The 115343-nt window shown below is 71.5% G+C and carries 100 protein-coding genes and 3 pseudogenes (2 of these 103 running past the window's edge); 46 read left to right on the forward strand and 57 right to left on the reverse strand.

The genetic code is table 11. The annotated features are described in order from the left end of the window. From AB8735_RS10065 to AB8735_RS10090, 6 genes are all read left to right on the forward strand, one after another. A protein-coding gene (locus tag AB8735_RS10065; RefSeq protein ID WP_372406726.1) for a cobalamin biosynthesis protein crosses the window boundary here: on the forward strand, positions 1 to 202 show its 3' end. 773 nt of this gene lie to the left of the window's left edge; only the last 202 of its 975 coding nucleotides appear in the window; its start codon lies off the left edge, out of view; it ends in the stop codon at positions 200 to 202. After that, positions 195 to 1709 (forward strand): cobyric acid synthase, encoded by a 1515-nt coding sequence (locus AB8735_RS10070; RefSeq protein ID WP_372406728.1) that lies wholly within the window; start codon positions 195 to 197, stop codon positions 1707 to 1709. The genes AB8735_RS10065 and AB8735_RS10070 overlap by 8 nt, the downstream gene beginning before the upstream one ends. A gap of 69 nt (positions 1710 to 1778) precedes the next feature. After that, positions 1779 to 3881, forward strand: coding sequence for a putative cobaltochelatase (locus tag AB8735_RS10075; protein ID WP_372406730.1), 2103 nt, complete (start codon positions 1779 to 1781; stop codon positions 3879 to 3881). Further along, positions 3881 to 4477 carry a cob(I)yrinic acid a,c-diamide adenosyltransferase gene (gene cobO / locus AB8735_RS10080; RefSeq protein WP_344028282.1) on the forward strand — a complete coding sequence of 199 codons (597 nt, stop codon included), beginning with the start codon at positions 3881 to 3883 and terminating at the stop codon, positions 4475 to 4477. The genes AB8735_RS10075 and cobO overlap by 1 nt, the downstream gene beginning before the upstream one ends. Then, positions 4471 to 5829: a cobyrinate a,c-diamide synthase gene (locus AB8735_RS10085; protein WP_372406731.1), complete on the forward strand. Its 1359-nt coding sequence runs from the start codon at positions 4471 to 4473 to the stop codon at positions 5827 to 5829. Before cobO ends, AB8735_RS10085 begins: the two co-directional genes overlap by 7 nt. Then, on the forward strand, positions 5822 to 6205 hold the full coding sequence (locus AB8735_RS10090) for a cobalamin biosynthesis protein (protein ID WP_344028287.1): 384 nt from the start codon (positions 5822 to 5824) through the stop codon (positions 6203 to 6205). The genes AB8735_RS10085 and AB8735_RS10090 overlap by 8 nt, the downstream gene beginning before the upstream one ends. A gap of 28 nt (positions 6206 to 6233) precedes the next feature. Here the strand turns inward: AB8735_RS10090 and AB8735_RS10095 are convergent, their stop codons facing one another. Further along, the gene (locus AB8735_RS10095) at positions 6234 to 7115 is read right to left on the reverse strand and encodes an MBL fold metallo-hydrolase (protein ID WP_372406734.1); all 882 of its coding nucleotides are present in this window, start codon (positions 7113 to 7115) and stop codon (positions 6234 to 6236) included. Positions 7116 to 7425: 310 nt separating this feature from the next. On the opposite strand from AB8735_RS10095, the gene cobC reads away from it, so the two are divergent. After that, positions 7426 to 8481: an Rv2231c family pyridoxal phosphate-dependent protein CobC gene (gene cobC / locus AB8735_RS10100; RefSeq protein ID WP_372406736.1), complete on the forward strand. Its 1056-nt coding sequence runs from the start codon at positions 7426 to 7428 to the stop codon at positions 8479 to 8481. A gap of 13 nt (positions 8482 to 8494) precedes the next feature. Here cobC and AB8735_RS10105 read toward each other — a convergent pair whose 3' ends face one another. Then, positions 8495 to 9580: an amidohydrolase family protein gene (locus tag AB8735_RS10105; RefSeq protein ID WP_372411812.1), complete on the reverse strand. Its 1086-nt coding sequence runs from the start codon at positions 9578 to 9580 to the stop codon at positions 8495 to 8497. A gap of 94 nt (positions 9581 to 9674) precedes the next feature. Then, on the reverse strand, positions 9675 to 10718 hold the full coding sequence (locus AB8735_RS10110; RefSeq protein WP_372406737.1) for a methyltransferase: 1044 nt from the start codon (positions 10716 to 10718) through the stop codon (positions 9675 to 9677). A gap of 926 nt (positions 10719 to 11644) precedes the next feature. Here AB8735_RS10110 and AB8735_RS10115 point away from each other — a divergent pair. From AB8735_RS10115 to AB8735_RS10130, 4 genes are all read left to right on the forward strand, one after another. Next, positions 11645 to 12913, forward strand: a complete 1269-nt coding sequence (locus tag AB8735_RS10115; RefSeq protein WP_372406738.1) for a sensor histidine kinase — start codon at positions 11645 to 11647, stop codon at positions 12911 to 12913. Then, the gene (locus AB8735_RS10120) at positions 12910 to 13584 is read left to right on the forward strand and encodes a response regulator transcription factor (protein ID WP_344028300.1); all 675 of its coding nucleotides are present in this window, start codon (positions 12910 to 12912) and stop codon (positions 13582 to 13584) included. The genes AB8735_RS10115 and AB8735_RS10120 overlap by 4 nt, the downstream gene beginning before the upstream one ends. Positions 13585 to 13663: 79 nt before the next feature. Continuing rightward, positions 13664 to 14974: a TerD family protein gene (locus AB8735_RS10125; protein WP_372406740.1), complete on the forward strand. Its 1311-nt coding sequence runs from the start codon at positions 13664 to 13666 to the stop codon at positions 14972 to 14974. Between the two features lie 94 nt (positions 14975 to 15068). Continuing rightward, positions 15069 to 15503 carry a hypothetical protein gene (locus AB8735_RS10130; RefSeq protein WP_344028306.1) on the forward strand — a complete coding sequence of 145 codons (435 nt, stop codon included), beginning with the start codon at positions 15069 to 15071 and terminating at the stop codon, positions 15501 to 15503. A 27-nt stretch (positions 15504 to 15530) separates the two neighbouring features. On the opposite strand, the gene AB8735_RS10135 is transcribed toward AB8735_RS10130, so the two are convergent. Both AB8735_RS10135 and AB8735_RS10140 read right to left on the reverse strand, forming a co-directional pair. Beyond that, positions 15531 to 16571, reverse strand: coding sequence for an MsnO8 family LLM class oxidoreductase (locus tag AB8735_RS10135; RefSeq protein WP_372406742.1), 1041 nt, complete (start codon positions 16569 to 16571; stop codon positions 15531 to 15533). 107 nt (positions 16572 to 16678) lie between these two features. Beyond that, positions 16679 to 17191, reverse strand: a complete 513-nt coding sequence (locus AB8735_RS10140) for a hypothetical protein (protein WP_344028311.1) — start codon at positions 17189 to 17191, stop codon at positions 16679 to 16681. A 379-nt stretch (positions 17192 to 17570) separates the two neighbouring features. Between AB8735_RS10140 and AB8735_RS10145 the strand changes: the two genes are divergently transcribed. The 3 genes from AB8735_RS10145 to AB8735_RS10155 all read left to right on the forward strand — a co-directional run bounded on the left by AB8735_RS10145 (position 17571) and on the right by AB8735_RS10155 (position 19632). Beyond that, positions 17571 to 18056: a hypothetical protein gene (locus tag AB8735_RS10145; protein ID WP_372406744.1), complete on the forward strand. Its 486-nt coding sequence runs from the start codon at positions 17571 to 17573 to the stop codon at positions 18054 to 18056. Positions 18057 to 18066: 10 nt separating this feature from the next. Continuing rightward, a complete protein-coding gene (locus AB8735_RS10150) occupies positions 18067 to 18564 on the forward strand; it encodes a hypothetical protein (RefSeq protein ID WP_372406746.1) in 498 nt (165 codons plus the stop codon). 129 nt (positions 18565 to 18693) lie between these two features. Continuing rightward, the gene (locus tag AB8735_RS10155; protein ID WP_344028319.1) at positions 18694 to 19632 is read left to right on the forward strand and encodes a C1 family peptidase; all 939 of its coding nucleotides are present in this window, start codon (positions 18694 to 18696) and stop codon (positions 19630 to 19632) included. Between the two features lie 83 nt (positions 19633 to 19715). Here AB8735_RS10155 and AB8735_RS10160 read toward each other — a convergent pair whose 3' ends face one another. The 4 genes from AB8735_RS10160 to AB8735_RS10175 form a co-directional block, all read right to left on the reverse strand. Next, a complete protein-coding gene (locus tag AB8735_RS10160; RefSeq protein WP_372406749.1) occupies positions 19716 to 20411 on the reverse strand; it encodes an SGNH/GDSL hydrolase family protein in 696 nt (231 codons plus the stop codon). 457 nt (positions 20412 to 20868) lie between these two features. After that, entirely contained in the window at positions 20869 to 21939 is a 1071-nt protein-coding gene (locus AB8735_RS10165; RefSeq protein WP_372406752.1) for an acyltransferase family protein, read from the reverse strand. Between the two features lie 170 nt (positions 21940 to 22109). After that, positions 22110 to 22598 carry a DUF4429 domain-containing protein gene (locus AB8735_RS10170; protein WP_372406754.1) on the reverse strand — a complete coding sequence of 163 codons (489 nt, stop codon included), beginning with the start codon at positions 22596 to 22598 and terminating at the stop codon, positions 22110 to 22112. Between the two features lie 557 nt (positions 22599 to 23155). Next, positions 23156 to 24493 carry an IS630 family transposase gene (locus AB8735_RS10175; RefSeq protein ID WP_372406756.1) on the reverse strand — a complete coding sequence of 446 codons (1338 nt, stop codon included), beginning with the start codon at positions 24491 to 24493 and terminating at the stop codon, positions 23156 to 23158. Between the two features lie 82 nt (positions 24494 to 24575). Here AB8735_RS10175 and AB8735_RS10180 point away from each other — a divergent pair, with 82 nt between their 5' ends. Together AB8735_RS10180 and cutA are read left to right on the forward strand one after the other, a co-directional pair. Next, on the forward strand, positions 24576 to 25436 hold the full coding sequence (locus AB8735_RS10180) for a GyrI-like domain-containing protein (RefSeq protein ID WP_372406758.1): 861 nt from the start codon (positions 24576 to 24578) through the stop codon (positions 25434 to 25436). A 360-nt stretch (positions 25437 to 25796) separates the two neighbouring features. Next, positions 25797 to 26123 carry a divalent-cation tolerance protein CutA gene (cutA, locus tag AB8735_RS10185; protein WP_372406760.1) on the forward strand — a complete coding sequence of 109 codons (327 nt, stop codon included), beginning with the start codon at positions 25797 to 25799 and terminating at the stop codon, positions 26121 to 26123. Positions 26124 to 26126: 3 nt separating this feature from the next. Here the strand turns inward: cutA and AB8735_RS10190 are convergent, their stop codons facing one another. Beyond that, positions 26127 to 27218 carry a transcriptional regulator gene (locus AB8735_RS10190; protein WP_372406762.1) on the reverse strand — a complete coding sequence of 364 codons (1092 nt, stop codon included), beginning with the start codon at positions 27216 to 27218 and terminating at the stop codon, positions 26127 to 26129. 560 nt (positions 27219 to 27778) lie between these two features. Here AB8735_RS10190 and AB8735_RS10195 point away from each other — a divergent pair. Next, positions 27779 to 28702, forward strand: a complete 924-nt coding sequence (locus AB8735_RS10195; protein WP_372406764.1) for a TauD/TfdA family dioxygenase — start codon at positions 27779 to 27781, stop codon at positions 28700 to 28702. On the opposite strand, the pseudogene AB8735_RS10200 reads toward AB8735_RS10195, so the two are convergent. Further along, positions 28699 to 29115: pseudogene (locus AB8735_RS10200) on the reverse strand (glycosyltransferase family 2 protein); the annotation flags it as partial. The gene AB8735_RS10195 and the pseudogene AB8735_RS10200 sit on opposite strands and share 4 nt — an antisense overlap. 138 nt (positions 29116 to 29253) lie before the next feature. Between AB8735_RS10200 and AB8735_RS10205 the strand changes: the two are divergent. Then, complete coding sequence (locus AB8735_RS10205) at positions 29254 to 30513, forward strand: IS4 family transposase (RefSeq protein WP_372405003.1); 1260 nt, start codon at positions 29254 to 29256, stop codon at positions 30511 to 30513. A gap of 149 nt (positions 30514 to 30662) precedes the next feature. On the opposite strand, the pseudogene AB8735_RS10210 reads toward AB8735_RS10205, so the two are convergent. After that, a pseudogene (locus AB8735_RS10210) lies at positions 30663 to 31061 on the reverse strand (glycosyltransferase family 2 protein); the annotation flags it as partial. A gap of 66 nt (positions 31062 to 31127) precedes the next feature. On the opposite strand from AB8735_RS10210, the gene AB8735_RS10215 reads away from it, so the two are divergent. The 4 genes from AB8735_RS10215 (at position 31128) to AB8735_RS10230 (ending at position 34994) form a co-directional block, all read left to right on the forward strand. After that, positions 31128 to 32384: a nucleotide sugar dehydrogenase gene (locus AB8735_RS10215; protein ID WP_372406766.1), complete on the forward strand. Its 1257-nt coding sequence runs from the start codon at positions 31128 to 31130 to the stop codon at positions 32382 to 32384. Positions 32385 to 32744: 360 nt separating this feature from the next. Further along, positions 32745 to 33503, forward strand: coding sequence for a hypothetical protein (locus tag AB8735_RS10220; RefSeq protein ID WP_372406768.1), 759 nt, complete (start codon positions 32745 to 32747; stop codon positions 33501 to 33503). A gap of 194 nt (positions 33504 to 33697) precedes the next feature. Continuing rightward, on the forward strand, positions 33698 to 34570 hold the full coding sequence (locus AB8735_RS10225) for a hypothetical protein (protein ID WP_372406770.1): 873 nt from the start codon (positions 33698 to 33700) through the stop codon (positions 34568 to 34570). Between the two features lie 109 nt (positions 34571 to 34679). Continuing rightward, a complete protein-coding gene (locus AB8735_RS10230; protein WP_372406772.1) occupies positions 34680 to 34994 on the forward strand; it encodes a hypothetical protein in 315 nt (104 codons plus the stop codon). 25 nt (positions 34995 to 35019) lie between these two features. Here AB8735_RS10230 and AB8735_RS10235 read toward each other — a convergent pair whose 3' ends face one another. After that, on the reverse strand, positions 35020 to 37161 hold the full coding sequence (locus tag AB8735_RS10235) for an alkyl/aryl-sulfatase (RefSeq protein WP_372406774.1): 2142 nt from the start codon (positions 37159 to 37161) through the stop codon (positions 35020 to 35022). Between the two features lie 175 nt (positions 37162 to 37336). Here AB8735_RS10235 and AB8735_RS10240 point away from each other — a divergent pair, with 175 nt between their 5' ends. Both AB8735_RS10240 and AB8735_RS10245 read left to right on the forward strand, forming a co-directional pair. Continuing rightward, positions 37337 to 39112, forward strand: a complete 1776-nt coding sequence (locus AB8735_RS10240) for a P-loop domain-containing protein (RefSeq protein WP_372406777.1) — start codon at positions 37337 to 37339, stop codon at positions 39110 to 39112. Positions 39113 to 39259: 147 nt separating this feature from the next. After that, the gene (locus tag AB8735_RS10245; protein WP_372406779.1) at positions 39260 to 39865 is read left to right on the forward strand and encodes a response regulator; all 606 of its coding nucleotides are present in this window, start codon (positions 39260 to 39262) and stop codon (positions 39863 to 39865) included. Between the two features lie 5 nt (positions 39866 to 39870). Here AB8735_RS10245 and AB8735_RS10250 read toward each other — a convergent pair whose 3' ends face one another. From AB8735_RS10250 to AB8735_RS10270, 5 genes are all read right to left on the reverse strand, one after another. After that, the gene (locus AB8735_RS10250) at positions 39871 to 40998 is read right to left on the reverse strand and encodes a sensor histidine kinase (RefSeq protein WP_372406782.1); all 1128 of its coding nucleotides are present in this window, start codon (positions 40996 to 40998) and stop codon (positions 39871 to 39873) included. Beyond that, a complete protein-coding gene (locus AB8735_RS10255; protein ID WP_372406784.1) occupies positions 40998 to 41441 on the reverse strand; it encodes a hypothetical protein in 444 nt (147 codons plus the stop codon). Before AB8735_RS10255 ends, AB8735_RS10250 begins: the two co-directional genes overlap by 1 nt. A gap of 114 nt (positions 41442 to 41555) precedes the next feature. Next, entirely contained in the window at positions 41556 to 41963 is a 408-nt protein-coding gene (locus AB8735_RS10260; RefSeq protein WP_372406787.1) for a hypothetical protein, read from the reverse strand. A 157-nt stretch (positions 41964 to 42120) separates the two neighbouring features. Next, positions 42121 to 42831 (reverse strand): DUF4097 family beta strand repeat-containing protein, encoded by a 711-nt coding sequence (locus AB8735_RS10265; protein WP_372406789.1) that lies wholly within the window; start codon positions 42829 to 42831, stop codon positions 42121 to 42123. A 274-nt stretch (positions 42832 to 43105) separates the two neighbouring features. After that, positions 43106 to 44596 (reverse strand): hypothetical protein, encoded by a 1491-nt coding sequence (locus AB8735_RS10270; RefSeq protein ID WP_344024782.1) that lies wholly within the window; start codon positions 44594 to 44596, stop codon positions 43106 to 43108. A 338-nt stretch (positions 44597 to 44934) separates the two neighbouring features. Here AB8735_RS10270 and AB8735_RS10275 point away from each other — a divergent pair, with 338 nt between their 5' ends. Beyond that, entirely contained in the window at positions 44935 to 46791 is a 1857-nt protein-coding gene (locus tag AB8735_RS10275) for an endonuclease/exonuclease/phosphatase family protein (RefSeq protein WP_372406792.1), read from the forward strand. A 123-nt stretch (positions 46792 to 46914) separates the two neighbouring features. Further along, entirely contained in the window at positions 46915 to 47829 is a 915-nt protein-coding gene (gene dapA / locus AB8735_RS10280) for a 4-hydroxy-tetrahydrodipicolinate synthase (RefSeq protein WP_372406794.1), read from the forward strand. Positions 47830 to 47916: 87 nt separating this feature from the next. Here dapA and AB8735_RS10285 read toward each other — a convergent pair whose 3' ends face one another. The 4 genes from AB8735_RS10285 to AB8735_RS10300 all read right to left on the reverse strand — a co-directional run bounded on the left by AB8735_RS10285 (position 47917) and on the right by AB8735_RS10300 (position 51947). Then, positions 47917 to 49338, reverse strand: coding sequence for an FAD-dependent monooxygenase (locus AB8735_RS10285; RefSeq protein WP_372406796.1), 1422 nt, complete (start codon positions 49336 to 49338; stop codon positions 47917 to 47919). Between the two features lie 4 nt (positions 49339 to 49342). Next, positions 49343 to 50005: a VC0807 family protein gene (locus AB8735_RS10290; RefSeq protein WP_372406799.1), complete on the reverse strand. Its 663-nt coding sequence runs from the start codon at positions 50003 to 50005 to the stop codon at positions 49343 to 49345. Continuing rightward, positions 50002 to 50640, reverse strand: coding sequence for a TetR/AcrR family transcriptional regulator (locus AB8735_RS10295; RefSeq protein ID WP_372406801.1), 639 nt, complete (start codon positions 50638 to 50640; stop codon positions 50002 to 50004). The genes AB8735_RS10290 and AB8735_RS10295 overlap by 4 nt, the downstream gene beginning before the upstream one ends. Positions 50641 to 50723: 83 nt before the next feature. Next, complete coding sequence (locus AB8735_RS10300; protein ID WP_372406803.1) at positions 50724 to 51947, reverse strand: S8 family peptidase; 1224 nt, start codon at positions 51945 to 51947, stop codon at positions 50724 to 50726. Between the two features lie 125 nt (positions 51948 to 52072). On the opposite strand from AB8735_RS10300, the gene dapD reads away from it, so the two are divergent. From dapD to AB8735_RS10315, 3 genes are all read left to right on the forward strand, one after another. Beyond that, positions 52073 to 53062, forward strand: coding sequence for a 2,3,4,5-tetrahydropyridine-2,6-dicarboxylate N-succinyltransferase (gene dapD / locus AB8735_RS10305; RefSeq protein ID WP_344024767.1), 990 nt, complete (start codon positions 52073 to 52075; stop codon positions 53060 to 53062). 134 nt (positions 53063 to 53196) lie between these two features. Beyond that, positions 53197 to 53334 carry a hypothetical protein gene (locus AB8735_RS10310; protein ID WP_372406805.1) on the forward strand — a complete coding sequence of 46 codons (138 nt, stop codon included), beginning with the start codon at positions 53197 to 53199 and terminating at the stop codon, positions 53332 to 53334. Continuing rightward, positions 53331 to 53978 (forward strand): hypothetical protein, encoded by a 648-nt coding sequence (locus AB8735_RS10315; RefSeq protein WP_372406806.1) that lies wholly within the window; start codon positions 53331 to 53333, stop codon positions 53976 to 53978. Before AB8735_RS10310 ends, AB8735_RS10315 begins: the two co-directional genes overlap by 4 nt. 127 nt (positions 53979 to 54105) lie before the next feature. Here AB8735_RS10315 and AB8735_RS10320 read toward each other — a convergent pair whose 3' ends face one another. From AB8735_RS10320 to AB8735_RS10355, 8 genes are read right to left on the reverse strand one after another with little or no spacing between them, the layout of a single operon-like run. Continuing rightward, complete coding sequence (locus AB8735_RS10320) at positions 54106 to 54441, reverse strand: metal-sulfur cluster assembly factor (protein ID WP_344024761.1); 336 nt, start codon at positions 54439 to 54441, stop codon at positions 54106 to 54108. Continuing rightward, positions 54438 to 54911 carry a Fe-S cluster assembly sulfur transfer protein SufU gene (gene sufU, locus AB8735_RS10325; RefSeq protein ID WP_344024759.1) on the reverse strand — a complete coding sequence of 158 codons (474 nt, stop codon included), beginning with the start codon at positions 54909 to 54911 and terminating at the stop codon, positions 54438 to 54440. Before sufU ends, AB8735_RS10320 begins: the two co-directional genes overlap by 4 nt. A 34-nt stretch (positions 54912 to 54945) precedes the next feature. Next, the gene (locus tag AB8735_RS10330) at positions 54946 to 56202 is read right to left on the reverse strand and encodes a cysteine desulfurase (RefSeq protein WP_344024757.1); all 1257 of its coding nucleotides are present in this window, start codon (positions 56200 to 56202) and stop codon (positions 54946 to 54948) included. Further along, the gene (gene sufC / locus AB8735_RS10335; protein ID WP_344024755.1) at positions 56199 to 56963 is read right to left on the reverse strand and encodes a Fe-S cluster assembly ATPase SufC; all 765 of its coding nucleotides are present in this window, start codon (positions 56961 to 56963) and stop codon (positions 56199 to 56201) included. Before sufC ends, AB8735_RS10330 begins: the two co-directional genes overlap by 4 nt. Positions 56964 to 56970: 7 nt before the next feature. Continuing rightward, positions 56971 to 57300, reverse strand: a complete 330-nt coding sequence (locus AB8735_RS10340; protein WP_344024753.1) for a non-heme iron oxygenase ferredoxin subunit — start codon at positions 57298 to 57300, stop codon at positions 56971 to 56973. After that, positions 57297 to 58478, reverse strand: a complete 1182-nt coding sequence (sufD, locus tag AB8735_RS10345) for a Fe-S cluster assembly protein SufD (RefSeq protein WP_344024751.1) — start codon at positions 58476 to 58478, stop codon at positions 57297 to 57299. The genes AB8735_RS10340 and sufD overlap by 4 nt, the downstream gene beginning before the upstream one ends. A gap of 60 nt (positions 58479 to 58538) precedes the next feature. Then, complete coding sequence (gene sufB, locus AB8735_RS10350) at positions 58539 to 59960, reverse strand: Fe-S cluster assembly protein SufB (protein ID WP_344024749.1); 1422 nt, start codon at positions 59958 to 59960, stop codon at positions 58539 to 58541. Beyond that, complete coding sequence (locus AB8735_RS10355; protein WP_344024747.1) at positions 59957 to 60742, reverse strand: ArsR family transcriptional regulator; 786 nt, start codon at positions 60740 to 60742, stop codon at positions 59957 to 59959. The genes sufB and AB8735_RS10355 overlap by 4 nt, the downstream gene beginning before the upstream one ends. Before the next feature lie 159 nt (positions 60743 to 60901). Between AB8735_RS10355 and AB8735_RS10360 the strand changes: the two genes are divergently transcribed. The 3 genes from AB8735_RS10360 (at position 60902) to AB8735_RS10370 (ending at position 63783) form a co-directional block, all read left to right on the forward strand. Beyond that, a complete protein-coding gene (locus tag AB8735_RS10360; protein ID WP_372406809.1) occupies positions 60902 to 61861 on the forward strand; it encodes an ABC transporter ATP-binding protein in 960 nt (319 codons plus the stop codon). An 85-nt stretch (positions 61862 to 61946) separates the two neighbouring features. After that, the gene (locus AB8735_RS10365) at positions 61947 to 62738 is read left to right on the forward strand and encodes an ABC transporter permease (protein WP_344024743.1); all 792 of its coding nucleotides are present in this window, start codon (positions 61947 to 61949) and stop codon (positions 62736 to 62738) included. A gap of 61 nt (positions 62739 to 62799) precedes the next feature. After that, positions 62800 to 63783: a COX15/CtaA family protein gene (locus tag AB8735_RS10370; protein WP_344024741.1), complete on the forward strand. Its 984-nt coding sequence runs from the start codon at positions 62800 to 62802 to the stop codon at positions 63781 to 63783. A gap of 171 nt (positions 63784 to 63954) precedes the next feature. On the opposite strand, the gene AB8735_RS10375 is transcribed toward AB8735_RS10370, so the two are convergent. Both AB8735_RS10375 and AB8735_RS10380 read right to left on the reverse strand, forming a co-directional pair. Continuing rightward, positions 63955 to 64308, reverse strand: a complete 354-nt coding sequence (locus tag AB8735_RS10375) for a hypothetical protein (protein WP_372406810.1) — start codon at positions 64306 to 64308, stop codon at positions 63955 to 63957. Between the two features lie 92 nt (positions 64309 to 64400). Further along, a complete protein-coding gene (locus tag AB8735_RS10380; protein WP_344024737.1) occupies positions 64401 to 65345 on the reverse strand; it encodes a heme o synthase in 945 nt (314 codons plus the stop codon). 424 nt (positions 65346 to 65769) lie between these two features. Between AB8735_RS10380 and tkt the strand changes: the two genes are divergently transcribed. Genes tkt through pgl form a run of 5 tightly spaced genes read left to right on the forward strand, consistent with a single transcriptional unit; the run spans position 65770 to position 72332 of the window. Further along, positions 65770 to 67851, forward strand: coding sequence for a transketolase (gene tkt, locus AB8735_RS10385; RefSeq protein ID WP_344024735.1), 2082 nt, complete (start codon positions 65770 to 65772; stop codon positions 67849 to 67851). 39 nt (positions 67852 to 67890) lie between these two features. After that, positions 67891 to 69006 carry a transaldolase gene (gene tal, locus AB8735_RS10390; protein WP_372406812.1) on the forward strand — a complete coding sequence of 372 codons (1116 nt, stop codon included), beginning with the start codon at positions 67891 to 67893 and terminating at the stop codon, positions 69004 to 69006. A gap of 1 nt (position 69007) precedes the next feature. Continuing rightward, positions 69008 to 70531: a glucose-6-phosphate dehydrogenase gene (gene zwf / locus AB8735_RS10395; protein ID WP_344024731.1), complete on the forward strand. Its 1524-nt coding sequence runs from the start codon at positions 69008 to 69010 to the stop codon at positions 70529 to 70531. Then, a complete protein-coding gene (opcA, locus tag AB8735_RS10400; RefSeq protein ID WP_372406813.1) occupies positions 70528 to 71553 on the forward strand; it encodes a glucose-6-phosphate dehydrogenase assembly protein OpcA in 1026 nt (341 codons plus the stop codon). The genes zwf and opcA overlap by 4 nt, the downstream gene beginning before the upstream one ends. Continuing rightward, on the forward strand, positions 71550 to 72332 hold the full coding sequence (gene pgl, locus AB8735_RS10405; protein WP_372406814.1) for a 6-phosphogluconolactonase: 783 nt from the start codon (positions 71550 to 71552) through the stop codon (positions 72330 to 72332). Before opcA ends, pgl begins: the two co-directional genes overlap by 4 nt. A gap of 172 nt (positions 72333 to 72504) precedes the next feature. Here pgl and pgi read toward each other — a convergent pair whose 3' ends face one another. The 13 genes from pgi to AB8735_RS10470 form a co-directional block, all read right to left on the reverse strand. After that, positions 72505 to 74157: a glucose-6-phosphate isomerase gene (pgi, locus tag AB8735_RS10410; protein WP_372411813.1), complete on the reverse strand. Its 1653-nt coding sequence runs from the start codon at positions 74155 to 74157 to the stop codon at positions 72505 to 72507. A gap of 152 nt (positions 74158 to 74309) precedes the next feature. Next, positions 74310 to 74645, reverse strand: a complete 336-nt coding sequence (locus tag AB8735_RS10415; RefSeq protein WP_003957010.1) for an RNA polymerase-binding protein RbpA — start codon at positions 74643 to 74645, stop codon at positions 74310 to 74312. 157 nt (positions 74646 to 74802) lie between these two features. Then, positions 74803 to 75039: a preprotein translocase subunit SecG gene (gene secG / locus AB8735_RS10420; RefSeq protein ID WP_344024724.1), complete on the reverse strand. Its 237-nt coding sequence runs from the start codon at positions 75037 to 75039 to the stop codon at positions 74803 to 74805. A gap of 135 nt (positions 75040 to 75174) precedes the next feature. Further along, complete coding sequence (tpiA, locus tag AB8735_RS10425) at positions 75175 to 75951, reverse strand: triose-phosphate isomerase (RefSeq protein ID WP_344024722.1); 777 nt, start codon at positions 75949 to 75951, stop codon at positions 75175 to 75177. A gap of 6 nt (positions 75952 to 75957) precedes the next feature. Next, positions 75958 to 77169 (reverse strand): phosphoglycerate kinase, encoded by a 1212-nt coding sequence (gene pgk / locus AB8735_RS10430; RefSeq protein ID WP_372406818.1) that lies wholly within the window; start codon positions 77167 to 77169, stop codon positions 75958 to 75960. A 98-nt stretch (positions 77170 to 77267) separates the two neighbouring features. Beyond that, entirely contained in the window at positions 77268 to 78272 is a 1005-nt protein-coding gene (gap, locus tag AB8735_RS10435; protein ID WP_344024718.1) for a type I glyceraldehyde-3-phosphate dehydrogenase, read from the reverse strand. A gap of 137 nt (positions 78273 to 78409) precedes the next feature. Beyond that, the gene (locus AB8735_RS10440; RefSeq protein ID WP_372406820.1) at positions 78410 to 81370 is read right to left on the reverse strand and encodes a M14 family zinc carboxypeptidase; all 2961 of its coding nucleotides are present in this window, start codon (positions 81368 to 81370) and stop codon (positions 78410 to 78412) included. Positions 81371 to 81523: 153 nt separating this feature from the next. Beyond that, positions 81524 to 82543 carry a DNA-binding protein WhiA gene (whiA, locus tag AB8735_RS10445; protein ID WP_199893547.1) on the reverse strand — a complete coding sequence of 340 codons (1020 nt, stop codon included), beginning with the start codon at positions 82541 to 82543 and terminating at the stop codon, positions 81524 to 81526. Beyond that, positions 82534 to 83580, reverse strand: a complete 1047-nt coding sequence (gene yvcK / locus AB8735_RS10450; protein WP_344024713.1) for a uridine diphosphate-N-acetylglucosamine-binding protein YvcK — start codon at positions 83578 to 83580, stop codon at positions 82534 to 82536. The genes whiA and yvcK overlap by 10 nt, the downstream gene beginning before the upstream one ends. After that, complete coding sequence (gene rapZ / locus AB8735_RS10455; RefSeq protein WP_198535473.1) at positions 83577 to 84509, reverse strand: RNase adapter RapZ; 933 nt, start codon at positions 84507 to 84509, stop codon at positions 83577 to 83579. Before rapZ ends, yvcK begins: the two co-directional genes overlap by 4 nt. Positions 84510 to 84675: 166 nt before the next feature. Beyond that, complete coding sequence (uvrC, locus tag AB8735_RS10460) at positions 84676 to 86655, reverse strand: excinuclease ABC subunit UvrC (RefSeq protein ID WP_372406823.1); 1980 nt, start codon at positions 86653 to 86655, stop codon at positions 84676 to 84678. 133 nt (positions 86656 to 86788) lie between these two features. Next, on the reverse strand, positions 86789 to 87637 hold the full coding sequence (locus tag AB8735_RS10465; protein WP_372406825.1) for a hypothetical protein: 849 nt from the start codon (positions 87635 to 87637) through the stop codon (positions 86789 to 86791). A 4-nt stretch (positions 87638 to 87641) separates the two neighbouring features. Next, the gene (locus AB8735_RS10470) at positions 87642 to 88283 is read right to left on the reverse strand and encodes a papain-like cysteine protease family protein (protein WP_372406826.1); all 642 of its coding nucleotides are present in this window, start codon (positions 88281 to 88283) and stop codon (positions 87642 to 87644) included. A 237-nt stretch (positions 88284 to 88520) separates the two neighbouring features. On the opposite strand from AB8735_RS10470, the gene AB8735_RS10475 reads away from it, so the two are divergent. Next, on the forward strand, positions 88521 to 89462 hold the full coding sequence (locus tag AB8735_RS10475; RefSeq protein WP_344024704.1) for a hypothetical protein: 942 nt from the start codon (positions 88521 to 88523) through the stop codon (positions 89460 to 89462). A gap of 8 nt (positions 89463 to 89470) precedes the next feature. On the opposite strand, the gene AB8735_RS10480 is transcribed toward AB8735_RS10475, so the two are convergent. After that, complete coding sequence (locus tag AB8735_RS10480) at positions 89471 to 89908, reverse strand: Rieske (2Fe-2S) protein (RefSeq protein WP_372406827.1); 438 nt, start codon at positions 89906 to 89908, stop codon at positions 89471 to 89473. A gap of 150 nt (positions 89909 to 90058) precedes the next feature. Beyond that, positions 90059 to 92980 (reverse strand): excinuclease ABC subunit UvrA, encoded by a 2922-nt coding sequence (gene uvrA / locus AB8735_RS10485; RefSeq protein ID WP_372406829.1) that lies wholly within the window; start codon positions 92978 to 92980, stop codon positions 90059 to 90061. Between the two features lie 278 nt (positions 92981 to 93258). On the opposite strand from uvrA, the gene AB8735_RS10490 reads away from it, so the two are divergent. From AB8735_RS10490 to AB8735_RS10500, 3 genes and pseudogenes are all read left to right on the forward strand, one after another. Further along, positions 93259 to 93945, forward strand: coding sequence for a maleylpyruvate isomerase family mycothiol-dependent enzyme (locus AB8735_RS10490; protein ID WP_372406830.1), 687 nt, complete (start codon positions 93259 to 93261; stop codon positions 93943 to 93945). Positions 93946 to 93982: 37 nt separating this feature from the next. Beyond that, positions 93983 to 94639 (forward strand): MBL fold metallo-hydrolase, encoded by a 657-nt coding sequence (locus AB8735_RS10495; protein ID WP_344024696.1) that lies wholly within the window; start codon positions 93983 to 93985, stop codon positions 94637 to 94639. A gap of 155 nt (positions 94640 to 94794) precedes the next feature. After that, positions 94795 to 96054, forward strand: a pseudogene (locus AB8735_RS10500) (MFS transporter); the annotation flags it as partial. Between the two features lie 12 nt (positions 96055 to 96066). Here the strand turns inward: AB8735_RS10500 and AB8735_RS10505 are convergent. From AB8735_RS10505 to uvrB, 4 genes are all read right to left on the reverse strand, one after another. Then, positions 96067 to 97053 (reverse strand): TerC family protein, encoded by a 987-nt coding sequence (locus tag AB8735_RS10505; protein WP_344024694.1) that lies wholly within the window; start codon positions 97051 to 97053, stop codon positions 96067 to 96069. 180 nt (positions 97054 to 97233) lie between these two features. Then, the gene (locus tag AB8735_RS10510) at positions 97234 to 99189 is read right to left on the reverse strand and encodes a TerD family protein (RefSeq protein ID WP_372406832.1); all 1956 of its coding nucleotides are present in this window, start codon (positions 99187 to 99189) and stop codon (positions 97234 to 97236) included. A gap of 89 nt (positions 99190 to 99278) precedes the next feature. Further along, positions 99279 to 99857 carry a TerD family protein gene (locus tag AB8735_RS10515; RefSeq protein ID WP_344024689.1) on the reverse strand — a complete coding sequence of 193 codons (579 nt, stop codon included), beginning with the start codon at positions 99855 to 99857 and terminating at the stop codon, positions 99279 to 99281. A 214-nt stretch (positions 99858 to 100071) separates the two neighbouring features. Next, on the reverse strand, positions 100072 to 102198 hold the full coding sequence (uvrB, locus tag AB8735_RS10520; RefSeq protein ID WP_372406833.1) for an excinuclease ABC subunit UvrB: 2127 nt from the start codon (positions 102196 to 102198) through the stop codon (positions 100072 to 100074). A gap of 242 nt (positions 102199 to 102440) precedes the next feature. Between uvrB and AB8735_RS10525 the strand changes: the two genes are divergently transcribed. Both AB8735_RS10525 and AB8735_RS10530 read left to right on the forward strand, forming a co-directional pair. Then, complete coding sequence (locus tag AB8735_RS10525; protein WP_372406834.1) at positions 102441 to 103382, forward strand: glycerophosphodiester phosphodiesterase; 942 nt, start codon at positions 102441 to 102443, stop codon at positions 103380 to 103382. A gap of 90 nt (positions 103383 to 103472) precedes the next feature. After that, a complete protein-coding gene (locus AB8735_RS10530) occupies positions 103473 to 103727 on the forward strand; it encodes a DUF6343 family protein (protein WP_372411814.1) in 255 nt (84 codons plus the stop codon). Positions 103728 to 103766: 39 nt separating this feature from the next. Here the strand turns inward: AB8735_RS10530 and AB8735_RS10535 are convergent, their stop codons facing one another. From AB8735_RS10535 to rpsA, 4 genes are all read right to left on the reverse strand, one after another. After that, complete coding sequence (locus AB8735_RS10535) at positions 103767 to 104138, reverse strand: tetratricopeptide repeat protein (RefSeq protein ID WP_372406836.1); 372 nt, start codon at positions 104136 to 104138, stop codon at positions 103767 to 103769. Positions 104139 to 104221: 83 nt separating this feature from the next. Further along, a complete protein-coding gene (gene coaE, locus AB8735_RS10540; RefSeq protein WP_344024679.1) occupies positions 104222 to 104836 on the reverse strand; it encodes a dephospho-CoA kinase in 615 nt (204 codons plus the stop codon). A 25-nt stretch (positions 104837 to 104861) separates the two neighbouring features. Beyond that, positions 104862 to 105806: a PAC2 family protein gene (locus AB8735_RS10545; protein WP_344024677.1), complete on the reverse strand. Its 945-nt coding sequence runs from the start codon at positions 105804 to 105806 to the stop codon at positions 104862 to 104864. Positions 105807 to 105953: 147 nt separating this feature from the next. Beyond that, entirely contained in the window at positions 105954 to 107447 is a 1494-nt protein-coding gene (rpsA, locus tag AB8735_RS10550) for a 30S ribosomal protein S1 (protein WP_344024676.1), read from the reverse strand. A gap of 423 nt (positions 107448 to 107870) precedes the next feature. On the opposite strand from rpsA, the gene AB8735_RS10555 reads away from it, so the two are divergent. Together AB8735_RS10555 and hrpB are read left to right on the forward strand one after the other, a co-directional pair. Continuing rightward, a complete protein-coding gene (locus AB8735_RS10555) occupies positions 107871 to 108683 on the forward strand; it encodes a class I SAM-dependent methyltransferase (RefSeq protein WP_372406839.1) in 813 nt (270 codons plus the stop codon). A gap of 101 nt (positions 108684 to 108784) precedes the next feature. Continuing rightward, a complete protein-coding gene (hrpB, locus tag AB8735_RS10560; protein ID WP_372406842.1) occupies positions 108785 to 111322 on the forward strand; it encodes an ATP-dependent helicase HrpB in 2538 nt (845 codons plus the stop codon). Between the two features lie 13 nt (positions 111323 to 111335). On the opposite strand, the gene AB8735_RS10565 is transcribed toward hrpB, so the two are convergent. Then, a complete protein-coding gene (locus AB8735_RS10565; protein WP_199893528.1) occupies positions 111336 to 111542 on the reverse strand; it encodes a hypothetical protein in 207 nt (68 codons plus the stop codon). Positions 111543 to 111718: 176 nt separating this feature from the next. Further along, positions 111719 to 114562 (reverse strand): DNA polymerase I, encoded by a 2844-nt coding sequence (polA, locus tag AB8735_RS10570; RefSeq protein ID WP_372406845.1) that lies wholly within the window; start codon positions 114560 to 114562, stop codon positions 111719 to 111721. Between the two features lie 131 nt (positions 114563 to 114693). Here polA and AB8735_RS10575 point away from each other — a divergent pair, with 131 nt between their 5' ends. Then, a protein-coding gene (locus AB8735_RS10575; protein ID WP_372406847.1) for an FdhF/YdeP family oxidoreductase crosses the window boundary here: on the forward strand, positions 114694 to 115343 show its start. Its footprint extends 1699 nt past the window's final position; only the first 650 of its 2349 coding nucleotides appear in the window; its start codon is at positions 114694 to 114696; the stop codon falls past the right edge of the window.

Genomic DNA, 115343 nt, shown 5'->3' on the forward strand with positions numbered 1-115343 from the left:
CGGCACCCTCGCCTACGCCGGCCGCGTCGAGCACCGCCCCGTCCTGGGTGCGGAGAACCGGCCGGTGGCCGTGGCCGACATCGAACGGGCCGTCCGGCTCTCCCGCCGGGTCTCGTTGCTGGCGCTGGGCGTTGCTGTCACCGGGCGCACAGTGGGAAGTCTCATCAGCAGGACCGTCAAGAGGAGCAGCACGGGTGGGTAAGCGGGGTGGGGGCCTGCTGGTCGCGGGGACGACCTCCGACGCGGGCAAGAGCGTGGTCACCGCCGGCATCTGCCGGTGGCTGGTGCGCAAGGGCGTCAAGGTGGCGCCGTTCAAGGCGCAGAACATGTCGCTGAATTCTTTCGTGACCCGGGAGGGCGCCGAGATAGGCCGCGCCCAGGCCATGCAGGCCGCGGCCGCCCGTGTCGAGCCGAGCGCGCTGATGAACCCGGTGCTGCTCAAGCCGGGCGGCGACCGCAGCAGCCAGGTCGTGCTCATGGGCAAACCCGTCGGCGAACTCAGCGCCCGCGGCTACCATTCCGGCCGCCAGGAGCAGCTCTTCGGCACCGTCACCGACTGCCTGGAGCAGCTGCGCGCCACCCACGACGCGGTGATCTGCGAGGGTGCCGGCAGCCCCGCCGAGATCAACCTGCGCCGCACCGACATCGTCAACATGGGCATCGCGCGCGCCGGTCGGCTGCCCGTCGTCGTGGTCGGCGACATCGACCGCGGCGGCGTCTTCGCGTCCTTCTTCGGCACCACCGCGCTGCTCTCCCCCGAGGACCAGGAGCTCATAGCGGGCTATCTGGTCAACAAGTTCCGCGGCGACGTGTCCCTGCTGGAGCCGGGGCTGGAGATGCTGCGCGGCCTCACCGGCCGCCGGACGTACGGCGTCCTGCCGTTCGCCCACGGCCTCGGCATCGACGAGGAGGACGGGCTCCGCGTCTCGCTGCGCGGCGCCGTGCGCGAGTCGGTGGTCGCCCCGCCACTGGGCGAGGACGTGCTGCGGGTCGCGGTCTGCGCCGTCCCCCTCATGTCCAACTTCACAGACGTGGACGCGCTCGCCGCCGAGCCGGGCGTGATCGTCCGCTTCGTCGACCGCCCCGAGGAACTCGCCGACGCGGACCTCGTGGTGGTGCCCGGCACCCGCGGCACCGTCCGCGCCCTGGCCTGGCTTCGCGAACGCGGTCTCGCCGACGCGCTCGTCCGCCGCGCCGCCGAGGACCGCCCGGTCCTCGGCATCTGCGGCGGCTTCCAGCTCCTCGGCGAACGCGTCGAGGACGAGGTCGAGTCCCGGGCCGGGGTCGTGGAGGGCCTGGGCCTGCTGCCCGTACGGGTGCGGTTCGCGGCGGAGAAGACCCTGGAGCGCCCCGTCGGCGAGGCGCTCGGCGAGCGGGTGGAGGGCTACGAGATCCACCACGGCGTCGCCGAAGTGCTGGGCGGGGAGCCCTTCTTGGACGGCTGCCGGGTCGGGTCGGTGTGGGGTACGCACTGGCACGGCTCGCTGGAGAGCGACGCGTTCCGCCGCGCGTTCCTTCGGCGCGTGGCGGAGGCGGCGGGCCGCCGCTTCGTCCCGGCCCCGGACACGTCGTTCGCGGGCCTCCGCGAGGAACAGCTGGACCGCCTGGGCGATTTGATCGAGGAGCACGCGGATACGGATGCGCTGATGCGCCTGATCGAGGACGGCGTCCCCGCTGGCGCCCCCTTCATACCGCCGGGGGCGCCATGAAGCCAGTGCGGCGTCCGAGCACCAGCGGCGTACACCAGCCAGCGCACCACCCGAAGGAGCGATGACCGCATGAGCAGCACCCCCTATCCCTTCGCCGCCGTCGTCGGCATGGACAGCCTGCGGCTCGCGCTGCTCCTCAACGCGGTCTCCCCCGCGGTCGGCGGCGTCCTCGTACGCGGCGAGAAGGGAACGGCGAAGACCACGACCGTCCGGGCCTTGTCCGCCCTTCTCCCGGAGGTCGGGACCTACACCGGCTGCCGGTTCGCCTGCGACCCCGCCGCCCCGGACCCCGGCTGCCCGGACGGTCCCCATACGGACGACGCCCCGCTCACCCGTCCGGCGAAGATGGCCGAACTCCCCGTCGGCGCCTCGGAGGACCGCCTCGTCGGCTCGCTCGACATCGAGCGCGCCCTCTCGGACGGCGTCAAGGCCTTCGAGCCGGGTCTCCTGGCCGCCGCCCACCGCGGCGTCCTGTACGTCGATGAGGTCAACCTCCTGGGCGACCACCTCATCGACTCCTTGTTGGACGCGGCAGCCACCGGCTCCGCCCACATCGAACGCGAAGGCGTCTCCGTCCGCCACGCCAGCCGCTTCCTCCTCGTCGGCACCATGAACCCCGAGGAGGGCGAGCTCCGCCCCCAACTCCTCGACCGCTTCGGCCTGACCGTCGAGGTCGCCGCCTCCCGCGAGCCCGACGAGCGCGTCGAGGTCGTCCGCCGCCGCCTCGCCTTCGACGAGGACCCGGCCGCGTTCACGGCCAAGTGGGCCGCCGAGGAGGACGCGCTGCGCGAGCGCATCGCCGCCGCGCGCGCCCTGCTGCCGGCGGTACGGCTCGGGGACGGGGCCCTGCGCCGGATCGCCGCGGTCTGCGCCGGTTTCGAGGTGGACGGCATGCGCGCCGACATCGTCACCGCGCGCACGGCGACCGCGCTCGCCGCATGGGACGGACGTACGGACGTCGTCACCGAGGACGTACGGCAGGCGGCCCTGCTGGCCCTCCCCCACCGTCGACGCCGCGCGCCCTTCGACGCCCCGGGCCTGGACGAGGCCAAACTCGACGAGATCCTGAGCCAGTTCGAGGACGAGGACGACGACCCGGAGCCTGAGGGCCCCGAAGACAGCGGCCCCGAAGACAACGGCCCTGACGACAACGGCCCCGACGGAGACGGCGGCGGCGAGCCGCCCCGGGGTCCGGAGCAGGAAGCCGAACTCCCCGCCCAGCGCGAGACCGAGGAACAGCCGGCTCCCGAACCCTCCGAAGGCGCGGACCCCGCCGCCCCGCAGGAGGCCCCGGCCCAAGGGGCCCAAGGGGCCCAGGAAGCACCCCCGGTAGCGGCGGCCGCCCCCTTCCGCACCCGCAAGTTCGACGTCCCCGGCCTCGGCGAGGGCGCGGCCGGCCGCCGTTCCCGCTCCCGTACGCCGCACGGCCGGACGACCGGTTCGCGCCGTCCGCGCGGCGTGCTGTCCCGGCTGCACCTGGCGGCGACCGTGCAGGCCGCGGCCCCGCACCAGCGGGCGCGCGGGCGCACGGGACGCGGCCTCGTCGTCCGCCGGGACGACCTGCGGGAGGCGGTGCGCGAGGGCCGCGAGGGCAACCTCGTCCTGTTCGTCGTGGACGCCTCCGGCTCGATGGCGGCCCGCAAGCGGATGAGCGCCGTCAAGGGCGCGGTGCTCTCCCTCCTCCTCGACGCCTACCAGCGCCGGGACAAGGTCGGGATGATCACCTTCCGGGGTTCCGGCGCGGAGGTCGCGCTGCCGCCCACCTCGTCGGTGGACGCGGGCGCGGCCCGGCTGGAGAAGCTGCCGACCGGCGGCCGCACCCCGCTCGCCGCGGGCCTGCTCCAGGCGCACGAGGTGCTGCGGGTGGAGCGCCTCCGGGACCCCTCGCGCCGTCCGCTGCTGGTCGTGGTGACGGACGGCCGGGCCACCGGCGGTCCCGAGCCGCTGGCCCGCGCGGCGCGCGCGGCGGGCCTGCTGGCCGCCGAGGGCACCGCCTCCATCGTCGTCGACTGCGAGGCCGGGCCCGTACGCCTGGGCCTGGCCACCGAGTTGGGCCACTCCCTCCTCGCCCCCGTCGTCACCCTCGACGAACTGCGCGCGGACAGCGTCTCCGCGCTCGTCCGGACCGTACGCAACAGCAACAACGGCAACACCTCCAGGAGGGCCGCGTAATGCCCAAGGGACAGCCGACCGTCGTCCCCGACGACGGTCTCACCACGCGCCAGCGCCGCAACCGGCCGCTCGTCTTCGTCCACACCGGGATCGGCAAGGGCAAGTCGACGGCGGCCTTCGGGCTGGCCCTGCGGGCCTGGAACCAGGGCTGGCCGGTCGGGGTGTTCCAGTTCGTGAAGTCCGCGAAGTGGAAGGTCGGCGAGGAGCGGGCGCTGAAGGTGCTCGGGGAGACCGGCGAGGGCGGCACGGTCGCCTGGCACAAGATGGGCGAGGGCTGGTCCTGGGTGCAGCGCGACATCTCCTCCAGCGAGGAGGCGGCGCGCGAGGGCTGGGAGCAGGTCAAGCGCGACCTGGCCGCCGAGTCGTACCGGCTGTACGTCCTGGACGAGTTCGCCTACCCGCTGCACTGGGGCTGGATCGACACCGCCGAGGTGATCTCCGTCCTCCGCGACCGCCCCGGCACCCAGCACGTGGTCATCACCGGCCGCAACGCCCCGCAGGAGCTGGTGGACTTCGCGGACCTCGTCACCGACATGTCGAAGGTCAAGCACCCGATGGACACGGGCCAGAAGGGCCAGCGGGGCATCGAGTGGTGAGTACGCACGTCCCCCGTCTGGTCATCGCCGCCCCGGCCTCCGGCAGCGGCAAGACGACCGTGGCGACGGGCCTGATGCGGGCGTTCACGGACGCGGGCCTCGCCGTGTCGCCGCACAAGGTGGGCCCCGACTACATCGACCCCGGCTACCACGCCCTCGCGACCGGCCGCCCCGGCCGCAACCTGGACGCATACCTCTGCGGCCCGGAGCGCATCGCCCCCCTGTTCCTCCATGGCGCGGCGGGAGCGGAACTGGCCCTGATCGAGGGCGTGATGGGCCTCTTCGACGGCGCGAGCGGCATGGGTGAGCTGGCGTCGACGGCCCACGTCGCCAAGCTCCTGCGCGCCCCGGTCGTCCTCGTCGTCGACGCCTCCTCGCAGTCGCGGTCGGTGGCGGCGCTGGTGCACGGCTTCGCGTCCTGGGACCCGGAGGTGCGGGTCGCGGGCGTCATCCTCAACAAGGTCGGCTCGGACCGCCACGAGGCGCTGCTGCGCGAGGCGTTGGGCGGCTCCGGCGTCCCGGTCCTCGGCGCGCTGCGCCGGGCGGCCGACGTCGACACCCCCAGCCGCCACCTGGGCCTGGTGCCGGTCGCGGAGCGCCGCGCGGAGGCGCTGGACGCGGTCGCGGCGCAGGCGGAACGGGTGCGCGCGGGCTGCGACCTGGAGGCCCTGCTGGCCCTGGCCCGCAGCGCGCCCCCGCTCCCGGACACGCCGTGGTCGCCTCCCGTCTCCTCTCCCGCGTCCCACCCGGTGATCGCCGTCGCCGGCGGCCCGGCGTTCACCTTCTCCTACGCCGAACACACCGAACTCCTCGCGGCGGCGGGTGCGGACGTGGTCACCTTCGACCCCCTCCGCGACGAGAAGCTCCCTCCCGGCACCGCCGGCCTGGTCATCGGCGGCGGCTTCCCCGAGGTGTACGCCCCGGAGCTGTCCGCCAACGAGCCGCTGCGCGCCGAGGTCGCCGCCCTGGCCGCCTCCGGCGCCCTGGTGATCGCCGAGTGCGCGGGCCTGCTGTACCTGTCGAGGTCGCTGGACGACCGCCCGATGTGCGGCGTCCTCCCCGCCGAGGCGCGCATGTCCCCCCGCCTGACGCTGGGTTACCGCGAGGCCGTCGCTCTCACGGACTCCCCCCTGGCGGCGGTGGGCACCCGTGTCCGCGGCCACGAATTCCACCGCACGGTGACGGAGCCGGGCGCGGGCCCGACACCGGCCTGGGGCTTCACCCACCCGGAGCGCCGCGTCGAGGGCTTCGCGTCCGACGGCGTCCACGCGTCGTATCTGCACGTCCACTGGGCGGGCGTGCCGGGGGCGGCGGAACGACTGGTCGCGGCGGCGGCGACCGCGCGTGCGTGAGTACGTGGCGGGGGTCGGCGCCCGCCCCGGGGTGACCGCGGCCGAGATCCTGGCCCTCGTCCCCCGGATGATCCCCCCGGACGGCCGCCTCACCGCCCTGGCCACGCTCGACACCCGCGCGACGGAACCCGGCCTGCTCGCGGCGGCCTCGTCCCTGGGCGTACCGCTACTGTCGTACGCCGCCCCCGAGTTGGCGTCGGTCCCCGTCCCGTCCCCGTCGCCGAGGGTCCGCGCGGCGACCGGCACGGCGAGCGTGGCGGAGGCGGCGGCGGTGCGCGGAGCGGGAGTCGGAGCGGTGCTGGTGGTCCCGAAGGCGGTGGGCGAGGGCGGCCGGGTGACGTGCGCGGTGGCGGCGCGGGCTCGGCGGCGCGGGTAGGCCCGAGGGCCGGCGCCGGGCCGCTCGCTCACCAGCGGACGGCCGTGAAGTCCACGGGCCGGGGCCGCAGCAGTCGCGTACGTTCCGCCAGCGCCCGCAGCCGCGCCGCCATTTCGCCGGCCGGCAGGCGGCGCCGGCCCCCGTGGCCCGGCAGGACCCACTCGAACCGCAGGCGTCCGGCCGCGTCGGCGAGGGAACGCGCCAACTCCTCCACGGAATACCAGGTCACGCTCTCCGCGATCTCCAGGTCATCGGTCGTGCGCGACCAGTAGAAGCTGTCGCCGCTGAAGCAGTAGCGGTCGTCGGCGAGGTAGAGCACGCTGCCCCGGGTGTGCCCGGGCAGGGGGTGGGCCGCGACCCCCTCGCCGATCCCGACGGGGTCGAGGCCGCGGATCACCCGGTCCGCGTCCGGTGCGGCGTCGAGGTCGCCCTCGTGGATCCATAGGCGGGCGCCGAAGTGGTCGGCGTAGCGACGGCCGTGGGCGGCGTGGTCGCGGTGGGTGAGCAGGACGTCGGTGACGGGGCCCGGCGCCGCGTACCGCTCGGCCAGTTCGCGGCTCCAGCGCGGGGTGTCGATCATCATGCGCGTGCCGGACGGCCGCAGGAGGAGGTAGGAGTTGGCCGCGGCGGTGTGCGTCGAGTTGTGGCCGCAGATCAATACATCGCCGCCGTCGTCGTCCAGGGCCATGGGGAACGGGTCGAGCGCCCGGCTCACCGCCTGCCCGGACGCGGGGTGGATCGCGCGGGTGGCGCAGGCGAAGGCGGCGGCGTGCAGCTGCCGGGTCTCCGCTTCGTCGCGCGGCATCCGCAGGAGCTCCGACTTCCCGTCGACTTCGCCGATCAGTCCCGGCGCGAACTGCCGGGCGGCGTCGCAGTTGGTGCAGCGGTCGTCCACGTACCAGCCGTCCACGGCGGGTTCCTTCCGGGAGAACGGCCCGGGGCAGGGCCTCTGTTTCAGGTGCTTCAGGTGCTTCAGGTGCTTCAGGGATATCCCGCGTCCGGAAGAAATCGGTAGGCCGTGACGGTCTGGTGTTTCGGGGCGTGCAGCGTTCTCCCGTCGGGGCTAAAGGGGTAAATGGGGTGAATCAGTCCTGTGGTGGAGTGCCGGGCCGGGGCCCCTCGCCACGGAAGAGGCGGCGAAAGGGCGGGACCGGGGCAACACCCCCCTCTCCAACCGGTAACGTCTCCCTTCTCACACACAGCGCACCCGGAAAGCACCTATGCCGCAGCACATATCCCCCGAGCCCGACCTCCGCCACCACGGGGACGCGGAAGTGCGCGGCATGGGCGCGGAGTTGACCGATCTCGCGGTCAACGTCCGCGCGGGCACGCCGCCCCGGTGGCTCCGCGAGCGCCTCGCCGCGTCGATGGACACCCTCGCGGCCTATCCGGACGGCCGGGCCGCCCGCCGCGCGGTCGCGCTGCGGCACGGGCTGCCGGAGGAGCGGGTACTGCTGACGGCTGGCGCGGCGGAGGCGTTCGTGCTGCTGGCGCGGACGATCGAGGCGAAGCGATGCGTCGTCGTGCACCCGCAGTTCACCGAGCCGGAGGCGGCCCTGCGGGACGCGGGGCACGAGGTCGAGCGCGTCCTGCTCAGGGCGGAGGACGGCTTCCGGCTGGACCCGCGGGCCGTGCCGGGGGACGCGGATCTCGTCGTCATCGGCAATCCGACCAACCCCACCTCCGTCCTGCACCCGGCGACGTCCCTGGCCCGCCTCGCCCGGCCGGGGCGCACGCTCGTGGTGGACGAGGCGTTCATGGACGCGGTCCCGGGCGAGGGCGAGTCCCTCGCCTCCCGTACGGACCTGCCGGGCCTGGTCGTCCTGCGCAGCCTCACCAAGACCTGGGGTCTGGCGGGGCTGCGCGTGGGGTACGTCCTGGCGTCGCCGGGGCGGATATCCCGGCTGGAGCGGGCGCAGCCGCTGTGGCCGGTGTCGTCGCCCGCGCTCGTCGCCGCGGAGGCGTGCAGCGCGCCCCCGGCGCTCGCCGAGGCCGGGCACGCGGCGCACCGGATCGCCGCCGACCGGGCGCACCTGGAGTACCGGCTGGCCAAGTTCCCGTCGGTGACGGTGTGTTCCCCGGCGTCCGGCCCGTTCGTGCTGATCCGGCTGCCGGGCGCGACCGCCGTGCGGAGTCGGCTGCGCGGGCTGGGCTTCGCGGTCCGCCGGGGCGACACGTTCCCGGGCCTGGGCCCGGACTACCTGCGGCTGGCGGTCCGGGACCGCGCGACGACGGACCGCTTCGCCGAGGCCCTGGAGCAGGCGCTGGGGGGATGACGGGACGGCGTTCTCAGCCGATCACCCTCCCCCGCAGGATCACCCGCTCCGGCGCCGCCAGCACCCGTACGTCCTCCCTCGGATCCGCCCCGTAGACGACGAGGTCCGCGGGCGCGCCCTCCTCCAGCCCCGGCCGGCCCAGCCACTCCCGGGCGCCCCACGACGCGGCGCCGAGCGCGGTCGTCGCGGGCAGCCCGGCTCTGACCAGTTCGGCGACCTCCTGGGCCACCAGTCCGTGGGCGAGCGAACCGCCCGCGTCCGTCCCGACGTAGACCGGGATCCCGGCGTCGTGCGCGGCGCCCACCGTCGCGTAGCGGCGCTCGTGCAGCCGTCGCATGTGGTCCGCCCAGCGCGGGAACTTCTTCTCGCCGCCCTCCGCGAGCCGGGGGAACGTCGCGATGTTGACGAGCGTCGGCACGATCGCGACCCCGCGCTCGGCGAACAGCGGAATCGTCTCCTCGGTGAGTCCGGTCGCGTGCTCGACGCAGTCGATGCCCGCCTCGGCCAGCGGCGCCAGCGACTCCTCCGCGAAGCAGTGCGCGGTCACCCGGGCCCCGAGCCGGTGCGCCTCGGCGATGGCCGCCTCGACCGCGCCGCGCGGCCAGCAGGCGGACAGGTCGCCCGTCTCGCGGTCGATCCAGTCGCCGACGAGCTTGACCCAGCCGTCGCCCCGCAGCGCCTCCTGCCGTACGTACGCGACCAGGTCCTCGGGCTCGATCTCATGGCCGTAGTTGCGGATGTAACGCTTCGTCCGGGCGATGTGGCGGCCCGCCCGGATGATGCGCGGCAGGTCCTCGCGGTCGTCGATCCACCGGGTGTCCGAGGGGGAGCCCGCGTCGCGCAACAGCAGGGCGCCCGCCTCCCGTTCGGTCAGGGCCTGTTTCTCGCTGGTGGCCGCGTCGACCGGGCCGTGGGCGTCGAGGCCCACATGGCAGTGGGCGTCCACCAGGCCGGGCAGCGCCCAGCCCTCGACCGTGGTGACGTCCCGCGCGCCTGCCGGGCGGTCGAAGGTGATCCGCCCGCCGACCACCCACATCTCGTCGCGCACCCCGCCGTCGGGGTCCGGGCCGGTCAGCACCCGTCCCTTGATGTGCAGCACCGTGCCGTCGTCCACCGTGCCCTTGCCGCCGCCGTCGTGCGTCAATGTCCTCTCCCGTCCATCGCTTCCCGTCCTCAACGCGCTCACCGCAACCTCACTTGCGGCCCACGACCATGGACTCCGCGCCGGCCAGGCGCCTCGCCCGGCTCTCGCGGAATCCGGCCTCCCTCAGCCAGCCCCGGCAGTCGGCGGTGGTGCAGTCGAAGCCGCCGGTGGTTTCGATGAGCATGTTGAGGCTGCTGAGCAGCCCGGTGAGATTCTCCCTCCGATCGTCGTCGATGAAGCTCTCGTGGACGACGACGAGTCCGCCCTCGGGCAGCGCCTCGTACGCCTTGCGCAGCAGCATCCGCTTGGTGTCCAGGTCCCAGTCGTGCAGCACATGCCCGAAGAGCAGGACGTCGGCGCGGGGCAACGGGTCGGTGAAGAAGTCCCCGGCGGTGAAGGAGAGCCGCTCCGCGGGGCCGCGGAGCTCCCGGCCGCGCTCGAAGTTGCCGCGCACGACCTCCAGGTCGAAGCCGGTGCCCCGCAGGTGCGGGTGGCGGTGCAGGAGGTGGCTGAGCAACGCGCCCTCGGCGCAGCCGATGTCGGCGACGGTGCGGTGGGCGGCCCAGTCCACGGCCCCGGCGAGGGCGTCCGCCGAGCGCATGGTGAGGCCGGTCATGGCCTGCTGGAAACAGGCGAGGCGCTCGGGGTCCTTGTAGAGGGCGGAGAACAGGTCGCCGCCGTCCTTGATCTCGTTCTGCGGCTTCCCGGTGCGCAGTCCGTCGGCGAGGCTGCCCCAGAAGCCGTACAGCCGGTTGTCGTACAGCTCCAGCGCGCCACCCAGATAGGTGGTCTTGTTCCGGTCCAGATAGCGGCCGGTGGCAGGGGTGTTGGCGTAGCGGCCGTCGGGACCGGCCTCGCGCTCCAGCAGGCCGAGCGCGACGAGGGTGTCGAGGAAGTCCCGGACGGAGCGCGGGTGGAGGCCGAGCCTCAGGCGCAATTCCTCACCGGTCAGAGGCCCTCGGGCCAGCTCCGTGAAGAGCCCGAAGCGGGTGGCGGCGAACAGGACCTGGGAGGCCTGGAAGCCGAGGGCGATGCGCAATATGGAGTCGAGGGCGGCGGCGGTGTCGCTCCGGGTGCTGCACAGGTCGTTCATCGGGACCCTCCTCGCGCGCGGAAGAGCGGGTGTGTCGTTGAAGGCGGGTGTGTATCTGAGGGCGGGTGTGTATCTGAAGGCGGGTGTGTCTTGGGGGGCGGGCTTCTGGTCGGAAGTGGCGTGCGGTCGGAAGCGGTTGTGCCGTTGAAAGTGGAGCATGCCGCCGGACCCGTCCAGCCCCGTCCACCGGGCTCCATCAGCCCCTCCGCTCCGGCCTGTTGACAAACCGGCCGCCTCTCCCTCCTCCCGGGGGCCGACGGAGTCGCTCCCGTCTCTGCCGTGAGCACGAGGGACGGATCGATCCGGCGCAGGAGAGGTTCCGGCCCTGCGGACGACGTGCTCCGCGGCACAGCGGAAGAACATGGCTGTATGCCGCACAAGATGACATCGGCGACACCGTGCCGGCACGGGCGGTGTCACCGTCGGGGGAATGACACACAGGCGGGCTTCCGGGAGCGCGCACGCACACCGCGCGCGGGCCGCCGGGACGACGAGCGCGCCGGGCGGGCTCCCGTCCAGGGCGGGCGCCGCCGCGGCGACGACAACCACGCGGGCCGTCACCGCGGTCGCGTGTCCGCACCGCGTACGTCCGTATCCGCACCGCGTACGTCCGTATCCGCACCGAGTACGTCCGTGTCCGCACCGCGTACTTCCGGAGCGCACCGGCCACGCACGTCCGGACCGCACCAGCCGCGTACTTCCTGAACACACCACCGGATCAACCCCGTACGACCTGAGAACCGGCCGCCTCCGCCGCACGGCGGAGGCGGTCCGCCGTCCGGGCCGATCCGCCCGGCGGCTGCTCCGGCCACACTGGCCCTCATGACCAGCATCGCCCACCGCGGGCCCGTCACCTACCCTGTCCCGGTGATCATCGAAGCGACTTGCGGCCCTTCCTCGGGCGGCGCGCACGCCCGCACCGCGCCGTGACCCCGGGCGCCCTCTTCCGCCCGCACGCCGTACTGGGCCTCCGCGCACGGTTGCGCTGGGTGCACCTGCTGCTCGGCGGTGCGCTGCTCATGCCGTACTTCCTGCTGGCGGGCGTCCTCCTGCCGCTCGCCACGGGCGGGATGGCCCCCCTCTTCGCCTCGCCCGCCACCCAGTTCCTGACGCTCGCCGCGGCCCTCCCCCTCGCCGCCCTCTCGGCGCTGCTCTTCCCGCTGATGCGGCCGCTGGAGACCGCCATGGCGCAGGCGCTGTGCGGCCTGGGGGACGCCGAGCTCGCCACCGGCCCCGCCCGGACCTGGGCCGAACGGGCCCGTCCGGCGCTGTACTTCACCCTGCACGTGGCGGCGGGCGGCATCGTCAGCGGCATGTCGCTGGCGGCCCCGCCGACCGCGGCGTACCTGGTCGCCGTGCCCTTCCTGGACCCGGACGCCGCGGGCCGCCTCCCCTGGTTCCGGGCCTTCGACGGGCCGTGGGCCGCGGTGCCGACCTCCCTGGCCGGGCTGGCCCTGCTCGCCCTGCCGGTCGTCACCTCCTGGGCCGCAGGCGCAGCCCTGGCGCGCTGCGCGCCCGTGCTCCTCGGCCCTTCCCCGGCCGACCGGCTCCGGGCCGCCGAGGAGCGGGCCCGCGCCCTCGCCGTGCGCAACCGGCTCGCCCGCGAGCTGCACGACTCCGTCGGGCACGCGCTGAGCGCGGTACTGCTCCAGGCCGGGGCCGCCCGCAAGGTCCTCGACGCCGACCCCGGCTTCGCCCGGGAGGCGCTCGCCGCGATCGAGGAGACCACCCGCACGGCGGTCGGCGAACTCGACACCGTGCTCGGCCTGTTGCGCGAGGACGGGCCGGCCTCCGCCGCGCCCGCCCCCGCGCTCGACCGGCTCGGCTCCCTGCTGGACCGCACCCGCGCGACGGGCGTCGCCGTCACCCTGACCGCGCCGCCGGACCTCGGCGCGGTCCCGCCGGTCGTCTCCCGCGAGGCGTACCGGATCGTGCAGGAAGGTCTCACCAACGCCCTGCGGCACGCCGGGCCCGTCCCCGTCGCGCTGCGGATCGCCGCCGACGACACGACCCTGGAGGTCACCGTGGAGAACCCCGTGGCAGCCCGTCCCGGCCCGCCCCGGGAGGGCGGCGGCCGCGGCCTGACCGGCATCGCCGAGCGGGCCCGGCTGCTGCGCGGCAGCAGCGACTGCGGCGAACGCGACGGCGTGTGGCGGCTGTCCGTGCGCCTGCCGATCGGGGGCGCCGTCCGATGACCGCCGTCACCGCTCCCCTGCGGCTCGTCGTCGCCGACGACGAGCGGATGGTGCGCACCGCGCTCTGCGCCATCCTCGGCGCCGAGCCCGGCCTGGAGGTCGTCGGCCAGGCCGCGACCGGCGCCGAGGCGCTCTCCGTCACCCGTGAACTCCGCCCCGACGTGGTGCTGATGGATGTGCGGATGCCCGAGGTGGACGGCATCCGCGCCACCGAGCAGATCCTCGCGGCCATGGACGAGCCGCCGCGCGTCCTGGTCGTCACCACCTTCGAGAACGACTCCTACGTCTACGAGGCGCTGCGCGCGGGCGCGTCCGGATTCCTCCTCAAAAGGGCGGGAGCGGACGAACTCGTCCAGGCCGTACGGCTGGTGGCCCGCAGCGACTCGCTGCTCTTCCCGGCGGCCGTCCGCTCGCTGGCCGCCGCGTACGCCGGCGACCGCGCCACCGAGGACGCCGCGCGCCGGCTGCGCGAGCGGCTGTCCGAGCGCGAGGCGGAGGTGCTGCGGCTGATGGCGACGGGCCTGTCGAACGCGGAGATCGCCGAGCGGCTGTTCCTGGGCGCGGCGACGGTCAAGACGTATGTGGCCGGGGTGCTGTCCAAGCTGGGCGTGCGGGACCGTACGCAGGCGGTGGTGGCGGCGTACGAGACGGGCTTCGTCTCGCCCCGGTGAACACATCCGGGCACACCGAACGCGCCGGGCACACTGGAACCGCGCGGCCCCCTCGTGCGTTGTGCCGATCATGACCGCTATGACCCCTGGCTCGAACATCCCGCTCTCCGTCACCCGCGTGACGGTGGACGTCACCGCCCCGGTGCGGCTCGACGTCTCGGGCCTGCTGCTCACCGCCGACGGCAAGGTGCGCTCGGACGACGACTTCGTCTTCTACAACCAGCCGGCCGGCCCCGGCGTGACCCACCGGGCCGGGTCCGCCGGCACGCCCGACGCGATCACGGTGGACACCGCCGCCGTCCCCGCCGGGATCGAGAAGATCGTTGTCACGGCGAGCCTGGACGCCCCGGGCACCACCTTCGCGGGCACCGAGCCGACCGCGACCGTCCGCGACACGGACACGGGCGCCCCGCTGGCCACCTTCACCCCGCCCCGGCTCGCGACGGAGACGGCGCTGGTCGTCGTCGAGGTCTACCGCCGCAACGGCGCGTGGAAGGTCCGGGCGGTGGGCCAGGGGTACGCGAACGGACTGGCGGGCATCGCGACGGACTTCGGCGTGAGCGTGGAGGAGCCGGCGCAGCCCGCTCCCGCGGCCTCCCCGGCTCCCGTCCCGCCGACCGCGCCCGTCGCGCCCCCCGCCCCGGCAGCCCCTGTGGCCCCGCCCGCCCCGTCCTTCGGCGCCTCGTTCCCGCCGCCGGCTCCTCCGGCCCCGCCGGTGGCGCCTGCCGTGCCCGCGCCGGACGGGCTCGCCCCGACGGCCCCCGGTGTCGCCCCCACCGCTCCGGGCGCCGCGCCGAGCGGACCCGCGCCCGGCAGGATCAGCCTGGACAAGGGCCGCGTCAGTCTCCGGAAGAACGAGACCGTCTCCCTGGTCAAGGGCGGCAGGCCGCTGATGCAGTCGGTCCGCATGGGCCTGGGCTGGGAGCCCGCCTACGGCAGCCGCGCCATCGACCTCGACGCGTCCGTCATCGCCTACGGCCCCCAGCGCAACCTCATCGACGCCTGCTACTTCGGCAAGCTGATGATCCTGGGCGGCGCGGTCCAGCACTCCGGCGACAACCTCACGGGCGCGGGCTCCGGCGACGACGAGACCATCACCGTCCACCTGGGCGGCCTCCCGCCCGAGGTCACGGGCCTGGTCTTCACCGTGAGCTCCTTCAACGGCCAGAAGTTCACCCAGGTCGCCAAGGCGTACTGCCGCCTCATGGACGCGCAGACCGGCGAGGAACTGGTCCGCTTCGACCTCACCGACGCGGAGCCCAAGACGGGCGTCCTGATGTGCAAGTTCGTCCGCCAGTTCTCGGGCGAGTGGGAGATGACCGCCATCGGCGAGTATGTGAAGTCCCGCACGGTCCGCGACCTGGTCAAGCCCGCGGCCGCGGCCCTGTGACGGAACTCCTGCGGCCGGATCGGCGTCTTGGGGTGGGGAGTAGCCTGTGCTCCTCACCTGCCCACAACGCAGGGCGTTTTGTTTGGAGAGCGCGTTGAACTGTTTCTTTGACCCCTCGCACGGCCCCGGTTCGCAGAACGTCATGTGGACGCCGCAGTGGGGCGTCCCCCGGAGCGTCATGAGCTGCGTCGCGTGCGCCCAGCGGTGGGCGGCCACGCAGCAGCAGGCGGCGGGGTACGCACAGCAGGGGTATGCCCAGCAGGGCTACGCGCCCGCCCCTCAGCAGGGCTACGCCCCCCAGCAGGGGTACGCACCGCAGCAGGGCTACCCCCAGCAGCAGGGGTACCCGCAGCAGCCGCAGCGTTCGGGCCCCGGCTGGGGCGGCGTCGCGGCCGCCGGCGCCGCGGGCCTCATCGGTGGCGCGCTGATCAACGAGGCGCTGGACGACGACGAGCCGCAGCAGGTCGTCAACATCACCGAGGTGCACAACGAGTACGTCGACTCGGACGGCGACGGCGACTGGTTCTGACGGACCGTCGGCGACGGGCGGCGGGGCTCACCGGGCCCCGCCGCCCGTCGCTGTCGATGCCGATGCCGATGTCGCCGCCAGCCGGGCCAGCCTCCGGTACGAGTCCGACAGCGCCTCCCGGTCGTAGGAGTTGGTGGTGACGAGCAGCTCGTCCGCCCCCGTCCGCTCCACCAGTGCGGCCAGTTCCGCCGCGACGTCGTCCTCCGTACCGTGGACATGCCCGCGCAGCGCCGCCTCGAAGTGCTCGCGCTCGCGGTCCGTCATCGTCATGGCCTCGACGTCCTCGGCGGGGACAAGCGGCGGGAAGACCCCGCGCGTTCGCGAGTACGCCATGGCCCACGCCTCGGGGACGAGCAGCCGGGCCGCCTCCTGTGCCGTCGCGGCGACGGCGACGTTCCCCGCGAGGACGACGTACGGCTCCGGGCGCGACGCCGAGGCCCGGAAGCCCTTCCGGTAGCGCTCGACCGCGGCGACCGTCGCGTCCGTCCCGTGCAGCCCGCCGATCACCAGCGCCGCGCCCGCCCCGGCCGCGATGTCCGCGCCGGCGTCGTTGGCCAGCACGAAGACGGGCACCCGCAGCCCCTCCGCCGGCCGGGCGTGCACCTGCGGGTACGCGGACGCCCCGCCCGCGAACCACTCGCCCAGCTCGGCGAGTTGCCCGGCGAAGTCCTCCACCGCGTCCTTGCCCGTGCCCAGCGCCCGCCGGATCCCGTCCGTGAACCCCACGGACCGCCCCAGCCCCATGTCGATCCGCCCGGGGAACAGCGACTCCAGCACCCCGAACTGCTCGGCGACGACCATCGTCCGGTGGTTGGGCAGCATCACCCCGCCCGTGCCGACCCGGATCCGCGACGTCGCCCCGGCGACGGCCGCTGCCAGCACGGTCGGCGCGGACCCGGCGACCCCGGGCACGCCGTGGTGCTCCGACACCCAGAACCGGTGGTAGCCGAGCGCCTCCGCCTCCCGCGCGAACGCGACGGTGTCGCGCAGCGCCTCGCCGGGATCGTGCCCCCGGCGGGTGCGGGACCGGTCGAGGACGGAGAGCGGGACGGTTATGGCAGCACTCACGCCCCTGGAAACACCTGCCGCGGGCCCGTCATTCCGTCGCTACGGAAACGGCGGTACCCCCCTGCGCCCGGGGGCACCGCCGCGTCGTTCCCGCCCGCCCGGACCGCTCAGATGGCGATCTGGAACTTGCCCCTGGCCTCCTGCGACTTGTACTTCTCGTTGCCGCCGTAGAGGGCCGTGAAGCCGCTGCTGCCCGCCGACACCCAGATCTGCGGGTCGGAGATGTTGGCCCCGGAGTCGAGCACCGCGTCACCCTGGTCGTTCGTCGTCGCGCTGCCGAACTCCTGGCGCGTGCTGGTGACGACGAAGGTGATCCGCTCACCCGCGATGCCCTGGCCGTTGAGGTCGGTGAGCGTCGCCCGCATCTGGGCCTGCGCCATGCCGATGATGCCGGCGCGCACGGTGGACGCGGTCAGGTGCACGTTCTCCTTGTGCACGACCTCCACACCGCCGGTGTGCGGCTGCTGCCACGGCTGCTGCGTCTGCTGCTGCCACGGGGGCAGCGTCTGCTGCTGAACCGGCTGCGGCCACGTCTGCTGCTGGGCCTGCGCCTGCTGCCACTGCTGGAACGCCTGCCATTGCTGGAACTGCTGCCACTGTTCCGGGGTCGGCTGGGTCATGTGAAGTGCTCCTCTCGGCGTGCGCTGCGAGGTGCGTTTCCGTTCCGTTGCATCGGTGTTGCCTTGCGAACGTACGCCGCGCCCGGACCGCGGACATCCGGGCATTTCCGGCCGCCGGAATATCAACAGCGGAAACGAGCCCCGGAACCCTCCCCACCGCTGATCCGCCGGTTCGGCACCCCGCACCCGGAACTCCGGCCCCATCACCCCCCTCCCCCTTCCACGACCATGGCCCGATGCGGCCCCATAACCGTTTCTCCTCAACGGCCCCCGGCAGTACCGCATTCGGAATTGGCCGAGGGGCCGGTCACCCACCCGCATGACGTAAAATCCGGTCTTCCGAACCCGTTAAAGACCGGTTCCCTTCAAGGACACGCTGTTGACACCGCACTCTCTGGCGTTCTACGCGGACGTCATCACCACGGGGAAGCTCCTCTGTCTGGAACCGTCGGCCACTCCTGACGAGGTGACCGCCGTTCTGGGCACCGACTGCGCCGAGAACTCCCTCGACACCACGACGATGTGGCGCGACTACGGAATGGTGGAATTCCACTGGCTCCGTTCCGCCCCCGGACACCCGTGGGAGGGCCACCACTTCACCCTGCACGTGCACCGCCTCTCGTACTGGGGCGGCTCATCGGTCAACAAGACCCTCCGGGACCGCTACGGCCGCTTCGCCCGCCGTACGGATTTCACCAAGCTCCGCAGAATTCTGGAACGCCGGGGCGTACCCCTGATACAGGTCCCGCAACCCGCCGATGGCATCGACGAGTTCCGCCAGCCCGCTTCAGGCGTCTCCGTCATGTCCGAACGGGGCCCTAGACAGGCGAGCGACCTGTACACGATCCACTCCCCCATGGCGTGAGCGACCGACGATGACCTCACCGCCCCGCTTCCGCGACCCCGGCTGGTCCCGGGACCACTTCATCGACACGGTCCTCGTCCGCTGCCCGAGGTGCTCGGGACCGGCCCGCGTCGCCCCCGCGTCCCTGCCTCCCGGCATCACACACCCGTCCCCGCACGCCCGGCGAACCCTTACCTGCCTCGCCTGCGGCCTCTCCCGGTACACCAAGGACTCCACCCTGCGATTCCACTGGAGTTCGCCCACGGACCCCTGCTTCCAGGCCCCGCTGTGGTTCCAGGCCGAGACCCGTCACGGCCTGCTCTGGGCATACAACCGGGAACACCTGGAACTGATCCGGCGCTTCGTGGCGTCCACCCTGCGGGAACGGGATCCCTGGTACGAGCCGGGGCGGAAGATGACGCTGCTCGCCCGGCTGCCGGCCTGGGTGAAGCGGTCCAGGAACCGCACCGAAGTGCTGCGCGCGATCGAACGGCTGCAACGCCTGCCGATCGACCCAACGCCCATGTGACGGCGCTCACTTGAGCTTGATCAAGACGCCTGATCCGGCTAGGTTTTCCTGACTATCGGCCACATGTTCGAAAAAGGCCGATTTGGCGTGATGTCAGGTACCTGACATCACCTCCGAAGGAGAACACCCATGAGCAGCACCCGTCCCCAGCCGAAGGGCCTCCGCGGCACGTCCCGCGCGGTCGTCGCCGTCTCCCTGGCCGCCGCGATCGGCGCCTCCACCGCCGGCATCTCCCAGGCGAGCACCTCGGCCCACTCGGCGGACGGCAAGCCCCCGTTCGCCCTGGGCGCGCTCCCGTCCCACTCGTCGGAGCGCGGCGCCGTGTCGAACGGCTCCCTCGAGTCGCAGCTGGAGGCCCTGTCCCCCTACACCAAGGCCGGCGCCACCAAGTCGAAGAAGGCCGGGCTCCCCGCCAGCGTCGACCTGAGCAGGTTCGCGGCCACCCCCGGTTACCAGGGCAACGTCAACTCCTGCGTCGCATGGGCCATCGACTACTCGGCCTACAGCATCCTCGAAGGCGTCCAGAAGATATCCGGCGGCCCGCAGGCCCCCATGTACACCTACGCCCAGATCGTCAAGGGCAAGAACGACCCCACGGCGGCGCGGGACCACTTCCGGATCGCCACCAAGCAGGGCGTCGACTCCCGGAAGCACTACAAGCCGGGCGACTTCGACTACAAGACCCAGCCGTCCAAGGCCGAGAGGCGCAACGCGACGCACTGGAAGCTCTCCGGCGCCGCCTCGCTGCGCACCGGCAGCCGTATCCAGAACGACGTGAAGTCCTCGCTGTCCAAGGGCCTTCCGGTCGTCATCATGATCCCGGTGCGGGACGACTTCTACTACCTCACCCCGAAGCAGGCCGCCTCGTACAAGTACTACCCGGCGCGCAACGCCGGTTACGCGGGCTACCACATGATCACGATCGTCGGCTACAACAGCAAGGGCGTCCGGGTCGAGAACTCCTGGGGCAAGAACTGGGGCGACCGCGGTTTCGTGAACTTCTCCTGGAAGTACCTCCAGAACCAGGTGGTCGAGGCCGACGCCGTCGGCAAGATCGTCAAGCGGTAACACCGTCCGCCCTGCGCACCGGACTTGGCCAGCCTCACGGTCGGCCGGGTCCGGTGCGCATCGCGACGCCTCCGGAACACCACCTACTGCCGGATCCATCCCTTGGCGGCCGCTCCGGCGATACCGCGGTAAAAAGCATCCGCCATCTTGCGGTAGCCGCCATCGTTGGGATGCAGGTCGTCACGGAGGTCGGTGGCGGTGACGCGGCTCATGTCGACGTACTCGACCCGGAATTCCTTGTCCTGGTATTCCGCGACCACCTGTGGCACGGCCCTGTTGAACCTCTCGATTCTTTCCTGGGTTCCGGGATCCGCGGAGGGGACTAGGGACGAGACCAGCACGGTCACGCCGGGAGCGGCCACCACGATCTCATCGATCAGCTCGGCGAGCCGTTCGGGCGCCCGGCTCGCTCGGTAGTCGTCGTGCATGTCATTGGTGCCGATATGGAGCAGCACCACATTGGGCCTGGCCGCCGCCAGCCATCCGGCGGTGCGGCCGGTCAGACCACCGATCTTCCAGCCGTAATGCCCCTCGTGCTCACGAACCGGCGCCTCACCGCTCCTCTGCGAGCCGACAAAACGCACCTCCTCGCTGTGCGAGGTCAACCGGTCCAGCAAATCGGCACGGTAGCCGGATCCAGTGGAGCTTCCGGTACCGAAAGTTATCGAATCGCCCAGGGGCATCACCGTCAGCCGTGGAACGGTCCATCCGCTCTGCGAGGAGTGCCGCACATCCGCGATCACCGCACTGAGAGATGGCGCACCGATGCCGATGAGCATCCCTGTCGCCAGGATCGCGGTCCACAGATGTCTCGGGCGGGGCACTGGGCCGCCGTGGGCGAAGTGCGAACGGAACCAGGCCGCAAGACTTTTGCACGACCGTGCTGTCATGTTGCTCAACCGAGACGGGATCAAGATTTACTGCTCTCTATCGGACATGCGTGTGAAGGCGATTGAGATGCGCCGGCGATGCTCATCGCTCGCATCCGTCACGCATCTGCCGTCCCAGCGTTGATGACGGCGGCGAGCAACGGCGGTCCGTACTCACACCCATTGACTGTCCGCTCGATAAAACAAGGTTCCCGTGGTCTGCATCACAGGCGATAGGCTTGCTCGCAGCAGCTCGGGCCCACTGCCGCATGCCGGCAACGCCAGTACCCCGACCACGATGCCGCTCCCGGAGGCCGGGAGAAGAGCGAAAGATGGGTACGGGCGGTACTTGTCAGTGCGGAGTCACTCAACCGGCGCAGAAACGCGCAACGGCCTTGCCGGACAGCAGACGCACGCCCGGCTTCTCCACGTACTCGTGCAGAAGCACCGCACCGAAGAGCGAGATGGACGCGACGAGACCCACGTGCAGCGTCAGGGGAACGGTCACCTGATGCATTCGGAAGAAGTGCCGCACGCTGAAGATCACGATCTCGTGGACGAGGTAGAAGGCGAAGGAGATCTCACCCAGGTACACCATGTAGGGATTCCTGAACGGAGACGGCTCGCTCCGCATGTCGGCACGTGCTGCAGCAGCAATGGTGATGACGAAGGGGACGATGGTGCAACCGGCCCAGTGGAAGTCGTACGGCATCACGTGAACCACGCCGAATACCGTTGCGGTGCAGAGCGCAAGACTGGCGACGAGCCCAGGGCCGCGCCAGAAGCCACCTTTGACCAGGAAAGCCAGGGATATGCCGATGACGAACTCGGCCAGACGAACAGGAGGAAGGACGTACAGCAGATACTTCGCGTCCCAACCGGTTGCTCGCGCGATGTCGGGTATCCAGAACGGGTACAGGGCGACGCATAGGCTGCCCACGGCCACTACAGCCCACAGGCCCTTGGCCGTCAGCCTCCGTACGACCGGGATAACAAACGGAAACGCAAAATAGAAAAGAAACTCACAACTCAACGACCAGGACACACCGTTGTATCCGAACCACCAGTCGTTCCGGTTCGGGATCCACGCCTGGATCAGCCCGAGGTTGCCCGCGGCGACGGCGGGATCGAGCGCCTTGCCCATCCAGATCATGGTGAGCGCGGCCAGACAGAAGGTGACGAGGTGACTGGGGTAGATCCGGATGAAGCGGCGCCACCAGAACCGGGTCACGGTGTCCCCGGGTCGCGCCGACCATGCCAGGACGAAGCCGGAAAGGATGAAGAAGAAGGAGACGGCGGACGGGCCGGCGTAGGTCAGTTCCTTCAGACGGTAGACGTGGCGGGCCGTCCCCGACACCACCTGTTCATAGGCGAAGTGGTAGCAGAACACGAGGAACGCGGCGCACCAGCGCAGACCCGTCAGTGAATCCAGACGCACACAGACGGACGGGGAACGGGGAGCGGACGAAGGCTCCACGGCAGACTCGGCCGACGGCGCCGAAGGCAGCGGACTCACCGGGCTCCGCCCTCATCGGCATATATGACACAAGCCCGCGTATGGGCAACAAGCATGTCGTTTCCTTTGATTGTTCCGACGGCCGCACACGGTCACGCCCCGGCATTCGAGTCGAGTGCCAGGTCGGCGTAGAGCCGGGCGAGGAGCCTGGATTTCAGGACGTCGAACTCGTCCTGCGACAACTTCCCGGACTCCAGGAGCTGCGCCAGGGACTCGAGGCCGGTGATGACTTCCAGCAGACCGGATCCGCGGATTGCCGCGGTCGCTGCCACGTGCCGGGCTGCGAGAGCCTTCTCGACTGCCTTTCTTATTTCCCGGAACGCAGGTTGTTGCCGGTGGGAGAAGAGCAGGGCGTTCTCGTCACCTGCCGCATCCCACACCTGCCGGCCGAACAGCGAGCGCTTTTCGGTCGCGCCGGTCAGGGCGAACTGGATGAACCCGGGGCCGAAACGCCCCGCCGACTTCCAGCGGACGGACCCCAGCTGGAGGACGGGGATTCGCTTCTCACCCATGCCGCATGTTGCCCGGTGGAACACATTGTTATGGACCAGAGTGAGGAAGAACCCGTCGAAGCCGACCATCCCTCCTTTTCCTTCAGCCCACACAGCGCACCCTCAGAACCGCCCGCTCTCTCGTCCACGCCATAGAAAGTTCCAAAGCCCCCGTAGAGAAAGTCACGCAGCGCATTACAGTGCGCTCCGGAGCGCATCGAGCGTTGCCAGCGGACAACACCGGCCTCTCGGTTGACATGCCACGGCAGGGTCGGACATCGGCGCGGCGAGAAGTCCCCCTGTTCCCCCTGGACAACAACCCATTCCTTCACGATTCAAACATGGAAGCAACTGATAAGCCGCGGTGACGCCAAGTCGGCAGCGGCAACATACCACCGCTCCGGACGCCATGAGCAAGGAGTGCGGACTCCACCAAAAGCCCTAGGCTTCACTGCCCCGAAGGTTCTTTAACAGGGGGCAATCTCTACTTGAAAAACGCCCGGACAGATATCACTCCGCCCCGGCAGCGGAAGGCACGGAGTAGTGGAGGCCGCCGTGCGCACCCGACTTGATCGGGCACAGAATGTCGGGTCCACGAGGATGCCCGCTCCCTAGTGTGATGCGCCAGAAATCAGAGGCGTAAGTGGCTAGGGAGTCTTGGTGTCGGGCGGGGCGATCTTCGCGAGGTAGTCCGCGAGCGAGTTGAGGATCTCGTCGGCGGTCTTGGTCCAGGTGAAGGGCCGTGGGTTCTCGTTCCACGTCTCGATCCATGCCCTGATGTCGTCTTCCAGGGCCTTCACAGAGCGGTGGACACCGCGGCGGATGAGTTTGTCGGTCAGCAGGCCGAACCACCGCTCCACTTGGTTGAGCCAGGAGGAACCGGTGGGGGTGAAGTGCACGTGGAAGCGGGGATGCCGGCCCAGCCACGTCCTGATCTCGGGGGTGTTGTGGGTGGCGTAGTTGTCGCATACCAGGTGCACATCGAGTTCGCGCGGCACTGCCTTGTCGATCGTGACCAGGAACTTCTTGAACTCGATGGCCCGGTGACGGCGGTGGAGTTCCGATATGACGGTGCCGTCGGCGATGTTGAAGGCGGCGAACAGGCTGGTGATGCCGTGCCGGAAGTAGTCGTGGGTACGCCGCTCGGGCATCCCCGGCATCATCGGCAGGACCGGCTGGGAACGGTCCAGAGCCTGGATCTGGCTCTTCTCGTCCACGCACAGCACTACCGCCTTCTCGGGCGGGTGGTGGTACAGGCCGACGACGTCGACGACCTTGGCGACGAACTGCGGGTCGGTGGAGAGCTTGAAGGTGTCCTGCAAGTGTGGCTTGAGATCGAACCGCTTCCAGATCCGCCCGACCGTCGACTTCGACAGGCCCGAGTGCTTCGCCATGGAGGCCCGCGACCAGTGCGTGTCCCGGCCGGGCGTGGACTCCAGCGTCGCCACGAGGACGTCCTCGACCTGGTCCAGCAGGATCGACGGCGGACGGCCCACGCGCGGCTCGTCCGCCAGTCCGTCCAGACGGCGGGCGATGAAGCGGGACCGCCAGCGGTTCACCGTCGCATGGGCAATGCCCAGCTCGGCGGCGACCTGCTTGTTCGTCCCGCCTTCCGCGCACCGCAGCACGATCTTCGCGCGCAGAGCGAGGTACTGCGCGGTCTTCGCCCGCCTCGCCCAGCGCGTCAGCTGGACATGCTCCTCGTCGGTCAGGACCAGTCCCGCCTTGCGCCGGCCCGGCCGCGGCGCGTCCGTCAGAGCATCCATCCGCCGCTCAGCGAACCGTGTTCGCCACTTGCGGACCGTGTCCGCCGTCACGCCGAGCTTCGCCGCCACACGCACGGTCGGCAGCCCCTCGGCGCAGGCCAGGACAATCCGCGCCCGTTCCGCCAGACGCGCCCCTGCCGCCCCGTCGGCCCACCGCGTCAGCTCCGTGAACTCCTCAGCGGACAACACAATTTCAACAGCACGAGGCCCTGGTGACATGAGAAAACCCTAGCCACTTACGCCTCTGATTTCTGGCGCATCACACTAGCGTGGTGACTGCAAGAAAGGAAGGGGACCGGACATGCTGGACCGGCTCAACCAGGCCATGGAGCACATCGAGTTGCACCTCGGCGACTCCGTCGACACGGCCGACCTCGCGCGCATCGCGGCGACTTCGGAGTACCACCTGCGCCGGCTGTTCTCCGCGCTGGCGGGCATGCCGCTCTCGGAGTACGTCCGGCGCCGACGGCTCACCGTCGCGGGCGCCGAGGTGCTCGCGGGACGCGGGTCTCTGCTGGAGATCGCGGTGCGCTACGGGTACGGCTCGGGCGAGGCGTTCGCCCGGGCGTTCCGCGCCATGCACGGTGTCGGGCCCGGCGAGGCCCGGCGCGGCGGCACCGCGCTCGTCTCCCAGCCCCGGTTGACCTTCCGCCTCACCGTCGAAGGGAGCAGCAGCATGCGCTACCGCATCGTGGACCGGCCGGACTTCACCGTCGTCGGCCTCAAGACCCGGATACCGCTGGTGCACGCGGGACCGAACCAGGCAATGCTCGATTTCATCCGCGGAATCGATCCGCGCACCGTGGAGCGCCTGTTCAAACTGTCGGACCAGGAGCCGGAGGGCATCGTCTCGGTCTGCGACGACCTGGACCCGAGCCGCGCCGAAGGCACCGAATTCGACTACTACCACGGGGCGGTCACGTCCGCGGCCGCCCCCGAGGGCATGACCACGCTGCCCGTCCCGGCGGGCACGTGGGCGGTCTTCACCGCCTCCGGGCCGGTGCCGCAGGCCATCCAGGAGCTGTGGCGGGACGTGTTCACGGAGTGGTTCCCGTCGAACCCGTACCGCAGCCGTCCCGGTCCCGAGATCCTGCGCACCCGTCTGTCGGAGGACAAGACGCAGGCCGACGCCGAGCTGTGGCTGCCGGTGGAGCGGGACTGACACCTGAGTGGGTGCTTCGGTCGACCGGACCAGTTGGCCGAAGCACCCGCTCGGCATCACTCAAGTCGCCTTTATTTCCGAGGACATGGAAGCTCTGACTCTGCGCGGGGTCAGGAAGCCCGCCTACGGCATTCGGCGAGCGACGGGCTCTGCTCCTGCGGTACGTGCTGGACTGGCCAGACGGGAGGATCGCGGCCCGGGATGGCGTCACCGGCCGGGCAGCGCGGTACCGGCCGGAGCGGGAGGGTGGGGGAAGATCTCCGCGCACCCCAACGGCCATGCCTATGTGGACGGATAGAGGATTTCGAAGATTGATCGCGACCTACTGCTCTCCCTCGTCGCCCATCTAGGCTCTCCGTCATGACGAACCGAAGCGACTACGCCGTTGTGATCACCACGACGGATGCCGAGGACAAGGCGCACACGTTGGCCAGCGCTGTGGTGAACGAGAAGCTCGCCGCGTGCGCGCAGGTCTACCCCATCGCCTCGGTGTACCGGTGGGAGGGCAAGATCGAGCAGGATAAGGAATGGCGCATCGACTTCAAGACGCGTAGCGACTTGGTGGACAAGCTCGCCGGGTTCATCGGGGAGCACCACGACTACGACGAGCCCGAGATCATCGCTTTGCCCATTATGGGCGGCTCGGCCGGCTACTTGAACTGGGTGACAGCAGAGACGCAAAGCTGATCGTCATGCAACCGCGGCGCGGATCTCTTCCTGGAGGCTCCGCGCCGCAGCGTTATCCGGCAACGCCCCCACGAGCTCCTTCATTCGCACATCGACCATAGTCACCCCCACGTAGTCATGGGAAACCGCCGTTTCAAGTGCCCGACGAGCAACCGCCACTCCATGCTCGGCATCACCTGATGTCAGGTGTGCCATCGCTGCATCGCACAGGACGGCCACGTTGACCTTGGGGTTACCTACGTCCAGCCGCTCCATGGAAGCCTGCGCTTCGGAAACAGCCTCAGGTCGGCGAAGACGCGTGTACGTGGACACTGCCATCGAGTCGAGCCGCGCGGGCCGCAGGAATCGCACCCACGACTGCTCACGTCCGGGGTCAGCGTACTGGTAAGCCGTACGCGCACGTTCGAGGGCCCGCACCGCAGCATTGACCGAGCCCAGCCGGGCGTGCTCCTCGGCTTCCCTTGCTGCCGTCCACGCATGCGCCGTTGCGTAGCCAGGTCCCTTGACGCACTTCTGGGCCTCGCTGAGCATCCTTGCTGCGCGGGAAGGATCAGCCGCTCCGTAGGAGGCATACGCCATCGCGAGTGCCTCCAGAGGTCGGTGCCCGGCCTCCCTTGCGGCGTCCCGCACCGTCCCGTAGTAGTGGGCCGCCTTCTCGTACTCGCCGCGATCCCACGCTGCCCACCCGGCGAGCGCCGCGGTTTCGCCGGCCGTAATGATCAGCTCCGGGCGGAATCGACCTGCTCGGGGAAGCACTGAGGTGACGGCATCGAGGTGGGCGTCGATGCGCGCGGACAACAGCGGCGCTGGAACATGCTCCTCATCGGTGAACAACTCCGCCGTCATGCCCACCAGATACTTTGCGATCTTCGCGTCCACGCCGGCGCCTGAGAGCGCGGCTGCGAGCCGCCCCCAAGGCTCCGCCGCCGCGCCGGCGGCCACAGCCGCTGTGCCCAAGAACTTCCTTCGGTTCACGGGTCCCTCCGCACCGTCTTCTTCTCGTTGCAAGGAGAGCTTTTCGAGCCTTCGTCGCCGCCGCGTCGCGACCGCTGCCCGGTTCAGCAGTTCAGTTGGCACTCCGAACGACTCCGCCATGTACCTGCGCCAGTAGGGCCCCGGAATGACCTCACGTTCCCAGTCCGAGACCTGATGGCGATCAACGTGGCATCCAGTTAAACGGTTCAGCTCGTCTGCCTGTTCCTTCTGCGTCCTTCCTGCACGCAGGCGGAGCTCCTTCAGTAGCGGCCAGATGGCTTGCTCTCGCATACCTAGCGTCCCCGTCTTCTCGAACTTGTTCGACCGGCACTTGCCGTAGGGGCCAACACCGAAAGCCAACACGAAGATACGCCCAACAAGCCGCCGCCTCCCCGGCGTTATGCCCCGGCGTTGAATGGTCCCAGCCGCCGGAAGGCTGCAAAAGCGGTCCGACTCCCCCTACCCCCGGCGGCGCAGCGGAGAGCCCGGTCCCGACCTCCCGAACGGGGCCGGGCGTGCCGCGCGGACCGAGCCTGGAGCGCCGATCGCCTCCGAACTCGTCAGTAACTTCAAGGAACACGGCGCGCCGGAGGACGCCGAGAGCAGACTCCAGCGCTTCAGGGAGGCTGCGACAAAGCGGAAGAACATCGTCGACTGAATCCACAGAAAGGGACAGCGCGATGCCCGAGACCGTAGATGTTGACCGGAACAACTTCATCGTCCTTCTGGGAGCGCTGGAGGAAGCTCTGATCGAGATCGGGAAGGTGCTTCCCGACTGGAACATGGACGGCACCTTCCTCACAAACTTCACGATCCAGCAGTACCGGGGTGCACTGGGCTCGGTTCCACAGTTCCGCGAACTCAAGGACGCCCTTCTCTCCACGCTGAGCGCGAAGGCCGGCGGATACGCCGTGGTGCGTCTGGGGCGCATCGCCCAAGCCTTGGGGATCGAGGAGCAGTTCCTTCGCGTGACAACGGCGCTCCTCACCGAAGTAGCCACCCCCTTCCAGCCGTTCCGGCGATGGCCGCTGTGGAAGACGATCGGGACCAACCTCGCCGCCAATCCTGGGATGTCCACCGGGACCGGCTACAACGCCTTCCACATGGACTTGGTCAACTCCACACGGCCGCCGGACTACACGATCCTCCTGTGTGTCCGCCCCGACCCGCTCGGCGCCGGCGCGAGCATTCTCTCCGACGCCCGCGCGGCCGTGTCGCGCCTGTCGCCATCGACTCGCGCTCTCCTCGCCGAGCGGGATTACCGCTACGGGTCGTTCTTCGAACTGTCCGACGTAGGCGAGGAGTACGCGCCGTTCCCTGTCCTGGACGGCGAGCCCACTGACGTCGGGTTCGTCCGGTTCACCGCCAAGATGCTCGCCGAGCCCGACCTTACCGGGACACACGCCTGCGCGGCCCAGGAACTCGCAGACGAGCTGATCGCCGGGCAGACCGCCTTCACGCTCCAGCGTGGTGACGTCCTGATCGTGGACCAACACCGGTGGGTCCACGGCCGCCAACCGCTCGCCGACGGCCAGCGCGATGTCCCGGTCGAGAACCGCCGCATGCTGCTCCAGTTGTTCCTGCGCAGTCGCCGGCGGCTCTAGATCCGCGACTTGCGCAACGAATGCCATGCAGCCCCGGCCAGCGCCCGCGTCGACCGGGAAAGCGACAAGTGTTCATGTTCGCGGTACAGCTCCCAGTTGTACTGAACGAGCGACAGCTTGTTCGATGACAGCGATCCCGCGCGGTGGGCCCTGTACAAGGCCAGCGGCTCGGGAAGGCCCCGGGCGTCGATGCCGTCACGCATGATGGACAGCCACAGGGCATAGTCCTGTCGCTTACGCATCTCTGGCATCACCCTCGTGCCGAGGACGGTGCGGTCGTACATGGCGGTCAGGGCACCGATGTGATCCTGAACCAGCATCGCGCGGTAGTCCACGTGTTCTTGCGCCCGGACCACGCGCCCGTTGGGGACGAAATCGGTGCTCTCACCGCCGTAGTCGGCGTCCACCTTGTAGCAATGCCGCGTAGTTAAGAAACTCGGCGTTCCGTGTCCACATTTTCACAGCGACACGCCGGGGATGGTTGTGGACAGTCAACCTGGGGCGGTTCTGCTCTTTCGCTGTGGCCACGAATCTGGTTATGTTTCTCGTTCATGGGTGGGATTCGAGATGAAGGGGCCATCTCCGGCGAGCGTTTGACTGACCGGGTGGGTATCGGGGTTCTGACGCGTCTGGTGCACCGTGACCTGGTCGATGAGGTTCTCGCGGAGACGGGGCGGACGGAGAAGAGATCTCGTCTGCTGCCTGCACGTGTCGTTGTGTATTACGTGATGGCCATGTGCCTGTTCTTCGGCGAGTCGTATGAGGAAGTGACCCGTCTGCTCGTCAACGGCCTGCGGTTCCTGGGGACATGGCGGAAGGAATGGACGGTTCCCACGTCCAGCGCGGTCTCCCAGGCGCGCCGGCGTCTGGGGCCTGAGCCGCTGAAAGCGCTGTTCGAGCGGGTGGCGCTGCCGTGTGCCCAGCGCGGTACGCAAGGGGCATGGCTGGGGAATTTTCGGCTGATGGCTATTGACGGTTTCGTACTGGACCTCCCCGACACGCCCGCGAATGACGCGGAGTTCGGGCGTTCCGGCGGGGAGAAGAATCCTGCCCCGTTTCCACAGGTGAAGATTGTCGGGCTGGGAGAATGCGGCACGCATGCCGTTGTGGCTGCACGGCTGGGGCCCTGGCGTACGGATGAAGGGACACTGGCCCGGGATCTCGTGGCGGATTTCGAGCCGGGCATGCTCATCACTGCTGACCGGGGATTTTACGCCTACCGGCTGTGGGAAGCTGCTGCGGCCGCGGGGGCGGATCTTCTGTGGCGGATGCCCGACGGACCTCATCTGCCGGTGGTCCGACCGCTCAAGGACGGCTCGTACGAGTCATTTCTGCTGGACCCGAAAGTACGCCGCCGGCGTGCCGTCCAGCGTCACCGAGGGGCAGCACACATCGAAGAGCCGTCCGGCATCCCGGTCCGGGTCGTCGAGTACGAGGTGACCAACCGTGAAGGCAAAGGAGAAATCTTCTGCCTGATCACCACCATCATGGACCCGGACGACGCCAGTGCTGCCGAGCTCGCGGCGGCGTACGCGGAACGCTGGGAATTCGAGTCCGGCCTCGACGAGATCAAAACCCATCAACGCGGCCGCGGCGCCGTACTGCGTTCAAAATCCCCGGACATGATCGAGCAGGAGATCTGGGCGCTCCTGCTCACCCACTATGCGGTCCGGCACCTGATGTGCGAAGCCGCCGACCAAGCCGATATCGACCCCGACCGGCTATCTTTCATCCGCTCACTGCGCATCATCCGCCGTCAGATCACTGACCAGGCGGGCTTTTCCCCCTCACCGTCTCGCGAAAGCTCTTGAATCAGCTTTCACAGAAATTCTGGAGAGGCCCAACCCCAGCCGGCGCCACCGCACCAGCCCACGAGCCGTCAAACGCATCCACGTCCACGCCTACAGGAAAAAGAAGCGCACCGAAACCACAGTCCACCACCCAGACCCACCGGACATCAAAATCCTCGCCGTTTCTTAACTACGCGGCATTGCACCTTGTAGTACGAGGTGAACGTCAAAGGCGTATTGGCCGTCGCTGCGAATTCGATTTGCCGCTCAGCCTTGTCCGGGAGCCACATGTCGTCACTGTCAAGAAAGGCGATGTAATCCCCCCTGGCCCTCTCGATGGCGAGGTTGCGTGCCCGGCCTGCACCGCCCCGTTCGGGTGCCGCTTCCGGCAGGACGCGTTCGTCCTGCCGTGCGAATTCCCTGAGCAGGCCCATGGAGTCATCGGAGGACTTGTCGTCGGTGACCAAGAGCTCCAGATCGCTGTGGGTCTGCGTGAGCACCGACCGAACCGAGGCGCCGAGTGTGGCCGCCGAGTTGTACACGGGCATCACAACAGACACCAGGGGCACAGCACTTCTCCTTACCAGGCCAGAGACGACGGCTCATTCAAGCACTAGAACTGTGGAGGAGTTGCCATGCATGTTGTTGTCGCCGGCCAGGGCTATGTGGGGTTGCCGCTGGCTGTGCGAGCGGCCGAAGTCGGCCATCAAGTGGTCGGGTACGAGATCGACCGGCGCAGGGTCGGCAGGCTGGCCGGCGGCGAGTCCCACGTCGAGGACATCCCGGACGCGCGGATGCGCCCGCTGCTGGCGAGCGGCGCCTACCGCCCCTCGGCCGACCCCGCGGCGGTGGCCGGCTTCGACCTCGCGGTGATCACCGTGCCGACCCCGCTGCGCGACGGGGTGCCGGACCTCTCCCACATCGAAGCGGCCGGCGAGGGGCTGGCCGCGTACCTGCGGCCGGGTGCCACGGTGGTGCTGGAGTCCACCACTTACCCGGGCACCACGGAGGAGTTGCTCGCCCCGTTGCTGGAGAAGGGCTCCGGGCTGCTCGCCGGGCCGGACTTCCACCTCGGGTACAGCCCCGAGCGGATCGACCCGGGCAACCCGGTCTGGCGGCTGGAGAACACCCCGAAGATCGTCTCGGGGATCGACGGGGAGTCGCTGCGCGCGGTGGACGGCTTCTACCGCGAACTGGTCGAGCGCACCGTTCCAGTCTCCTCCTGCAAGGAGGCCGAGCTGACCAAGCTGCTGGAGAACACCTTCCGGCACGTCAACATCGCGCTGGTCAACGAGCTGGCGGTGTTCGCCCACGAGTTGGGGATCGACGTATGGGAAGCGATCGACGCGGCGGCCACCAAGCCGTTCGGTTTCCTGCGGTTCACCCCGGGACCCGGGGTGGGTGGGCACTGCCTGCCGATCGACCCGTCATTCCTCTCCTGGCGGGTGGAGCGGGCGCTCGGCCGCCCGTTCCGGTTCGTCGAGCTGGCCAACGACGTGAACAGCCACATGCCCGACTACGTGGTCCGGCGGCTCATGGAGGCTTTCAATACACGTCGCATGGCCGTCAGGGGATCTCGTGTCCTGCTGCTCGGTCTGGCCTACAAGGCCAACGCCTCCGACGCCCGTGAGTCACCCTCTGCCCGTGTCGCCGAACTACTGCTCGACCTCGGCGCCGAGGTGCACGGCGCGGACCCGCACGTCGTAGACGACATCCGCACTGACTCACGCCTGACCCGAGTAGAAGCGACTGCGGAGGAGATCGCGGCATCCGACGCCGTAGTACTGCTCACGGACCATGCGGAATTCGACTACGAGACGATCCTTGAACACGCGCCGTATGTGCTCGACTGTCGGAACCGGCTGTCCGGCGCGGACATCGATGTTCTGTAGGCGTCGGCACTGAAGTCCGACGGCGTCTTCTCCGAGGAGATCAAGGCTGCACTCCTCTCGGGCAAACCGGGGCCTACCCCAGCAGAGGCCGCGACGAGACGAGTCGTCATCGGCACAGGATTGCGATCCAAGTGGTACCGAACTGGGCGGGGCACGGGGCCTGTTGTCCCTGCGAGGCGCACGGATCAGGACCGCATAGGTGATCACGGTGGCGGAGGTGCTGGTGGCGGAGGCCGGGCTGACGGTCGAGCCGTAGCCCGGCCTGTGCACCGCCCCTCCTGGGCGAACAGATACCCAGCAGACCTCTCTTCCGGGTGATCCGTCCCCGCCGGTCACGACCCATGTCCGACAATCGGACGCGTGCTGGTCCCCTCCCTCGTCATCATGCTCTCCACGGCGTTCGCCGTCTGCCTGACCGCCTTCCTCCTGCGTCGGCACAAAGGACACAAAGTCCCCGATCTCCCCAAGGGAGTTGAGATGGCGATCGGGGCCGTGAGCGGCCTCTTCGTGTTCTCCTTCGCGTTTCTGGCCGTCAACGCACAGGGACAGCTCGACGCGGCCCGCAAGGCGACGCTCGCCGAGGCCGGGGCGCTCAAGGACGTCTACTTCGTTGCCCAAGGGCTGCCGTCGCAGGCGCGCGACGACATCCGGCAACGCGTCGTCGGCTACACGCACTCGGTCATCGACGCCGAATGGCCCGCCATGCACGAGGGGCACGCGAGCGAATCCACGGTGCGCGGACTCGACTCGTTGCGCCTGGCCGTCTACCGCATGCCCGTTCCCGACGAGGCCTCGCGGGCCGTACGTACCGAAGTGTCGCAGCGTCTCCAGGACGTGTACGTGGCCAGGAGGGAGCGGCTGGCGCAGAAGGACGCCGAAGTCCCGCCGCCGATCCTGTCCCTCATGGTCGGATCCGGTGTCGTCACCCTGGTGTTCTTCGCGCTCTTCGGCAAACCGACCAGCCGGACGCACTACGTTCTCCTCGGCGTCGGCGCGGCGGGCTTCGCCTACATGATCTACCTCGTCCTCGCGCTCAACCACCCCTACGCGGGCGGAATCAGCGTCGGTCCGGCCGCGTACACGGAGGCGCTGCTCCGCTACCACCAACTCACACTGTGAGTCGCCACCTGCGTGCTGCACACGGAACGTAACCCACAAGGGTGTTACGCCCCCAAGAGGGATCCGACGCCGCCTACGCGGACTTACGGTGCGCTCATCGGGTTGCTCCGCACCGGAACGCGAAGCGACCCCCGACGCCGGCTGCAACCGGCGAAGGGGGTCTACACCCACGAGGAGAAACGGCTCCCAGCAAGATGCTTGTGCATGTTAGCGCGCCCAAAAGCCGCTTCACCCAGGTTCCGAACGACGTCATCGACAACCCCCGCCTCGGCGACAGTGCTGTCCGCCTCATGCTGTGGGTGCTCCGGCGACCCCGCGGGGCGGCCATCCCTGCGGCCTCCGAGATCGCGCGACGGATCGGGCTCAAGAAGAGCGCGTTCATGCGCGCCAAGCAGCAGTTGCTGGACGAGGGTTACCTCCACGAGTGGCGGCAGCAGGACCGGGACGGGCGTTGGGCGACCGAGCAGTTGATCTCCGACGTACCACTGGACGCCGAGGAGGCTCGGGCCGTCCGTGACGGGTGGTCTCCGACTGCCGTCGAACCGGCCGTCGGTGAGCCGAGGGCCCGGTCCGTCGGCCGTCCCCAAAAGAAGAAGACTGGGGAGAAGACTTGCCTCCCGCCCTCCCAGCCCTCCCGGGCCCCGGCGGCCGAACCGGCACCGGCACCACCGCAACCGGAACACCCCCTCGCCGCACGCGGCGCCCGCGCCCTCGCCGCCGTCTCCCACTCCGAGCGGCGCCTCCGCCTGACCGGGCGGGACGTACGCGAACTCGCGCCCCTCGCCGGCGAATGGCTGCTGCGCGGCGCGTCCACCAACGACATCCTCGACGCGCTCGTCAACGGTCTCCCGGAGCCCGTCCACCACCCCGCCGCCCTCATCCGCAACCGCCTCACCCGCAAGATGCCGGACGCGCCACGCATCCGTCCGCCACGGGCCCCTGAGCCACTCCTCACCCACCCGGGCCCGAGTCCGGTCGAGGCTCCCGACCTCCGCGCGTTCGTCCACGAACGGGCCGCCGCCGTCCGCACCGGCATCAGGAAGGCGTCCAGGGTGGCCTCCACCTGATCAGCCACTCTGGGCGCACGGCCCGCTGCGAAGGGTCAGCGGTTGGCCTGCTCGTGCCCGCCGGACCTACGCTCGATATGTACGACCACCAGGGGCAAGGAGGTCAGCGATGCTCTACGTCCTGCTGGCGACCCACAGCCCGGAGGCCTGCCCTACGAGCAACTCCCGGACGAAGGAGTTGCTGCTCCGGGTGGCACCGGACATCCCGGGGATCGCCGAGAAGTCCGGGGTCACCATCCTGGCGGGGCCCTTCGTCAACCGGGAACACACGGTCATCGTGATCGCGGAGGCGGAGAAGTCGGAGAACGTCGACCGCTTCCTCGTGGACAGCCGGATCGCGCAATGGAACCGCGTCCACATCCTGCCCTCGCTGAAGATGGAGGAAGTCCTCGACCAGGTACGGGAATCGGAGTCGGTGTTCTGAAGTGTTCTGAGCCGCCGCCCGCGCCTCAGCCCGCGACCGGCCCGGGCTCTCCCGTCGAGAGGGAACGGCGCGGCGTGACGATCGGGAAGACCGGGTCGGGGAAGCGGAGGTAGCTCCAGACCGTGTCGGCGGCGGCCTGGTTGTCGGTCCGGATGGTGCCCGCCTTCACCTCGGCGTCGAAGTTCTCGACGAAGCGGTGCCCGGCCAGGGCGAGTTGTTCGAGGGCCTCGCGGGAGAGGGTGATGGTGGCGTCGGCGACGGGGGCCAGCGGGTCGGCGCCGTCGACGTGGACGAGTACGCCGTTGCGCAGGGTGGTGACGCACACCCGGCTGTCGGTGGTGACCACCCAGCGCAGGACGATCGGCTTGCGCTGTTCGGCCGCGGCCTTGGGGCCGTCGATGCTCTTGGCCAGGGCGGAGAAGAACTGCTCCAGGGTCATGCTCCTGACCAGGTCGGCGGCGCCGTGGCTGATCGGCTTCTCCGGCAGCCCGCTCTGGAGCTCATGTGCACCGGTGAGGTAGAAGTTGCGCCAGGTGCCGTTCTCGGAGGCGTAGCCGAGCTGGCTGAAGACCTGGGCCTGGAGCTCCTTGGCCTGCTGGAGGATGTCGGACGGGACGATCTCGCCCGCGCCCGGGGCGCCGGAGGCGAAGATGACGTGGTTGAGGAGTTCGGCGGCCCAGCGGTACTGCGGCGGCTGGGCGTCGTACGCCTGCTGGGCCTGGGCGAGGATGTTCTTGGCGCCACCCATCGCCTCGACGTACTTCGCTCCCGCCTCGACGGGCGGCAGGCTCCACAGGTTCGCCGGGTTGCCGTCGAACCAGCCGATGTAACGCTGGTAGATGGCCTTGGTGTTGTGGCTCATGGAGCCGTAGTAGCCGCGGTTGTACCAGTGGTCGCCGAGGCCCTTCGGCAGCTCCTTGAGCTGTTCGGCGATCTCGATGCCGGTGTATCCGGCGTCGGTCAGGCGCAGCGTCTGGTCGTTGAGGTAGCCGTACATGTCCCGCTGGTTGGCGAGGAATTCGAGGATGTTCTCCTTGCCCCAGCGCGGCCAGTGGTGGGAGGCGAAGACGACCTCGGTGTGCTCGCCGAAGACCTGGATGGCCTCGGTGAGGTACTTGGACCAGGCGTGCGGGTCGCGCACCTGGGCGCCGCGCAGGCTGAGGATGTTGTGCATGGTGTGGGTGGCGTTCTCGGCCGCCAGCAGGGCGCGCAGCTCGGGGAGGTAGATGTTCATCTCCGCCGGGGCCTCGGTGTTGGGCGTGAGCTGGATGACCATCGGGACGCCGTCGACGGTGATCTGGTACAGCTCCGGCCGCCAGGCGATGACGTTGGAGGCGGGCCACTGCTCGGCGGGTACGGGGCGGTGCTGCGGGCCGCCTATGTAGTCGGTGGGGGTGACGAGGGTGAGCTCGCCGGTGGAGATCGTCAGGCCGAGGCCCGTACCCACCTGTCCCGTCGGGCTCTTGTCCAGGCGCGGGGCGTACATGTAGTCCGCGCGGCGGCTCATCGCGGGGCCGGCGAAGACGTTCTCGCTGATGGCGTGGTCGAGGAAGTCCTGCGGTGCGTAGACCTTGAGGCCGAGCGGCGGGTTGCCGTTGCGGTCGGCGAACAGGCCGCGGGAGCCGCCGAAGTGGTCCACGTGCGGGTGGGTGTAGATCAGGCCGGTGATCGGCCGGGAGTCCTCGGTGGCGGAGCGGTAGAGCTCCAGGGCGGCCTGGGCGGTCTCGAAGGAGGTCAGCGGGTCGACGATCACCAGGCCGGTGTCGCCGCTGATGATCGTCATGTTGGAGAGGTCGTAGCCGCGCACCTGGTGGACGGTCCGGGCGCCGCGGGAGGTGACCTGGAACAGGCCGGCCGCCGCCGTGAGCTGACCCTGGCGCCAGAGGCTGGCGTTGACGGACGGCGGGGCGGACTCGGGGCCGCCCTCCGCGTCGGCGAGGAACTCGTAACCCGTGAAGTCCCAGACCACGTTCCCCTTGCCGTCGCGCGACGTGATCACGGGGACGTCGGGGCGGGCGATCAGCCCGCGGGCGGCGTCGGCGAAGTCCTCGGAGGACGGCGGGATGGTCTCGATGACGTGGCGGTTGGCCTCGGCGACGGACGCGGACGGCTCGATGGGCGCGGAGCGGTCGGGCCTGCGGTGACCTCCGGGAAAAGGGCGCGGCAAAGCCGGCACCGGGATGAGAGAGGTGCATGTGAACGGTGCGTTCCGCTGTCACGTTATGGAGGCGGTCGGTCACGGACAAGGAGTCGATCAGGCCAGGCTGTCAGTGGGGCGTGGGAGGCTTTTCCTCGTGGCGGGTGGCGGGACCCGCCGACGGACGAAAGGTGACCTGGAGACCATGGCGTACAGCACGGACCGACGCCGCCCGAGCCGCGCCCCGCGCGAGAACGGCCGCCCGCCGCGCGAGAACGGCCGCGCCCCGCACGGGAGCGGCGGCGATCTCCCGGAGACCCTGCGCCGCCTGGACGGCGCCCCGTACGGCCGGTACAGATCGCTGACCGGCCGCCGGTACGCGGCCGGACCGGCGCCGGAGGGGCTGACGGTGGAGCTCGTCCGGGCGCAGGCGGATCCCTACGCGCCGCCCGCGCGCGTCGCCGTGCAGGTGCCCGCCTCCGCCGCCGGGTTCCCGGCGGAGCTGTATGGGACCCCGGTGCGCCGGCGCGCCCTGGCCTGCTTCCTCGCCCGGCGGGCCGCGGCGCTCGCCGACGACGATCTGTCCGTGGACGCCGGAGGGCAGGAGGTGCTCGACCGTTCCTCCTGCCAGGTCTCCGAGCGGGGAGCGGTGACGCTCCGGCTGAACGTCCCCCTCCCCGGCCCGGGGCGCCGCATCGACGGCCGGGCCGCCGAGGACCTCCTGTGCCGGCGCCTGCCCCGGCTGGCCGAACGTGCCCTGTGCCACGCGGCGTTGGACGCCGCCGCGATCCGGCGCTTCATCGAGACCGTCGAGGACTCCCGCGCCCTGCGCGAGGCCCTGCCCGGCCTGGGGCTGGTGGCCTTCGTGGCCGACGGTGCCGTGCTGCCGCGCCGCAGCGGCGTGGACGACCGGCCCGCGACGGGCCCGTCCGTCGTCCCCTTCCGGTCCCCGGAGGAGCTGCGGGTGACGGTGGAGCTCCCGCACGCGGGCGCGGTGTCGGGGATGGGTGTGCCGGAGGGGGTCACGCTCGTCGTCGGCGGCGGTTTCCACGGCAAGTCGACGCTGCTGCGCGCGCTGGAGAGCGGGGTGTACGACCATGTCCCGGGCGACGGCCGGGAGTTGGTGGCGTCCCGCCACGAGACGGTGAAGGTGCGGGCGGAGGACGGGCGCCGGGTCGAGCGGGTGGACCTGCACGCGTTCGTCAGCCATCTGCCGACGGGGCAGGACACCACGGACTTCCGTACGGACAACGCGTCCGGTTCCACTTCCCAGGCCGCGTCGATCGTGGAGGCGGTGGAGGCGGGGGCGCGGGTGCTGCTCGTCGACGAGGACACCGCCGCCACCAATCTGATGATCCGGGACGCGCGGATGCAGGCGCTGGTCGCCAAGGAGCGGGAGCCGCTGACCCCGTTCGTGGACCTGGTGGGGTCCCTGCACCGGGAGCACGGGGTCTCGACGGTGCTGGTGATGGGCGGTTCGGGCGACTACACGGAGGTCGCCGGCCGGGTCGTGATGATGGACGGCTACCGCCCGGCGGACGTCACGGCGCGGGCGAAGGAGCTGGCGGCGGTCCCGACGGGCCGCCGCGCGGAGGCGGACGCGTTCCCCGCCGTCGTCCACCGCAGCCCCGACCCGGCGTCCGTGGACGGCACGGTCCGGGGCCGGCTGCGGGTGACCGCCCGGGGCACCGACGCCCTGGTCCTGGGCGAGCACACCGTGGACGTCCGGGCGGTCGAGCAGATCACCGACTCCCGCCAGGTGGTGGGCATCGGACTGGCCCTGGGGCTGCTGGTGCGCGAGGGACACCTGGACGGGCGCCGCACCCTGGCCGCCGCCCTCGATCTGCTGGACGCGCAACTCGCCGCCGGGGTCGGCCCGTTGCTGTCGCTGCGCGACGAGGACTTCGCCCTCCCCCGCCGCTTCGAGGTCGCGGCGGCCCTCAACCGGCTGCGGACGCTGTCGGTGACCCGCAGGCCGTAAGGGGGCCATAGGGGGCCATGAGGGCCCCGGCCGCCGGGGGCCGGAGGGGCACGGCACGGCCCCCGGCGCTTATCATCGACGCTCGTGTCACAACGGGGGTGGCATGTCCCCCATGAGGGGTGTGCCGGGGGAACAGGTGGTTTTGCCGTGATTTCGGTGTTGGTCGCCGAGGACCAGCACGTCGTACGCACCGCGCTCGTCTCCTTGCTCGGCCGGCAGCTGGGCATCGAGGTGGTGGCCGACGTCGCCTCCGGCGCGGAGGTGTCCGCCGCCGCGCTGCGGCACCGGCCGGACGTGGCCGTGCTGGACCTGGGCCTGCCGGACGTGGATGGGCTGACCGCGGCCGTACGGCTGCGGGAGGAGCTCCCGGACTGCCGGTCGCTGATCCTCACGGGCATGGACCGGCCCGGCCATGTGCACCGGGCCCTGTCCGCGGGGATACCGGGGTTCCTGCTCAAGACCGCGACGGCGGCCGAACTGGCCGGTGCGATCCGGACGGTGGCGGCAGGCGGCCGGGTGATCGGCACGGGGCTGGCCGAGGCGTCCTGGGAGCCGGGCGTGTCCCCGCTCACCGAGCGGGAGACCCAGGTGCTGGCGCTGGCCGCGACGGGCGCGGCGCCGCGCGAGATCGCCGCCGAGCTGTTCCTGTCGCTGGGGCGGGTGCGCAACTGCCTGTCCGCGGCCACCGCCAAGCTGTGCGCCCGCACGCTGGTGGACGCGGTGCGGATCGCCGAGCGCAACGGCTGGATCTGACGCCGTCAGACAGGGAGCCCGGCGACAGGGAGTCCGGCGACGGGGAGTTCGACGGTCAGCCGGAAGCGGCCGCCCGCGTCCGTGACGGCGGTGAGGCGCCCGCCCGACTCCTCCGCCCGCGCGGCGAGCCCGGGCAGACCGCTGCCGTGAGCGTCCCGACCACCGCTTCGCACACCGTCGTTGACGATCACGAGGCGCACCCCTTCCGCGCCCCGCTCGACGGTGATCGCACAGTGCCGCGCGTCGCTGTGCCGCAGCACATTGGTCACGCCCTCGCGGAGCACGGCGCCCAGGACGCCGGAGAGGTCCGGGGGCGGGGGCGCGGCGGGGCCGGTGACCTCGGCCGTGACGCCGGCGCCGGTGAGGACGGAGCGGGCGCGGGCGAGTTCGTCGTCGAGGGAGAGGGCGAGCCGGCCGCGGGCGACACCGCGTACGTCGGCGAGCGCGGTGCGCGCGAGGTGCTGGATCTCGGCGAGCTCGCGGCGCACCGCGTCCGTGTCGTGCACGGCCGCCTCGGCGGCCTGCGCCTTGAGGGCGACGGCGGAGAGCTGGGCGCCGAGGAGGTCGTGCAGGTCGCGGGCGACGCGGTCGCGTTCGCGCTGGACGGCGAGGGCGGCGGCCCTGGTCCGGTCCGTCTGCGCCTGGGAGGTGAGCCGGGACAGCCGCACGATGCCGTGCACGACGAGCCCGACGAGCAGGGTGTCGAGGGCGACACGGAAGCCGAGGCGGTTGTCCACCGGCAGCAGAACGATGATCAGGGGCCCGCTGGCGGCCACCCCGGCGGCGGCGTAGAGCGAGAGGGGCCGGGGCAGTTGGGCGAGGGCCGCACCGAGCAGGAACCCCAGGGCGCTGAGCCAGGGTTCGCCGAGGACGAGCAGCGGGGTGTAGGTGAGTACGGCCTGGACCGCGAGCAGGAGCAGCCGGCGGTGCGGGCGGCGGGCGCGCGGCGGGGTGTGCTGGGCGACGGTCACCAGCAGCAGGGCGGCGGTGAGCGCGGCGGGGACGGCGGCTCCGTACGGGGCGGCCTGCTCCAGCAGCCGCGGGTAGGCGGTGCCGAGCGCCACGCAGAAGACCGCGCACAGGACGAGGGAGGTGAGCAGGCCGGCACGGACCTGCCGGTCGGCGCGGAGCACTACGGCTTCCGGCAGCCGTCCGTGACCAGCGGCGTGACCGGGTCGAGGAACCAGCGGCCCTCGTCCTGGACGGTCTCCCAGTCGAGGCAGGAGACGAGGTGGCCACGGCGGGTCGCGGTCAGGGTGATGACCTGCGCCCGCCGGGAGGTGTCGGGGGTGACGGAGACGGCGTCGAAGCCCGCGCCCGTCAGCTTCTCCGCCAGGGTGTCGGTGTACTCCCCGGCGCCGTCGCCGTGCACATACCGTTCGAGTCCGCCGATGTCGTCGCTGTGGACGGAGCGGTCGACCACCGCGGCGAGGGCCTCGAAGCTCTCGGCCCCGGCTTCGGGGGTGCGGGCGATGGCGACGACCACGACGGCCGTCCAGCCCAGGAACGCGGCCGCGGCGGCGGTCGTCAGGAGCTTCGCGCGGGTGGACCTGCGCGTCCGCGGCGGCTGTGACATCTCTCCCCGTATCGGTCGGCAGGCGGCGGACGGCGGTGCTCGATCACATGCCGTTCGGTCATATGTCGATCATCCGTGGTATCGGATCATCGTCCACCGCCAGCCTACCCGACCCTAGTTGTGGATCGTGATGCATGCCTTCTTGCCGGGGAATTGGCTCCAATAGCCGCACATCTTCGTATTGTTGGGGAAGCTGCGGTTGATCGTCTGGGAGACCTCGACCGTCTGCGTGCGCCGCGCGTCCTGCATCGGGCCGGTCCAGGACCAGGAGCCCGCGACGATGACCGGCTTGTCCTTCCAGGCGCGGTTGTTGGACTTCTTGCTGAGGGTGAACCGGTCGATCTTCAGCTTGGCGCCGGTGACGTCCAGGCACACCGACCCCGAACCGTCCGTCATGCCCGCGTTGCCGGTGCACCCGCGCGCCGAGGCGGCGGCGGGGGACGCGGCGAAGCCGATCAGGGACAGGGTGGCGGCCGCGACGACACCTGCGGCCGAGGCGCGGCACCGCTGGAACTTGCTCATGTCTTCCTCAGGGTCCTGGAGGTCGGATGGACCCACGCGGGGTGCGCGGTGCCCGGTCCATCCCAGCAGGGCGCGGCGCGGCCGGGGAGTGCGGGCTTCACGGCCCCGGCGTGAGATCTTCACGCCGCCCGGGCCGCGGCCGCCCCGGCCGCCGCGGCTACTGCCCGAGGACGCGGACGTCGCCGCCCTGGGTGCGCGCCGTGACCTTGTGCGCGGAGCCCTCGTCCGTGGGGACGACGACCTCGCGGTTGCCGCCGGAGGTGGAGGCGTCGACCGCGTAGGTGCCCTTGGGGAGGCGGATGCGGACGTCGCCGCCGGAGGTGCGGCCGTCCACGGAGTCGGGGACGACGGTGAAGGAGGCGGTGACGTCACCGCCCTTGGTGTGCGCGGTCGCCGAACGGGAGGCGCAGTCCTCCAGGGTGACGTTGCCGCCCCTGGTGTCGGCGGCGACCGTCCCCGAGGCACCGCGGACGGTGATGTTGCCGCCGCTGGTGCTCAGCCGGAGGTCCGCCGTGCGCGGGGCGTGCACCTCGACGCTCACCGTGCACCGGCCGTGCAGCGCGCCGCCGCAGGTGGCCTTGTCGATCGTGAACTTGCCGTTCTCCAGGCGGTGTTCGGGGTCGGGCTTGCTGTCGCTGTACTCGTACCGCTCCGTGACGCGCACCTTCCCGTCGCCGCCGGTGACCGGGAGGACGGTGATCTCCCCGCCGTGCGTGGCCACGTCCACCGTCGTGACCTTCCCGTCCACGGTGTAGGTGCGCTCGGCCTTCTTGACCGGGCCGCCGGACATCGAACAGCCGGTCACGAGGAGGGCTGCGGTGAGGGCGGCGGCGGTCAGGGCGAGGGTGGAGGTGCGATGGCGGTCCATGGCGGTTACGGGCTCCGGGCTCGGGAGGGGGACGGTGCGTGCCCCATCCTCCTCCCCGGGCGGGGCGGCGGGCGTCGGCTCGGGGTATGACACCGTCCCCGGTGATCCCTAGGGGGCGGGTGGCGTGCGCCTCAGGGTGAACGGGGGCCGGGCGGTGGGGAATTTGCCCCTGGCCCGCCCTTTCACCGTTTCCCCGGGGAGACCCCGGACCCCATTCGCCCTTCGGGCGAAGTCCTCAAACTCCCCGGAGGGGGCAACCCCCAGACGGGCTGAATCAGCCGCGCCGCGACCGCGCCTTGAAAGCCGCCTTCCGCGCCTCCTTCGCCACCTTCTTGTCCGGGTGCAGACGCCCCATCGCCTCCAGGACGTCCGCCGTCGCGGGGTGCTCCACCCGCCAGGCCGAGTCGAAGAAGCCGCTGTGCTGGCCGACCAGCCCCTGCACCAGGTCGCGCAGTTCGGCCGAGTCGTCCTCGGTGGCGAGCTGGGCGGCGATGGTGTCCACGGTGAGCCAGAAGACCATCGTCTCCCCCGGCTCGGGGATGCCCGTGGCGCCGCGCTCGGCCAGCCAGACCCGGGCGAGGCCGCCGAGCTGCGGGTCGTCGAGGACCTCGCGCAGGGCCGGCTCGGCCGAGGCGGGGACGAGCGCGAGGGCCTGCTGGCAGGCGAGGCGGCGCAGGGGCGCGTCCTCGTCGTCGCCGCGCGCGGCGGCGAGGAGTTCGCGGGCGGCGTCGGCGGGCTCGCGGCGGGCCAGCCACAGCTCGCTCTCGGTGCGGGCCGCCGGCTCCGGGTGGTGCGGCAGCGCGGCGAGCAGCGCGGTGGCGTCCTGCTCGGCGAGGTCGCCGACGGCGGGGGCGTCGACGCCCGCCTCCAGCATCCGGGTGCGTACGGCGAAGACGCCCAGCGGGGTCAGGGCGACCATGCCGTAGCGGGTGACGTCCTCGTCCTCGGGGAGGTCGGAGGCCACGCCGTCGACGGACTCGCGGATGTGGCCCTCGCCGTCGACCTCCTCGATGAGCGCCTCGTCCACCGGCTGGTACTCGACGAGCCCGGTCGGGGCGAGCATCCGGAACTGGTCGTCCAGGCGCATCATCGCGTCGGAGACCTCTTCGAGGATGTCGTCGGTGGGCTCGTCCATGTCGTCCGGGACGATCACGGAGGCGGCCAGGGCCGGCAGCGGCACGGGCCGCTCGGCGGAGCCCTCGTCCAGGGCGGTCAGCAGATAGAGGTTGCCGAGGACGCCGTCAAGGAAGTCGGCCTCCTCCTCGGGGTTCCAGTCGATGGCGTCGAGGTCGAGCTCGCCGCCTTCGGAGAGCTGGTCGACGATGTCGCCCAGGTCCGGAGCGGCGGCGTCCGCGAGGACGGACTCCAGGCCGCCGAGCCACAGGTCCAGGATGTCCTGCGGGCTGCCGGAGGTGAGCGTGGCCAGCTCCTCGCCGGCCGTCGCGGTGCCGCTGGGCTCGTCGGACGCCGCCTCGTCGGCCCCCGGCCGCTCCGTGAACTCCACCAGGCCGGTGTCCAGCGCCAGCTGCCACGCCTCGGCGGCGTACGCCGGACCGTCCTCGTCCCCGTCGAGCCCCAGCAGACCGGTGGCGGTGCGCAGCTGGTCGGCGAGGAGTTCGCCGCCCGCGCCGACCGGGGTGCCCTCCCCGGCCCAGCGGGCCAGTCGGGCGGCACGGGCGAACAGCGGCGCGGTGAGCGCGTCGCGCGCGAGCTCCGCGTCGGAGCGGAGCCGCACCGGCGGCATGGTCGGGCGGTCTACGGGCATCAGGGGGGTCATCTCCTCGGGGCGCCGGCACCGTGGCGGGCCGGCGTGATGAACGTCATGGTCCGGGGGCGTGGCCGCGGCCGCCCGCCCGCGGCGGCGAGCGCGCACGGGTGCCGGAGGCGCACGTACCGCCCCAGCGTAGACGGGTTTGGCCCACCGCCGCCCGGTTCACCCACTCGTCGGGGGCCGTCCACCCGCAGGACCTTGACAACTGACGTGTTCACACAAGAAATTGACGCGCGTAGAAATCGCGTCAAGGCCCGCGCGCCCGAGCCGTGCCCGAGCCGTGCCCGAACGACGTCCTTCTTCAGCCCCTCACACTCCACCGGAGGCTCTCCGTGCCCAGCAGTCGGCGCCGCACCACCCGCAGATCGGCTGTCACCCTCGCCGCCCTCGTCACCGGCGCGCTCGCGGCCGGGCTGCTCACCGCGCCCACCGCCGGCGCCGCGGCCGACGACGACGGCGTCCGCATCCACGACATCCAGGGCACCACGCGCCTCTCCCCGTACGCGGGGCAGCAGGTGGCCGGGGTGCCGGGCGTCGTGACCGCCGTCCGCGGCTTCGGCTCCGCCCGCGGCTTCTGGTTCCAGGACCCGGACCCGGACAAGGACCCGGCCACCAGCGAGGCCCTCTTCGTCTTCACCGGCTCCACCGCCCCCGACGTCAGGCCGGGCGACGCGGTACTGGTCTCCGGCACGGTCAAGGAGTACTACCCCGGCGGCGAGAACGCCGGTCTCCAGTCCGTCACCCAGCTGACCGGCGCGCAGTGGACCGTGCGCTCCTCGGGCAACGCCCTGCCCGCCGCCGTCGAGCTCAACGCCCGGACGCTGCCCTTCCGTTACGCGCCCGACGCGCACGGCGGCTCGGTCGAGAAGCTCCCGCTGCGGCCCGACCGCTACGCCCTGGACCGCTTCGAGTCGCTGGAGGGCATGCGGGTCTCCGTCCGCAACGCGCCGGTCGCCCAGGCGACCAGCCAGTACCACGACCTGTGGGTCACCGCCGACGCCCGCCACGACCGCACCGCGCGCGGCGGCGTCCTCTACGGCGCGTACGCCGACCCCAACGCGGCCCGGGTCAAGGTGGCTTCGCTCATCCCGTTCGCGGAGCGCCCCTTCCCGGTCGCCAACGTCGGCGACGAGCTGACGGGCGTCACCGCCGGTCCGCTGGACTACGGCAACCACGGCGGCTACACGCTCCAGGCCACCGAGCTGGGCAGCCTCACCGACCGGGGCCTGAAGCGGGAGACCACCCGCAAGCAGCGACGCGGCGAACTGGCCGTCGCCACATACAACGTCGAGAACCTCTCCCCCAAGAACCCGCAGGCGAAGTTCGACCGGCTGGCCTCCGCGCTGGTCACCAACCTCGCCTCGCCCGACATCGTCGCCCTGGAGGAGGTGCAGGACGACAACGGCACCGGCAACGACGGCACCGTCGACGCCGGGGTCACGCTGAAGAAGCTCACCGACGCCATCGCCGCGGCGGGCGGGCCCGCCTACCAGTGGCGGCAGATCAACCCGGTGGACGGCCGGGACGGCGGCCAGCCCGGCGGCAACATACGGACCGCCTTCCTCTTCAACCCCGCCCGTGTCTCCTTCACCGACACGGCGGGCGGCGACTCCACCACACCGGTCACGGTCGTCCGCGACGGCGGCAGGGCCGCGCTCTCCGCCTCCCCCGGCCGGATCGACCCGGCGAACGAGGCGTGGCAGAACAGCCGCAAGCCGCTGGCGGGCCAGTTCACCTTCCGCGGCAAGCGGGTCTTCGTCATCGCCAACCACTTCAACTCCAAGGGCGGCGACCAGGGTCTCGACAGCCGCTTCCAGGCGCCGTCCCGCACCTCCGAGGTCCAGCGCGGCAAGCAGGCGAAGGTCGTCAACGCCTTCGTCAAGCAGCTCCTCGCGGCCGACCGGAAGGCCAACGTGATCGTCGCGGGCGACCTCAACGACTACCAGTTCTCCCCCGCGCTCTCCGCGCTCACGGCCGGCCGCGTGCTCACCGACCAGGTGAACCTGCTGCCCGTGAAGGAACGGTACGGCTATGTCTTCCAGGGCAACTCCCAGGTCCTGGACCACATCCTGACCAGCCCCGCCATGAACGGCCGGAAGCGGACGGACTACGACATCGTCCACATCAACGCCGAGTTCGCGGACCAGGCGAGCGACCACGACCCGCAGGTGCTCCGCTGGAAGCCGTAGTGGATTAAGCGCTGCTTAATCCTCGATGCAGAACAATTCCATGGACCTGTACGGCCGTTGGACCGGAGACTCGGGACGTTCCCTTACGTTCCCTTTCCTTCCCGGTTCCCGGAGAGTGACGCGATGACTCCGCTCCCCAGCCCCTTCGGCCGTACGGTCTGTGCGATGGTGACCCCCTTCACCGACGACGGCGCGCTCGACCTCGACGGCGCGCAGCGCCTCGCCGACCACCTCGTCGGGGCCGGCCGCTGCGACGGACTGGTGCTGAGCGGCACCACCGGCGAGGCGCCGACCACCACCGACGCGGAGAAGGGCGCCCTGATCCGGGCCGTGGCCGACGCCGTCGCCGGCCGCGCCCGGATCACGGCCGGCGTCGGCACCAACGACACCCGGCACACGGTCGCACTCGCCCGCGCCGCCGAGGCCGCCGGGGCGGACGGGGTGCTCGTCGTCACCCCGTACTACAGCCGTCCGCCGCAGGACGCCGTCGCCGCGCACTTCCTGGCGGTCGCCGATGCGGTCGGCGTACCGGTGATGCTCTACGACATCCCCGGCCGCACGGGCACCCGCATCGAGACGGACACCCTGCTCCGGCTGGCCGGCCACCCGCGCGTGGCCGGCGTCAAGGACTGCGCCTACGACCTCCTCGGCAGCGCCAAGGTCATCGCGGAGACGGGTCTGGCGTACTACTCCGGCGCGGAGGAACTCAACCTGCCGCTGCGGTCGGTGGGAGCGGTCGGGTACGTCAGCACGGTCGCGAACGCGGCGGGCCCGCTGCTGGCCGCGGCCCTCGACGCGTTCGAGGCGGGGGCGCCGGACGAGGCGGTGCGCCTGCAGCAGCGGGTGCTGCCGCTGGTGGAGCTGATGATGGCTTCCGGGCTGCCCGGGACGGTGACGGCGAAGGGGCTGCTGGGGGCGCTGGGACTGCCGGGCGGCCCGGTGCGGGCGCCTCTGCAGGAAGCGGACGGGGAGCGGGTGGCGGAGCTGCGGAAGGCGTACGAGGCGACGGTGGCGCACTCCAGCCCGTCCGGCGTTTGAGGACAATGCGGCGCAGCCGCATTGCGGGGCCGAGGGGGCGCAGCCCCCGGAAGAAACGGTGAAAGGGCGGGCCAGGGGCAAAGACCCTCACCCGGCCACGCCGAACCACCGCTCCAGCGCCGCCTCCAGCCCATCCCCCGTACCCGCACCCGCACCCGCACCCGCCCAGCACACATAACCATCCGGCCGCACCAGGACCGCCTCCGCAGCATCTTCATGCTCCACCCGATCCGCCCACCCCCGCACCGCCCCACCACCGCCCGGGCCCAGGTACAGCCCCCGCCCTTCCCGCAGCCTCAGCCCCGGCAGGCGCCCGCCCAACAGCGGATGGCCGGACGCGCCCGGCATGGGGTAACGGACATCGAGACCGGAAACCATGCCGGCGATCAGCCGGTTCCCGTCCGGCGTGGCGAGGAGCGCGGCGACGACCGCGCGCATGGCGCGCGCGTCGTCGTCGGGGATCGCCAGCACCCCTTGCGCCCGCGTGTTCTCCAGGACCCCCGCCCCGACCGGATGCCGCTCGGAGTGGTACGTGTCGAGCAGCCCCTCCGGCGCCCGCCCGCGCACCGTCGCCGCCAGCTTCCAGCCCAGGTTGAACGCGTCCTGGACCCCGAGGTTGAGCCCCTGGCCGCCCGCCGGCAGGTGGACGTGGGCGGCGTCGCCGGCGAGCAGCACCCGGCCGTTGACGTAGCGCTCCACCTGACGCGAGGCGTCCGTGAAGCGCGAGGCCCAGCGGACGGCGCGCAGCCGGGGGTGGAAGCCGGGGCCGGAGCCCAGCGCCGCCCGGACCTCCGCCTCGCCGACCGGCGCGTCACGGGGCACCTCGCCGTGCGGCGCCGCGCCGAAGATGTAACGGAAGACGCCGTCGCCGAGTGGCGTCAGGAACCCCGTCGGCCCCTGCTCCATGTCGAACGACGGCAGTTGCCACTCCGTCGGCAGCTCCGGGTCGTCCTCCAGCTCGAGATCGGCGACGGCCATGGACACCCGCGCGTCCCGCCCGGGGAAGCCGACGCCCAGTTCCTTGCGCACCCGGCTGCGCCCGCCGTCCGCGCCCACCAAGTAGGCGGCCCGCAGGGTGCGTTCACCGGCCGGGCCGGTGACGGTCGCGGTGACCCCGTCCGCGTCCTGTGCGAGAGCTGTCAGTTCGTGGCCGCGCAGCACCGGGACGCCGTACTCGGCGAGGTGCTCCTCCAGGAAGCGTTCGACGCGGGCCTGGGGGATGCCGACCTGGTAGGGGAAGCGGGTGTCGAAGACGCCGTAGTCCAGCGGGATTCCGGCGAAGTGCCCCCGGGGCAGGGTGGTGAGGGCCCGGTCGGCGACCGGCTCCAGCCAGCCGCGCAGGTCGAGCATCTCGGCGGTGCGCGGCTGGAGGTTCAACGCCTTGGACTGGCCGCTGCGTTCACGGCCGCGCTCCACGACGACGGTGCTGATGCCGGCCAGGCCGAGTTCGTTGGCGAGGGTCAGGCCGGTGGGGCCGGCACCGACGACGATCACGTCGGGGTTGGTCATGGGATCACGCTTTCAGTCCATGGCGGTCTACGTAGCGCTTGTGGAACGTGATGAGGCCGGCCAGGACGACCAGCCACTGCACCGTACTGACCAGCGGCACCGAGCCGACGGGCAGGGTCATGGCCAGGACCACCCGCACCCCCGCGTCAAGGGTGAACCCCAGGCCCCACACGGCGGTGAGCACCCGCAGACGCCGCCGGAACACGGCGTTCCCGTCCCACTGGGACAGCCAGGTGCGCCAGCCCTCCTCCCCGACCCGCGCGGTGACGACGGCCTGCGTCATGGCCAGGATGAACGGGCGGCGGGTCGGCAGCGTGCCGAGGATCCACAGGCCTATCAGGCCGAAGATCCAGCTGTCCCGGATCAACAGGACGCGGGGGTCTCCGGTGACCAGGGTCATCAGCGCCCCGGCGATCATCAGGACCAGGGTGAACACGGCCATGGCCTCGACCCTGCGCCGCTTGACCATGCCGTGGACGATCCACGGCACGGCCAGCAGGCTGCCGACGAGCAGGGCGAGCCACTGACCGACGCCCATGGCCTGGAGGCCGTAGAACCCCCCGAGCGGAAGGGCCAGTTCGAAGACGAGCTGCAGTGCCAGGTGCCGACGCACGGCGGCGGTGTTCCGTCGCCCGGCGGCGGGCTGCGCCGCGAGGTGGGTGGTCACGAGGTCGTCCTCCTGGTCGCGTGGTCGAAGATGTCGGCGAGCGCGCGGCCGTGGGCGAGCGCGTCGAAGTGGGGGTCCCGGGCGGCGCGGCCGATCAGCGCGTCGATGGAGCCGCGGAGCGCGAGGGTCATGGTCTCCGGGTCGAACTCGCGGAATTCACCGGCCGCCTGGGCTCGGCGCATGGCCTCCGCCAGGACGTGGTTCATGGTCTCGGTCGCGCCGGTGAACTCGCGGGCGGTCCGGTCGTCGCACCGGTCGTTGGCCAGCACCTCCACCAGGGCCGGCAGATACCCCGGGAACTCCACCAACAGCTCGACATTGGACTCGATGTGGGCGCGCAGCCGCCCCGAGGCGGTCGTGTGCGCCTCGATCCGGGGGCGCATATAGCCCTCGGCGGTCCGGAGCACCTCGGCGACGACCTCCCGCATGAGGTCGTCCTTGCCGGCGAAGTGGTACGAGATCATCCCGGTGCTGCTCAGCCCGGCCTTGCGCGCGATCCTCGTGAACGTCGCCTTGGCGTGGCCGACTTCGGCGAGGACGTCGATCGCGGCGGCGACGATCTGCGCCCGCCGGGCCGCCTCGATGAACGTCCGGTCCCCCGGTTCCTGCTTGGCCTCGCTGCTTTTTGCTCGCATGAGCAAACCGTAGGGGCGTCTTGCTCGCCCGAGCAAGTATTGGTTTGGTCAAGCAAAACGGAATGCTGGCCTCCTCCCGGAACTCACAAACCGCCCGTGTACAGCAGCCTGTTGGGCGTGCTGTCCCGCACATTGGCCCGGGGGATCTGCGTCGCCACATCGGAGGAGGTCAGCCAGTCGGTCACCGCCCGGGCCGTCGCGTCGGGGTGGGCCGCCCGGTAGAGCGCGGCGACGCCCGTCACATGCGGGGCCGCCTGCGAGGTGCCGCTCATGGTCTCCGTGCCGCCGCCCATCCGGGCGGAGACGATCTCGTTCCCCGGCGCGAGGAGGCGTACGCAGGTGCCCCAGTCGCTGAAAGCGGTCATGTGGTCGGTCTGGTCGGTCGCCCCGACGGGCACCGCGCCCGGGGCGCCGCCCGGCGAGTTGCCGCAGGCGTTCGTCGCGTCGGCGCCGCCCTCGGCGTTGCCCGCCGAGACGACCGGGAGGATGCCCTTGTTCGCGATGGCGTTCACGGCGCTGTCGGTGGCCGACGAAGAGGGGCCGTTGATCGAGGCGTTGAGCACGGAGGCGGAATCGGCGTTCTGCGCGACCCAGTCGAGCCCCTGGACGAAGCGGGCGGTGGAGGTCGATCCCCCGCAGTCGAGCACGCGGACGCTGACGAGACTCACCCCCCGGGCCACGCCGTGCTGCGCGCCGCCGACGATGCCCGAGACATGGGTGCCGTGACCGGAGCCGGTCGGGCAGTCGGAGCCGTCGCCGTTGGGGTCGACCAGGTCGACGCCTTTCCCGGCACGGCCGCCGAACTCCTGCTGCGCGTAGTCGATCCCGGTGTCCACGATGTAGGCCGTGACGCCCCGGCCGGTGCCGTTGACGTTGAACTGCCCGTCGAGCGGCAGGTTCCGCTGGTCGATGCGGTCCAGGCCCCAGGAGGACGCGGCGACCCTGCCGGGCCGGGGCCCCCGGGAGCCGGAGGCGTGGAAGAGCGCGTCCTCCTCGACCGCCGCCACGTCCGGCGCCCGGCGGACGGTGTCCAGCTGACCGGCGGAGAGCTTCGCGGCGAAGCCCAGGAAGGCGTGCCGGTAGACGATGTCCGGGGTCACGCCCAGCCGGGCGGCGAGCGTACGGGGGCTGCCGCCGCTGCGGAGCGTGACGATGTAGTGGCCGGTGACGGCCGTGCCGGAGGTCCGGTGCAGGGGGGCGGGGGCCGGTTCCCGGGACCCGGGGGCGGCGGGGGCCGCGGCGGCGAGGGCGAGGGCGGCGAGGAGGACGGCGGTCGGGCGGTGCCGTGGATGTCGGTGCGGGGTCATGCCCCCTGGATAGGGCCCCGCGCGGCGGCCCGCGATCGGGGCTGGTCCGTCTGGCGGGGATGCCGCCCGGCCCGCCCGGGGGCCCGGTTCGCCTAGACCACCCCCGTCCGGTTAGGTTTTCGCACATGACCGAAGCTGCTGCCCCCTCCACCACCGGCGCCGTCGCCGCCGGCCTCGCCACGATCGCCGCCGACGGGACCGTCCTCGACACCTGGTTCCCGGCACCCGAGCTGGTCGAGGAGCCCGGCCCGGCCGGCACCGAGCGGCTGACCGCCGACGCCGCCGCCGAGCTGCTGGGTGAGAACGCCCTCAAGGCCGTCGGCCCGGACCCGCGCCGGAACGTCGAGGTCGTCGCCGTCCGTACGGTCATCTCCTCGCTCGACGACAAGCCGCTCGACGCGCACGACGCCTACCTGCGTCTGCACCTGCTCTCCCACCGCCTGGTCCAGCCGCATGGCCAGAGCCTGGAGGGCGTCTTCGGCCTGCTCGCCAACGTCGCCTGGACCTCGCTCGGCCCCGTGGCCGTCGACCAGGTCGAGCAGGTGCGGCTGAACGCCCGCGCCGAGGGCCTGCACCTGTCGGTCACCAGCATCGACAAGTTCCCGCGCATGACCGACTACGTCGCCCCCTCCGGCGTCCGCATCGGCGACGCCGACCGCGTCCGCCTGGGCGCGTACCTCGGCAAGGGCACCACCGTCATGCACGAGGGCTTCGTCAACTTCAACGCCGGCACCCTGGGCACCTCCATGGTCGAGGGCCGCATCAGCGCGGGCGTCGTCGTCGGCGACGGCAGCGACATCGGCGGCGGCGCGTCCACCATGGGCACGCTCTCCGGCGGCGGCAAGCAGATCATCTCCGTCGGGAAGAACTGCCTGCTCGGTGCCGAGTCCGGCATCGGCATCGCGCTCGGCGACGAGTGCGTCGTCGAGGCCGGCCTCTATGTGACCGCCGGCACCCGCGTCACCATGCCCGACGGCGAGATCGTCAAGGCCCTGGAGCTCTCCGGCGCCGACAACATCCTCTTCCGCCGCAACTCCACCACGGGCGCCGTCGAGGCCCGCCCGTACAAGGCCACCTGGGGCGGCCTCAACGAGGCGCTGCACAGCCACAACTGACGCACGGGGCACGTTCGTTCGCCGAGCGGCCGTACGGCGGGAGACCGCGGTACGGCCGCTCTGGCGTGTCCCGGACGTGCTGCGCCACCATGGGTGCCGTCGGTCCACGGGAAGCGAACCCATCGGAGGGCGTCATGAAGCTGGGCAAACCGCTGGCGGTCGGCTTCGCGGAGGAGACCGGGGAACCGGACGTCGTCGTGGAGGCGGACGGATCCGCCGAGCCGGCGGCCGCCGAGCGCACCGCCGAAGAAGCCGTCCCGGCCGGGCGATGAGGCTCCGGCTCCCCCAGGAGCGCCCCGCCGAGCCGCCCACCGGCTACAAGATCGCCTATCCGGTGCTCTCCCGGAACGCCACCGGGGCCGGATTCACCGGTGTCTCGCTCGGCGGCGGCGCGCCCTACGGCGCCCTGGACGACGCCCGCTGCGTCTACGGCCGCCGGCACCACCCCCCGGCCCGCCGCTGCGACTGCGGCTTCCACTGCCTGCACTCCCTCGCCGACGCGCTCGCCCTCACCTGCGCCGGGCAGCACCGCCGGGCGGTCGTCCTGGAGATCGGCGTCCTCGGCTCCTACATCCGCTACGAGCGCGGCATGCGCTACGCGCGCCAGCGCGTGCGCACGGTCCGCGTCGGCTCCTGCGCCTGCGGCCACGACGCGGTCCGCTTCGCGGACGCCGGGTGGGGCCGCCCGGGCTGGCGCGTGGTCGCCGCGGACTGCGGCGGCTGCGCACTGGGCGGCGCGAGCGTGACGTTCGAGGAGTTCGAGAGGCTGGTCGGGGACGGGGTGAAGGTGACGGCCGAGCGGAGCGGAGCCGTCACCGACCGGACGCTGCCGGAGCTGATGGCGGAGGCGGCACTGCTGCAGGCCCGACTGGACTGGTTCGAGGGCCAGTTGGCGAGATTCCCGATGCCCGACTAGGGATGGGTTCCGGCGGCGGCATCCACTGCGCGATGCAACAGCAGCCCGCCGCCCGGGCGTTGCCGGGTGACGGGCTGCTGGAGGAGCGGGCGCTCAGGCGCTGAGGCCGATCGGACGCCGAGGCCGATCAGACGTTGAAGCCCAGCGCGCGGAGCTGCTCGCGGCCGTCGTCGGTGATCTTGTCGGGGCCCCACGGCGGCATCCAGACCCAGTTGATCCGGAGCTCGTTGACGATGCCCTCGGTCGCGGACTTCGCCTGGTCCTCGATGACGTCGGTCAGCGGGCAGGCCGCGGACGTCAGGGTCATGTCGAGGGTGGCGATGTTGGCGTCGTCGATGTGGATGCCGTAGATCAGGCCGAGGTTGACGACGTCGATGCCCAGCTCGGGGTCGACCACGTCGTAGAGGGCCTCGCGGACCTCGTCCTCGGTGGCCGGCTTGGTGGTGGTCACTTCGTCGCTCATGCGGTCTTCCTTGCTGAGTTTTCGGGGCTCCCGCCCATCGCCTGGGCGGTCGCGTCCTTCCACGCCATCCAGCTCAGGAGGGCGCACTTCACCCGCGCGGGGTACTTGGAGACGCCGGCGAACGCGACGGCGTCCTCCAGCACCTCCTCCATGGCGTCGTCCGGCTCGATCCGGCCCTTGGACTGCATCAGCTCCAGGAAGGTCTCCTGGATCCGCTGCGCGTCGCCGAGCTCCTTGCCGACCAGCAGCTCGTTCAGCACCGAGGCGCTGGCCTGGCTGATGGAGCAGCCCTGGCCCTCGTACGAGACGTCCTCGACCGTCCCGCCGGAGAGCCGGACGCGCAGGGTGATCTCGTCGCCGCACGTGGGGTTGACGTGGTGCACCTCGGCGTCGCCGGGACGCAAGCCCCGCCCGTGCGGGTGCTTGTAGTGGTCCAGGATGACGTCCTGGTACATCGAATCAAGCTTCACAGTCCGCTGCCCATCTGCCCATCAGCCCTGCCCATCAGCCGAAGAAGTTCCTCACGTGCTCCAGGCCCTCGACCAGCGCGTCGACCTCACCGGGGGTGGAGTACAGATAGAACGACGCCCGCGTGGTCGCCGGAATTCCGTACCGCAGGCAGACCGGACGCGCACAGTGGTGGCCGACCCGGACGGCGATGCCCTGCTCGTCGAGGACCTGGCCCACGTCGTGCGGGTGGATGTCGCCGAGCGTGAAGGAGATCGCGGCGCCGCGGTCCTCGGCCGTGGTGGGGCCGATCAGCTTGAGGTCGGGGACCTCCTGGAGCCGCTGGATCGCGTACTGGGTGAGCGCGTGCTCGTGCCGGGCGATCTTCTCCATGCCGATCGAGGTGAGGTAGTCCACGGCCGCGCCGAGGCCGACGGCCTGGGCGATCGGGGGCGTGCCCGCCTCGAACTTGTGCGGCGCGGGAGCGTAGGTGGAGGAGTGCATCGAGACGGTCTCGATCATCTCGCCGCCGCCGAGGAACGGCGGCAGGTCCTCCAGGAGCTCCTGGCGGCCCCACAGGACGCCGATGCCGTCCGGGCCGCACATCTTGTGGCCGGTGAAGGCCACGAAGTCGGCCTGGAGCGACTGGACGTCCAGCGGCATGTGCGGAGCGGCCTGCGAGGCGTCGATCACGACCAGCGCGCCGACCTCCTGGGCGCGCCGGACGATGGCCTCGACCGGGTTGACCGTGCCCAGGATGTTGGAGACCAGCACGAACGAGACGACCTTGGTCTTCTCGGTGATGATCTCCTCGATGTTGGAGAGGTCGAGGCGGCCGTCGTCGGTCAGCCCGAACCACTTCAGCTTCGCGCCGGTGCGCTGCGCGAGCAGCTGCCACGGAACGATGTTGGAGTGGTGCTCCATCTCCGTGATGACGATCTCGGTGTCGTGGTCCACCCGGTACGGCTCGTCGGCCAGACCGAGCATGTTCGCCACGAGGTTGAGCGACTCCGAGGCGTTCTTGGTGAATATCACCTCGTCGCGGCTGGGCGCGTTGATGAACGCCGCGATCTTGTCGCGCGCGCCCTCGTAGAGCGCCGTCGCCTCCTCGGCGAGGACGTGCACGCCGCGGTGGACGTTGGCGTTGTGCCGCTCGTAGTACTCGGCGATGACGTCGAGGACCTGGCGCGGCTTCTGGGAGGTCGCCGCGTTGTCCAGGTAGACGAGCTTCTTGCCCTCGTGCACAAGGCGGTCGAGGATCGGGAAGTCCTTGCGGATTGCCTCGGTGTCCAGCAACCCCGGGATATGGGTCACGCGGTTACGCCTCCCGTCGTGTACGCCTCGTAGCCCTCTTCCTCCAGCTTGTCGGCGAGCTCGGCGCCGCCGGACTCGACGATGCGGCCGTTGGCGAAGACGTGGACGAAGTCGGGCTTGATGTACCGCAGGATGCGGGTGTAGTGCGTGATCAGCAGGGTGCCGACCTCGCCGGTCTCGCGGACGCGGTTGACGCCCTCGGAGACGATGCGCAGGGCGTCGACGTCCAGGCCGGAGTCGGTCTCGTCGAGGATGGCGATCTTCGGCTTGAGGAGCTCCAGCTGGAGGATCTCGTGGCGCTTCTTCTCACCGCCGGAGAAGCCCTCGTTGACGTTGCGCTCGGCGAAGGAGGGGTCCATGTGGAGCCGCTCCATGGCCTCCTTGACCTCCTTGACCCAGGTGCGCAGCTTGGGGGCCTCGCCGCGGACGGCGGTGGCGGAGGTGCGGAGGAAGTTGGAGACCGAGACGCCGGGGACCTCGACCGGGTACTGCATGGCGAGGAAGACCCCGGCGCGGGCGCGCTCGTCGACGGACATCTCCAGGACGTCCTCGCCGTCGAGGGTGACGGTGCCGCCGGTGATCGTGTACTTGGGGTGGCCGGCCAGCGAGTAGGCCAGGGTGGACTTGCCGGAGCCATTGGGGCCCATGATGGCGTGGGTCTCGCCCTGCTTCACGGTCAGGTCGACGCCGCGCAGGATCTCCCGGGAGCCGTTGTCGGCCTCGACGGAGACGTGCAGGTCGTGGATCTCAAGCGTTGCCATGGGGAACTCAGGACTCCTGGGTGATGGAGACGAGCACGGACGCGTCCGGGCCGTCTCCTTCGATCTTGACGGGGTAAACGGGGACCGGTCGGGTGGCGGGGAGCCCCGACGGCTTTCCGGTGCGCAGGTCGAACGTGGAGCCGTGCAGCCAGCACTCGATGGCGCAGTCCTCCACCTCGCCCTCGGAGAGCGAGACGTTCGCGTGCGAGCAGATGTCGTATATGGCGAAGACCTCGCCCTCGGTGCGGACGATCGAGACGGGGGTGCCCTCGATCTCCACCCGCTTGGGGGTGTCCTCCTCGAGGTCGCCGAGCGCGGCGACGCGTACGTACGTCATGCCACCGACGCCTTCAGCTCGGCCTCGATCTTGGTGATGAGGCGCTCCTCCAGCTCGGGGATGCCGATCTGCTGGACGAGCTCGGCGAAGAAGCCGCGGACCACCAGACGGCGCGCCTCGTCGGCGGGGATGCCGCGGGCCATCAGGTAGAAGAGCTGCTCGTCGTCGAAGCGGCCGGTCGCCGAGGCGTGGCCGGCGCCGACGATCTCACCGGTCTCGATCTCCAGGTTGGGGACCGAGTCGACGCGGGCGCCGTCGGTGAGGACCAGGTTGCGGTTGAGCTCGTAGGTGTCGGTGCCCTCGGCGGCGGCGCGGATGAGGACGTCGCCGATCCAGACGGCGTGGGCGTCCTTGCCCTGGAGCGCGCCCTTGAAGACCACGTTGCTGCGGCAGTGCGGCGTGTCGTGGTCGACGAAGAGGCGGTGCTCCTGGTGCTGGCCCTGGTCGGTGAAGTACAGGCCGTAGAGCTCGGCCTCGCCGCCCGGGCCGCCGTAGACGACGCGGGGGTGGAGGCGGACCAGGTCGCCGCCGAAGGTGACGATCACGGACTTGAAGCTGGCGTCCCGGCCGACCAGGGCGGTCTGCTGGGCGGCGTGCACCGCGGTGTCGTCCCAGTCCTGGACGGAGACGACGGTGAGCTTGGCGCCGTCGCCGAGGACGTACTCGACGTTGGCCGCGAGGGTGGCGTCACCGGTGTGGTCGATGACGACGATCGCCTCGGCGAAGGCACCGACCTCGACGAGCGCGTGGGCGTAGGCCACCCCGCCCTCGCCGTGCACCGCGACCCGGACGGGCTCGGTGAGCTGGGTGTCCTTGGGGATGGAGACGACGGTGGCCTTCTCGAAGGAGCTGAACGCCTGGGCGGCGACCCGGTCGACGGGCTTGCCGGCCTTGCCGAGGCGGGAGTCGTCCCGTCCGACGGTCTCCACGGTGACGCCCTCGGGGGCGCTCACCTCGACCTTGACGCCGGCGCCGTCGGCGACCGCCGTGCCGTCGTGCAGACCGCGGAGGCGCTCCAGCGGGGTGAAGCGCCACTCCTCCTCGCGGCCGTGCGGCACGGGGAAGTCGGCGACGTCGTACGAGGCCGGGGCGCTGACCCGCGCGTCGATGGGCTGCTGGGGTCCGCCCACCTGGATGGCGCCGTCGGTGGTGCTGCCGGCGGGAGTGTTGTCAGCCATGGCTGTCGTGGTTTCTCTTCCTGTCCAAAAGGTTCGCTGCGGTCGGGAGGGCGGTGGGCGTCAGCCGACCGAGCCTTCCATCTGCAGCTCGATCAGCCGGTTGAGCTCCAGGGCGTACTCCATGGGCAGCTCGCGGGCGATCGGCTCGACGAAGCCGCGCACGATCATCGCCATGGCCTCGTCCTCCGACAGACCGCGGCTCATCAGGTAGAAGAGCTGGTCGTCGCTGACCTTGGAGACGGTCGCCTCGTGGCCCATGGAGACGTCGTCCTCGCGGACGTCCACATAGGGGTAGGTGTCGGAGCGGGAGATGGTGTCCACCAGCAGCGCGTCGCACAGCACGTTGGACTTGGAGCCGCCGGCGCCCTCGCCGATCTCGATCAGACCGCGGTACGAGGTGCGGCCGCCGCCCCGCGCCACCGACTTGGAGACGATGTTGGAGGAGGTGTTGGGCGCCATGTGGACCATCTTGGCGCCGGCGTCCTGGTGCTGGCCCTGGCCGGAGAAGGCGATGGACAGGGTCTCGCCCTTGGCGTGCTCGCCCATCAGGTAGACGGCCGGGTACTTCATCGTCACCTTGGAGCCGATGTTGCCGTCGATCCACTCCATGGTCGCGCCCTCGTAGGCGACGGCGCGCTTGGTGACCAGGTTGTAGACGTTGTTCGACCAGTTCTGGATGGTCGTGTAGCGGCAGCGGCCGCCCTTCTTGACGATGATCTCGACGACGGCGCTGTGCAGCGAGTCCGAGGAGTAGATCGGGGCGGTGCAGCCCTCGACGTAGTGGACGTAGGCGTCCTCGTCGACGATGATCAGCGTCCGCTCGAACTGGCCCATGTTCTCCGTGTTGATCCGGAAGTAGGCCTGCAGCGGGATGTCGACGTGGACACCCTTCGGGACGTAGATGAAGGAACCGCCGGACCACACGGCGGTGTTCAGCGCGGCGAACTTGTTGTCACCGGCGGGGATGACCGTGCCGAAGTACTCCTGGAAGAGCTCCGGGTGCTCCTTCAGGGCGGTGTCGGTGTCCAGGAAGATGACGCCCTGCTGCTCCAGGTCCTCGCGGATCTGGTGGTAGACGACCTCCGACTCGTACTGGGCGGCGACGCCGGCGACCAGGCGCTGCTTCTCGGCCTCGGGGATGCCCAGCTTGTCGTAGGTGTTCTTGATGTCCTCGGGCAGGTCCTCCCAGGAGGCGGCCTGCTTCTCGGTGGAGCGGACGAAGTACTTGATGTTGTCGAAGTCGATGCCGCTCAGGTCGGAGCCCCAGGTCGGCATGGGCTTCTTGCCGAAGAGCTTCAGTCCCTTGAGGCGGAGCTTCAGCATCCACTCGGGCTCGGTCTTCTTGGCCGAGATGTCGCGGACGACCTCCTCGGAGAGGCCGCGCTTGGCTGCGGCACCGGCCGCGTCGGAGTCGGCCCAGCCGTATTCGTACGTGCCCAGGCCCTCGAGCTCAGGGTGGGCAGTCTCCGTGGGGAGAGTCATGCGGGGTTCCTCCCGGCCGTGCTGGTGGATGCGGTGGTCTTGTTGGGGATGAACGTCGTGCACACTCCGTCGCCGTGGGCGATGGTGGCAAGACGTTGCACATGCGTTCCGAGCAGGCGGGAGAAGACCTCGGTCTCCGCCTCGCACAGCTGCGGGAACTGCTCGGCGACATGGGCGACCGGGCAGTGGTGCTGGCAGAGCTGTTCGCCGACCGGCGCTGTGCGCGCCGTAGCAGCGTACCCGTCCTCGGTCAATGCCCTGGCCAGAGCCCGTGTGCGGTCTTCGGGGGGAGCGGCGGCCAGCGCCGCGCGGTACGCCTCGGCCTGCGCGGCCATGCGGGCGCGGGCGAAGGCGGCTACCGCGGCCTCGCCCATCTCCCCGCCGCCGGCGGCCTGGGCGATCCAGCGCAGGGCGTCGCCCGCCAGCTTGTCGTAGGCCTGGTCGAAGGCGTCCCGGCCGCAGTCCGTCAGGGCGAAGGCCTTGGCGGGGCGGCCGCGGGTGCGGGCCCCGTAGACCCGCTTCTCGCGGGGCTCGACGAGGCCCTCGCCGACCAGGGTGTCCAGGTGGCGGCGGACGGCCGCCTGGGTCAGCTCCAGCCGCAGGGCGAGCTCGGCGGCGGTGGACGGGCCGTGGTCGAGGATGGACCTCACCACGCGGGCCCGGGTGCCGCGCTGCTCGTCCTGGGCGGGCTGGTCCTGGGACGCAGGGGTGGGTACGCGCCCGTACGGCCCGGCGGCCTGCCCGGCCGCGAGCCCCTCCGGAGCCTCGCCCGCGTATTTCACAACACCATTGTTGCGTAATTTGCTGAGCCCGGACAAGCCTCGGCCGGTCCACCCGAGGTGGTTTCGATCACTTAGGGTCACCTAACCAGCACGGTTGTCCAGGCATTTTCCCCGCCCCGGCGGCACGCGGCGCCCCGCGGGCTTCGTAGACTGCGCGGCATGCGCAGCGCCTTCCCGGGGGATCCCCGGACCCCCGGCAGCGAGCCGGCGGTCGAGGTCCGCGGCCTCGTCAAGCGGTACGGGAACAAGACCGCCGTGGACGGGCTCGACCTCACCGTGGCGGCCGGCTCCCTCACCGCCGTCCTCGGCCCCAACGGGGCCGGCAAGACCACCACCATCGAGACCTGCGAGGGCTACCGCCGCCCCGACGCGGGCACGGTCCGGGTGCTCGGCCTCGACCCGGTCGCCGACGCCGCGGCCCTGCGCCCGCGCGTGGGCGTGATGCTGCAGAACGGCGGCGTCTACGCCGGCGCCCGCGCCGACGAGATGCTGCGGCACGTCGCCGCCCTGCACGCCCACCCGCTGGACGTGGACACCCTGATCGAGCGACTCGGCCTGGGCGGTTGCGGCCGCACCGCCTACCGCCGGCTCTCCGGCGGGCAGCAGCAGCGGCTCTCGCTGGCCATGGCCGTGGTCGGCCGCCCCGAGCTGGTCTTCCTCGACGAGCCCACGGCCGGCCTCGACCCCCAGGCCCGCCGCGCCACCTGGGACCTGGTGCGCGAACTGCGCGCCGACGGCGTCACCGTCGTACTCACCACCCACCACATGGACGAGGCGGAGGAGCTGGCGGACGACGTCGCGATCATCGACGGCGGCCGGGTGATGGCCCAGGGCAGCCCCGAGGAGCTGTGCAAGGGCGGCGCGGAGAACACCCTGCGCTTCACCGGCCGCGCCGGCCTGGACATCACCTCGCTCCTCAAGGCCCTGCCCGCGGACTCGACGGCGGTGGAACTGATGCCCGGCAGCTACCGGGTCGGCGGAGCGATCGGCCCCCAGCTGCTGGCGACCGTCACCACCTGGTGCGCCCAGCACGGCGTGATGCCGGACCGGATAGCCGTGGAACGGCACACGCTGGAGGACGTCTTTCTGGAGCTCACGGGCAAGGAGCTGCGTGCATGATGCAGGACACGAAGGCGGGCCGGGGGTCCGGGGGTTGTCCCCCGGGAGGACACAGCCTGGAGCTGACCGGCAAGGAGCTGCGCGCATGACCGCTGTCGACGGGACGTTCACCCCCCGGCCCGGCGCCGCCCCGCTCCCCCGGATGATCCGGGCGCAGGCCGCGCTGGAGACCCGGATGCTGCTGCGCAACGGCGAGCAGCTGCTGCTGACGGTCGTCATCCCCACGCTGCTGCTGGTCCTCTTCAGCACCGTGGACATCGTCTCCGTGCCCACCGGGCAGACGGGCGGCTCCGGCAAGGCCGTCGACTTCCTCGCCCCCGGCGTCCTCGCGCTGGCCGTGCTGTCCACCGCCTTCACCGGCCAGGCCATCGCCACCGGCTTCGAGCGGCGCTACGGCGTCCTCAAGCGGCTGGGCGCGTCCCCGCTGCCGCGCTGGGCGCTGATGACCGCGAAGACCTGCTCGGTGCTGGTCACCGAGGTCCTCCAGGTCGTCCTGCTGACGGTGATCGCCTTCGCCCTCGGCTGGTCGCCGCACGGCAACCCGCTCGCGGTGCTCCTGCTGCTCGTCCTCGGCACGGCGGCGTTCTCGGGGCTGGGCCTGCTGATGGCCGGCACGCTGAAGGCCGAGGCCACCCTGGCCGCCGCCAACCTGGTCTTCCTGCTGCTCCTGGTGGGCGGCGGGGTGATCGTGCCGCTGGAGAAGTTCCCGGACGCGGCCCGGTCCGTGCTGGAGCTGCTGCCGATCTCCGCACTGTCGGAGGGCCTGCGGGACGTGCTGCGGGACGGCGCCGGAATGCCCTGGCGGGACCTCGGGATCCTCGCCGTCTGGGCGGTGCTGGGGCTGGGCGCGGCGGGCCGTTTCTTCCGCTGGGAGTGAGCGCGCGCCGTACGGGGGGCCCTCGTGAATCCATGCACAAGCGCCCCCGTACGATGACGGGGTGCCGAAATCGATGAACCCCCTCCAGCTCATCGCCGACCGCTGGCAGCCCTCCGCGCAGTTCGTCCGGCGGGCCTCGCTCGCCTGTGTCGTCATGGGCGTGGTCATCGTGGTGACGGGCGGCGCGGTCCGCCTCACCCAGTCCGGGCTGGGCTGCCCGACGTGGCCGACGTGCACCGAGGACAGCCTGACGCCGACGCCCGAGATGGGCATCAACGGCGTCATCGAGTTCACCAACCGCATGCTGACGTATGTGCTCTGCGCGGTCGTCGGCGTGGCCATCGTCGCGGCCCGGGCGCGGACGCCGCGCCGCCGCGACCTGACGCGGCTGGGCTGGGCCCAGTTCTGGATCGTCGCCTCCAACGGCATCATCGGCGGCATTACCGTCCTGACGGGCCTCAACCCGTACATCGTCGCCACCCACTTCCTGGCGGCGACCTCGCTGCTGACCGTGGCCGTGATCATGTGGCGGCGGGCCTCCGAGGGCGACGAGGAGCCGCGCGACCTGGTGGCCCGTCCCGTGCGCCAGCTCGGCTGGGTGCTGACCGTGGCGACCGCCCTGCTGATCGTGGCGGGCACGGTGGTCACCGGCTCCGGCAAGCACGCGGGCGACGCGAAGAAGGACGTGCACCGGATCCCGCTGAGCTACCGCGAAGTGACACAGTTGCACGTGGACTTCGTCTTCATCGTGCTCGGTCTGACGGTGGCGCTGTGGTTCGTCCTGCGGGCCGTGAAGGCGCCGGCGGGGCCGCGGCGGCGGGTGGTGGAACTGCTCGCGGTACTGCTGCTGCAGGGTGTCGTGGGCTACGTGCAGTACTTCACGGACTCGCCCGAGATCCTCGTGGGCACGCACCTGTTCGGCTCGTGCCTGGTGTGGATCGCGGTGCTGCGGGTGGCACTGTCGCTGCGGGACCGGGGTGAGCTGGTCGCCGTACCGGCGCAGGCGACCGAACGAGTCGCTCCGCTGGCGGCTGCGGGCCGTTAGAGAGCCCCGGACCCGCCCTTTCACCCTTTCTCGCCGCGCTCCGCGCGAGTTGTCCTCAAACGCCGGACGGGCTGAAATTCAGCCCGTCCGGCGTTTGAGGACCCAGGTCCGAGCGGAGCCCGGAAGAAACGGTGAAAGGGCGGGTCCGGGGCACAAACCCCCCGCGGCACCTCACGCCGCGTTCGGCCGCCCACCCACCTGCATCCCCGCCATCCGGCCCCACTCGTACGGACCGGTACGCACCTTCGCCGCCATCTCCCCGTCGAAGTCCTCGTGCACCGTGATGCCCGCGAGCTCCACCGCCCGCTCCGCGGCCGCGTACGACCGGGCCACGAGGTTGCCCCACTCCCCGTCGGCGCCCACCAGGGCGATCCGGGTCCGGCCGCGCCCTATGTGGGCGAGCTGCCCCTCCGCACCGCCGCCGTGGCCGCGCGCGAACGCGCCGATCTGCTTGGCCAGCCGGGCCGCCTCGCGCTGGTCCCGCGCGTCGGGCCGGGCCTCCTGCCGGTTGTCTGCGTCTGCCATGGGCAGGATGCTACCGACGGGTAGCCCATAACGCGACGGGCGGCGCGGGTGGCCTTGACCACCTGCGCCGCCCGTCCGGACGACCAGCGGGACTACCGCAGGAAGGGATCGATCGCGACCGCCGTGAACAGCAGCGACACATAGGTGATCGACCAGTGGAACAGCCGCATCTCCTTCAGCTTCGCCCCGGTGATCCCGGCCTTCGCCCGCGCCTGGAGCGCGTGCGCCTCCTTCAGCCAGAAGGCGCCGCAGGCCACGGCCACCACCGTGTAGAACCAGCCGGTGTAGCCCAGCGGCGTCAGCAGCAGGGAGACGCCGACCATCACCCAGCTGTAGAGGACGATCTGCCGGGCGACGACCTTGTTGCCCGCGACGACCGGCAGCATCGGGACGCCGACCCGCTCGTAGTCGTCCTTCACCTTCATCGACAGCGGCCAGTAGTGCGGCGGCGTCCAGAAGAAGATGACGAGGAACAGGATCACCGAGGCCCAGGAGACCTCGTTCCTGACCGCGGACCAGCCGATGAGGACCGGCAGGCAGCCCGCGATGCCGCCCCACACGATGTTCTGCGCGGTACGGCGCTTGAGGATCATCGTGTAGACGACGGTGTAGAAGAGCGAGGCGCCCAGCGAGAGCACCGCCGACAGAGGATTGACCAGGAACCAGAACCACACCGTCGACCCGACGGTGAGCGTCGCGGCGAAGACCAGGCACTCGCGCGGCGAGACCATGCCGGTCACCAGCGGGCGCTGGGAGGTCCGGTCCATCATGGCGTCGATGTCGCGGTCGTAGTACATGTTGAACGCGCCCGCGCCACCGGCGGAGAGGTAACCACCGACGCAGGTGGCCAGCACGAGCCACATGTCCGGGACGCCCTCGGCGGCGAGGAACATCACCGGGACCGTCGTCATCAGCAGCAGCTCGATGACGCGCGGCTTCGTCAGCGCCACGAAAGCCTTGACACGGGCCCCGAACGGCCGGTGTTTGGGCTTCTCGGCGGCGAGGACCCCCGCAGGACGGGATTCGACGGCCGTCACGCACACCCCTGACAGAGATAAGGCCAGCAAGCACATCCGGCCCTCGTGCGACCGGGGAAGACTTGCGCGTACCAAGCCACTCTAGACGCAGGGCCTTGCACGGCCTCCGCCGGGGTGGGTCGTGTTGGGCGGTCCGGGAACCACCTGCGGCGCCGTTCGGGAGGCGGGCTCCGGCGACTCGCCCCACGCTGGACATATGGCCACTACCTGCCAAAGGGGAATCAATCCGGCCGCGTACCGGTTGCCACGGCGAAGAGCGGACGACCGCTCGACGAAGAGCGGGTAACCGCTCAAATGGGCTGGCCCGTAAGCCGACCGCTCGTCGAAAAACGCGCGTTCCCGCAAGGGTAGGCTCGACACCGCCGCGTCGTGGCGGAACATACCGCCCCCGGCCAGACAATGTGGAGAGGAGCCCTGAACTAGGGTGAGCAACAAGCCGACCACCTCAGAGCTCAAGTGGACCGAACTGGACCAGCGGGCCGTCGACACCGCCCGGGTCCTGGCCATGGATTCCGTGCAGAAGGTCGGCAACGGCCATCCCGGAACGGCCATGAGCCTGGCGCCCGCCGCTTACCTGCTCTTCCAGAAGCTCATGCGGCACGACCCCAGCGACGCGGACTGGATCGGCCGCGACCGCTTCGTCCTCTCGCCCGGACACACGAGCCTGACGCTCTACGTGCAGCTCTTCATGGCCGGTTACGGCCTGGAGCTCTCGGACCTCAAGGCCTTCCGCACCTGGGACAGCAAGACCCCGGGCCACCCGGAGCACGGCCACACCCGCGGCGTCGAGACCACGACCGGCCCGCTGGGCCAGGGCATCGCCAACGCCGTGGGCATGGCGATGGCCGCCCGCTACGAGCGCGGCCTGTTCGACCCCGAGGCCCCGAAGGGCGAGTCCCCCTTCGACCACACCATCTGGGCGATCGTCTCCGACGGCGACCTGGAGGAGGGCATCTCCGCCGAGGCGTCCTCGCTCGCCGGCCACCAGAAGCTCGGCAACATCGTCGCCCTGTACGACGACAACCACATCTCGATCGAGGGCGACACCGAGACGGCGTTCTCCGAGGACGTCCTCAAGCGTTACGAGGCGTACGGCTGGCACGTCCAGCGCATCGAGCAGGCCCCCAACGGCGACTTCGACGTCCAGGCGCTCTACGCGGCCCTGAAGGCGGCCCAGGAGGAGACCGAGCGTCCCTCGATCATCGCGGCCCGCACGATCATCGCCTGGCCCGCCCCGAACGCCCAGAACACCGAGGCCTCGCACGGCTCGGCGCTCGGCGACGCCGAGGTGGCCGCGACCAAGGAGGTGCTCGGCTTCGACCCCGAGCAGCACTTCCAGGTCGAGGACACGGTCTTCGAGCACGTCCGCAAGGTCGTCGACCGCGGCCGCGAGGCCCACGCGACCTGGGACAAGCAGCTCCAGAAGTGGCGCGAGGCCAACGCGGAGCGCGCCGCCGACTTCGACCGCATCATGGCGGGCGAGCTGCCCGACGGCTGGGAGAAGGCCCTCCCCGTCTTCCCGGCCGGCAAGGCCGTCGCGACCCGCAAGGCGTCCGGCGAGGTCCTCAAGGCGCTGGGCGGCGTGATCCCCGAGCTGTGGGGCGGCTCCGCCGACCTCGCCGGCTCGAACAACACCACCATCGACGCGTCGTCGTCCTTCCTCCCCGAGGGCAACCCCCTCCCGGAGGCGAACCCGTACGGCCGCACGGTCCACTTCGGCATCCGCGAGCACGCCATGGGCTCGACGATGAACGGCATCGCGCTGCACGGCAACACCCGTGTGTACGGCGGCACCTTCCTGGTGTTCTCCGACTACATGCGCCCCGCCGTCCGTCTGGCCGCCCTGATGAAGCTGCCGGTCACCTATGTGTGGACGCACGACTCCATCGGCCTCGGCGAGGACGGCCCGACCCACCAGCCGGTCGAGCACATGGCCGCGCTGCGCGCCATCCCGGGCCTGAACATGGTCCGCCCGGCCGACGCCAACGAGACCGCCATCGCCTGGCGCGAGATCGTCAAGCGGCACACCGCCAAGCCCGCGCCGCACGGTCTGGCCCTCACCCGCCAGAACGTCCCGACGTACGAGGCCAACGAGGGTGCCGCCAAGGGCGGTTACGTGCTGTTCGAGGCCGAGGGCGGCCGCGCCCAGGTGATCCTGGTCGGCACCGGCTCCGAGGTCCAGCTCGCCGTCGAGGCGCGCGAGCGGCTCCAGGCCGAGGGCATCCCGACCCGTGTGGTCTCCATGCCGTCGGTGGAGTGGTTCGAGGAGCAGGACCAGGCGTACCGCGACGGCGTCCTGCTGCCGGACGTCAAGGCCCGCGTGGCCGTCGAGGCGGGCATCGGCCTGACCTGGCACCGCTACGTCGGCGAGGCCGGCCGCATCGTCTCGCTGGAGCACTTCGGCGCCTCCGCCGACTACCAGATCCTGTTCCAGGAGTTCGGCCTGACCACCGACGCCGTCGTCGAGGCCGCCCGCGAGTCCCTCGCCGACGCCGCCCGCCGCTGAGCGCGAACCCCCCCACATCCAGTAGGAGATGCAGAACCCATGACCGACGCACTCAAGCGCCTCTCCGAGGAAGGCGTCGCGATCTGGCTGGACGACCTGTCGCGCAAGCGCATCACCTCCGGCAACCTCGCGGAGCTGATCGACGACAGCCACGTGGTCGGCGTGACCACCAACCCGTCGATCTTCCAGAAGGCGATCGCCGGCGGTGACGGCTACCAGCAGCAGCTCGCCGACCTCGCGGCCCGCAAGGTGACCGTCGAGGAGGCCATCCGCATGATCACGACGGCGGACGTCCGCGACGCCGCCGACATCCTGCGCCCGGTCTTCGACCGGACCGACGGCCAGGACGGCCGGGTCTCCATCGAGGTCGACCCGCGCCTGGCCCACAACACCCCGGCCACGATCGCCGAGGCCAAGCAGCTGGCCTGGCTGGTGGACCGGCCCAACACCCTGATCAAGATCCCGGCGACCAAGGCGGGCCTGCCGGCCATCGCCGAGGTCATCGGCCTGGGCATCAGCGTCAACGTCACGCTGATCTTCTCGCTCGAGCGCTACCGCGCCGTGATGGACGCCTACCTGACCGGTCTGGAGAAGGCCAAGGCGGCCGGCCTGGACCTGTCGCTGATCCACTCGGTGGCGTCCTTCTTCGTGTCCCGCGTGGACACCGAGATCGACAAGCGGCTGGACGCCCTGGGCACCGAGGAGGCCAAGGCGCTGCGCGGCAAGGCCGCCCTGGCCAACGCCCGCCTCGCCTACCAGGCGTACGAGGAGGTCTTCTCCTCGGACCGCTGGCTGGCCCTGGAGAAGGCCGGTGCCAACAAGCAGCGTCCGCTGTGGGCCTCGACCGGCGTCAAGGACCCGGCCTACAAGGACACCCTGTACGTGGACGACCTGGTCGCCCCGAACACGGTCAACACCATGCCGGAGGCCACCCTGGAGGCGGCCGCCGACCACGGGCAGATCACCGGTGACACCGTCCGCGGCACCTACGAGCAGGCCAAGGCCGAGCTCGACGCGGTCGCGAAGCTGGGGATCTCGTACGACGACGTCGTGCAGCTCCTGGAGGACGAGGGCGTCGAGAAGTTCGAGGCGGCCTGGATCGACCTGCTGAAGTCCACCGAGGCGGAGCTCAAGCGCCTCGCACCGGAGGCGTGAATTGAGCAGCAGCAACCCGCTGCGTGACGCTCAGGACCGACGGCTCCCGCGTATCGCGGGGCCGTCGGGCCTGGTCATCTTTGGCGTCACGGGCGATTTGTCACGGAAAAAGCTGATGCCTGCCGTCTACGACCTCGCCAACCGGGGTCTGTTGCCGCCGGGCTTCTCCCTCATCGGCTTCGCCCGCCGCCAGTGGGAGGACGAGGACTTCGCCCAGGTCGTGCACGACGCCGTCAAGGAGCACGCGCGCACGCCCTTCCGCGAGGAGGTCTGGCAGCAGCTGGTGCACGGCTGCCGCTTCGTCCAGGGCGACTTCGACGACGACGCCGCGTTCGAGACGCTCAAGGAGACCATCCACGAGCTCGACAAGGCCCAGGGCACGGGCGGCAACTTCGCCTTCTACCTGTCCGTCCCGCCGAAGTTCTTCCCCACCGTCGTCCAGCAGCTCAAGAAGCACGGGCTCGCCGAGCAGACGGAGAACTCCTGGCGGCGCGCGGTCATCGAGAAGCCCTTCGGCCACGACCTGAAGAGCGCCCAGGAGCTCAACCGGATCGTCCACGACGTCTTCCCCACCGAGTCGGTCTTCCGGATCGACCACTACCTGGGCAAGGAGACGGTCCAGAACATCCTGGCGCTGCGCTTCGCCAACACCCTCTTCGAGCCGATCTGGAACCGGTCGTACGTCGACCACGTGCAGATCACCATGGCCGAGGACATCGGCATCGGCGGCCGGGCCGGCTACTACGACGGCATCGGCGCCGCGCGCGACGTCATCCAGAACCACCTGCTCCAGCTGCTGGCCCTGACCGCCATGGAGGAGCCCGCCTCCTTCGACGCGGACGCGCTGGTCGCCGAGAAGACCAAGGTGCTGGGCGCCGTCCGGCTCCCCAAGGACCTGGGCAAGGAGACCGTCCGCGGCCAGTACGCGGGCGGCTGGCAGGGCGGCGAGAAGGTGCTCGGCTACCTGGAGGAGGAGGGCATCGACCCCCGCTCCAAGACCGACACCTACGCCGCGATCAAGCTGGGCATCGACAACCGCCGCTGGGCGGGCGTCCCCTTCTACCTGCGCACCGGCAAGCGGCTCGGCCGCCGCGTCACCGAGATCGCGGTCGTCTTCCAGCGCGCCCCGCACTCGCCCTTCGACGACACCGCCACCGAGGAGCTGGGGCAGAACGCCCTGGTCATCCGGGTGCAGCCGGACGAGGGCGTCACCCTGCGGTTCGGCTCCAAGGTGCCGGGCACCTCGATGGAGGTCCGGGACGTCTCGATGGACTTCGCCTACGGCGAGTCGTTCACCGAGTCCAGCCCCGAGGCGTACGAGCGGCTCATCCTCGACGTGCTGCTCGGCGACGCCAACCTCTTCCCGCGCCTGAAGGAGGTCGAGCTCTCCTGGCAGATCCTCGACCCGATCGAGGAGTACTGGGACAAGCACGGCAAGCCCGCGCAGTACCCGGCCGGCACCTGGGGGCCGGTCGAGGCGGACGAGATGCTCGCACGAGACGGACGGAGCTGGCGTCGGCCATGAAGATCGACCTGACGGACACCACGTCCAGCAAGATCAACAATGCTCTGGTCCAGGGGCGCCGCGCCATCGGCACCCCGGCCATCGGCATGGTGCTCACGCTGGTCATCGTCACCGACGAGGAGCACGCCTACGACGCGCTCAAGGCGGCCAACGAGGCCTCCCGCGAGCACCCCTCGCGCAAGCTCGTCGTCATCAAGCGGGTCAGCCGCTCGCCGCGCAACCGCGCCGCGGCCCGGCTCGACGCCGAGGTCCGGGTGGGCACCTCCGCCGGCACCGGCGAGACCGTGGTGCTGCGGCTGTACGGCGAGGTGATAGACCACGCCCAGTCGGTGGTGCTGCCGCTGCTGCTGCCGGACGCCCCCGTGGTCGTCTGGTGGCCGGTCACCTCCCCGCTCGACCCCGAGCGGGACCCGCTGGGCGCGCTCGCCCAGCGCCGCGTCACCGACACCTACGCGGCCGAGGAGCCGGTCTCCGAGCTCACGGCCCGCGCCGCGAACTACGCGCCCGGCGACACGGACCTGGCCTGGACCCGGATCACCCCGTGGCGCTCGATGCTCGCGGCCGCCCTGGACCAGCAGCCCGGCATCAAGGTCACCGGCGCCGAGGTCGAGGGCGAGGACTGCAACCCCAGCGGCGAGCTGCTGGCCATGTGGCTCGCGGACCGCCTCGGGGTGCCGGCCCGCCGCACCGTCTCCGAGGGCCCCGGCCTCACGGCCGTCCGCCTGGAGACCAAGGACGGCGTCATCACCCTGGAGCGCACCGACGGCGCGCTGGCCCGGCTGTCCATGAAGGGCCACCCGGACCGCGCCGTGGCGCTCAAGCGCCGCGACACCGCCGAGCTCCTCGCGGAGGAGCTCCGCCGCCTCGACCCGGACACGGTCTACGCGTCCACGCTGAAGTACGGCGTGGAGCGGCTGGCGGCGGCCGCCCCGGCACCCGCGCCCCGGGCCAAGGAACCCGCCGAGGCCGAGCCCGCCCCGGCTCCCGCGAAGAAGGCCGCTCCCAAGAAGGCGGCGAAGTGAGCACCGCGCCGCAGATCGTCGTCCACCGGGACAAGGAGCTGATGGCCCAGGCCGCCGCGGCCCGGCTCATCACGAAGATCGTGGACGCCCAGGCGGCCCGCGGCTCGGCCTCCGTCGTCCTCACGGGCGGGCGCAACGGCAACGGGCTCCTCGCGGCCCTCGCCGCCTCGCCCGCCCGGGACGCGGTCGACTGGTCGCGGCTGGACCTGTGGTGGGGCGACGAGCGGTTCCTGCCCGACGGCGACCCCGACCGCAACGTCACGCAGGCCCGCGAGGCCCTGCTGGACGCGGTCGGGCTCGACCCGGCGCGGGTGCACGCCATGCCCGCCGCGGACGGCACGTACGAGGACGCCGACGAGGCGGCCGCGGCGTACGCGGCCGAACTCGCCGCCGCCGCGCGGCCGGAGGACCACGGCCCGGTCCCGTCCTTCGACGTCCTGCTCCTGGGCGTCGGCCCCGACACGCACGTCGCCTCGCTCTTTCCCGAACTGCCGGGCGTCCGCGAGACGGAGCGCACGGTCATCGGCGTCCACGGCGCACCCAAGCCGCCGCCGACCCGGATCTCGCTGACCCTGCCGGCGATCCGCTCGGCACGGGAGGTCTGGCTGCTGGCGGCGGGCGAGGACAAGGCGGGGGCGGTCGCCCTCGCGCTCGGCGGCGCGGGCGAGATCCAGGCACCGGCGGCGGGGGCATACGGGCGTACGCGCACGCTGTGGCTCCTGGACCAGTCGGCTGCGGCGCAGTTGCCGCGGGACCTGTACCCGCCGGCGTCGCCGTAAGGGAGTTACAGCAGCACGCTGCGCGCGCTGTCCTCAAACGCCGGACGGGCTGAATTTCAGCCCGTCCGGCGTTTGAGGACTTCGCCCGAAGGGCGAATGGGGTCCGGGGTCTCCCCGGTGGGGGTACCCCCTCTGGGGGAGGAGAAAGGGCGGGGTCGGGGCCCCTTCCGCGTCAGCGACCCCGAACAGCCCGGTAGCGCGCGACCAACGCCGAGGTGGAGGGGTCCAGCCCCTCCACGGAAGCCCCCTCCGTCAACGCCGGCTCCACCCGCTTCGCCAGCACCTTCCCCAGCTCGACCCCCCACTGGTCGAACGAGTCGATGTTCCACACCGCCCCCTGCACGAACACCTTGTGCTCGTAGAGCGCGATCAACTGCCCCAGCACCGACGGCGTCAGCGCGTCCGCCAGGATCGTCGTCGTCGGCCGGTTCCCCCGGAACGTCTTGTGCGGGACGAGCTCCGCCGCGACGCCCTCCGCCGCGACCTCCTCCGGCGTCTTGCCGAAGGCCAGCGCCTGCCCCTGCGCGAACAGGTTCGCCATCAACAGGTCGTGCTGGGCGACGAGCCCGGGCTCCAGATCGTCCACCGGCCGCGCGAAACCGATCAGGTCCGCGGGGATCAGCTTCGTCCCCTGGTGGATCAACTGGTAGTACGCGTGCTGGCCGTTGGTGCCCGGCGTCCCCCAGACCACCGGCCCGGTCTGCCAGTTGACGGGCCGCCCGTCGCGGTCGACCGACTTGCCGTTGGACTCCATGTCCAGCTGCTGCAGATAGGCCGTGAACTTCGACAGGTAGTGGCTGTAGGGCAGCACCGCGTGCGACTGCGCGTCGTGGAAGTTGCCGTACCAGATGCCCAGCAGCCCCATCAGCAGCGGCACGTTCTCCTCCGGCGCCGCCGTCCGGAAGTGCTCGTCCACGAGATGGAACCCGTCGAGCATCTCCTGGAAGCGGTCCGGCCCGATGGCGATCATCAGGGAGAGCCCGATGGCCGAGTCGTACGAGTAGCGCCCGCCGACCCAGTCCCAGAACTCGAACATGTTGGCCGTGTCGATGCCGAAGTCGGCGACCTTCTCCGCGTTCGTGGACAGCGCCACGAAGTGCTTGGCCACCGCCTCGCTCCCGGCGCCCAGCCCGGCCAGCAGCCAGCTCCGCGCGGAGGTCGCGTTGGTGATGGTCTCGATGGTGGTGAAGGTCTTGGAGGCGACGATGAAGAGCGTCTCGGCAGGGTCCAGGTCCCGCACCGCCTCGTGCAGGTCCGCGCCGTCCACGTTGGAGACGAAACGCACCGTCAGCCCGCGGTCCGTGTAGGCGCGCAGCGCCTCGTAGGCCATCGCCGGACCGAGGTCCGAGCCGCCGATGCCGATGTTGACGACATTGCGGATGCGCTTGCCCGTGTGGCCCTTCCAGTCGCCCGACCGCACCCGGTCGGAGAAGGCCCGCATCTTCGCCAGCACGGCGTGCACGGCCGGGACGACGTTCTCCCCGTCGACCTCGACGGCCGCCGACGACGGGGCGCGCAGGGCGGTGTGCAGCACGGCCCGGCCCTCGGTGGTGTTGATCTTCTCGCCGCGGAACATCGCGTCCCGCAGCTCCGCCACCCCGGTCGCCGCCGCGAGTTCGCGCAGCAGCCGCAGGGTCTCGTCGGTGACGAGGTGCTTGGAGTAGTCGACGTACAGGTCGCCGACGGTGAGCGCGTACTTCTCGGCCCGCCGGGGGTCCTCCGCGAACAGCCTGCGCAGCTGCACCTCCCCCAGCTCGTCCCGGTGCTTGGTCAGTGCGTTCCACTCGGGCATGCGGTCGAGCGCGGTGCGGCCCTCAGCGTTCATTTCGGACATCAGTCCATTTCTACTCGTAGCTCTCTCGCCACTTCCCAACCTAATGGAGCTCACGGTCATTCCTGGCCGTAGCCCCACGAACACCACCGGCCCGGCCGGAAGGAACGGTCCTTCCGGCCGGGCCGGTCAGTGCTGGCGGTTCGTCAGATCTCCCCACGGAGCTTGGCGAGCGCCTCGGCGAGGATGGCCTCGCCGTCCGCGTCGCTGCGGCGCTCCCTGACGTACGCGAGGTGCGTCTTGTAGGGCTCGGTGCGCGGCGGGTCCGGTGGATTGTCCCGGTCCTGGCCGGCCGGGAAGCCGCAGCGCGGGCAGTCCCAGGTGTCCGGCACCTGTGCGTCACTGGCGAAGCTCGGCTGCGTCTCGTGCCCGTTCGAGCACCAGAAGGAGATGCGCAGGCGCGGGGCCGACTCGCCCCGCTCCGCCTCCCCCATCGGCCCCGCCCCGACCCGGCTTCCCCGGATCGCGTTGCCACTTGCCACGGTCGTAACTCCCTGCGTGATGGTGCGGCGGAGCGTGACAGTCCGCTCCGCTGCGAGCGCCCCAGTCTACGTAAGGCCCAACGCGCGTCCAGCGGCAGGAGTTACCACCCGGCCGCAAGGCGCGGGTTCCATCATAGGCCGCGGGTACGACGCAGCGTCAGCTCTCGAACTTCATCAGCAGGCCGAGCACCACGATGCAGGCGAACCACAGCAGGCCCACCACGATGGTGATCCGGTCGAGGTTGCGCTCGGCGACCGAGGAGCCTCCGACGGAGGACTGCATGCCGCCACCGAACATGTCGGACAGACCGCCGCCCTTCCCCTTGTGCATGAGCACCAGCATCATCATCAGCAGGCTGAAGACGATGAGGGCGATCGAGAACCCGATGACCACGGCTGGACCAACTCTCTCGGACTGTCACGGACAGGTCAGGACGTTAACGGCGTTAATACTGCGGGGCCGGGGGGCGCGTTTGCGCCGGTCCCGGCCCCGACAGGGTACGACGGGCGGGGCCCGTCGTCATAGTTGCTACTGGTCGCGGAAGCGGACGATCTTGACGAACTCGTCCGCGTCCAGCGCCGCGCCGCCGACCAGCGCGCCGTCCACGTCGGGCTGCGCCATGATCGCGGCGACATTGCCGGACTTGACCGAGCCGCCGTACTGGATGCGGACCTTGTCGGCCAGCTCCTGGCTGTAGAGCTCGGCCAGGCGGCCGCGGATCGCCCCGCAGACCTCCTGGGCGTCCTCGGGGGTGGCGACCTCGCCGGTGCCGATGGCCCAGACCGGCTCGTAGGCGATGACGATCGTCTCGGCCTGGTCGGCCGGGACGTCCTTCAGGGCGCCGTCGAGCTGGGCCAGGGTGTACGCGACCTGGTTGCCGGCCTTGCGGACGTCCAGGCCCTCGCCGACGCAGAGGATCGGGGTGACGCCGTGCTTGAAGGCGGCCTTCACCTTGGCGTTGCAGAGCTCGTCGGTCTCGCCGTGGTACTGACGGCGCTCGGAGTGGCCGACCGCCACGTAGGAGCAGCGGAACTTGGCGAGCATCGCGCCGGAGATCTCACCGGTGTACGCGCCGGAGTCGTGCGCCGAGATGTCCTGGGCACCGAACTTGATCTTCAGCTTGTCGCCGTCGACCAGCGTCTGCACCGAGCGCAGGTCGGTGAACGGCGGCAGCACGGCGACCTCGACGGACTCGAAGTCCTTCTCCGTGAGGGAAAAGGCGAGCTTCTGGACGTGGGTGATGGCCTCGAGGTGGTTGAGGTTCATCTTCCAGTTGCCCGCCATCAGCGGGGTACGTGCACTCACGGTGTTTCAGTCCTCCAGTGCGGCGAGGCCGGGGAGCGTCTTGCCCTCGAGGTATTCGAGGCTGGCGCCGCCACCGGTCGAGATGTGGCCGAAAGCGTTTTCGTCGAAGCCCAGGATGCGCACGGCGGCGGCCGAGTCGCCACCACCGACGACGGTGAAGCCGTCCGAGTCGAGCAGGCCCTGGGCGACGGCCTTGGTGCCGTTCGCGTAGTCGGGGTGCTCGAAGACACCCATCGGGCCGTTCCAGAAGACCGTTCCGGCGTCGGCGAGCTTCGAGGCGTACAGCTCACGGGTCTTGGGGCCGATGTCCAGGCCCTCCTTGTCCGCCGGGATGGCGTCCGAGGAGACGATGTCCGGGTTGGCCGGGGCCTTGGTCTTCAGGTCCGGGAAGTCGGCGGAGACCAGGACGTCGACGGGCAGGACGAACTCCACACCGCGCTTCTCGGCCTCGGCCAGGTACTCCAGGCACCGGGCCTTCTGGTCCTCCTGGAGGAGCGAGATGCCGACCTCGTGGCCCTTGGCGGCCAGGAAGGTGTACGACATGCCGCCGCCGATGAGGATGCGGTCGGCCTTCTTCAGCAGGTTGTCGATGACGCCCAGCTTGTCGGAGACCTTGGCGCCGCCCAGCACGACCACGTACGGCCGCCGGACCTCGTCGGTGAGCTTCTTCAGGACGCCGACCTCGGTGGCGATCAGGTCGCCGGCGGCGTGCGGGAGCCGCTTCGGGAGGTCGAAGACCGAGGCGTGCTTGCGGTGCACGGCACCGAAGCCGTCGCCGACGTAGAGGTCGGCCAGCGACGCGAGGGCGTCGGCGAAGGCGCCGCGCTCCGCGTCGTCCTTGCTGGTCTCGCCCGCGTTGAAACGGAGGTTCTCCAGCAGCGTGACCTCGCCGTTCGCCAGGGCGGCGACGGTGGCCTTCGCGCTGTCGCCGACCGTGTCGGTGGCGAACGAGACGTTCCTGCCCAGGATCTCGCCGAGCCGCTGCGCGGCCGGGGCCAGGGAGAACTGCGGGTCCGGGGCGCCCTTGGGACGGCCCAGGTGGGAGGCGACGATCACCTTGGCGCCCGCCTCGGCGAGCCTGGCGATCGTGGGCGCGACGGCGCGGATGCGGCCGTCGTCGGTGATGGTCGTGCCGTCGAGCGGGACGTTGAGGTCGGCGCGGACGAAGACCCGCCTGCCCTCGACGCCGTCCTCGATGAGTTCGTCGATCGTCTTCATACGGTGACTCCGGTGACTTCCGTGAGTATCAGCCATACGACGGGGCCCGTACGACGCGCCTGTGCGCCGTACGAGCCCCGTCCCTTACATCGCTCGGATCAGAGCTGGCCGCCGACGAAGACGGTCAGATCCACCAGGCGGTTGGAGTAGCCCCACTCATTGTCGTACCAGCCGACGACCTTGACCTGCGTGCCCTGGACCATCGTCAGCTTCGAGTCGAAGGTGCAGGAGGCCGGCCAGTTGACGATGTCGGAGGAGACGATCGGGTCCTCGGTGTACTCGAGGACGCCCTTGAGCTGGCCCTCGGCGGCCTTCTGGAAGGCGGCGTTGATCTCTTCCTTGGTGGTCTCGCGCTCGAGCTCCAGGACGAGGTCGGTGACCGAGCCGGTCGGGACCGGGACGCGCATGGCGATGCCGTCCAGCTTGCCCTTGAGCTGCGGGAGGACCAGGGCGGTGGCCTTGGCGGCACCGGTCGAGGTCGGGATGATGTTCTCCGCGGCGGCGCGGGCGCGGCGCAGGTCGGAGTGCGGGAAGTCCAGGATGCGCTGGTCGTTGGTGTACGCGTGGACCGTCGTCATCATGCCCTTGACGATGCCGAAGCTCTCGTCGAGGACCTTGGCCATCGGCGCCACACAGTTGGTGGTGCAGGAGGCGTTGGAGATGACGTGGTGGTTGGCCGCGTCGTACTTGTCCTGGTTGACGCCCATCACGATGGTGATGTCCTCGCCCTTGGCCGGGGCCGAGATGAGGACCTTCTTCGCGCCGGCGGCCAGGTGCTTGGCCGCGTCCTCGCGCTTGGTGAAGATGCCGGTGGACTCGATGACGATGTCGGCGCCCAGCTCGCCCCAGGGCAGGTTGGCGGGGTCGCGCTCGGCCATCGTCTTGAACGTCATGTCACCGACGGTGATCGTGTCGTCGGTGTGGCTGACGTCCTGCTTCAGGCGACCGAGGATGCTGTCGTACTTCAGCAGGTGCACCAGGGTGGCATTGTCGGTCAGGTCGTTGACGCCGACGATCTGGATGTCCGCACCCTGCTCCAGCAGCGCGCGGAAGTAGTTGCGACCGATACGGCCAAAGCCGTTGATGCCTACGCGGATCGTCACGAACCGATCTCCTCGTTGGTGTGCCGGTCTGTCCCGGCGGCTGTATGGGATGTCCCCGACCACCACCGACCCTACCTCCAACCGGCGATGTGCGTGACATCGGAGGCCCCCCTGGTCAAGAGGGGGGCACTGTGGCGTCAGACACGCAAAATGTGCAGGGCCGCGCTCAGAAGAGCCGCCCGTTCACGTGTCCCGCGCACATGCTCCAGGCCGAAGCCGAACAGCACGCTGTCACGCGTGGTGACGGCGGAGGAGGAGTGGTAGAGGGCCTTGGAGACCGTCCAGTCGCCGGTGTTGCCGGGGCTTCCGGCCGGCGGGCCGGGCACCGTCCAGGCGCCGGGCGAGCCGCTCTCGAAGCCCTCGGTGTCCTTGACGGCACCGCCCGCGGTGACCGTGGCGTCGTCCACGAAGACGCCGGGTCCGCCGGTGCTGCCGTCGGTGATGTAGGAGACCGAGACCTCCACCTTCCGGCCCGCGTGGGCGCTCAGGTCGAAGGAGGCGCGGTGCCAGCCCTGCGAGGAGCCGGTGAAGCGGTTCCAGGCACCGGTGGTGCCGTGCGCGGCGCAGGAGCCGTCCCGCAGCGCGAGGTAGTGCCTGAGGAAGGGGTGCAGGGCGAGGTACGAGCCGTCGCCGCAGTCCGCGGGCGTCTCGGCGCTGGTACCGCCGTTGGCGTCCGGCAGCGTGGTCCAGTCGTCCCCGCCGGCGGTGCGGATCTCGACGACGGCGTTGTCGTAGCCCTTCTCGGTCTCGTGGCTGATCTGGAAACCGAGCGCGGGCTTGTCCTGGGCGCTCACACCGGTGAGGTCGATGGTGCGCGTGAGGCGCATCCAGGCCCGGTCCTTGTGCTTGGCGGCGGCCATTCCGTCGCCGGCGTACGGCTCGAAGGCCGTGCGCAGCCCCGGGTAGTCGCCGCCGCCGGTGCTGCGGAACTGCGGGAAGCGGTCCGCGGGGAGCACGTCGGAGGTGGTGACGAAGGAGCCGGCGGCGTCCAGCGGGCTGCCGGGGGCGTCGGCCAGGTCGGCGCGGACCCCGGCGAGCGGGCCGGCACCGGTGAACTGCCGCGGGTGCGCGAGCGCGGTGCGGCCGAAGGCGCCCAGGTAGTACTGCGCGAAGTCGTCGGTGTCGGCCGGGCCGACCCGCGCCGCGCCGCCCGCCTCCGGACCGAGGGCGATGAGCTTGCCGCCCTCGTTCAGGTAGTCGCGGACGGCCAACAGGGTGGCGCCGCCGGGCCGGTTGCCGCCCGAGTACCACACCGCGGCCTTGAAGTGCCGCAGCACGCCCAGCGGATGGGGCGCGCCCTGCCGGGCGACGTCCCAGACGACGGCCCGGTGGCCGGCGCGGTCGAGCGCCTCGGTGTAGGCGGCGAGCCGGCGGGCCGGGTCCGTGCCGCCCTCGTCGGCGACGACCAGGGTGTCGGCGGCGGGCCGGTGCCAGACGGTGTAGGTGAAGGGCTCGCTGCGGACGGTGCCGCCGCCGGGGGTGCGGCCGGTGAACCACACCTGCACCCTGGCCCCTTCGGGCGCGCCGCGGACCGTGCCGCGGTACTGGTCGAAGCGGATGTTGTCGTGGCCGCCGTAGCGCTTGCCGCCGCGCCAGGGCGCGAGGGGCGCGGTGTGCGTCCGCCCGCCGTCGACGCGGTAGTTGAGGCGCTTGTCGGCCAGGCTCTTGCGGGCGGTGACGGCGACGGGCTGGTCGGCGCCGCGGGCGAAGGAGTCGGCGAAGGCGTCCGGGGTGAAGTCGGGCGCCTCACGGCCGACGGCCGAGGACGGGCGGTCGGCGTGGGCCGCGGTCTCGGCGACGGAGAGGGCGAAGGGGATGTTCTTGGTGAACTCCGCCCGGATCAGCTTCTCGTCGTCGGGGAAGCTGAAGCTGGAGGGGCAGTCGGCGGGGTTCCAGCGGCCCGAGGTGTCGGTGCGCGAGGCCGTCTGGCACGTCGACATCTCGGGGGTGAACATCATCGTTCCATTGACGTTGGCCGCGTGACCGTCGGCCTCGCCGTTGGTGGTGTAGAGCTCGGAGGAGAGCTGCGGCCGGTAGCCGGGGATCGCCGACTTCTCCGGGGTGCCGGCGAGCGCCTTGTAGAGGACGTCGTCCGGGGTCGGGGTGGCGACCTGCCAGCCGACGCCGTAGAGCAACAGCTCGGCGGCCGAGTGGTAGTTGATGGCGTAGCGGAAGTGCATCCGCTTCTCGAAGGCGTCGAGGACCCTGGTCTCCGGCTCGGACCCGGGGCCCTTGCCGCGGTAGGTCTCGGAGGCCGGGTCGGCGGACGAACCCTCGTTGTCGTAGCCCCACTTGTAGGGGAAGTTGCGGTTGAGGTCGACGCCGTCGCCGGGTGTGAGCTTCCCGTCGCCGTTGTTGTCGCGCAGGTTCTTGCGCCACAGCCGGGTGTCCGGGCCCTTGAAGGTGTAGTCGTAGCCGTCGGGGTTGGCGGAGAGCAGGAACCACAGCTCGGTGCTGTCGAGGATCCTGGTGATCCGCGGGTCCTTGCCGTAGTTGTCCAGGTAGTGGTGCATCAGCCGGCGGGTCATCTCCGGCGTGATCCACTCACGGGCGTGCTGGTTGGACATGTACAGCACGGCGGGCTTCGACCCGTCGCGGGTGCGGCTCGCGTTCTTGCCGACCTTGACGGCCAGCATGTCCTGGCCGCGCAGGCTCTTGCCGATGTTGACGACCTTGGTGAGCCCGGGGTGCGCGGCACCGGTGTCGACGATCTCCCGTTGCAGGCCGTTCGGACCGCTGTAGCGGCGGAAGACACCGTCGCCGCCCTGGGTGAAGCGCTCGCGGGCGCGCTGCGAGAGGCGTCGCTCGGTGAGCTCGATGCCCTGGCCGCGCAGCTCGCCGGCCTGCCGGCCGGTGAGGTAGAGCTCGACCGGTGCCGTCCTGCCCGCGGCGGGCGGACGGCCCAGTTCGTGCCCGTCGATGCCCGCCTTGAGCAGGAGCGGCATCTGGGCCGCGGTGACCTTGGCGTCCCAGACCCTGACCGCGTCGGAGGCGGCCGGGCCCGGCGCGTCCGGCCGCGCATGTGCGAAGGGTGCGGCGGTCACTCCACCGATCAGCAGCGAAGCCGCCACGAGGATCGATCGCGTCCTGCGTCTCATGAACCCCCCATGCCGTTGTCCGTCCCGTGCGATGACGGACGCAAGGCTTGCGAGGGCCCATGACCATGTCAATAGGGCCCGCGTCCAACCGGACGGACACCGGCGGCGGTTCACCCTGTCGGCCCACCCCGCCGGCGTCCCTTACGGGTGACGTCAGCCGGCCATGTCCTTGACCATGCCGGCGACGACGTCCTCGGGGAGGTCGGCCAGATCCGAGAGGTTGGACTCGGTGCCGGGGATGCCCAGGTCCTGGGCGCGCTTGTCGGCCATGGCCAGCAGCCGGCGGATCCGGCCGGCGACCGCGTCCTTGGTCAGCGGCGGGTCGGCCAGGGCGCCCAGCTCCTCCAGCGACGCCTGCTTGTGCTCCATGCGCAGCCGGCCGGCGGCGGCGAGGTGCTCGGGCACCTCCTCGCCGAGGATCTCCAGGGCCCGCTGGACCCGGGCCCCGGCCGCGACGGCGGCGCGGGCCGAGCGGCGCAGATTGGCGTCGTCGAAATTGGCCAGCCGGTTGGCCGTCGCGCGCACCTCGCGGCGCATGCGGCGCTCCTCCCACGCCAGCACCGACTCATGGGCGCCGAGGCGGGTCAACAGCGCGCCGATCGCGTCGCCGTCGCGGACGACGACGCGGTCCACCCCGCGCACCTCGCGGGCCTTGGCCGCGATCTGCAGCCGACGGGCCGCGCCCACCAGGGCGAGCGCCGCCTCGGGGCCGGGGCAGGTGACCTCCAGCGAGGAGGAGCGGCCGGGCTCGGTCAGCGAGCCGTGGGCGAGGAAGGCGCCCCGCCAGGCGGCCTCCGCGTCACAGGTGGCGCCGGAGACGACCTGCGGGGGCAGGCCGCGGATCGGCCGGCCGCGGCCGTCGACCAGGCCGGTCTGGCGGGCCAGCTGGTCACCGCCCGCCACCACCCGCACCACGTACCGGCTGCCGCGGCGCAGCCCGCCGGGGGCCATCACCACCAGGTCGGACGCGTGTCCGAAGATCTCCAGGATGTCCTTGCGCAGCCGTCGGGCGGCGATCCCGGTGTCCAGCTCCGCCTCGATCACGATGCGGCCGCTGACGAGGTGCAGCCCGCCGGCGAACCGCAGGATCGCCGAGACCTCCGCTTTCCTGCAGCAGGTCCGGGTGACGGGGAGCCGGGAGATCTCGTCCTTCACCGCTGCCGTCATCGCCATGGGCCGATCCTTCCATGCATCCGAAAAATACGGTCGTACGCGGCGGCCAACAGTTCCGGATCGTGCGTAGCGGAACTCCCCTGCGCGGCGACCGGCGCCAGCTCGACCGTCCCGCCGAGCCGCTTGGCGGCGTCGCACAGGCTCTCGCGGTCGGGCACGGCGGCCTCGTCGGCCAGCACCACGTCCAGGGCGAGTTTAGGGGCGTGTCGGGCCAAAACCTCCAAATGACGCTGCGGGGAGAAGCCCTCGGTTTCGCCGGGCTGGGGGGCGAGGTTCAGCGAGAGGACCCGGCGGGCCTTGGTCTCCTGGAGCGCGTCGAGCAGCTCGGGGACCAGCAGGTGCGGGATGACCGAGGAGAACCAGGAGCCGGGGCCGAGCACCACCCAGTCCGCGTCGAGGACCGCCTCGACGGCCTCGGGGACGGCGGGCGGGTCCTCCGGGACCACGTGCACGGACTGCACCTCGCCGGGGGTGAGGGCGACGGTGGCCTGGCCGCGGACCGTGGTGACGGCGTCCGGCTCCGCCGGGTCGTGCCCGCGCACCAGCGCCTGGAGCTCCAGCGGGACGGCGGACATGGGCAGCACCCGGCCGTGCGCGCCGAGCAGCTTGCCGACCAGGTCGAGGGCCTGGACGGGGTCGCCCAGCTGCTCCCAGAGGGCGACGATCAGCAGGTTGCCCACGGCGTGGCCGTGCATGTCGCCATGGCTCTCGAAGCGGTGCTGGATCACCCGCGCCCAGGTCTGGCCCCAGTCGTCGTCCCCGCACAGGGCGGCGAGCGCCTTGCGCAGGTCGCCCGGGGGCAGCACGCCGAGCTCGTCGCGGAGCCGGCCGCTGGAGCCGCCGTCGTCGGCGACGGTGACGACCGCCGTCAGGTCGCCGGTGATGCGGCGCAGCGCGGCGAGCGAGGCCGACAGCCCGCGGCCGCCGCCGAGGGCGACGACCTTGGGCTGGGTGCGGCGGCGGTCGCCGCGCGCGGCGCCGCGCGCGCCGGGGACGAGCCGGCGCACACGGCGCATCCGGAAACTGCGGCCGGTCACTCGCGCCCCATGTCCCGGTGGACGACGACGGTCTCGACACCCTCCGAGACGAGGCGGTGGGCGAGCTTCTCGGACATGGCGACCGAGCGGTGCTTGCCGCCGGTGCAGCCGACGGCGATGGTCACATAGCGCTTGCCCTCGCGGCGGTAGCCGGCGGCGATGAGCTGGAGGAGCTCGGTGTAGCGGTCGAGGAACTCCTTGGCGCCGGGCTGGTTGAAGACGTAGCCCGAGACCTCCTCGTTGAGGCCGGTGAAGGGGCGCAGCTCCGGGACCCAGTGCGGATTGGGCAGGAAGCGGCAGTCCACGACGAGGTCGGCGTCGACCGGCAGGCCGTACTTGTAGCCGAAGGACATGACGGTGGCGCGGAGCTCCGGCTCCTCCTCGCCGGCGAACTGGGCGTCCATCTTGGCGCGCAGCTCGTGGACGTTGAGGCTGGAGGTGTCGATGACCAGGTCGGCGTCGCCGCGCAGCTCGCGCAGCAGGTCGCGCTCGGCGGCGATGCCGTCGACGATGCGCCCGGAGCCCTGGAGGGGGTGCGGACGGCGCACGGACTCGAAGCGGCGCACCAGCGCGTCGTCGGACGCCTCCAGGAAGATCACGCGCCGCTTGACCTTCTTGGCGGCCAGGTCGGCGAGGGACTCGCGGAGGTTGTCGAAGAACCGCCGGCCGCGGACGTCGACGACCACGGCGATGCGGGCCACGTTGCCCTGGGAGCGGGCGCCGAGGTCGACCATGGTGGGGATGAGGGCGGGCGGCAGGTTGTCGACGACGAACCAGCCGAGGTCCTCCAGGCACTTGGCAGCGGTGCTGCGGCCCGCCCCCGACATACCGGAGATGATCACCAGCTCGGGGATGCCCGCGGCCTCGCCCGTCGTGTCCGCCGTGGTGGCCGTACTCACCTGTGCTCCGTCCCGCTCGCTGTCGTTCATGAGATGTCCCCCGTTCTGCCGGCGGGGCCGTGGTCGCGGCTCCGGGTGTCCGGCCTTCCTTCGGATCTGCCTCTGATCTTCCCAGGGCCTTCGGCCCGCGCGGGGAAGGGAGGCGGTACCGGGGTCGGCGCCCCGGACCTCGCGCCCGTCCGTGCGGCCGTCTCCATCATCCCTCCGTCCCGTCGAGGATCTCGCCCGTCGCGGTGTTGACCGCGGGTGCGGGCGGGGCGCTCGCGGCCAGGGCCGCGGCGACGGACTCGGCGGTCCTGCGGCCGACGCCGGGGACCTCGCAGAGCTGCTCGACGGTGGCCGCCCGCAGTTTCTTCACCGAGCCGAAGTGCTCGAGCAGCGCCTGCTTGCGGGCCCCGCCGAGGCCGGCGACCGCGTCGAGCGGCGATGCCTTCATCGTCCTGGTGCGTTTGCTGCGCTGGTAGGCGATGGCGAAGCGGTGCGCCTCGTCGCGGACGCGCTGGAGCAGGTAGAGCCCCTCGCTGGTGCGCGGGAGGACGACCGGGTCGTCCTCGTCCGGCAGCCAGACCTCCTCCAGGCGCTTGGCCAGGCCGCAGACGGCCACGTCGGCGATGCCGAGCTCGTCGAGGGCGCGGCGGGCGGCGGCCACCTGGGGCTGTCCGCCGTCGACGACGACGAGCTGCGGGGGGTAGGCGAAGCGCTTGGGACGGCCGTTGTCGTCGCGGCCGCTCTCCTCCGGGACGGCCTCCTCGTCGAGCTCCCACTCCCCCGTCTTCTGCTTCTCCGTCAGATAGCGGCGGAAGCGGCGGGAGACCACCTCGTGCATGGAGCGGACGTCGTCCTGCCCCTCGAAGGTTTTGATCTGGAAGCGGCGGTACTCGCTCTTGCGGGCCAGGCCGTCCTCGAAGACGACCATGGAGGCCACCACGTCCTGCCCCTGGAGGTGGGAGATGTCGAAGCACTCGATGCGCAGCGGCGCCGAGTCCAGGCCGAGGGCCTCGGCGATCTCCTCCAGGGCGCGGGAGCGGGTGGTGAGGTCGGAGGCGCGCTTGGTCTTGTGCAGCGCGAGCGCCTGCTGGGCGTTGCGCTGGACGGTGGCCATCAGGTCCTTCTTGTCGCCGCGCTGGGGGATGCGCAGGTCGACCCGGGAGCCGCGGCGCCCGGCGAGCCACTCGGCGACGGGCTCCACCGGGTCGGGCAGGGCGGGGACGAGGACCTCCTTGGGCACGGCGTCGCCGCTCTCCTCGCCGTAGAGCTGCTGGAGGGCGTGCTCGACGAGACCGGCCGTGGCGACCTCCTCGACCTTGTCGGTGACCCAGCCGCGCTGGCCGCGCACCCGGCCGCCGCGGACGTGGAAGATCTGCACGGCCGCTTCGAGTTCGTCCTCGGCGACCGCGATCAGGTCGGCGTCGGTGGCGTCGGCGAGGACGACGGCGTTCTTCTCCAGGGCGCGTTTGAGCGCCGTTATGTCGTCGCGCAGCCGGGCCGCCTTCTCGTACTCCATCTCCTCGGCCGCATCCTGCATCCCCTTCTCCAAACGGCGGATGTACGCACCGGTACGTCCGGCCATGAAGTCGCAGAACTCCTCGGCGAGTTCGCGGTGCTCCTCGGGGGTGACGCGGCCGACGCAGGGGGCGGAGCACTTGCCGATGTAGCCCAGCAGGCAGGGGCGGCCGATCTGGGCGGAGCGCTTGAACACCCCGGCGGAGCAGGTGCGTACGGGGAAGACGCGGAGCATCAGGTCGACCGTCTCGCGGATCGCCCAGGCGTGCCCGTAGGGGCCGAAGTAGCGCACGCCCTTCTTCTTCGCGCCGCGCATGACCTGGACGCGGGGGAACTCCTCGTTCAGCGTGACCGCGAGGTACGGATAGCTCTTGTCGTCGCGGTACTTCACATTGAAGCGGGGGTCGTACTCCTTGATCCAGGAGTACTCCAGCTGCAGCGCCTCGACCTCGGTGCCGACCACCGTCCACTCCACGGAGGCGGCCGTGGTGACCATGGTGCGGGTGCGCGGGTGCAGGCCGGCGAGGTCCTGGAAGTACGACGAGAGCCGCTGGCGCAGGCTCTTCGCCTTCCCGACGTAGATCACCCGGCCGTGCTCGTCGCGGAACTTGTAGACCCCCGGCGAGTCGGGGATCTGCCCCGCCTTGGGGCGGTAGCTGCTGGGGTCGGCCATGTCACCAACCCTACTTGCGGGCACTGACAACGGGGCCGCGGCGGGACGGCCCCGGCCCCGGCGCGTGGAGGTGCGCCGGGGCCGGGGCGAGCGGGACGGTGCGTGGGTGTGGGGGGTGTCCGGTGCCGTCGGGTCAGCGACGCCGGAGCCTGCGCACCGCCACGGTGGTGAGGCCGAGACCGAGGGCCGCTGCGGCCCCGGCCGAGGCGGCCACGGTCGTGGTGGAGGGGCCGGTGGACGAGGAGGCGGCGGGCTCGGCCGCGAGCGTCCCGTCCGCCGCCTTCGCCCCCTCGTCGTAGCCGCCGGCCGCGCCCTTCTTCGCGTACGCGGAGCCGGGCAGCTTGTCGCCGTACGCCTTGTGGACCCGCTCCCGGTAGGCGTCGAGCGTGGTGCCCTGCTTGCCCACCGCCCGTTCGGCGTCGGAGTTGAGCGGCAGGACGCGGTCGCCGCGCTGGACGTACCAGGCGTTGATCTGCGGCTCGCGGAAGACCGTGCCGCCGGCGAGCTTCTTGGCGCCCTCGGCCGCGTAGCGCGTCTCGTCGTCGCCGCTGGCGATGTTGACGACCTTCCAGCTGCCGCCGGTGGCGGCCGTCCACACGGACGCCTTCCGGCCGTCGGCCGAGACGGCCTTGCTGGCCAGGTAGTCGGACGCGGCGACGGGGGCGTCCTTCTTGCCCGCCACGAACTCGGGCGAGAGTTCGTACACGGGGACGGTCGCGCCCTCGATCCGGGGCTTGCCCCCGGTCTTGGCCGCCGCGCCGCCCGCGGCGTCGTCACGGGCGAAGAAGCGCGACAGCGTGTCGAGCGTCTTCGCGGACGTCGCCGCGTCGTGGGCGGCGGCGACCTCGGCCGCGGCCGGCGGAGCGGGCACGGCCGGGGCCTGTGCGGCGTGGGCGAGCGGGGCGACGCCGGCCAGCGCGGCGGTCAGGGCACCGGCTGCCGCGAGCCGGGCCGCAGTGCGGCGGGTGGAGTTCTCGGTCATCGGGTCACCCGCCGATCCGGTAGAGCGAATGCGTCCAGGCGAACCGGTTGTTGTTCACGTACCAGTTGTGGTCGGCCCAGTTGTAACGGTTGCTGGTCTTCCACGGGTCGCCCCAGTAGACCAGGTTGTTCGAGGTGTCGTAGCCGTAGATCACCTGCATGTGGCCGCCGCCGGACTTCCAGCCGATGCGGGTCTCGATGGGCCGGTTGGCGTTGATCTCGCTCTGTACGGTCGAGTAGCGCAGCCAGCCGTCCACGTAGGAACCGGTGTTGATCCGGGCCCAGCGGAAGGCGTTCTGCACATTGCCCAGCGTGGCCTGGTTGTTGGGGCAGGCGCTGCTCTGCTGCCGGTTGAACGCGGCGTTGCAGAACTGGTTCTGGCTGTAGTTGCGGCCGTACCAGGCGGCGATGGTGTTGCCGGAGCCGGCCCAGCACCAGTTGGTCTTCTCCTGGGCCTGCATGGTGATGTTGAGCTTCTTCGCGGCGCGCAGCGGCTTCTTGGCCGGGGCGGGGGCCGCGGAGGCCGTCGCGGCGGGAAGCGCCACCAGCGTGGCGGCCGCCAGGGTGGCGGCGGCCAGCCGGGCGCCGGTTATGCGGCGTTGGCGGGATATGGGGGGTCTGTCGGTTTGTGCCGAGGCACGGGGCATGGTGATTTCTCCCGTGGCGGTGGGGGGTTGGACGGTGGGGGCGTCCGGACGCTGGTCAGGAGCATGGGATGTTGTCGGGGGCTGGTCAACCGGCTTGAATGCAGAGTGAGACGGCGAAGTGAACGGCCCACGACCGTTGTGAACGTCCCGCGCCCCCCGTCAGATGGAACGCGGCGCTCCACCCCGAAACGGTTCCGTTCACTTCGGGGTGAATATTCACAGGAGGCAGCACACGACATGGCACGGACCAGCACACGGGTGGGCGAGACCGAGCTCGCGCAGGCGCTGCGCAGCGGCCCCTTCCATCTGGCGCTGCGCACGGCGCTGTCGGCGCGCGGCCTCGCGCTGCACCGGGTGCAGCACCGGCTCGCCCAGCGCGGCGTCACCGTAGGGGTGACGAGCCTCAGTTACTGGCAGCAGGGCGCGCGGCGCCCGCGAAGACCCGAGTCGCTGCGGGCCGTACGGCTGTTGGAAGAGATCCTCGACCTGCCCGAGCGGGCGCTGCTGCGGCTGCTCGACTCCGCGGCCGCCCCGCCGGGCGCCGAACGGCCCGCGGCCCGCGCCTTACGGTCGCTGATGGACGAGTCCCGGGCCGTCGAGCAGTTGCTCGGCGAGCTGGAGGCACCGGCCGACGGCGGACTCCACACCGTCTGCCACCTGGAACGGGTCTCCATCGGCGCCCGGCGCGAACTGCGCGAACGCGACTCGCACCACGTGGTGCGGGCGCACCGGGACGGGGTGGACCGCTACGTCGCCATCCACTACGGGGACACCGGCTGCGACCCGGCGCGCATCGCCGTCCGGGCCACCGAGAACTGCCGCGTGGGACGGGTGCGATGGCACTCCGGCGCGGGCGTCCTGGTCAGCGAGCTGCTCTTCGACACCCGGCTGCGGACCGGCGAGACCTACGTCTTCGGCTACGCCTTCGACGACGGCACCGGCGGCCCGAGCGACGAGTACGTCCGCGGATTCAGCTTCGCGGGCGGGCAGTACGTCCTGGAGGTGCGCTTCGACGCGGCCGCGCTCCCGGTGCGCTGCCGCCGCTTCGCCCAGGCCTCGGCCGGCGCGCCGCGCAGCGGCCACCAGGAGCTGACGCTCACCGGCCGGCACCGCGGGGTGCACCTGGTGGAACAGGGGGTGCGGCCGGGGATCGTGGGGATCGGCTGGGACTGGTCGTGACCCCGCCGTCAGGCGCTCGGGCCCGCCACCAGCCGGCCGCCCTTCGCCCGCACCGGCACGGCCGGCAGCGGGTCCCCGGCCGGGCCCTGGAGCACCTTGCCGGTCTTCACGTCGAACCGGCTGCCGTGGCACCCGCAGGCCGCGACGCCGGCGTCGACCGTGGCGAGGACGCAGCCCGCGTGGGTGCACTCCGCGCTGAACGCCTTGAACTGCCCCTTCACCGGCTGCGCGACCAGCAGCCGCTCCTCGCGGTAGAGCTTGGCGCCGCCGACGGGGACCTCGCTCGCGGGCCCGAGCTCCACCGGCGCGGTGGGCGTCGAAGAGGCCTTGGCCCCCGTCTTCCCGTCGCAGGCGGCCGCACCGAGCCCGGCGACCCCGGCGAGCGCGGCTCCGCGCAGCAGGGTACGGCGGGACGCGCAGCAGGGGGCGGGCTGCCGGCTGGTCATGGGGGGCTCCTACGGGTGCGACGGCGGCGTACCGCCTGAACTGCTGCGATGTCGGTGCATGACGATACGCCGCCGGACGGGCTGATTTTTCAGCCCGTCCGGGGGTTACCCCCTCCGGGGAGATTGAGGACTTCGCCCGAAGGCGGGGCCTCAGCCCCGACGAGCCCGCGTCTTCGCCGCAGCCGCCTTCTTCGCCGGCGCCTTCCGCACCCGCTTGGCCGGCGCCGAAGGCGCCACCGGCAGCATCTCCCTCAGGAACCGCCCCGTATGGCTGTCACCATTCGCCGCGACATCCTCCGGCGTCCCCTCGGCCACGACCAGGCCGCCCCCGTTGCCGCCCTCCGGACCCATGTCCACGACCCAGTCCGCCGTCTTGATCACATCGAGGTTGTGCTCGATGACGATCACGGTGTTGCCCTTGTCGACGAGCCCGGACAGCACCCCGATCAGCTTGCTGATGTCCTCGAAGTGCAGACCCGTGGTCGGCTCGTCGAGCACGTACACCGTCCGGCCCGTGGACCGCCGCTGCAGCTCGCTCGCCAGCTTCACCCGCTGCGCCTCGCCGCCCGAGAGTGTGGGCGCGGACTGGCCCAGACGCACGTACCCGAGGCCCACCTCGTTGAGCGTGCGCAGATGGCGCGCGATGGTCGGGACGGCCTCGAAGAAGTCGAGCGCCTCCTCGATGGGCATGTCCAGCACCTCGGCGATGGACTTGCCCTTGTAGTGCACCTCCAGGGTCTCCCGGTTGTAGCGCGCCCCGTGGCAGACCTCGCACGGCACATACACGTCCGGCAGGAAGTTCATCTCGATCTTGATCGTGCCGTCGCCGGAGCAGTTCTCGCAGCGGCCGCCCTTGACGTTGAAGGAGAAGCGGCCGGGCAGATAGCCGCGGACCTTCGCCTCCATCGTCTCCGCGAAGAGCTTGCGGACGTGGTCGAAGACGCCGGTGTACGTGGCCGGGTTGGAGCGCGGGGTGCGGCCGATGGGCGACTGGTCGACATGGACGACCTTGTCGACCTGGTCGTCGCCGTCGACCCGGGTGTGCCGCCCCGGCACCGCGCGGGCGCCGTTCAACTCCCGGGCCAGGTGGGTGTAGAGGATGTCGTTGACCAGTGTCGACTTGCCGGAGCCCGAGACGCCCGTCACCGCCGTGAGCACCCCGAGGGGGAAGGACACGTCGATGTCGCGCAGGTTGTTCTCCCGGGCGCCGCGGACGGTGAGCCGGCGCTTGGCGTCCACAGGGCGGCGGATCTCCGGCGTGGCGATGGACCGGCGGCCGGAGAGGTACTGGCCGGTCATCGACTCCTCGGTGGAGAGGAGCTCGGCCAGCGGGCCGCTGTGGACGACCTTGCCGCCGTGCTCGCCGGCGCCGGGGCCGATGTCCACGACCCAGTCGGCGACCTTGATCGTGTCCTCGTCGTGCTCGACGACGATCAGGGTGTTGCCCATGTCCCGCAGGCGCACCAGCGTCTCGATGAGACGGTGGTTGTCGCGCTGGTGCAGGCCGATGGAGGGCTCGTCCAGCACGTACAGCACGCCCACCAGACCGGAGCCGATCTGGGTGGCGAGCCGGATGCGCTGGGCCTCGCCGCCGGAGAGGGTGCCCGCGGCGCGGTTGAGCGAGAGGTAGTCCAGGCCGACGTCGACGAGGAACTTCAGCCGCTCGTTGACCTCCTTGAGCACCCGCTCGGCGATCTTCTTCTCGCGGCCGGTCAGCTTCATGCCGCGCAGGAAGTCGGCGCACTCGCTGATGGACATCGCGGAGACCTCCGCGATGGAGCGGTCCTGCACGGTGACGGCGAGGACGATCGGCTTGAGGCGGGTGCCCTCGCAGGTCGGGCAGGGCACCTCGCGCATGAAGCCCTCGAAGCGCTCGCGGCTGGAGTCGCTCTCGGCCTCCGAGTGCCGCCGCTTGACGAACGGCACGGCGCCCTCGAAGGCGGTCGTGTAGGCGCGCTCACGGCCGTAGCGGTTGCGGTAGCGGACCTCGATCTGGGTCTTGTGCCCGTTCAGCAGGGCCTTCCTGGCGCGCTGCGGCAGGCCGGCCCAGGGGATGTCGGTGCGGAAGCCCAGCTCGTCGGCGAGTGCGGAGACCAGGCGGTGGAAGTAGTCCTTGGTGTGGCCGTGCGACCAGGGGCTGATGGCGCCCTCGTCGAGGCTCTTCTCCTCGTCGGGGACGATCAGTTCGGGGTCGACCTCCATGCGGGTGCCGATGCCGGTGCAGTCCGGGCAGGCGCCGAAGGGCGAGTTGAAGGAGAAGGAACGGGGCTCCAACTCCTCGAAGGAGAGGTCGTCGTAGGGGCAGTAGAGGTGCTCGGAGTACATCCGCTCGCGCTCGGGGTCGTCCTCGGCGAGATCGACGAAGTCGAGGATGACCATGCCGCCGGAGAGGCCGAGGGCGGTCTCGACCGAGTCCGTCAGCCGGCGCTTGGCACTGCTCTTGACGGTCAGGCGGTCGACGACCACCTCGATCGTGTGCTTCTCCTGCTTCTTGAGCTTGGGCGGCTCGGAGAGCTGGATCGTCTTCCCGTCGACCCGGGCCCGGCTGTAGCCCTTGGTCTGGAGGTCGGCGAAGAGGTCGACGAACTCGCCCTTGCGCTCGCGCACCAGCGGGGAGAGCACCTGGAAGCGGCTGCCCTCGGGCAGCTCCAGCACCTTGTCGACGATGGCCTGGGGCGACTGCCGGGAGATGGGCCGGCGGCACTCGGGGCAGTGCGGCTTGCCGATGCGCGCGAAGAGCAGCCGCAGGTAGTCGTAGACCTCGGTGATCGTGCCGACCGTCGAACGCGGGTTGCGCGAGGTCGACTTCTGGTCGATGGACACGGCCGGGGACAGGCCCTCGATGAAGTCCACGTCGGGCTTGTCCATCTGGCCCAGGAACTGTCGTGCGTAGGAGGAGAGCGACTCGACGTAGCGGCGCTGCCCCTCGGCGAAGATCGTGTCGAAGGCGAGCGAGGACTTGCCCGACCCGGAGAGGCCCGTGAAGACGATGAGCGAGTCACGGGGGAGGTCGAGCGAGACGTTCTTGAGGTTGTGCTCGCGCGCGCCACGGACGATGAGACGGTCAGCCACGCCGGTCGGCACCTTTCGTGTGAAGAGGAAGGGGGTGCGCCGGCCCCGCCACCGCACGAGGCCACCCGTCCGGGGGCCGTCGCGGGAGCAGAGGTCAGTGCGGAGCGATGCTCCCGAACCTGTCAGGGCGACCCCGTCGGGGCGACTCCGTCAGGGTACGAGAGCGCTGCGGCCATCTCTCAAGGATGCCGCACTCCGAGCGTATAGCACGCACATTCGAATTACGGCAGGATCCCGCCTCCTTCACCCGAAGGAGTGGCGGCGCTATCGTCGGCCGCATGATTGATCATGAACACGACCTCGCCCTGCTGCGCGAGGCGACGGACCGCCTGACGCGGGCCGTGGAGGCCCTGGCGGAGTCCGCCGTCGGCGAGCCCTCCCGGCTGCCCGGCTGGACCCGCGGACATGTGCTCACGCACCTCGCGCGCAACGCGGACGCCTTGGTCAACGTACTCTCCGGGCGCCCGATGTACGCGAGCGCCGAGGCCCGCGACGCCGACATCGCCGAAGGCGCGCCACGCCCCCTCGCCGTCCAGCTCGACGACCTCCGCGCGAGCGCCGGGCGCTTCTTCGACACCGCCGCCCGGCCCGCCGACTGGTCGCGCACCGTCACCCTGCGCAACGGGGTCACCGACAGCGCCTCCCGGGTGCCGTTCCGGCGGCTGATCGAGGTCGAGCTGCACCATGCGGACCTCGGGATCGGCTACGAGCTGGAGGACCTCCCCGCCGAGTTCACCGGGCGCGAGATCGGCTTCCTGGCCGACCGGTTCGCCGGACACCCGGACCTCCCGGCCCTGGTGATCACCGACGAGGAGGGGCACACCTGGCGCTCCGGCCGCGCGGACGGCCCCGGGACCCGGGTCGGCGGCCCCGCCCCCGCCCTGCTGGGCTGGCTCGCCGGCCGGCGCGACGGCTCGGCCCTGGAGTCGGACGGCGCCCCGGTGCCCGTCCTGCCCCCGCTCTGACGCGACCGCTGTCGGACCCGGCGACTAGGGTGAAGTCATGGCATACACCGGAGCGGTGAAGGTCGGCGGCCCCGCCGACGTACACGAACTGACCGACCTGATGATCTCGAAGGTCGCGGTCGGCCCGATGGACAACAACGCCTATCTGCTGCGCTGTCGCGCCACCGACGAGCAGCTGCTGATCGACGCCGCCGCCGAGCCGCACACGCTGCTCAGCCTGATCGGCGACAGCGGCATCGCCTCCGTGGTCACCACCCACCGCCACGGCGACCACTGGGGCGCGCTGGCCGAGGTGGTGGCCGCCACCGGTGCCCGCACCTACGCGGGCCGGTACGACGCCGAGGGCATCCCCGTCCCCACCGACGTCCCGGTGGACGACGGCGACACCATCACCGTCGGCCGCGTCCGGCTCACCGCCCGCCACCTGGTGGGCCACACCCCGGGCAGCATCGCCCTGGTCTACGACGACCCGCACGGCCACGCCCATGTGTTCACCGGCGACTGCCTCTTCCCGGGCGGCGTCGGCAACACCCACCGGGATCCGGAGGCGTTCGCCAGTCTCCTCGGCGACGTCGAGACCAAGCTCTTCGGGCAACTGCCCGACGAGACCTGGGTCTATCCGGGCCACGGCGCCGACACCACCCTCGGCGCCGAGCGCCCGCACCTGGCGGAGTGGCGCGAGCGCGGCTGGTGAGTCCGGCCCCTGTTGTGCGCCCCCGGCAGCGCCGGGAGCGCACAACGAACGGAGGCGAACGTTCCCCCGCGCCCCCGTGATCACCTCCACGCGCCCCGTTTCCCGCCCGGGAACGGGAAGTTGGACGGTACATGCACCATGACCGCCCTCCGGCCATGCTCCGTGTGGCGGCCGCATCCCTCGCCGGGACGGCCATCGAGTTCTACGACTTCTTCGCCTACGGCACCGCGGCGGCGCTGGTCCTCGGCCCGCTCTTCTTCCCCACCGTCTCGCCCGTGCTGGGCACCCTCGCGGCCTTCGGCACCTTCGGCGCGGGGTTCGTCGCCCGGCCGCTGGGCTCGGCGCTCTTCGGCCACCTCGGCGACCGCCGGGGCCGGCGGCCCGTCCTCGTCGCGTCCCTGCTGCTGACCGGGATCGCCACCGTCTGCGTCGGCCTGGTCCCCACCTACTCCGCGATCGGCGTCAGCGCCCCGGTGCTCCTGCTGGCGCTGCGCTTCCTCCAGGGGCTTGGGCTCGGCGGCCAGTGGGGCGGCTCGGTCCTGCTGACCGCGGAGCACGCCCCGGCACACCGCCGCGTGCTCTGGTCGAGCGTGCCGCAGCTCGGGCCGCCCGCGGGTTTCCTCCTCGCCAACGGCATCTCCCTGGGGCTCTCCGCCACTCTCACCGACGAGGAGTTCCGCTCGTGGGGCTGGCGGGTGCCGTTCTGGGCGGCGGGGCTGCTGGCGGTGGCCGGGCTGCTGCTGCGCGCCCAGGTGGCCGAGAGCCCGGCGTTCCGCGAGCTGGCCGCCGGCCCGGACCGTGCGCGCCTGCCCCTGGCCGAGGTGGTGCGGGACCACTGGCGGCTCGTCCTGCTCACCGCGGGCGGCCTCTCCGTCGGCTACGCCGTCTTCTACGCGGTCACCACCTGGGCGCTCGCCTACGGCACCGAACGGCTGGGGGTCGGCCGCACGGTGATGCTCGGCTGTGTGATGGCCGCCGTCGCCGTCATGGGGCTCGCCACGCCGCCGCTGGCCCTGATCGGCGACCGGGTCGGCCGGCGGACGATGTGCCTGACCGGCTGCGTGGCCACCGCCCTGTGGATGTTCCCGCTGGTGGCGCTGTTGCACACCGGGCGCCCCGCGCTGATGCTGCTGGGCTTCACCGGCGCGATGCTCGCCTTCATGATCACTTTTACCGTGGTCGGCGCGTACCTGCCCGAGCTGTACGAGCCGCGGGTGCGCTGCACGGGGGCGAGCGTGGGCTACAACCTGGCGGGCGTCGTGGGCGGCGGCCTCACCCCGCTGGCGGCCACCGCGCTGACGCGGGGCGACCGGCCCCCGTGGGGCCTCGCCGTCCTCCTGGTGACGATCGCCCTGATCAGCCTGGGCTGCTTCCTGCTGCTGCCGGAGACCCGGCCGGTGCCCGCCGCGGCGGGCACCGGGGACGCCTCAGGCGTCCGCGCCCTGCCGCTCCCGGGCCGCCTCGGCCTCCTCCGCCTTCCGCGAGGCGCGCAGGCTGGTGACCGTGGTGACGGCCAGCACGGCGCAGATGACACCCAGCGAGACCGGGATGCTGATCTCCGGCACGGCCACCCCGCTCTCGTGCAGGGCGTGCAGGACCAGCTTGACGCCGATGAAGCCGAGGATCACCGAGAGCCCGTACGAGAGGTGGACCAGCTTCCGCAGCAGGCCCCCTATCAGGAAGTACAGCTGGCGCAGGCCCATGAGGGCGAAGGCGTTGGCCGTGAAGACGATGTACGGGTCCTGGGTGAGGCCGAAGATCGCCGGAATTGAGTCCAGCGCGAACAGCACGTCGGTGGTGCCGATCGCCAGCATGACGATCAGCATCGGCGTCATCAGCCGGCGGCCGTTCTCCACGACGAACAGCCGGGTGCCGTGGTACCGGTCGGTGGAGGGGAAGCGCCGCTCGACCGCCTTCAGGAAGCGGTTCTCCTCGAACTCTTCCTCCTCCTCGCCCGAGCGCGCCTCCTGGATGAGCTTCCAGGCGGTCCAGATCAGGAAGGCGCCGAAGAGGTAGAAGATCCAGGAGAAGTTGGCGATGATCGCCGCGCCCGCGCCGATGAAGACGGCCCGCAGGACCAGGGCGATCAGCACACCCACCATCAGCACCCGCTGCTGGTAGACGGTGGGCACCGAGAACTTCGCCATGATCAGGACGAAGACGAAGAGGTTGTCGACGCTCAGCGACTTCTCGGTGATGTAGCCCGCGAAGAACTCGCCCGCCGGCTGCCCGCCGCCGAGGACCAGCAGCCCCAGCCCGAAGAGCGCGGCCAGGACGACCCAGACCACCGTCCAGGTTCCGGCCTCCTTGAGGGAGACCTCATGGGGTTTGCGGCCGCCGATGAAGAAATCGGCGGCCACCAGGGCGCACAGACCGAGAACGGTCAGCAGCCACATCGTCAGGGAGACGTCCAAGGGGTCCTCCGGCACGTCGTACGGCAACTTCCAGCGTCGTCGCTGCCGGAGGCGCGCTCCACCCGAGCGGGTGCGATCACGGCCGCCTCCGTGCCGAAAATGGTACAGGAAGACCCAAGAAACAGTAAAGAAAAGACCAAACTCCCTGTTCAGAGGGGGTTTAGTCCATCCCTTGGACGGTCAGAGACCATAGGCCCGCCGGGCCTGACCCACCTGCCACAGCACCCGGCGGACCACATCGCTCCCGGCGGGCGCCAGCGACGGCTCGTACGTCCACGCGTGGTGGACCCAGGGGTCGGCGAGGTGGTCGTCGGGGACGGGGGTGATGCGCAGCAGGGAGCGCCAGAACGGATCGAGCAGCGGGCCGAAGCCCCGGGCGTCCTCCCGGTCCGCCACCATCATCAGGTGCACGCCCACCGAGGGGCCCTCGTCCGCGAGATAGCGCAGCCGGTTGACCGCCCGGTCGTCGAAGCCGTGCGGGAAGTCGTTGACGATCAGCAGCTGTTCGGCGGTGTCGACGTCGGGCGGCAGGGCGTCGGCGGCCCCGCTGCGGACCGCCATCTGCACCAGGTCGACGCGGCGCGTCAGCTCCGTCAGGACGGCGGCGACGCCCTGCGCCCCGGCCGCCGGGGGCCGCCCCAGTGCCCCGCACTCCAGCAGCGGGGCGAGCGCGGCACCGGCCGAGCCCGCCGGGTCGATGACGTGCACGCCGTAGTCGCCGACCGGGTGGACGGCCAGCAGCCGGGCGGCGTGCGCCACCGCGCAGTCCATGGCCAGCCGGCGCAGCTCGGCGGGGTCCGCCCGGTCCGTGCCCGAGCCGGTCGCCCGGCCGCAGTCCACCCACAGCCCGCGCTCCAGCGGCAGCCGCACCAGCATGGGGATGCGCAGCCCCCGGCGCTCGGGCAGGTGCAGATCGCCCAGGCGCAGTGCGAGCGGCGTCTCCAGGGGCGCCTGGTAGCCGTGCCAGGCGGGGCTGTCCCAGCGGGCGAACGCGGGCGGCAGGGCGTGCTCGACGACGTCGGCCTCGGCGGTGAGCTGGGCGACGTCCCGGTCCAGGACGGCGCGGGCCCGGTCGACCAGCCCGTCGTGCTTGGTCCGGGCGGCGGCCCGGGCGGCGTCCGCGGCCGGGCCCACGCGGGTGGCCGGGTCGGCGAGCTGGGCGTCGAGCTCCCGCTCCAGACGGGACCCGGCGAAGCCGACCGCGCTGCGGTAGGCGGCGACGCTGCGGGCGAGGTCCTCGAACATGCCCCACACCTGGTTGTACAGGCGCTCCTCGAGAGTCCAGCCCGAGGCGTCGCCCGCCACGGGCTCCGGGGGCGCTCCGTCCCCGGCCGGGGAGGCGGCGGGCGGCGGAGGCGGGGGCTGGAGCGCCGCATGCCGGCCGGGGTGGCGGTAGTCGACGCGCGCCTCCCCCGGCCCGACGGGTGCGAGGGCCTGCCGGCCGGTACGGTCCTCGGGCCGCTCCTCCGGCGCGGCGTGCCGGCCGCCTCCCCCGGAGCGGCGCGGGGAGGGCTGCGGCGGCGCGAGGACGAAGTCCGCGGCGGGGCTCCCGGCTGCGGCCTCGCTCTCCGGCACGAGCCCGGCGGCCGCGTCGGAGCCGAGGGCGTCGAAGCCGCCGAGCGCGGCGCGACCATCGAGCGCGGTGTGACCGTCGAGCCCCAAGTCCCGGAAGAGCGCCGGGAGTCCGTCCGCATATCCCTGGCCGACGGCCCGTACCCGCCAGGCGCCCTGCCGGCGGTAGAGCTCCAGGGCGACCAGGGCCGTCTCGGCGTCCAGCCCGGTGACGGTGAAACCGGCGATCTCCTCCCCCGTGCCATCGGCCAGCGCGAGGAACGGCGCCGCCGTCGCGCCGAACCGGCCGGGCCCCCCGCCGCCGGGCGGCAGGGCCAGCAGCACGCTCACCCGGTGCACCGTCTCCGGCAGGGCGTCCGTCTCGACGGCGATCCCCTGCCCGGCCACCGCCACACCGGGCATGTGCGGGGCTCCCGGGTGGACGACGTGGCCCGGGCCGGGCACCCTGCCGTCCGGGCCTGCGAGCGCGGCCGCCACCAGCACCGGGTCGCCCACCGAGACCCTGATCTCCAACCGGCTCGTGGTCAGCGGGTGGTTCTGCCCCCGCACCAGCTCGGCCGTCATCGCCCTGCCCCCCTTGTCGTCGCGCCCTGCTCGCCGGGCACGGGCCCGGGCCCGTGCCGTACCACCCCGCGCCCCCGCGCCCCCGCGCTCTACAGAACGGTGGCGATCACCGGGTAGAGGTCCTGGATCGTCCGGCCGTTGGACGGGATGCCGATGGCGGTCATCTGCCAGCCGCCGCCCACCCGGTGCACCTTCGCCATGATCTGCGCCGTGTAGGGCCCGCCGCCGTCGAGGGTGTAACGGGCCAGCTCCTGGCCGGTGGTGTCGTCGATCAGCCGGCAGAAGGCGTTGGAGACCTCGGCGAAGGTCTGGCCGCTGAAGGAGTTGACCGTGAAGACGATCTGGTCGATGTGCACGGGCACGCGCTGCAGGTCGACCAGGATCGTCTCGTCGTCGCCCCCGGTGCCGGCGCCGCCCACCAGATTGTCCCCGGTGTGCCGCACCGAACCGTCGTTGCTCACCAGGTGGTTGAACCAGACGTCGTCGATCGGCTGCCCGTCGGCGTACATCACGGCCGAGGCGTCGAGGTCGATCTCCTTGGTGCGCGACCGGAACAGTCCCCGGCGAGGGGCCGACTTCCAGCCGAGCCCCATCCGCACCGCGGTCAAGGTTCCCCCGTCGGCCTTCTGCAGGCTGACGCCCTGTCCCTTGGACAAGTTGACGCTCACGCGCGGTCCCTTCTCGTTCGTCTCTCTCCCCAGTGCCGCGCGATCACGCGGCATCCGGGACCGACCCTATGCACTTGCACGACCGCCTGACCCGCCGAGATCGGTTTGTGGCGGTCCTGCAACATCTCCCCCGGTCATCTTTGAGCAAAGGACGACGCCTTGGGCAAAGGACCCGTCAGGCCCGGGCCCCGTCCGCACCGGGGAACGGCCCCCCTCAGGCCAGCCCCACCTCCCTCATCTGCCGCAGCTCCTTCTTGAGCTCGCCCACCTCGTCCCGCAGCCGCGCGGCGACCTCGAACTGGAGCTCCGCGGCGGCGGCCCGCATGCGGTCCGTCATCTCCTCGATCATCTCGGCCAGTTCGGCCGCGGGGCGGTCCGTCGGCACCGCCTGCTTGGCCTTGGCCTTCTTGCCAGCCTTCCCCCCGGCGGGCGCCGTGGGCACCGGCGCCTTCCCCTTGCCCTTGTCCGTCTTGCGGTAACCGGTGCCCAGCAGCTCCTCGGTGTCGATCTCCTCGCGGGCGATCGTGGCGACGATGTCACCGATCTTCTTGCGCAGGGGCTGCGGGTCGATGCCGCGCTCCTCGTTGTACGCGATCTGCTTCTCGCGGCGGCGGTTGGTCTCCTCGATGGCCTTCTCCATCGCGGGCGTGACCTTGTCCGCGTACATATGGACCTGGCCGGAGACGTTGCGCGCCGCGCGGCCGATGGTCTGGATCAGGGAGGTCCCGGACCGCAGGAAGCCCTCCTTGTCCGCGTCGAGGATCGCCACCAGGGACACCTCGGGCAGGTCGAGGCCCTCGCGCAGGAGGTTGATGCCGACCAGGACGTCGAACTCGCCCGCGCGCAGCTCGCGCAGCAGCTCGACGCGGCGCAGCGTGTCCACGTCGCTGTGCAGGTAGCGCACCTGGATACCGAGCTCCAGGAAGTAGTCCGTGAGGTCCTCGGCCATCTTCTTGGTGAGGGTGGTGACCAGGACGCGCTCGTCCTTCTCGGTGCGCTTGCGGATCTCGTGCACCAGGTCGTCGATCTGGCCCTCGGTGGGCTTGACGACGACCTCGGGGTCGACGAGGCCGGTGGGGCGGATGATCTGCTCCACGAAGCCGTCGGAGCGGGACAGCTCGTACTTGCCGGGGGTCGCGGAGAGATAGACGGTCTGGCCGATCCGCTCCGTGAACTCCTCCCACTTCAGCGGCCTGTTGTCCATGGCGGACGGCAGCCGGAAGCCGTGCTCGACCAGGGTGCGCTTGCGGGAGGCGTCGCCCTCGTACATCGCGCCGATCTGCGGGACCGTGACGTGCGACTCGTCGATGACGAGGAGGAAGTCGTCGGGGAAGAAGTCGAGCAGGGTGTTGGGCGGGGAGCCGGGCTCGCGGTCGTCCATGTGCAGCGAGTAGTTCTCGATGCCGGAGCAGGATCCGATCTGACGCATCATCTCGATGTCGTAGGTGGTGCGCATGCGCAGCCGCTGGGCCTCCAGGAGCTTGCCCTGCTTCTCCAGCCGGGCGAGGGTCTCCGTCAGCTCGGCCTCGATCCCGGTGATGGCCTTCTCCATCCGTTCGGGACCGGCGACGTAGTGGCTGGCCGGGAAGACGTACAGCTCCCGGTCGTCCGAGATGACCTCGCCGGTGAGCGGGTGCAGGGTGGACAGCGCCTCGATCTCGTCACCGAACATCTCGATGCGCACGGCCAGTTCCTCGTAGACCGGGAAGATCTCGATGGTGTCGCCGCGGACCCGGAAGGTGCCGCGGGTGAACGAGAGGTCGTTGCGCGTGTACTGGATCTCGACGAAGCGGCGCAGCAGTTGGTCCCGGTCGATCTCCTCGCCGACCTTGAGGGGGACCATGCGGTCCACGTACTCCTGCGGCGTGCCGAGGCCGTAGATGCAGGACACGGAGGCCACCACGACGACGTCCCGCCGGGTGAGCAGCGAGTTGGTGGCGGAGTGGCGCAGCCGCTCCACCTCCTCGTTGATCGAGGAGTCCTTCTCGATGTAGGTGTCCGACTGGGGGACGTACGCCTCGGGCTGGTAGTAGTCGTAGTACGAGACGAAGTACTCGACGGCGTTGTTGGGCAGGAGCTCGCGGAACTCGTTGGCGAGCTGGGCCGCCAGGGTCTTGTTGGGCGCCATGACGAGCGTCGGCCGCTGGAGCTTCTCGATCATCCACGCCGTGGTCGCCGACTTGCCGGTGCCGGTCGCACCGAGCAGCACGACGTCCTTCTCCCCCGCGCGGATGCGCTTCTCCAGCTCGGCGATGGCCGCCGGCTGGTCACCGCTCGGCTGGAAGGGGCTGACGACCTCGAAGGGCGCCACCTTGCGTTCGATCTTGGAAACGGGCCGCATGGAACCCACCGTACGACCTGCCACTGACAATGCCCGTTCCGACGGCTCCCACCTGGCGTTCTCGCGGTGGACCGGGGGCGAAGGGCCGGCGAACGGACCGGGGCGGATTCCCTCTCCCCCCTGCGCCCGGCCCCGGTTTCCGGTACGACTGATCCGTACACCACGGACGCCGTACGCACGGACGCCCATGCCATGGACCGGGCCGCCACCGCGCCCGGCCCCGGACGCCGCGAGGAGCCCCGATGCGCATCCGCCCCGCCGCCACCCTGACCCGTACCCTCGTCGCCCTGGCCGCGGCCGCCCCGCTCGCGCTGGGCCTCGCCTCCGCAGAGGCCGGGGCCGCCCCCTCGGACGCGCGGCCGCACGTGCCGTACGTCATCGGCCACCGGGGAGTGCCCGTCCAGGCGCCCGAGAACACCCTCGCCTCCATCGACAGAGCCGCCCGCCTGGGCATCGGCTGGGTGGAGAACGACGTCCAGCGCACCAGGGACGGCGCGCTCGTCGTCGTCCACGACACCACCCTGACCCGGACCACCGACGTGAGGAAACGCTTCCCGGACCGGGCGCCCTGGCGGGTCGGCGACTTCACCCTCGCCGAGATCCGCACACTCGACGCCGGAAGCTGGTACGGCCACCGCTTCGCCGGTGAGAAGGTGCCGACCCTGGACGGCTATCTGCGCCGGGTGGACCACAACCGCCAGCGGCTGCTGCTGGAGATCAAGGCGCCCGAGCTCTACCCGGGCGTCGAGCGGCAGTTGGCGGACGCGCTGCGCCGGGCCGGCTGGCTCGACCGGCGGCACGTCGGCGGCCGGCTGGTGGTCCAGAGCTTCAGCGCCCCGGCCCTGAAGACCTTCCACGGTCTGCGGCCGGAGGTGAAGACCGGCTTCCTCGGCGCCCCGCGCGCCGCCGACCTGCCCGGTTACGCGGCCTTCGCCGACCAGGTCAACCCCGACCACACCAAGGTCACCGCGGGCTGGGTCCGCGCGGTCCACGGCCTCACCGGCCCGCACGGCCGGCGGCTGGAGGTATCGGCCTGGACCGTGGACGACCCCGAACGGGCCGTCGCCCTGGCCCGTCTGGGCGTGGACGCGATCATCAGCAACGCGGCACACGTCGTCGCCGACGCGCTGGCGGAGGACGCCGACGAGGACGCCGTGCCGACGCTGACGGACGTCCTCGGCTGAACCGGGGTCCGGCCCTGCGCGGCGCTCCCCCGCCGGGTGGATCCTGGGAGGTGGAGGTGGTGCGCCGTGCAGCGTTCGGGCAACGAGCCGATGACCGCCCGCAGCCCGCTCCGTCTGCGGTGCGGGCTCGCGAGCTTCGGCCTGGTCGTCTCCGCCGGCGGGGCCTGGCTGTTCGCCGCCGCGGGGCACCCGGGCTGGGCTGCGGCCTTCGCCGTCCTCGCGGTGGTGACGGTCGTCGACCTGACCTTGATCATCCGGCACATCCGCCAGGGCCCGCACTGGCAGCCGGGCCGGGACGTGCCCCCGTACGAGCCGCCCGGGGACGGCGGGCCGCGGCGGCGCTGAGCACAGCGCGCCCGCCCGGCCCGATCCGGGGACCGCGCCTCAGCCGCCCGCCTCGCCGAACCGGGCCGCCGCCACGAAGTCCGGCCGCGGGTCGAGCGCGGCGGCGAGCCGGAAGTGCCGCAGTGCCTCCCCGGCCCGGCCCGCGCGCACCAGCGTGCGGCCCAGCGCGAAGTGTGCGAAGGCGTTGTCCGGCTCGCGCTCCAGCACGTGCAGGAACTCCCCCTCGGCGCGCCGAAGTTGCGCGGAGGCGAAGTAGGCGCGGGCCCGCAGCAGGCGGGCCGCGGTGTTCCCGGGGTGGGAGGAGATCATCGAGTCGAGCAGCTTGACCGCGCCGCGCGGGTCGCGGGCGTCCAGCAGCCGTTCGGCCGTCCGGAAGTCGATGACATGGGTCTCGGGCGTCGGCTCGGGCACGAGTACGGTCCTTCCCTGTGGCTGCCGGGGAGGCGTCGGAGGACGTCCCCGGGTGCGGGGAGGGAACGCCCCCGGGTCAAGCCCTATTCCCGGCCGCCGGCCCCGCCCGCCCGCTCGCGCAGCGCGGCCCAGACCTCGTCCACGCGGGCCGCCAGCTCCTCGACCGGGCCGTCGTTGGCGATCACCACGTCGGCCACCGCCAGCCGCTGCTCGCGCGTCGCCTGCGCCGCCATCCGGGCACGGGCCTCCTCCTCGGCCATGCCCCGCAGGCGCACCAGCCGGTCGAGCCGGGTCTCCTCGCCGGCGTCCACCACCAGCACCAGGTCGTAGAGCGGGGCCAGGCCGTTCTCGGCGAGGAGCGGGACGTCGTGGACGACGATCGCGTCCGGCGCGGCGGCGGCCTGCAGTTCGGCCGAGCGGGCCCGCACCAGCGGGTGCACGATCGCGTTCAGCGCGGCGAGCCGTCCCTCGTCGGCGAAGACGAGCGCCCCGAGCGCGGGCCGGTCCAGCGCGCCGTCCGGCGCCAGGACCGCGGGCCCGAACTCGGCGACGATCGCCGCCAGTCCGGGCGTCCCCGGCTCGACCACCTCCCGCGCGATCCGGTCGGAGTCGATGATCACCGCGCCGTGCGCGGCCAGCAGCCGCGACACCTCGCTCTTGCCGGCGCCGATCCCGCCGGTCAGGCCCACCGTCAACATGGGCCCCACGCTATCGGTCCGCCCTTCAGCGGCCGCCGTCGCCCTCGCGGTCGGCGAGGAACCGCTCGAACTGGGCGCCCAGTTCATCGGCGGAGGGCAGCTCGACCGGCTCCGCGACCAGATTGCCGCGCGTCTCGGCCCCGGCCACCGCGTCGTACTGATGCTCAAGACCACGCACCAGCGTCACCAGCTCCTCGTCCCCCTCGCCTATCTGCCGCTCGATCTCCTCCTGCGTCCGCAGCGCCTGGCTGCGCAGCGCGTGCGCGGTGTCGGGCAGCACCAGTCCGGTGGCGGAGGTGATCGCCTCCAGGACCGTCAGCGCGGCGTCGGGGTACGAGGAGCGCGCCACGTAGTGCGGGACGTGGCCGGTGACACCGAGCACGTCGTGGCCCGCCTCGGCGAGCCGGAGCTCGATGAGCGCCTCGGCGCTGCCGGGCACCTGGGCCTCGTCGAAGTGGTCGCGGCGGCCCGGCACCAGGTCCGCGCGGTTGCCGTGCGCGGTGAGGCCGACCGGCCGGGTGTGCGGGACGCCCATGGGGATGCCGTTGAAGTTGACCGAAAGCCGCACCCCCAGCCGCTCCACGATCTGGCGCACGGCGGCGGTGAACCGCTCCCACTCCACGTCCGGCTCCGGACCGGACAGCAGGAGGAACGGGGCCCCCGTGGCGTCCTGCACCAGGCGCAGTTCGAGCCGGGGCGCCTCGAAGGCGCTCCAGTGGTCGCGCTCGAAGGTCAGGACCGGGCGGCGCGCCCGGTAGTCGATCAGACGGTCGTGGTCGAAGCGGGCCACGACCTGGTGCGGCAGCCCGTCGAGGAGCCGCTCGACGATCTGGTCGCCCGTCTCACCGGCGTCGATGTACCCGTCGAAGTGGTAGAGCATGACCAGCCCTGCGCTGTCCTGGGCCAGGGCCAGATCGGCCACGGCGAGCCCCTTGGGCTCCCATTCGTACAAACCCTGCGGATCCATCACGGTGACCGTTCCTCCTCATGTTCCGTCAGGGGGAACGTTCTTGACGGCCCGGAGCATTCCCGCTCCGCCGCCGGACAAGCGGAAGGCCCGCTTCCCCAAGGGGAAGCGGGCCTTCGCCGTCAGCGGTCAGCCGCGGTGGTCAGAGCCTCAGCTCTGGCCGCCGGCGAGCTTCTCGCGGAGGGCGGCCAGCGCCTCGTCCGACGCCAGGGCGCCGGAGGTGTCGGCCGACTCCGAGGAGTACGAGCCACCGGCCGGAGCGGCCTGAGCGGCGGCCTGGTCGCCGGCAGCGGCGGCCTCGGCGTCCGCCTCGCGGGACTTGATGACCTGCGCCTGGTGCTGCTCGAAGCGCTGCTGCGCCTCGGCGTACTGGCGCTCCCACTCCTCGCGCTGCTTCTCGTAGCCCGGCAGCCAGTCGTTGGCCTCGGGGTCGAAGCCCTCGGGGTAGATGTAGTTGCCCTGGTCGTCGTAGGACGCGGCCATGCCGTACAGGGTCGGGTCGAACTCGACCACGGACGGGTCGGCACCGAAGGACTCGTTGGCCTGCTTCAGCGAGAGGCTGATGCGGCGGCGCTCGAGGTCGATGTCGATGACCTTGACGAAGATCTCGTCGTTGACCTGGACGACCTGCTCCGGGATCTCCACGTGGCGCTCGGCCAGCTCGGAGATGTGGACCAGGCCCTCGATGCCCTCGTCGACGCGGACGAACGCACCGAACGGAACGAGCTTGGTGACCTTACCCGGGACGACCTGACCGATCTGGTGGGTCCGGGCGAACTGCTGCCACGGGTCTTCCTGGGTCGCCTTGAGCGACAGGGAGACGCGCTCGCGGTCCATGTCGACGTCCAGGACCTCGACCGTGACCTCCTGGCCGACCTCGACGACCTCGGACGGGTGGTCGATGTGCTTCCAGGACAGCTCGGAGACGTGGACCAGACCGTCGACGCCACCCAGGTCCACGAAGGCACCGAAGTTGACGATCGAGGAGACGACGCCGGAGCGGACCTGACCCTTCTGGAGGGTGGTGAGGAACGTCTGGCGGACCTCGGACTGGGTCTGCTCGAGCCAGGCACGGCGGGACAGGACCACGTTGTTGCGGTTCTTGTCCAGCTCGATGATCTTCGCCTCGAGCTCCTTGCCCACGTAGGGCTGGAGGTCGCGGACGCGGCGCATCTCGACCAGGGAGGCCGGGAGGAAGCCACGGAGGCCGATGTCGAGGATGAGACCACCCTTGACGACCTCGATGACAGTACCGGTGACGATGCCGTCCTCTTCCTTGATCTTCTCGATCGTGCCCCAGGCGCGCTCGTACTGGGCGCGCTTCTTGGACAGGATCAGGCGGCCTTCCTTGTCCTCCTTCTGGAGAACGAGGGCCTCGACCTGGTCGCCGACGGAGACGACCTCGTTGGGGTCGACGTCGTGCTTGATCGAGAGCTCGCGGGAGGGGATGACACCCTCGGTCTTGTAACCGATGTCGAGCAGGACCTCGTCCCGGTCGACCTTCACGATGACGCCGTCGACGATGTCGCCGTCGTTGAAGTACTTGATCGTCTCGTCGATCGCGGCGAGGAAGGCTTCCTCGTTACCGATGTCGTTGACCGCAACCTGCGGGGTGGTGGCGGTGGTCTCGGTGCTGCTCGTCATGTGGGAAAGGGCTCCGGTACGGACATTGAGTCGTAGGTACTGCTACGCCGAGAGCCCGTATATCGCACCGCCGAAGCCGGACAGCCTTGGAGGCGCACTCTCCGGATCGCTCCGAATTCCGGATCGCTCCGAAAGCGCCTCGACAACCGAGGGGACATACAACAAGTGCGAAAGCGGCCTGCTCGGTCCGAGGCGCGCAGGCCCGCAGCGCAACTTGTAGCATACGGGGACGGCCGGACACGGTCAATGCGCGAAGGCGCACAGCAGGGACAAAACACACCGAATCCGGCGCAACTCACCTTGCGGGAGACGGAAAACGTCCCTCCAACGTCTTTCGACGGCCTGCCGATGCTCCGTCGACGGCCTTTCGACGGCCGGACACTCTACCCACTCGCCCAGCCAGCCCGGGATCGCGACCACCAGATGACGCCAGAAACCCATGAGTACGAGCCGGAGGCGGTCCGGCGGACCACCGGCGACGCCGAGAGCAGCCGGGCCAGCCGCGGCTGGTGGGACCGCAACGCCGACGAGTACCAGGACGAACACGGTGCGTTCCTGGGCGACGACCGCTTCGTGTGGGGCCCGGAGGGGCTCGACGAGGCCGAGGCCCGGCTGCTGGGCCCGGCGGGCTCGCTGGCGGGGCGCGACGTGCTGGAGATCGGCGCCGGCGCGGCCCAGTGCTCCCGCTGGCTGGCCGCCGAGGGCGCCCGGCCGGTGGCCCTGGACCTCTCGCACCGGCAGCTCCAGCACGCGCTGCGGATCGGCGGGGACGTCCCGCTGGTCGAGGCGGACGCGGGGGCGCTGCCGTTCGCGGCGGGCTCCTTCGACCTGGCCTGCTCGGCGTACGGCGCGATCCCCTTCGTCGCCGACCCGGTGCGGGTGATGCGCGAGGTGCACCGGGTCCTGCGCCCCGGCGGCCGCTGGGTCTTCTCCGTCACCCACCCCCTCCGCTGGGCCTTCCCCGACGAGCCGGGCCCGGAGGGCCTGTCCGTCGCGGCCTCCTACTTCGACCGCACCCCGTACGTGGAACAGGACGAGACGGGCCGTGCCGTCTACGTCGAGCACCACCGGACGCTCGGCGACCGGGTGCGCAACGTGGTGGCGGGCGGATTCCGCCTGCTGGACCTGGTCGAGCCGGAATGGCCGGATTGGAACACCCAGGAGTGGGGCGGCTGGTCGCCCCTGCGGGGCCATCTGATCCCGGGCACGGCAATCTTCGTGTGCGAGCGGGCATAGTCAGCCTGTCCGGCGCTTGAGGACAAACCCGCGCGGAGCGCGGCGAGAAACGGTGAAAGGGCGGGACCGGGGCACAATCCCTCCTCGGCGACACTGTCCCCGTGACCCGCCGCACCGACGCCCTCGACCAGCTCCCCGTCCGCACCGCGCTCCCCGGCCTGACCCGGGCGCTGGACGACCACGGCACCGCCGTGCTCTGCGCCCCGCCCGGCACGGGCAAGACCACCCTGGTCCCCCTGGCCCTGGCGGGGCTGACGGACGGCGGCCCGGCCCGCCGCGTCCTCGTCGCCGAACCCCGCCGCATCGCGGCCCGCGCCGCCGCCCGCCGCATGGCCTGGCTGCTCGGCGAGGAGGCGGGCGGACGCGTCGGCTTCACGGTGCGCGGGGAGCGGAAGGCCGGCCCCCGGACCGTCGTCGAGGTGGTCACCACCGGCGTCCTGCTCCAGCGCCTCCAGCGCGACCCCGAGCTGGCCGGCGTCGACGTCGTCGTGCTCGACGAGTGCCACGAGCGGCACCTGGACGCGGACACCGCCGCCGCCTTCCTCCTCGACGTCCGGGCCGCCCTGCGCCCCGGCCTGCGGCTGGTCGCCGCGTCGGCGACGACCGACGCCGAGGGCTGGGCCCGGCTGCTGGGCGGCGCCCCGGTGGTGACGGCGGAGGGCGTCGCGCACCCGGTCGACACCGTCTGGGCACCGCCGCCGCGCGCCGTGCGCCCGCCGCACGGCCTACGGGTGGACCCGGCGCTGCTGGACCACGTGGCGGCCACGGTGCGGCGGGCCCTGCGCGAACGCGAGGGCGACGTGCTGTGCTTCCTGCCCGGCGTCGGCGAGATCGGCCGGGTGGCCGGGCTGCTGGGCGCGCCGGAACGGCTGGGGGCCGAGGTGCTCCAGGTGCACGGCCGGGCCCCGGCCGCCGTCCAGGAGGCGGTGCTGGCGGGCGGCGCGCCGGGCTCCCGCCGGGTGGTGCTGGCCACCGCGGTGGCGGAGTCGAGCCTGACCGTCCCGGGCGTGCGCGTCGTCGTGGACGCCGGGCTGGCGCGGGAGCCGCGCACGGACCACGCCCGGGGGCTGAGCGCGCTGACAACGGTGCGCGCGTCCCGGGCCTCGGGGCGGCAGCGCGCGGGGCGGGCGGGCCGCGAGGCGCCGGGGACGGTGTACCGCTGCTGGGCGGAGGGCGACGAGGCCCGGCTGCCGGCCTTCCCGGCGGCGGAGATCACGGTCGCGGACCTGACGGCGTTCGCCCTGCAGGCGGCCTGCTGGGGCGATCCCGACGCGAGCGGGCTGGCGCTGCTCGATCCCCCGCCGACCGGCGCGATGGCCGCGGCACGCGCCGCGCTGACCGCCACGGGCGCCGTGGACGAGGCGGGCCGGCCCACGGACCGCGGCCGCCGGATGGCCCGCCTGGGCGTGCATCCCCGGCTCGCGCGGGCCCTGCTGGACGGCGCTCCCCGCCTGGGCGCACGACGCACGGCCGAGGTCGTGGCACTGCTGAGCGAGGAGCCGCCGCGGGAGTACGGCGACGACCTGGCCGGGGCGTGGCGGGCGGCCCGCCGGGGCGGGGACGCGTACGGCACGCGCTGGCGGGCGGAGGCCCGCCGGCTGGAGGGCGCCCTGCGGGGCGTCGCGGAGGAGGGCCCGGGCGGCGGCGCGCCGCTGACCGACGACGCCGCCGCGGGCCTGGTCGCAGCGCTGGCCTTCCCCGAACGGATCGCGTGCGAGCGCGGCGAGGAGTCGTACCTGATGGTGTCCGGGACGGGCGCGGAGCTGGGCGACGGCTCGCGGCTGCGCGGCATGCCCTGGATCGCGGTGGCCGTCGCGGACCGGCCGGTCGCCGCGGCGTCGGCCCGGGTGCGGCTGGGTGCGGTGATCGACGAGGAGACGGCCCGGGAGACGGCCGGGGCGCTCCTGGCGGAGGACGAGGAGGTGCGCTGGTCCCCGGAGCGGCGCGACGTGGTGGCCCGCCGGGTGACGCGGCTGGGCGCCGTCGAGCTGGCCTCGGCGCGGCTGGCGGCCCCGGACCGCGCCCGGCTGCGGTCGGCGCTCCTGGAGGGGCTGGCGGCGGAGGGACCGGAGCTGCTGCGCTGGAGCGCGGAGGCGACGGGCCTGCGGCAGCGGCTGGCGTTCCTCCACCGCGAACTGGGCGGGCCCTGGCCGGACGTCTCGGACGCGGCGCTGCTGGCCCGTGCGGACGAATGGCTGGGCCCGGAGCTGGACCGGGCGCGCGGGCGGGCGGATCTGGAGCGTGCCGATGTGCGCGCCTGCCTGGAGCGGCTGCTGCCGTGGGCGAGCGGGGACGCCGTCCGGCTGGGCGAGCTGGCGCCCGAGCGCATCGAGGTGCCGAGCGGTTCGCGGATCCGGGTGGACTACGGCGAGGGGCAGCCCGTCCTGGCCGTCAAGCTCCAGGAGCTCTTCGGCCTCCAGGACACACCGCTGGTCGCGGGCGGGCGCGTGCCCGTCCTGGTGCACCTGCTGTCACCGGCCGGGCGTCCGGCGGCGGTCACGGCGGACCTCGCGTCGTTCTGGCGGGACGGCTACCGGGCCGTACGGGCCGAGCTGCGCGGGCGCTACCCGCGCCACCCGTGGCCCGAGGATCCGTCCGCGGCGGAGGCGACGCGGCGGGCCAACGCCCGCCGCCGGTGAGGGAGTTCCCCGCTCAGGGGAGGTACCGCTCGAGTGCCGCCGCCCCCTTCTCCTCGATGTGCCGCCGGGCCGCCTCGACCCGCTCCGGGGTGATGTCGTGGCCCGATGCCAGGACGAGGTCCTCCGGGTCGAAGGGCCGTTCCGCGCCGGTGTACAGCCGGCTCGGCCGGGATGCGGTGGACCGCTCCTTGGATCCGTCCTCGGGACTCTCCTTCTTCACGGTGAGCCTCCTCTGTTCCGCGGTCCCCCTCCCCGGGGGACCGTCCATGGGGGAAGTTCCCTCCATCGTGTGACACCCGGAGGGCGTTCGCACAACGATCTCGCCGACGATCACCTGCGGAGACGGCCGTGCCGCCCTCCGTCCGGATTCCCGGGGAGGGCGGCACGGCCGCGCCGTCAGTGCGCCGCGGACTCCCAGTCGCCGCCGACGCCGACGGAGACGTCCAGCGGGGCGCGCAGGCTGACGGCCCCGGCCATCTCCCGGCGCACCAGCTCCTCGACCCGCTCCCGCTCGCCGGGGGCGACCTCCAGCACGACTTCGTCGTGCACCTGGAGCAGCATCCGGGTGGTGAGCTTCTCCTTCTCCAGGGCCTCGGCGACCCGCAGCATCGCGATCTTGACGATGTCGGCGGCGGTGCCCTGGATCGGGGCGTTGAGCGCCATGCGCTCGGCCATCTCCCGCCGCTGGCGGTTGTCGCTGTTGAGGTCCGGCAGATAGCGGCGGCGGCCCAGCATCGTCTCGGTGTAGCCGGTGGCGCGGGCCTCCTCGACGACGCGGCGCAGATAGTCGCGCACCCCGCCGAAGCGCTCGAAGTAGGTGTCCATCAGGCCGCCGGCCTCGCCCGGGGAGATGCCCAGCTGCTGGGAGAGGCCGAACGCCGAGAGCCCGTAGGCCAGGCCGTACGACATCGCCTTGATCTTGCGGCGCATCTCGGCGTCCACCTCGGTCTTGTCGACCGAGAAGACCTGGGAGGCGACGGTGGTGTGCAGGTCCTCGCCGGAGGCGAACGCCTCGATCAGGCCCTCGTCCTCGGAGAGGTGGGCCATGACGCGCAGCTCGATCTGGCTGTAGTCGGCGGTCATCAGCGACTCGAAGCCCTCGCCGACCACGAAGCACCGGCGGATGCGGCTGCCGTCGGCGGTGCGCACCGGGATGTTCTGCAGGTTCGGGTCGGTGGAGGAGAGCCGGCCGGTGGCGGCCACCATCTGGTTGAAGGTGGTGTGGATCCGGCCGTCCGCCGCGACGTTGTTGATCAGGCCGTCGACCGTGGTGCGGAGCTTGGCGCGGTCGCGGTGGCGCAGCAGGACGACCGGGAGCTCGTTGTCCGTCTGGCCGGCGAGCCAGGCGAGCGCGTCGGCGTCCGTGGTGTAGCCGGTCTTGATCTTCTTGGTCCTCGGCAGGCCGAGCTCCTCGAAGAGGATCTCCTGGAGCTGCTTGGGCGAGGAGAGGTTGAACTCCCGCCCGGCGGCACGGTGGGCCTCGGCGACGGCCTGCTCGATCTCGCCCAGATACTCCTCGGAGAGCCGCTCCAGACGGGCGCGGTCCACCGCGATGCCCTCGCGCTCCATGGCGACCAGCAGGTCGCCCACGGGGAACTCCAGGTCGCGCATGAGCTCCAGCGCATGCGTCCCGGCGAGCTTGCGCTCGTAGAACGCGCCGAGGTCGAGGACGCCGCGGGCCTCGATCATGAGCTTCTCGGCGGCCTCCTTGTCGCCCTCGCCGTCGAAGTCGAAGGACTGCTGGCCCGCCTCGGCCTTGTCCGGGTCGACGCGCGGCAGGGTGCGGCCGAGCTTGTCCTCGACGAGCACCTCCAGCTCGGTGAGCTGGCGCTTGCCCTTGTTGAAGCGGACCTTGCCGGCGCGCTTCTGACGGTGGCGGTTGAGCGGGTCGGTCTCGAAGGGGCGGGCGCCGGGCTCGTCCAGGTAGGCGGCGACGGCGGTGTCCATCGTGACGCCCGCGACGGCCCAGCCGCGCTCGGCGAAGACCCGCAGCACGCGCTTGCCCATGTGCAGCACCTTGGGCCGGGCGGCGTCGGCCAGCCAGGCGGCGAACGCCTTGTCGTCCGCCTCGGACAGCTCCTGCGGCTCGAACCAGCAGGCGCGCCCGTCCGGCAGCGCGAGCGCCACCTCGTGGACGTCGCCGCTGCCCAGCTTCCAGTCGTAGCCGGCCGCGATCGCGGTGGGCACGTCCGCCGGGATGGCGGCCAGCCAGCCGGCCAGCTCGTCCGCGCCCAGCATGCGCCCGTCGAGCTCGATCTCCAGCTCCTCGGCGGCCTCCTCCACGACCGCTGCCGGGTCCGTGCCCCACAGCCGCTCGCGCAGGCTGCGGTTGCGGATCTCCAGCCGGTCCAGCAGGGCGCCCAGCGCGGCCAGGTCGTACGCCTCGCGCACCAGCCCCTCCGGGCCGGTGGACAGCTCGACGTCGCGCACCATCTCCGTCAGGCGGCGGTTGAGCTTGACCGCCTCCAGGTGGTCGCGCAGATTCTGCCCGGCCTTGCCCTTGACCTCGTCGGCGCGCTCCACCAGCTCGGCGAACGAACCGAACTGGGTGATCCACTTCGTGGCCGTCTTCTCACCGACGCCCGGGATGCCGGGGAGGTTGTCGGACGGGTCGCCGCGCAGGGCCGCGAAGTCCGGGTACTGGGCCGGGGACAGGCCGTACTTCTCCATGACCTTCTCGGGCGTGAAGCGCGTCAGCTCCGAGACGCCCTTGGTCGGGTACAACACCGTGACCGCGTCGCTGACCAGCTGGAAGGAGTCGCGGTCGCCGGTGACGATCGCCACCTCGAAGCCCTGCGCCTCCGCCTGCGTCGCCAGCGTGGCGATCACGTCGTCGGCCTCGAAGCCGTCCACCGCGAAGCGCGGCACCTGCATATGGTCGAGCATCTCACCGATCAGCTCGACCTGGCCCTTGAACTCGTCGGGCGTCTTGGAGCGGTTCGCCTTGTACTCGGCGAACTCCTCGGAGCGCCATGTCTTCCGCGAGACGTCGAAGGCCACCGCGAAGTGCGTGGGCCGCTCGTCACGCAGGGTGTTCGCGAGCATCGACGCGAAGCCGTAGACCGCGTTGGTCGGCTGGCCCTCCGACGTCGTGAAGTTCTCCGCGGGCAGCGCGAAGAACGCCCGGTACGCCATGGAGTGCCCGTCCATCAGGAGCAGGCGGGGCCGGCCTCCCTCCACTGCCTCGGTGCCGGTCGGCTCACTGCTGTCGGACGGTGTTTTCGATGCCTTTGCTGCCACGCCCCCGATCCTGCCACGACCCACTGACATTCCCCGCCACACCGCCGGAGGCCGCTGTCCGACCCCCGTGACAGGATCGTCCCCGAGGCGAACCCGCACCGCCCACGACCGCGCTCTCGAAGGGGAACGAGATGGCAGGCAAACCACCCACCGGTGATCCCGTCCAGGACGCGCCCGACGTCACCGCGCCCAAGCACTCCGCCGCGGGCGTCCCCGCCGTCGCCCATACCCTGCGCATGGCCCAGCAGCAGATGGGCGTGCGGCGCACCGCGCTCACCCTGCTCCGGGTCAACCAGAAGGACGGCTTCGACTGCCCGGGCTGCGCCTGGCCCGAGGGCGACAAGCGGCATGCGGCCGAGTTCTGCGAGAACGGCGCCAAGGCCGTCGCCGAGGAGGCCACCCTGCGCCGGGTGACCCCCGGGTTCTTCGCCGCCCACCCGGTCTCCGACCTCTTCGGCCGCAGCGGCTACTGGCTCGGCCAGCAGGGCCGCCTCACCCACCCCATGTACCTCCCCGAGGGCGCCGACCACTACGAACCGGTCTCCTGGGAGCGGGCCTTCGACATCATCGCCGAGGAGCTGCACGGCCTGGAGTCGCCCGACGAGGCCGTCTTCTACACCTCCGGCCGCACCAGCAACGAGGCCGCCTTCCTCTACCAGCTCTTCGCCCGCGAGTTCGGCACCAACAACCTGCCGGACTGCTCCAACATGTGCCACGAGTCGTCCGGTTCCGCCCTCACCGACACCCTCGGCGTGGGCAAGGGCAGCGTCCTGCTGGAGGA

Origin of the sequence: Streptomyces luteireticuli, from assembly GCF_041519305.1 — a bacterium.
Taxonomy (GTDB): Bacteria; Actinomycetota; Actinomycetes; order Streptomycetales; family Streptomycetaceae; genus Streptomyces; species Streptomyces luteireticuli.

Bases quoted from the DNA above. Each gene is read 5' to 3' on its own strand.
- AB8735_RS10075 (WP_372406730.1), top strand. From the start codon at position 1,779: ATGAGCAGCACCCCCTATCCCTTCGCCGCCGTCGTCGGCATGGACAGC.
- AB8735_RS10265 (WP_372406789.1), bottom strand. From the start codon at position 42,831: ATGGACCGCCATCGCACCTCCACCCTCGCCCTGACCGCCGCCGCCCTC.
- AB8735_RS10440 (WP_372406820.1), bottom strand. From the start codon at position 81,370: ATGAGACGCAGGACGCGATCGATCCTCGTGGCGGCTTCGCTGCTGATC.
- AB8735_RS10140 (WP_344028311.1), bottom strand. From the start codon at position 17,191: ATGACCCAGCCGACCCCGGAACAGTGGCAGCAGTTCCAGCAATGGCAG.
- AB8735_RS10190 (WP_372406762.1), bottom strand. From the start codon at position 27,218: ATGGCGGAGTCGTTCGGAGTGCCAACTGAACTGCTGAACCGGGCAGCG.
- cobC (WP_372406736.1), top strand. From the start codon at position 7,426: ATGCCGCAGCACATATCCCCCGAGCCCGACCTCCGCCACCACGGGGAC.
- pgi (WP_372411813.1), bottom strand. From the start codon at position 74,157: ATGAACGCTGAGGGCCGCACCGCGCTCGACCGCATGCCCGAGTGGAAC.
- cobO (WP_344028282.1), top strand. From the start codon at position 3,881: ATGCCCAAGGGACAGCCGACCGTCGTCCCCGACGACGGTCTCACCACG.
- AB8735_RS10465 (WP_372406825.1), bottom strand. From the start codon at position 87,637: ATGACCGAGAACTCCACCCGCCGCACTGCGGCCCGGCTCGCGGCAGCC.
- uvrB (WP_372406833.1), bottom strand. From the start codon at position 102,198: ATGCGGCCCGTTTCCAAGATCGAACGCAAGGTGGCGCCCTTCGAGGTC.
- AB8735_RS10160 (WP_372406749.1), bottom strand. From the start codon at position 20,411: ATGCTCATCGGCATCGGTGCGCCATCTCTCAGTGCGGTGATCGCGGAT.
- sufD (WP_344024751.1), bottom strand. From the start codon at position 58,478: ATGGCTGACAACACTCCCGCCGGCAGCACCACCGACGGCGCCATCCAG.
- AB8735_RS10215 (WP_372406766.1), top strand. From the start codon at position 31,128: ATGCATGTTGTTGTCGCCGGCCAGGGCTATGTGGGGTTGCCGCTGGCT.
- uvrC (WP_372406823.1), bottom strand. From the start codon at position 86,655: ATGGCCGACCCCAGCAGCTACCGCCCCAAGGCGGGGCAGATCCCCGAC.
- AB8735_RS10320 (WP_344024761.1), bottom strand. From the start codon at position 54,441: ATGAGCGACGAAGTGACCACCACCAAGCCGGCCACCGAGGACGAGGTC.
- AB8735_RS10300 (WP_372406803.1), bottom strand. From the start codon at position 51,947: ATGACCCCGCACCGACATCCACGGCACCGCCCGACCGCCGTCCTCCTC.
- whiA (WP_199893547.1), bottom strand. From the start codon at position 82,543: ATGGCGATGACGGCAGCGGTGAAGGACGAGATCTCCCGGCTCCCCGTC.
- AB8735_RS10125 (WP_372406740.1), top strand. From the start codon at position 13,664: ATGACCCCTGGCTCGAACATCCCGCTCTCCGTCACCCGCGTGACGGTG.
- AB8735_RS10180 (WP_372406758.1), top strand. From the start codon at position 24,576: ATGCTGGACCGGCTCAACCAGGCCATGGAGCACATCGAGTTGCACCTC.
- tal (WP_372406812.1), top strand. From the start codon at position 67,891: ATGACCGACGCACTCAAGCGCCTCTCCGAGGAAGGCGTCGCGATCTGG.
- AB8735_RS10155 (WP_344028319.1), top strand. From the start codon at position 18,694: ATGAGCAGCACCCGTCCCCAGCCGAAGGGCCTCCGCGGCACGTCCCGC.
- opcA (WP_372406813.1), top strand. From the start codon at position 70,528: ATGAAGATCGACCTGACGGACACCACGTCCAGCAAGATCAACAATGCT.
- AB8735_RS10230 (WP_372406772.1), top strand. From the start codon at position 34,680: ATGCTCTACGTCCTGCTGGCGACCCACAGCCCGGAGGCCTGCCCTACG.
- AB8735_RS10255 (WP_372406784.1), bottom strand. From the start codon at position 41,441: ATGTCACAGCCGCCGCGGACGCGCAGGTCCACCCGCGCGAAGCTCCTG.
- AB8735_RS10240 (WP_372406777.1), top strand. From the start codon at position 37,337: ATGGCGTACAGCACGGACCGACGCCGCCCGAGCCGCGCCCCGCGCGAG.
- AB8735_RS10470 (WP_372406826.1), bottom strand. From the start codon at position 88,283: ATGCCCCGTGCCTCGGCACAAACCGACAGACCCCCCATATCCCGCCAA.
- rapZ (WP_198535473.1), bottom strand. From the start codon at position 84,509: ATGAACGACAGCGAGCGGGACGGAGCACAGGTGAGTACGGCCACCACG.
- AB8735_RS10205 (WP_372405003.1), top strand. From the start codon at position 29,254: ATGGGTGGGATTCGAGATGAAGGGGCCATCTCCGGCGAGCGTTTGACT.
- AB8735_RS10525 (WP_372406834.1), top strand. From the start codon at position 102,441: ATGCGCATCCGCCCCGCCGCCACCCTGACCCGTACCCTCGTCGCCCTG.
- AB8735_RS10270 (WP_344024782.1), bottom strand. From the start codon at position 44,596: ATGCCCGTAGACCGCCCGACCATGCCGCCGGTGCGGCTCCGCTCCGAC.
- AB8735_RS10360 (WP_372406809.1), top strand. From the start codon at position 60,902: ATGCGCAGCGCCTTCCCGGGGGATCCCCGGACCCCCGGCAGCGAGCCG.
- dapD (WP_344024767.1), top strand. From the start codon at position 52,073: ATGACCGAAGCTGCTGCCCCCTCCACCACCGGCGCCGTCGCCGCCGGC.
- AB8735_RS10175 (WP_372406756.1), bottom strand. From the start codon at position 24,493: ATGTCACCAGGGCCTCGTGCTGTTGAAATTGTGTTGTCCGCTGAGGAG.
- AB8735_RS10495 (WP_344024696.1), top strand. From the start codon at position 93,983: ATGGCATACACCGGAGCGGTGAAGGTCGGCGGCCCCGCCGACGTACAC.
- pgk (WP_372406818.1), bottom strand. From the start codon at position 77,169: ATGAAGACGATCGACGAACTCATCGAGGACGGCGTCGAGGGCAGGCGG.
- AB8735_RS10260 (WP_372406787.1), bottom strand. From the start codon at position 41,963: ATGAGCAAGTTCCAGCGGTGCCGCGCCTCGGCCGCAGGTGTCGTCGCG.
- AB8735_RS10475 (WP_344024704.1), top strand. From the start codon at position 88,521: ATGGCACGGACCAGCACACGGGTGGGCGAGACCGAGCTCGCGCAGGCG.
- coaE (WP_344024679.1), bottom strand. From the start codon at position 104,836: ATGTTGACGGTGGGCCTGACCGGCGGGATCGGCGCCGGCAAGAGCGAG.
- sufC (WP_344024755.1), bottom strand. From the start codon at position 56,963: ATGGCAACGCTTGAGATCCACGACCTGCACGTCTCCGTCGAGGCCGAC.
- AB8735_RS10530 (WP_372411814.1), top strand. From the start codon at position 103,473: ATGACCGCCCGCAGCCCGCTCCGTCTGCGGTGCGGGCTCGCGAGCTTC.
- AB8735_RS10170 (WP_372406754.1), bottom strand. From the start codon at position 22,598: ATGGTCGGCTTCGACGGGTTCTTCCTCACTCTGGTCCATAACAATGTG.
- sufB (WP_344024749.1), bottom strand. From the start codon at position 59,960: ATGACTCTCCCCACGGAGACTGCCCACCCTGAGCTCGAGGGCCTGGGC.
- AB8735_RS10310 (WP_372406805.1), top strand. From the start codon at position 53,197: ATGAAGCTGGGCAAACCGCTGGCGGTCGGCTTCGCGGAGGAGACCGGG.
- AB8735_RS10365 (WP_344024743.1), top strand. From the start codon at position 61,947: ATGACCGCTGTCGACGGGACGTTCACCCCCCGGCCCGGCGCCGCCCCG.
- AB8735_RS10480 (WP_372406827.1), bottom strand. From the start codon at position 89,908: ATGACCAGCCGGCAGCCCGCCCCCTGCTGCGCGTCCCGCCGTACCCTG.
- AB8735_RS10510 (WP_372406832.1), bottom strand. From the start codon at position 99,189: ATGACGGCCGAGCTGGTGCGGGGGCAGAACCACCCGCTGACCACGAGC.
- rpsA (WP_344024676.1), bottom strand. From the start codon at position 107,447: ATGACGAGCAGCACCGAGACCACCGCCACCACCCCGCAGGTTGCGGTC.
- cutA (WP_372406760.1), top strand. From the start codon at position 25,797: ATGACGAACCGAAGCGACTACGCCGTTGTGATCACCACGACGGATGCC.
- AB8735_RS10285 (WP_372406796.1), bottom strand. From the start codon at position 49,338: ATGACCAACCCCGACGTGATCGTCGTCGGTGCCGGCCCCACCGGCCTG.
- AB8735_RS10315 (WP_372406806.1), top strand. From the start codon at position 53,331: ATGAGGCTCCGGCTCCCCCAGGAGCGCCCCGCCGAGCCGCCCACCGGC.
- AB8735_RS10225 (WP_372406770.1), top strand. From the start codon at position 33,698: ATGCTTGTGCATGTTAGCGCGCCCAAAAGCCGCTTCACCCAGGTTCCG.
- AB8735_RS10490 (WP_372406830.1), top strand. From the start codon at position 93,259: ATGATTGATCATGAACACGACCTCGCCCTGCTGCGCGAGGCGACGGAC.
- AB8735_RS10150 (WP_372406746.1), top strand. From the start codon at position 18,067: ATGACCTCACCGCCCCGCTTCCGCGACCCCGGCTGGTCCCGGGACCAC.
- AB8735_RS10195 (WP_372406764.1), top strand. From the start codon at position 27,779: ATGCCCGAGACCGTAGATGTTGACCGGAACAACTTCATCGTCCTTCTG.
- AB8735_RS10110 (WP_372406737.1), bottom strand. From the start codon at position 10,718: ATGAACGACCTGTGCAGCACCCGGAGCGACACCGCCGCCGCCCTCGAC.
- AB8735_RS10555 (WP_372406839.1), top strand. From the start codon at position 107,871: ATGACGCCAGAAACCCATGAGTACGAGCCGGAGGCGGTCCGGCGGACC.
- AB8735_RS10295 (WP_372406801.1), bottom strand. From the start codon at position 50,640: ATGCGAGCAAAAAGCAGCGAGGCCAAGCAGGAACCGGGGGACCGGACG.
- dapA (WP_372406794.1), top strand. From the start codon at position 46,915: ATGACTCCGCTCCCCAGCCCCTTCGGCCGTACGGTCTGTGCGATGGTG.
- AB8735_RS10375 (WP_372406810.1), bottom strand. From the start codon at position 64,308: ATGGCAGACGCAGACAACCGGCAGGAGGCCCGGCCCGACGCGCGGGAC.
- AB8735_RS10340 (WP_344024753.1), bottom strand. From the start codon at position 57,300: ATGACGTACGTACGCGTCGCCGCGCTCGGCGACCTCGAGGAGGACACC.
- AB8735_RS10120 (WP_344028300.1), top strand. From the start codon at position 12,910: ATGACCGCCGTCACCGCTCCCCTGCGGCTCGTCGTCGCCGACGACGAG.